Annotated in this window: 77 protein-coding genes, 4 tRNA genes, 1 rRNA gene and 8 pseudogenes (1 of these 90 running past the window's edge); 22 read left to right on the top strand and 68 right to left on the bottom strand. The window is 41.6% G+C overall.

Annotation, left to right across the window (positions count from 1 at the left end):
- The 21 genes and pseudogenes from lanM to rocD form a co-directional block, all read right to left on the bottom strand.
- Nucleotides 1-1,959 carry the 5' portion of a type 2 lanthipeptide synthetase LanM gene (gene lanM, locus AAGG74_RS14000; protein ID WP_429675862.1) on the bottom strand. Its footprint begins 969 nt before the window's first position, so 1,959 of the gene's 2,928 nt are visible here — the first part of the coding sequence; the start codon lies at nt 1,957-1,959; the stop codon falls past the left edge of the window.
- Nucleotides 1,960-1,976: 17 nt separating this feature from the next.
- Nucleotides 1,977-2,168 carry a class II lanthipeptide, LchA2/BrtA2 family gene (locus AAGG74_RS14005; protein WP_064671707.1) on the bottom strand — a complete coding sequence of 64 codons (192 nt, stop codon included), beginning with the start codon at nt 2,166-2,168 and terminating at the stop codon, nt 1,977-1,979.
- A 60-nt stretch (nt 2,169-2,228) separates the two neighbouring features.
- Nucleotides 2,229-2,423: a plantaricin C family lantibiotic gene (locus AAGG74_RS14010; protein WP_429675863.1), complete on the bottom strand. Its 195-nt coding sequence runs from the start codon at nt 2,421-2,423 to the stop codon at nt 2,229-2,231.
- A 356-nt stretch (nt 2,424-2,779) separates the two neighbouring features.
- On the bottom strand, nt 2,780-3,355 hold the full coding sequence (locus tag AAGG74_RS14015; protein WP_429675864.1) for a response regulator: 576 nt from the start codon (nt 3,353-3,355) through the stop codon (nt 2,780-2,782).
- Entirely contained in the window at nt 3,348-4,715 is a 1,368-nt protein-coding gene (locus tag AAGG74_RS14020; RefSeq protein ID WP_429675865.1) for an ATP-binding protein, read from the bottom strand. The genes AAGG74_RS14015 and AAGG74_RS14020 overlap by 8 nt, the downstream gene beginning before the upstream one ends.
- Nucleotides 4,716-4,722: 7 nt before the next feature.
- Complete coding sequence (locus tag AAGG74_RS14025; protein ID WP_429675912.1) at nt 4,723-5,388, bottom strand: alpha/beta hydrolase; 666 nt, start codon at nt 5,386-5,388, stop codon at nt 4,723-4,725.
- A gap of 144 nt (nt 5,389-5,532) precedes the next feature.
- Nucleotides 5,533-5,715, bottom strand: a pseudogene (locus tag AAGG74_RS14030) (abhydrolase domain-containing 18); the annotation flags it as partial.
- 874 nt (nt 5,716-6,589) lie between these two features.
- Entirely contained in the window at nt 6,590-7,315 is a 726-nt protein-coding gene (locus tag AAGG74_RS14035) for an ABC transporter permease (protein ID WP_429675866.1), read from the bottom strand.
- On the bottom strand, nt 7,287-8,168 hold the full coding sequence (locus tag AAGG74_RS14040) for an ABC transporter ATP-binding protein (RefSeq protein ID WP_429675867.1): 882 nt from the start codon (nt 8,166-8,168) through the stop codon (nt 7,287-7,289). The genes AAGG74_RS14035 and AAGG74_RS14040 overlap by 29 nt, the downstream gene beginning before the upstream one ends.
- A 23-nt stretch (nt 8,169-8,191) precedes the next feature.
- Nucleotides 8,192-8,548 (bottom strand): DUF2178 domain-containing protein, encoded by a 357-nt coding sequence (locus AAGG74_RS14045; protein ID WP_124072563.1) that lies wholly within the window; start codon nt 8,546-8,548, stop codon nt 8,192-8,194.
- Entirely contained in the window at nt 8,545-8,778 is a 234-nt protein-coding gene (locus AAGG74_RS14050; RefSeq protein WP_064671699.1) for a helix-turn-helix transcriptional regulator, read from the bottom strand. Before AAGG74_RS14050 ends, AAGG74_RS14045 begins: the two co-directional genes overlap by 4 nt.
- Before the next feature lie 952 nt (nt 8,779-9,730).
- Nucleotides 9,731-10,210: a 23S rRNA (pseudouridine(1915)-N(3))-methyltransferase RlmH gene (rlmH, locus tag AAGG74_RS14055; RefSeq protein WP_429675868.1), complete on the bottom strand. Its 480-nt coding sequence runs from the start codon at nt 10,208-10,210 to the stop codon at nt 9,731-9,733.
- Nucleotides 10,211-10,290: 80 nt separating this feature from the next.
- Nucleotides 10,291-10,461: a CxxH/CxxC protein gene (locus tag AAGG74_RS14060; protein WP_429675869.1), complete on the bottom strand. Its 171-nt coding sequence runs from the start codon at nt 10,459-10,461 to the stop codon at nt 10,291-10,293.
- A 227-nt stretch (nt 10,462-10,688) separates the two neighbouring features.
- The gene (fdhA, locus tag AAGG74_RS14065) at nt 10,689-11,915 is read right to left on the bottom strand and encodes a formaldehyde dehydrogenase, glutathione-independent (RefSeq protein WP_429675913.1); all 1,227 of its coding nucleotides are present in this window, start codon (nt 11,913-11,915) and stop codon (nt 10,689-10,691) included.
- 62 nt (nt 11,916-11,977) lie between these two features.
- Nucleotides 11,978-12,148 carry a hypothetical protein gene (locus AAGG74_RS14070; protein ID WP_202923599.1) on the bottom strand — a complete coding sequence of 57 codons (171 nt, stop codon included), beginning with the start codon at nt 12,146-12,148 and terminating at the stop codon, nt 11,978-11,980.
- A gap of 155 nt (nt 12,149-12,303) precedes the next feature.
- Entirely contained in the window at nt 12,304-13,467 is a 1,164-nt protein-coding gene (locus tag AAGG74_RS14075) for a hypothetical protein (protein ID WP_429675870.1), read from the bottom strand.
- A gap of 10 nt (nt 13,468-13,477) precedes the next feature.
- Complete coding sequence (locus tag AAGG74_RS14080; RefSeq protein WP_429675871.1) at nt 13,478-14,215, bottom strand: YiiX/YebB-like N1pC/P60 family cysteine hydrolase; 738 nt, start codon at nt 14,213-14,215, stop codon at nt 13,478-13,480.
- A gap of 154 nt (nt 14,216-14,369) precedes the next feature.
- On the bottom strand, nt 14,370-14,840 hold the full coding sequence (locus tag AAGG74_RS14085; protein WP_429675872.1) for a GNAT family N-acetyltransferase: 471 nt from the start codon (nt 14,838-14,840) through the stop codon (nt 14,370-14,372).
- A 271-nt stretch (nt 14,841-15,111) separates the two neighbouring features.
- Nucleotides 15,112-16,002: an arginase gene (gene rocF / locus AAGG74_RS14090; protein ID WP_162102878.1), complete on the bottom strand. Its 891-nt coding sequence runs from the start codon at nt 16,000-16,002 to the stop codon at nt 15,112-15,114.
- 73 nt (nt 16,003-16,075) lie between these two features.
- The gene (locus AAGG74_RS14095) at nt 16,076-17,479 is read right to left on the bottom strand and encodes an amino acid permease (protein WP_429675873.1); all 1,404 of its coding nucleotides are present in this window, start codon (nt 17,477-17,479) and stop codon (nt 16,076-16,078) included.
- 223 nt (nt 17,480-17,702) lie between these two features.
- Nucleotides 17,703-18,908 (bottom strand): ornithine aminotransferase, encoded by a 1,206-nt coding sequence (rocD, locus tag AAGG74_RS14100; protein ID WP_429675874.1) that lies wholly within the window; start codon nt 18,906-18,908, stop codon nt 17,703-17,705.
- A gap of 218 nt (nt 18,909-19,126) precedes the next feature.
- Here rocD and AAGG74_RS14105 point away from each other — a divergent pair, with 218 nt between their 5' ends.
- Nucleotides 19,127-20,512: a sigma-54 interaction domain-containing protein gene (locus AAGG74_RS14105; protein WP_429675914.1), complete on the top strand. Its 1,386-nt coding sequence runs from the start codon at nt 19,127-19,129 to the stop codon at nt 20,510-20,512.
- A 197-nt stretch (nt 20,513-20,709) separates the two neighbouring features.
- On the opposite strand, the gene htrC is transcribed toward AAGG74_RS14105, so the two are convergent.
- From htrC to dnaB, 13 genes and pseudogenes are all read right to left on the bottom strand, one after another.
- The gene (gene htrC, locus AAGG74_RS14110; RefSeq protein WP_429675875.1) at nt 20,710-21,912 is read right to left on the bottom strand and encodes a serine protease HtrC; all 1,203 of its coding nucleotides are present in this window, start codon (nt 21,910-21,912) and stop codon (nt 20,710-20,712) included.
- An 81-nt stretch (nt 21,913-21,993) separates the two neighbouring features.
- Nucleotides 21,994-22,788, bottom strand: coding sequence for an MBL fold metallo-hydrolase (locus AAGG74_RS14115; RefSeq protein WP_429675876.1), 795 nt, complete (start codon nt 22,786-22,788; stop codon nt 21,994-21,996).
- A 21-nt stretch (nt 22,789-22,809) separates the two neighbouring features.
- A complete protein-coding gene (locus AAGG74_RS14120; RefSeq protein WP_429675877.1) occupies nt 22,810-23,652 on the bottom strand; it encodes a two-component system regulatory protein YycI in 843 nt (280 codons plus the stop codon).
- A complete protein-coding gene (gene yycH / locus AAGG74_RS14125) occupies nt 23,639-25,003 on the bottom strand; it encodes a two-component system activity regulator YycH (protein WP_429675878.1) in 1,365 nt (454 codons plus the stop codon). The genes AAGG74_RS14120 and yycH overlap by 14 nt, the downstream gene beginning before the upstream one ends.
- Nucleotides 24,993-26,828 carry a cell wall metabolism sensor histidine kinase WalK gene (gene walK / locus AAGG74_RS14130; RefSeq protein ID WP_162102871.1) on the bottom strand — a complete coding sequence of 612 codons (1,836 nt, stop codon included), beginning with the start codon at nt 26,826-26,828 and terminating at the stop codon, nt 24,993-24,995. The genes yycH and walK overlap by 11 nt, the downstream gene beginning before the upstream one ends.
- Nucleotides 26,829-26,835: 7 nt before the next feature.
- On the bottom strand, nt 26,836-27,543 hold the full coding sequence (walR, locus tag AAGG74_RS14135; RefSeq protein ID WP_162102888.1) for a cell wall metabolism DNA-binding response regulator WalR: 708 nt from the start codon (nt 27,541-27,543) through the stop codon (nt 26,836-26,838).
- 383 nt (nt 27,544-27,926) lie between these two features.
- A tRNA-Phe gene (locus AAGG74_RS14140) sits at nt 27,927-27,999 on the bottom strand.
- A gap of 34 nt (nt 28,000-28,033) precedes the next feature.
- Nucleotides 28,034-28,110, bottom strand: a tRNA-Asp gene (locus AAGG74_RS14145).
- 83 nt (nt 28,111-28,193) lie between these two features.
- Nucleotides 28,194-28,265, bottom strand: a tRNA-Glu gene (locus tag AAGG74_RS14150).
- Between the two features lie 9 nt (nt 28,266-28,274).
- Nucleotides 28,275-28,350: transfer RNA gene (locus tag AAGG74_RS14155), tRNA-Lys, on the bottom strand.
- A 225-nt stretch (nt 28,351-28,575) separates the two neighbouring features.
- Nucleotides 28,576-29,868, bottom strand: a complete 1,293-nt coding sequence (gene purA / locus AAGG74_RS14160; protein WP_162102870.1) for an adenylosuccinate synthase — start codon at nt 29,866-29,868, stop codon at nt 28,576-28,578.
- Between the two features lie 163 nt (nt 29,869-30,031).
- Nucleotides 30,032-30,335, bottom strand: a pseudogene (locus tag AAGG74_RS14165) (hypothetical protein).
- Nucleotides 30,336-30,472: 137 nt separating this feature from the next.
- Nucleotides 30,473-31,837, bottom strand: a complete 1,365-nt coding sequence (gene dnaB / locus AAGG74_RS14170) for a replicative DNA helicase (RefSeq protein ID WP_162102869.1) — start codon at nt 31,835-31,837, stop codon at nt 30,473-30,475.
- A gap of 168 nt (nt 31,838-32,005) precedes the next feature.
- Between dnaB and AAGG74_RS14175 the strand changes: the two genes are divergently transcribed.
- On the top strand, nt 32,006-32,206 hold the full coding sequence (locus tag AAGG74_RS14175; protein ID WP_162102868.1) for a DUF2188 domain-containing protein: 201 nt from the start codon (nt 32,006-32,008) through the stop codon (nt 32,204-32,206).
- Nucleotides 32,207-32,257: 51 nt separating this feature from the next.
- Here the strand turns inward: AAGG74_RS14175 and AAGG74_RS14180 are convergent, their stop codons facing one another.
- Nucleotides 32,258-32,461, bottom strand: a complete 204-nt coding sequence (locus AAGG74_RS14180) for a hypothetical protein (protein WP_162102867.1) — start codon at nt 32,459-32,461, stop codon at nt 32,258-32,260.
- Nucleotides 32,462-32,581: 120 nt separating this feature from the next.
- On the opposite strand from AAGG74_RS14180, the gene AAGG74_RS14185 reads away from it, so the two are divergent.
- Both AAGG74_RS14185 and AAGG74_RS14190 read left to right on the top strand, forming a co-directional pair.
- Nucleotides 32,582-32,725, top strand: coding sequence for a YycC family protein (locus AAGG74_RS14185; RefSeq protein ID WP_003236536.1), 144 nt, complete (start codon nt 32,582-32,584; stop codon nt 32,723-32,725).
- 71 nt (nt 32,726-32,796) lie between these two features.
- Nucleotides 32,797-34,002 carry a CynX/NimT family MFS transporter gene (locus AAGG74_RS14190; RefSeq protein ID WP_429675879.1) on the top strand — a complete coding sequence of 402 codons (1,206 nt, stop codon included), beginning with the start codon at nt 32,797-32,799 and terminating at the stop codon, nt 34,000-34,002.
- A gap of 127 nt (nt 34,003-34,129) precedes the next feature.
- Here the strand turns inward: AAGG74_RS14190 and rplI are convergent, their stop codons facing one another.
- From rplI to AAGG74_RS14210, 4 genes are all read right to left on the bottom strand, one after another.
- Entirely contained in the window at nt 34,130-34,579 is a 450-nt protein-coding gene (rplI, locus tag AAGG74_RS14195; RefSeq protein ID WP_162102865.1) for a 50S ribosomal protein L9, read from the bottom strand.
- Nucleotides 34,576-36,555, bottom strand: coding sequence for a cyclic-di-AMP phosphodiesterase GdpP (gene gdpP / locus AAGG74_RS14200; protein WP_225493106.1), 1,980 nt, complete (start codon nt 36,553-36,555; stop codon nt 34,576-34,578). The genes rplI and gdpP overlap by 4 nt, the downstream gene beginning before the upstream one ends.
- 36 nt (nt 36,556-36,591) lie before the next feature.
- A complete protein-coding gene (locus AAGG74_RS14205) occupies nt 36,592-37,521 on the bottom strand; it encodes a YybS family protein (RefSeq protein ID WP_429675880.1) in 930 nt (309 codons plus the stop codon).
- A 222-nt stretch (nt 37,522-37,743) separates the two neighbouring features.
- Nucleotides 37,744-37,893, bottom strand: a complete 150-nt coding sequence (locus tag AAGG74_RS14210) for a hypothetical protein (RefSeq protein ID WP_162102862.1) — start codon at nt 37,891-37,893, stop codon at nt 37,744-37,746.
- Nucleotides 37,894-38,038: 145 nt separating this feature from the next.
- On the opposite strand from AAGG74_RS14210, the gene AAGG74_RS14215 reads away from it, so the two are divergent.
- Nucleotides 38,039-38,518, top strand: a complete 480-nt coding sequence (locus AAGG74_RS14215; protein ID WP_429675881.1) for a spore coat protein — start codon at nt 38,039-38,041, stop codon at nt 38,516-38,518.
- 29 nt (nt 38,519-38,547) lie between these two features.
- Here the strand turns inward: AAGG74_RS14215 and hypR are convergent, their stop codons facing one another.
- Nucleotides 38,548-38,919, bottom strand: coding sequence for a transcriptional regulator HypR (gene hypR / locus AAGG74_RS14220; protein ID WP_162102860.1), 372 nt, complete (start codon nt 38,917-38,919; stop codon nt 38,548-38,550).
- 202 nt (nt 38,920-39,121) lie between these two features.
- Between hypR and AAGG74_RS14225 the strand changes: the two genes are divergently transcribed.
- On the top strand, nt 39,122-40,051 hold the full coding sequence (locus tag AAGG74_RS14225; protein WP_162102859.1) for a manganese-dependent inorganic pyrophosphatase: 930 nt from the start codon (nt 39,122-39,124) through the stop codon (nt 40,049-40,051).
- 144 nt (nt 40,052-40,195) lie between these two features.
- On the opposite strand, the gene AAGG74_RS14230 is transcribed toward AAGG74_RS14225, so the two are convergent.
- Nucleotides 40,196-40,351: a hypothetical protein gene (locus AAGG74_RS14230; RefSeq protein WP_202923598.1), complete on the bottom strand. Its 156-nt coding sequence runs from the start codon at nt 40,349-40,351 to the stop codon at nt 40,196-40,198.
- A 152-nt stretch (nt 40,352-40,503) separates the two neighbouring features.
- Between AAGG74_RS14230 and AAGG74_RS14235 the strand changes: the two genes are divergently transcribed.
- Complete coding sequence (locus tag AAGG74_RS14235) at nt 40,504-41,841, top strand: MFS transporter (protein WP_429675882.1); 1,338 nt, start codon at nt 40,504-40,506, stop codon at nt 41,839-41,841.
- Nucleotides 41,842-41,885: 44 nt separating this feature from the next.
- On the opposite strand, the gene AAGG74_RS14240 is transcribed toward AAGG74_RS14235, so the two are convergent.
- Nucleotides 41,886-42,668, bottom strand: coding sequence for a hypothetical protein (locus tag AAGG74_RS14240; RefSeq protein WP_429675883.1), 783 nt, complete (start codon nt 42,666-42,668; stop codon nt 41,886-41,888).
- Between the two features lie 93 nt (nt 42,669-42,761).
- Here AAGG74_RS14240 and AAGG74_RS14245 point away from each other — a divergent pair.
- Nucleotides 42,762-43,040: pseudogene (locus AAGG74_RS14245) on the top strand (GNAT family N-acetyltransferase); the annotation flags it as partial.
- A 528-nt stretch (nt 43,041-43,568) separates the two neighbouring features.
- Here AAGG74_RS14245 and AAGG74_RS14250 read toward each other — a convergent pair.
- Entirely contained in the window at nt 43,569-44,480 is a 912-nt protein-coding gene (locus AAGG74_RS14250) for a Tat pathway signal protein (protein ID WP_429675884.1), read from the bottom strand.
- 310 nt (nt 44,481-44,790) lie between these two features.
- Here AAGG74_RS14250 and AAGG74_RS14255 point away from each other — a divergent pair.
- Nucleotides 44,791-44,969: pseudogene (locus tag AAGG74_RS14255) on the top strand (DUF255 domain-containing protein); the annotation flags it as partial.
- A 10-nt stretch (nt 44,970-44,979) separates the two neighbouring features.
- On the opposite strand, the pseudogene pssA reads toward AAGG74_RS14255, so the two are convergent.
- From pssA to AAGG74_RS14270, 3 genes and pseudogenes are all read right to left on the bottom strand, one after another.
- Nucleotides 44,980-45,366, bottom strand: a pseudogene (gene pssA, locus AAGG74_RS14260) (CDP-diacylglycerol--serine O-phosphatidyltransferase); the annotation flags it as partial.
- Between the two features lie 165 nt (nt 45,367-45,531).
- Nucleotides 45,532-46,128: a TetR/AcrR family transcriptional regulator gene (locus tag AAGG74_RS14265; RefSeq protein ID WP_429675885.1), complete on the bottom strand. Its 597-nt coding sequence runs from the start codon at nt 46,126-46,128 to the stop codon at nt 45,532-45,534.
- Nucleotides 46,129-47,028: 900 nt separating this feature from the next.
- Nucleotides 47,029-48,189: an FAD-dependent oxidoreductase gene (locus tag AAGG74_RS14270; protein WP_429675886.1), complete on the bottom strand. Its 1,161-nt coding sequence runs from the start codon at nt 48,187-48,189 to the stop codon at nt 47,029-47,031.
- Between the two features lie 187 nt (nt 48,190-48,376).
- Between AAGG74_RS14270 and AAGG74_RS14275 the strand changes: the two are divergent.
- Nucleotides 48,377-48,499 (top strand): annotated as a pseudogene (locus tag AAGG74_RS14275) (EamA/RhaT family transporter); the annotation flags it as partial.
- Nucleotides 48,500-48,562: 63 nt separating this feature from the next.
- On the top strand, nt 48,563-50,632 hold the full coding sequence (locus tag AAGG74_RS14280; protein ID WP_429675887.1) for a thioredoxin domain-containing protein: 2,070 nt from the start codon (nt 48,563-48,565) through the stop codon (nt 50,630-50,632).
- Here AAGG74_RS14280 and AAGG74_RS14285 read toward each other — a convergent pair.
- Entirely contained in the window at nt 50,629-51,528 is a 900-nt protein-coding gene (locus tag AAGG74_RS14285) for a CPBP family intramembrane glutamic endopeptidase (protein ID WP_429675888.1), read from the bottom strand. The genes AAGG74_RS14280 and AAGG74_RS14285 overlap by 4 nt on opposite strands.
- Before the next feature lie 226 nt (nt 51,529-51,754).
- Here AAGG74_RS14285 and AAGG74_RS14290 point away from each other — a divergent pair, with 226 nt between their 5' ends.
- Nucleotides 51,755-53,110 carry an MFS transporter gene (locus AAGG74_RS14290; protein ID WP_429675889.1) on the top strand — a complete coding sequence of 452 codons (1,356 nt, stop codon included), beginning with the start codon at nt 51,755-51,757 and terminating at the stop codon, nt 53,108-53,110.
- A gap of 75 nt (nt 53,111-53,185) precedes the next feature.
- Here the strand turns inward: AAGG74_RS14290 and AAGG74_RS14295 are convergent.
- The 11 genes and pseudogenes from AAGG74_RS14295 to AAGG74_RS14345 form a co-directional block, all read right to left on the bottom strand.
- A pseudogene (locus AAGG74_RS14295) lies at nt 53,186-53,403 on the bottom strand (acetyltransferase); the annotation flags it as partial.
- A gap of 17 nt (nt 53,404-53,420) precedes the next feature.
- Nucleotides 53,421-53,801 (bottom strand): VOC family protein, encoded by a 381-nt coding sequence (locus AAGG74_RS14300; RefSeq protein ID WP_162102847.1) that lies wholly within the window; start codon nt 53,799-53,801, stop codon nt 53,421-53,423.
- Between the two features lie 123 nt (nt 53,802-53,924).
- Nucleotides 53,925-54,086: pseudogene (locus AAGG74_RS14305) on the bottom strand (LacI family DNA-binding transcriptional regulator); the annotation flags it as partial.
- Nucleotides 54,087-54,145: 59 nt separating this feature from the next.
- Nucleotides 54,146-54,904, bottom strand: a complete 759-nt coding sequence (gene xth, locus AAGG74_RS14310; protein ID WP_429675890.1) for an exodeoxyribonuclease III — start codon at nt 54,902-54,904, stop codon at nt 54,146-54,148.
- A 65-nt stretch (nt 54,905-54,969) separates the two neighbouring features.
- Nucleotides 54,970-55,209: a 30S ribosomal protein S18 gene (rpsR, locus tag AAGG74_RS14315; RefSeq protein ID WP_010332656.1), complete on the bottom strand. Its 240-nt coding sequence runs from the start codon at nt 55,207-55,209 to the stop codon at nt 54,970-54,972.
- Nucleotides 55,210-55,252: 43 nt separating this feature from the next.
- On the bottom strand, nt 55,253-55,774 hold the full coding sequence (ssbA, locus tag AAGG74_RS14320; protein WP_039074877.1) for a single-stranded DNA-binding protein SsbA: 522 nt from the start codon (nt 55,772-55,774) through the stop codon (nt 55,253-55,255).
- Nucleotides 55,775-55,814: 40 nt separating this feature from the next.
- Complete coding sequence (rpsF, locus tag AAGG74_RS14325; RefSeq protein WP_014115888.1) at nt 55,815-56,102, bottom strand: 30S ribosomal protein S6; 288 nt, start codon at nt 56,100-56,102, stop codon at nt 55,815-55,817.
- Between the two features lie 110 nt (nt 56,103-56,212).
- Nucleotides 56,213-57,313 carry a redox-regulated ATPase YchF gene (gene ychF / locus AAGG74_RS14330; RefSeq protein ID WP_162102845.1) on the bottom strand — a complete coding sequence of 367 codons (1,101 nt, stop codon included), beginning with the start codon at nt 57,311-57,313 and terminating at the stop codon, nt 56,213-56,215.
- Nucleotides 57,314-57,439: 126 nt separating this feature from the next.
- The gene (locus AAGG74_RS14335; protein WP_429675891.1) at nt 57,440-59,443 is read right to left on the bottom strand and encodes a molybdopterin-dependent oxidoreductase; all 2,004 of its coding nucleotides are present in this window, start codon (nt 59,441-59,443) and stop codon (nt 57,440-57,442) included.
- Between the two features lie 50 nt (nt 59,444-59,493).
- The gene (locus tag AAGG74_RS14340) at nt 59,494-59,700 is read right to left on the bottom strand and encodes a DUF951 domain-containing protein (protein WP_162102843.1); all 207 of its coding nucleotides are present in this window, start codon (nt 59,698-59,700) and stop codon (nt 59,494-59,496) included.
- Nucleotides 59,701-59,793: 93 nt separating this feature from the next.
- On the bottom strand, nt 59,794-60,810 hold the full coding sequence (locus AAGG74_RS14345) for a YkvI family membrane protein (protein WP_162102842.1): 1,017 nt from the start codon (nt 60,808-60,810) through the stop codon (nt 59,794-59,796).
- Between the two features lie 409 nt (nt 60,811-61,219).
- Between AAGG74_RS14345 and yyaC the strand changes: the two genes are divergently transcribed.
- Entirely contained in the window at nt 61,220-61,837 is a 618-nt protein-coding gene (gene yyaC, locus AAGG74_RS14350) for a spore protease YyaC (protein ID WP_225493098.1), read from the top strand.
- A gap of 32 nt (nt 61,838-61,869) precedes the next feature.
- Here the strand turns inward: yyaC and spo0J are convergent, their stop codons facing one another.
- Together spo0J and soj are read right to left on the bottom strand one after the other, a co-directional pair.
- Nucleotides 61,870-62,718: a stage 0 sporulation protein Spo0J gene (spo0J, locus tag AAGG74_RS14355; protein WP_429675892.1), complete on the bottom strand. Its 849-nt coding sequence runs from the start codon at nt 62,716-62,718 to the stop codon at nt 61,870-61,872.
- Entirely contained in the window at nt 62,711-63,472 is a 762-nt protein-coding gene (gene soj / locus AAGG74_RS14360) for a sporulation initiation inhibitor protein Soj (RefSeq protein WP_162102839.1), read from the bottom strand. The genes spo0J and soj overlap by 8 nt, the downstream gene beginning before the upstream one ends.
- 241 nt (nt 63,473-63,713) lie before the next feature.
- On the opposite strand from soj, the gene AAGG74_RS14365 reads away from it, so the two are divergent.
- Complete coding sequence (locus AAGG74_RS14365) at nt 63,714-64,151, top strand: PH domain-containing protein (protein ID WP_429675915.1); 438 nt, start codon at nt 63,714-63,716, stop codon at nt 64,149-64,151.
- 54 nt (nt 64,152-64,205) lie between these two features.
- On the opposite strand, the gene noc is transcribed toward AAGG74_RS14365, so the two are convergent.
- The 8 genes from noc to rpmH form a co-directional block, all read right to left on the bottom strand.
- Nucleotides 64,206-65,057, bottom strand: a complete 852-nt coding sequence (gene noc, locus AAGG74_RS14370; protein ID WP_162102837.1) for a nucleoid occlusion protein — start codon at nt 65,055-65,057, stop codon at nt 64,206-64,208.
- Between the two features lie 121 nt (nt 65,058-65,178).
- Nucleotides 65,179-65,898 (bottom strand): 16S rRNA (guanine(527)-N(7))-methyltransferase RsmG, encoded by a 720-nt coding sequence (gene rsmG / locus AAGG74_RS14375; RefSeq protein WP_429675893.1) that lies wholly within the window; start codon nt 65,896-65,898, stop codon nt 65,179-65,181.
- A gap of 13 nt (nt 65,899-65,911) precedes the next feature.
- Nucleotides 65,912-67,798 carry a tRNA uridine-5-carboxymethylaminomethyl(34) synthesis enzyme MnmG gene (gene mnmG / locus AAGG74_RS14380; protein ID WP_162102835.1) on the bottom strand — a complete coding sequence of 629 codons (1,887 nt, stop codon included), beginning with the start codon at nt 67,796-67,798 and terminating at the stop codon, nt 65,912-65,914.
- Between the two features lie 20 nt (nt 67,799-67,818).
- Entirely contained in the window at nt 67,819-69,198 is a 1,380-nt protein-coding gene (gene mnmE, locus AAGG74_RS14385) for a tRNA uridine-5-carboxymethylaminomethyl(34) synthesis GTPase MnmE (protein ID WP_429675894.1), read from the bottom strand.
- Between the two features lie 311 nt (nt 69,199-69,509).
- Nucleotides 69,510-70,136, bottom strand: a complete 627-nt coding sequence (jag, locus tag AAGG74_RS14390) for an RNA-binding cell elongation regulator Jag/EloR (RefSeq protein WP_429675895.1) — start codon at nt 70,134-70,136, stop codon at nt 69,510-69,512.
- Nucleotides 70,133-70,918, bottom strand: coding sequence for a YidC family membrane integrase SpoIIIJ (gene spoIIIJ, locus AAGG74_RS14395; RefSeq protein ID WP_162102832.1), 786 nt, complete (start codon nt 70,916-70,918; stop codon nt 70,133-70,135). The genes jag and spoIIIJ overlap by 4 nt, the downstream gene beginning before the upstream one ends.
- A 144-nt stretch (nt 70,919-71,062) precedes the next feature.
- Nucleotides 71,063-71,413 (bottom strand): ribonuclease P protein component, encoded by a 351-nt coding sequence (gene rnpA / locus AAGG74_RS14400; protein WP_162102831.1) that lies wholly within the window; start codon nt 71,411-71,413, stop codon nt 71,063-71,065.
- A 149-nt stretch (nt 71,414-71,562) separates the two neighbouring features.
- Complete coding sequence (gene rpmH / locus AAGG74_RS14405; protein WP_003178075.1) at nt 71,563-71,697, bottom strand: 50S ribosomal protein L34; 135 nt, start codon at nt 71,695-71,697, stop codon at nt 71,563-71,565.
- Between the two features lie 619 nt (nt 71,698-72,316).
- On the opposite strand from rpmH, the gene dnaA reads away from it, so the two are divergent.
- From dnaA to AAGG74_RS14445, 8 genes are all read left to right on the top strand, one after another.
- Nucleotides 72,317-73,657 (top strand): chromosomal replication initiator protein DnaA, encoded by a 1,341-nt coding sequence (gene dnaA, locus AAGG74_RS14410; RefSeq protein WP_429675896.1) that lies wholly within the window; start codon nt 72,317-72,319, stop codon nt 73,655-73,657.
- A 190-nt stretch (nt 73,658-73,847) separates the two neighbouring features.
- On the top strand, nt 73,848-74,984 hold the full coding sequence (dnaN, locus tag AAGG74_RS14415) for a DNA polymerase III subunit beta (protein ID WP_162102829.1): 1,137 nt from the start codon (nt 73,848-73,850) through the stop codon (nt 74,982-74,984).
- A 131-nt stretch (nt 74,985-75,115) separates the two neighbouring features.
- The gene (gene rlbA / locus AAGG74_RS14420) at nt 75,116-75,331 is read left to right on the top strand and encodes a ribosome maturation protein RlbA (RefSeq protein WP_429675897.1); all 216 of its coding nucleotides are present in this window, start codon (nt 75,116-75,118) and stop codon (nt 75,329-75,331) included.
- Between the two features lie 15 nt (nt 75,332-75,346).
- Nucleotides 75,347-76,459 carry a DNA replication/repair protein RecF gene (recF, locus tag AAGG74_RS14425; RefSeq protein ID WP_429675898.1) on the top strand — a complete coding sequence of 371 codons (1,113 nt, stop codon included), beginning with the start codon at nt 75,347-75,349 and terminating at the stop codon, nt 76,457-76,459.
- A gap of 17 nt (nt 76,460-76,476) precedes the next feature.
- Nucleotides 76,477-76,722, top strand: a complete 246-nt coding sequence (gene remB / locus AAGG74_RS14430; protein WP_162102827.1) for an extracellular matrix regulator RemB — start codon at nt 76,477-76,479, stop codon at nt 76,720-76,722.
- A gap of 53 nt (nt 76,723-76,775) precedes the next feature.
- Entirely contained in the window at nt 76,776-78,692 is a 1,917-nt protein-coding gene (gene gyrB / locus AAGG74_RS14435; RefSeq protein ID WP_429675916.1) for a DNA topoisomerase (ATP-hydrolyzing) subunit B, read from the top strand.
- Between the two features lie 210 nt (nt 78,693-78,902).
- Complete coding sequence (gene gyrA, locus AAGG74_RS14440) at nt 78,903-81,368, top strand: DNA topoisomerase (ATP-hydrolyzing) subunit A (protein WP_162102826.1); 2,466 nt, start codon at nt 78,903-78,905, stop codon at nt 81,366-81,368.
- Between the two features lie 344 nt (nt 81,369-81,712).
- A 16S ribosomal RNA gene (locus AAGG74_RS14445) occupies nt 81,713-81,844 on the top strand; the annotation flags it as partial.

Here is an 81,844-nt window from a genome sequence, read left to right on the forward strand (position 1 = left end):
AGCCACTGCCAATGCAAGTGCCGGGCCAACTCTTCCGCTATATAAATCGTATCCTAAAACTCCTGGCGTCCAGCCTTGTCCAAATCGTGCAACAGGACCAATCCAAGTTTTAGGTAAATGTTCATAGCGATCGTCTAAAAGTGATTCAGTTAATGATTTTGAAAACCAAGAAATTATTTCCCTATGCTTTAAAACATTGTCATCTTTTAATGTGTTCAGTCTTTCTAATGTAGGTCTTTCTTCTTCAGTGAATTCTGATTCTTCTAATTTTAACGTTCCATCAGTATGGGGATCTGCTAACTTAGCAACAAAAGCTAGCCGTATTAGATTGATTTGTTTAGTCAAGTCTGATTTTGTGAGACTTTTCATCTTCAAAATAAATGCTGATTCGGGACTTGTTGAAATAGAAGAAACAACTTCATTTCCACAAAAAACTTCTGTTCCTTTAAAATTGACGGAAAAGTATGGTATATCCCCATTCCAAAGTTGTTTAGATTCAGATTTAACCAAATTAATATCACTTGTCATACTCAGTATTCCAATACGCGACAATAAAGCATGTGCCGTGTCTATATTCCTGGATGGCTCTGCATCTGTTAAGATACGTAAAAGTTGTTCGTATCTATATGTCATATTATGTATATAGCGAAGGTTAGCGTTACTAAATGACTTTATAACTGCGTCAATAAACAAATCCTTTTGATCAAATATTTGCATGAAAAAATCAGAGAAACCATCGATAATTTGGTCACATCTTTCATGTATCAACGCTTCTAAATCGGGATCAGTCGATAGAGCATTATCAATACTTTGATGTTTCCAGACAACTTTTATATCTGAAGAAAAACCATCTTTTATATCGAAGGTTTTAAAAGGACTTACACTATTCTGATCACGAATACCAGTGAACCCGACATCAACTGAACCATTACTTGATTTTTTACCTAATGATATTGGAAGTACACCTGTACCATATACTGACTTCTCCATTGCATAATATGCGCTTCTTTTAGCCTCCGGAATTCCAGTTCTAACCCGAGATGGATGAAACAAAGTTTCCAAATCTATTGGAAGTGGCCCCTCATTTGTCCATAATATATTACTAAAGTGCATATCTGAAGCATTTAATAAAAACATTAGACATGCTAATCTACCTGCCTGAAACATATCCTTCTTGTCTTCATTGGTTTCTCCAAAAGATGTAAAACCATATTTTCCAAAATCAACAACAGTCAGAGAAGGCATCTTTGGAGAAATAAATTTGTTAATCTCACGAATAAAATTCGTGTATCCAAGTTCTCCGGAGACTGAACGTGGTTTAAAAACAAGCTTTTCTCCTTGTTCAAAGGTAATAATCGCTACTGAAGACCCATTATTATGTGTGTCTCCACCTGACTCTACAGAAACAATACGGCTAGTGCATGGAATGCTGAATTTTTCCTCTATCTTCAGACGATGTTTTTGAGTCAATTGAATAGTATCTTTGATTGCAATTGCCTTATTTTCTAATACATTATTGCATCTTCCCCATGCAATTGAGTAAGTACCCGCAAATTCTTTAAATTCCGTATCCATTAATGTTTGGGTATAGTACTCATAAATCATTTTTGAATTCATAGACCCCTTGGGTAATGTTTTAATCTGTTCAGCAAAACATCTTATTAGGTAGGAGAAAGCTATCTGTGAGAACAACTCACAGATAGCTTTTTTGAATGATTCAGGCTCAACGAGATGCTTGTCCATCTTTGAGTCCCAGACTTTCTCCCAGATGTTTCGCGCAATCATCCTACAAGGGTTATGATAGGGATATAGTTCCCGGTCCTTAAAACTCTCCACATTCTTCAGATTGTCTGGAGAATGCGCAGGCAAATCATCAATATAATGGAGAAGTGGTGCAATGTGTTCATCGAAATCCGCCTTTTCAAGTTCCGGGTAAAACTGTTTCCTATATATAACCATTATATTTTATCTCTCCTTTAACAAGCGCGAGTACAAGCAGTAGTCGGACAAGTGTTACTTGAAATATATCCTGTAATAACAGATAAAGCCGGTGTCCAACCACCAACAACATCATCTTCAGTTAATGCAATCATATCTGATTCAAGGTATTTTCCAAGTTCTAGCTCGTTTTTTAAACTATTATTTGCAATAGACTTTTTATCATTCATTGTCATATCCCCTATTCAAATAAATTTTTTGACATTATCACATAAAAGCATTTCTAATTATTAACACCAAGCCATACATTCTTTACTGACAGTACACCAGCCACCCTTATTTCCCCAGTAATCACTTAGAGAGAATGTATTTGTAGTACATGCTCCAAATACATCATCATCAAATTCTTGATCTACAACTTCTTCAAACCAAGTAACTTGTTCTTGTTTAACCTCTTTTTGAAATTTACTGAATTCAGTCTTCATATTATTTCTCCTTTTCTTTATCTATTTCAGATAAAATTGACTAAATTATGAAACACTAGAAGTTCCCGATTATAATGTATTACCATTGTTTCAGATAAAGCAAACACACCTTATAAATAGCAACTACTCAACGTTTTTAAATCCAATGTCTGAATGGGAAATAGAGCCAGTCCAATCTTAAATATCCTTCCTCTATTAAAAACATCACCCCCTTTGCAGAAGCTCTGGCTCAATTAAATGATGAAGACCGTGAGCTATTATGGAAATTTTTTAATTCGTTGACGAATAATACTCTACAATATTTTCCAAATAAAAGGGAGGGGTAATTTTATACCCCTCCCTTTAAAATCGTGATTTCATTTGATTTTTTCTTTTATTGTTTTTAGCTGCTTTTTAATCGTTTCAACCGATTTGAACAATTTTTCAGCTATTTGGGCTCTACTTAGTCCTTTTTCCTTTAACTTGAAAACTTCGCGTTCCACAGGTGTTAATACACTTGCCTTTCTTTCTAATCTAAGCTCATTGATAAGCAAACTCGAAACGTCTGCATTAAAGCTTACTTTATCTGAATATGCTTCTCTAATCGCCTTTGGAATATCTTTATAAGAGGTTTTGTTTATATAATTTGTTGCTCCTATATCGAACGATTCTAAGATGACTTCTGGCTCGTCCCAAGATGTTAACATGATAATCTTTTCAAAACCTTTCTCATTTAATTCCCTAGACAAATGAAGTCCGCCTAACTCTTCACCTTCAGATAAAGTTAAATCCATTAATACAACATCAACGTCTGAAGAATCAATTTGAAGAGCTTCATCTTTAGTAAATGCTTGACTAACAACTATGATATCGGTCTCTTTTTGAACCAATTCAGATATACATTTCATCCAGACCGCATCATCCTCAACAATCATTAATCTAATTTTATCCATAACATTCCCCTGACAAATTATTCTTATATTCTTGGATTGATGTAATATTAAGAACTCTGTTTTTTGGCAATGATAATGTTATTGTTGTTCCATGGCCTAATTGGCTTTTTACAGTTATATCACCTTTATGTTTTGTCATAACGTTATAACAGTATGTTAATCCAAGACCAAAATTCCCCACCTTTTTTTTTGTTGAAAAGAAGGGATCTAATATTTTTGAAAGCTTATCTTTCTCAATACCTTTTCCGTTATCTATAAAATCTATATGAATGTTTTTGCGAGTTTCATAGATTCTAATTGTCAGTGTTTTGCTGTCTCCCATAGCCTCCATAGCATTTTTCATTATATTTATAGCTGTTTCTTGTAAATGAACGAAATCTCCATATACCTGTGCATCCACTTCATATTTTTTTAATATGTCAACTTCTGAAATCTGTGGTTGAAGTAAGCCGATGCTTGACTTGATTAAATCACTCATACGAAACTCGGATTCCTTCAGCTCCATAATATCTAATTTTTTTTGAATACGACTTGAAAGCTCAAACAAATGATTTGCAGACTTTAAAATCAAATCAATGGTTTCATCATTATTTTCTTGATTATGAGTATCTTTCAATTGATTCGCCAACAAATCAATTTTAGCCACTTCATTTTTTATTGAGTGGTTTAACAAAGCTGTACCTGATGTTACAGCTTTCATTGTTAGGTCACGTCTTTGTTTTTCAAACTTTATTTGAACGCCTAGAAAGCCATATTTAGTGATGAAGTAGATAAATAACAAAAATGCTGCTGTTATAACCCACGGATTGAGCATCCAAATTCCGAATACCCCAAAAGCCTCTAAAATAATATTTGTGAACACTGCAAAAATAAGTGTTGGCACGACTACTAAGCAAGTGAGTATTTTTTGTTTTTTAGCCATCTTATTCGTTTCCGAATATGCAGAGTAAACCATCAAAGCCAATGATATAAAAACATAAGGAACAACCCAAAGGGATAATATTACATGCTGCGTCCCCCATATAGGATAATCTGTGAAAAAAACCTGCATGATGATAACGGGAATGAATAATAACAGCTTCCAAAGAAGTTTTTGCCTTGGTTTTATTGTATCTGAAAATACTAAGCCGAAAATTAAAATTGCATATGCAGTTCCATAATGTCCCATTGACGAAGACAGATAATGCAAAAATTGAATCCATTTAGAAGCATGATCAAAAACATATGATAATAAGACACTTAATCCACCAAAACCCCCACCAATGCCAATGAAACTTCCCCATCTGGTTTTTTCATTTTCTGGGTATGTGAGCAATAGAATAGAACTCATCAACCAAAGTAACGCAGTAAGTATAAGCATCGTAATCTTACCTTTTTATTTTATTTTGAATGAATGAAAGCGTATCATTTGCCAGCTTTTTGCGACAAAGAACAATGCCTGAATGACCACAATTGTAGACATATCTTGTGGGTTTCCCCCAACTTTCCCATAAATAATCTGCATCTTTTAAGTCAATATACTGATCATGTTTAGCAGAAATCAGCAGAATGTTATCTTTAATAACTTTCGGTAAAGCTTGACTAGCATCTGTGATATTCCAATACGTCACTAAATCTTCATAGGTCACACCATTTTGTTCTAATTCTTCTCTTATGAATTTACCTGGGATCGTGTTCCATATTGAATAAGAAAGGCGATTGGCATAAAAGATTGATACCACTACATCAATTTGGGATTCTAGGGTTGCAATTAGATTAGTAACCCATCCCCCTAAGCTTACTCCCACTATGATAACAGGTCCTTTTTTATTTGCTTTTATCCAGTGAATTAGCGCCCGTAAATCGACAATGGCCTGTCTTGTCGACTCAATTGTACGACCAATATTTGCACTAATCATCAACTCGCCACTATACAGTGAATTTTCCGGTTCTCTTTCAAAATGGTATGGAAGAGAATAATAATACATGTTCCAGCCTAAATCGTTCATTATACGATTATGAAATATTTTTTTGATCCTATTGTACGAATCCATGCGCCAACCGTGTACAAAGATGACATTGGGTTGATCTATATCATTTTTATTTAAAAAAACCTCCCCTTTTAAAGTATCATTAACAAGATTCCCAGTTTGAATTAAGGATTCATAACTAAATGTACCAACCCTATAACTTTTTTTAGATTTATTCAAATCAATTGAAACATCAGCTATATTTGCACTGTAAACTTCCTCTCTATCATCTATATTGGCTGTAAAAGCAGCAGAAAAGTGTTTATTCTTGCTTCTTTTTCTGTGTAAATCATATAAAGCCAAACGATCTATCATTTCTGAAAAGTGCACTTTTCCGTCCTCCTTGATTATTTAAAATATTGTGTTTTCTCTTTGCATTTTATCCCTCAAAGCTACTTAGGTATTTTAAACCATCTGTGGAATTTTTCTTGCCACGAACTGATTAGATTTTACCACTATAAGTATACATTAACAATCATTAGGAAATCTTATTGAAATTTCATTTTCATATAAAAGACATAAATGATGAACAACAATTAATAATAAAGAATACATGTAGAATAAAAAAAATTTAAGGAACGCATAAAAAACGTTGTACACCATATATAACAAGGGATGCAACGTTTTTATTAATATTTAAATTCACAAAAAATGTAACATTTTACTTATGAGGGCACGATGAAAAGCCTTTCCACGTTTTAAATTTTTGAAAAGGCTTATAGGATTTTACAATCCAAATTAATGTGACCCTCTTATCAAGAATGGTGGTTACCATACAGTATTTGATATTCATGAATTATGTCAATATGGTTTTGATGCTTAGAAATGACTTTAGGAAAAAATTTTTTCATTGTAAGGTCGAAAGGATTTGTGGTTTGTTTGTTGAAAGACCTTGAGGTAGCAATTAGTGAGGTAGATTGGTAATGAAATTAAAGTAAAACGGTACCCATTTTTCAACATGTTTTCCTCAAAACGGCATAAGATCTGAGAAACAGAGTAGGGTAACCTTCAAATAAGCCTAAATCTCTTGTGGAAACGTCATCCATTCACTTACACTTCTGCAGGTAATTGAAGTTGTTTCAGCGCTGTACAAAGAAAGTCGAAGAGAAAAATTTCTCTCTTCGACTCGTCACCATGGAGTAAGTTGAATATTCGTTTAATTTATCCTATATTTTAGCTAAGAACAAGGGCAGTCTATTACTTTTTTTAAAATTTGAACACACTCTTATATTTCAATATTTTTGCTCTTTTTGAGCACGAGTACAAAAAGTACGATTAAAACAAAACAACCAATGAAGTATTGTAGAAGCGAAAGAGGATTTGAGCCAACCATAACTGGATAGAAATAACCAGGGAAATTTTCAATTAAGCCTGAGAGATATTTGTTATGAGTACTTTCCAAAATATTCGCTAAAATATTAGGAAAAAAAAGTAACATTGCTGTTAAAATACCATAAACTGCACCACTTCGAACACCATATAATAATAAAATATACCCTAACAAGAAATAAGTCAGCACTAGAAGAAAGACATTAACAAAGAATCCTAGAAGGAAGGTAACCTTCAATTCTCCAGGCACTCCAAGTTGTTGTGTAACTAGAAGTAAACCTATTCCCAATGCTACATAAAGTAAACTCACAAGTAGTGCAATTACGACATTGGCCAATACATAGTTTTTTCTATTTTGTTTTGAGTTGTTAATTAACGAAATTGTCTTAGAAGAATAATCCCTATTGACAAAATAAAGCGGGTGTAATACCGCCGCCAACATCCCCAACATACAATAAAAATTGGAGACATGTTTAATGTTAAACGGCGTATTTGCTGTTAATATAAAGTAACTCACGAGTAGTGCTGGTCCAAAAGCTCCCAACACTCCAACAGCCAAATGGCCCTTTTTAATTAGTTCTTTAAAATTGTAATTAACGTAATTTTTGATATTTAGTATCATGATCTTCACCCCTTAATTTGTTCATATAGACATTACGAAGCGTTTTTTTCTCAGCAGTAAAATCAATTAACCTTATCTTCAACTGATTTAAGAATTTAAATATCTCAGTATTTTCTGCTGTCGTTTCAATTTGAATTGTTCTCTCGCTTGTGTGAATAATACTTCCGAACTCCTGGCTCTCGATAAATGTTGCTAAGTCAGTAGGATTATCAAAAACTAATTTTAGAATAGATTGGCTCTCCTTACTAAATTGTTGTTCGTCGGAAATAGTGCCTTTTTCTATAAACAAAACTCGATCACAGATTGTTTCAATATCTTCTAGCTTATGGCTGGAAATCAAGACACCGATATTCCACACATTAGCCATTTTTCTTAATTGCTGTAATACTTCAAGGGATGTTTCTATGTCCATACTGTTTGTTGGTTCATCTAATATAACGTAACTTGGCTTATTCAATAAACTTATGACAATGCCTAATTTCTGCCGCATTCCCAAAGAATATTCTTTCACCTTTTTATTCAATACATCAAATAATTGTAGACCCTTTAGAAGTTCCTCGTATTCGCGAAGTTTGAATTTATTTCCGTATATTTCTGAAAAGTAGGACAGATGCGCTAATCCGGTCTTATTACTGTATAGTTTGGGTTCCTCAATTAAGTATCCAACATGATTATTGTCTTCAACAGATCCATCGAATGTCTGAATTGTTTGAGCAATGATCTTCATAAGAGTACTTTTTCCAGCACCGTTACTTCCAATTAAACCAACGATTTCTCCTTGTTTAAAATCAAAAGATATTCCTTTTAAAACTACAGAGCTACTATATTTCTTGGCAATTGAATTTATATGCATTTCTAATCCTCCTATTTAGTTCTTTAATTTAAAAAATCTTTTTTATATCGAACGGCTAGATATATTGCTGAAGCGAAGAATGCAATAGAATACTTAAATAAGAAGAAAACTTGCCACATATATTCTTTTGGGAAAATCAAGTCGCACAAAATTAGTGCATATAACATACAGAGGCAACTTTTTAAAGCGATTTGGTCTGTTCTCTCGTCAGTCTTACCCATTTTTTTATGAATTACGATTGTCAGAATCAATCCGACTAAAAGCAATACAAACCCGCTACCAATGAGAATACTCCAGTTTCCTTGAGAATGTTCAGCCCAGGACTTTAAAGGGAGAAAAATTGCGTTAGTGATAGTATCTGAGATCGAATTCATTTTCATTGTTGATCATTTCCTTTCTCATAAGTAAAAATCTCGTTTACATCCACATTAAAAAATTCGGCAATTCGAAAAGCTAACAGCAGAGTCGGAACATAATTTCCTTTTTCCATTACGAAGATGGTTTGTTTGGAAACCCCGACTTTCTTTGCTAATTCTTGCTGAGACAATCTGGCAAGTACACGATATTCATAAACCTTATTTGAGATTGAATCACCTAAATTTTTCCTCATGACTTTCACCTCTTGATCGAATTATAAACTGTTTTTTTATAAAAGTAAAGTGAACTTATACAAAAGTATGATGTTCTTTATGTTGTGATTAGACAGATCTTTAAAATGATTTTTTTCGGTAATTGGAAATACGCAAATAGTTGAGGCATTTACACTGATTAATGAGGATCTGTTATCGGGTCAACGTCAAATTAGTGAGCCATTGTACCAGTAAGTTTATTCTGAGGGATTTTTCAAATTATGTTTTAAGTTCCTGAAGCAGCTTCACAGTTCTTGATGTACTGTCGTCATTCTCGTATAGTACAAAAATACTCTCTTTAATATGAATCCTATTTATGGTACTTTTATGCGCAAGAGAGGTTGTTTTGGTTACAATTTCTTAGCCTTAGGCAAATGCATTTGTGAACAATCGAGCCCGATGGTGAAAGAATAAAGGCCTAATTACTTGTTAAAAGAAAGTGATATTTGGCCTTTTAATGCTTCAATACTATAATTTTTCCTCACTGGTAAATATGGAGATGATCGAAAGGCAAAAGAAGGGGAATACAATGATGTACGAGTTCTTTGATACTGGAGTGAAAATAAGGAGCTATTAAATTTTCCGTAGAAGCAGAAATAGTTAAAATGATCTTTTCTACATATGTTGATGGGGATTGAAAATCGCCAACCACTCAATAAGCTTGGTAACGAACAAAGAACAGGAAAGAGTTTTCACAGATCAACAGTAAAAATCATACTGAAGTCAGTACTGACTTTATACGTACTCAACTTCAAGAATTTTTAGACCTAAAAGAACGTTTAGATACTATGTAATTCAGGCAATTACTTGTAGCGTCTATTTAATGCCCATATCCTAGAAAGCAGGAGTTCTAGCGACTCCTGCCTACATAATATGATTACTAACAACTCCCCAATCGTCCTTCGGGATTTATATTTTAAAGAAAACCTCTACTTATTTATGATAAGGCTCCCCACGATTAATCCGAAAAGCCCGATAAATCTGCTCAATTAGTATGAGACGCATCAACTGATGAGGAAACGTCATTTTCGAGAACGACAGCTTGTCATCCGCTCTTTTCATCACTGCGTCACTCAATCCGAGTGACCCTCCGATGACGAAGGTAACTTTGCTTTTTCCATATGTAGCCAGCTTATCTATTGTATCGGCTAGTTCTTCGGATGTTTTCATTTTTCCTTCTATAGCCAGGGCGATGACGTGGGCGTCGGGGCTGATTTTGGATAGGATGCGCTCGCCTTCTTTGTCTTTTATGATTTTCATGTCCTGATCGCTTAGGTTTTCCGGCGCTTTTTCGTCCGGGAGTTCGATAATGTCGATTTTTGCGTAGGCCGAAAGTCGTTTTGTGTATTCTTCAATGCCTTGCTTGAGGTATTTTTCTTTTAGTTTTCCGATTGTCACAATATTGATATTCACAGGTCATCCCCACTTTAGAAACAAGTTATTCATATAGTTTGTCCACAATTGTGGATATCTTTTCTGTATTTTGTATAAGATCATTCGTTCCCCACTATATATACTGAGGGGTCACCACATAATTCACAGCCTGTGGATAAACTGTTGGTATGTTCGATTTTTCTGATTTCAGGCGGACGCTCGTGATCGTCTATGTACATATCCAGCACGGTTTCGATATGTTCTTCACAGGAATAATACGTTTGTTTCATGTTCAAATCCTCCAATTGTTTCTTGCATTTTTTCTATGTTCTCTTCTCAATATAACCTATTTATTCACATGTTAGTAGTGACTCGGTTTGAGTTTTATCCACAATTTGTGTTGATGACTCTATTTTGCTTGTATGTAACCGATGTTTGGGAAAGGTCTTCATTTAGGTTGTATGGGATTCAAGGACCAGCAATAAAGCCGGCGTTCTGAGAACGTCCGGCTCTTCCTTTATGTCAGTGTCCCATGCGGGTCGATGACGAATTTTTTGGCTGCGCCTTTGTCAAAGTCGCTGTACCCGTTTGGCGCGTCGTTCAGAGAGATAACGGTTGCGTTGACGGCTTTGGCGATTTGCGCTCTGCCGCTCAGGATCGCTTTCATCAAATTGCGGTTGTATGTCATGGCTGGTGTTTGTCCGGTGACGAAGGTGTGGGCTTTGGCCCAGCCGAGTCCGAAGCGGATTTTTAGTGAGCCTGTTTTGGCGTCTGTATCCTTTGCACCGGGATCTTCAGTCACGTATAAACCCGGAATGCCGAGGCTTCCGCCGACCTGGGTAACGTCCATAATCGAGTTCAAGACAGCGGCCGGCGCTTCTCCTTGATTGCCGTGACCGGATGCTTCAAAGCCGACACAGTCCACTGCGGCGTCAACGGTCGGTTCGCCTAGTATTTGTTCAATTTGCTCGCCGAGGCGGTCGTGTTTTTGCACGTTGACCGTTTCGCAGCCGAAACTTCTCGCCTGTGCCAGCCTGTCTTCGTTCAGATCACCGACAATCACCGTCGAGGCGCCAAGGAGCTGGGCGGAATGGGCGGCGGCTAATCCGACAGGCCCCGCCCCCGCGATATAGACGGTTGAGCCTGTTTGCACGCCTGCTGTGTACGCGCCGTGGAAGCCGGTCGGAAAAATGTCGGATAGCATCGTCAAATCGAGAATCTTTTCTAACGCCTGCTCTTTATCAGGAAATACCAAAAGCTGAAAATCAGCGTACGGCACCATGACGTATTCCGACTGGCCGCCGACCCAACCGCCCATATCGACGTAGCCATAAGCCGATCCCGGCCGTTCGGGATTGACATTCAAGCACACATGCGTCTTCTGCGTTCTGCACATCACACAGCGCCCGCAAGCAATATTGAAAGGAACGGAAACAATGTCGCCTTTTTTGATAAATTCAACATCCCGCCCCGTTTCAATGACCTCCCCGGTGATTTCATGACCAAGCACCAAACCTTCAGGCGCCGTTGTCCGTCCTCTGACCATGTGCTGATCGCTTCCGCAAATGTTGGTTGTAATGACTTTGAGAATAACCCCATGCTCGCATTTTCGGTTCACATTCGCCTTCGGAACGCCGGGCCCGTCCTTTAAGATTAATTCCGGATAACCGATATCCTCCACCGCCACAGTTCCTTTGCCTTTGTACACAACCGCTTTGTTTCCTGTCAACGCCATTCCCCCTATTCATGTGTTTGGACTCTGCGTCCTTGAACATGACTTCGGTTCGGCATGAGTCTTTCCCTTTTTCACGACTGCTTTTTCTGCATCCTGACAACAAAAAATACGCCAAGCCAGCAGCCGATAATGGTTCCGAGAATGTCCAGCCAATCTGCTCTGCCACCGTTTAACAGGAACACAGTAACTGCCGAGATCAAGCAGATGCTGATCGCCTGAAGAATAACCTGTTTGGTGCGCATATGATTCCTCCTTTATCTATATTTATTTTACAATAATTAACACTATTGTTGTTAGAAAAGATGGCTTTAATGTATCAAATAAAGCAACAAAAAAGAGACTTCCTGCAAGTCTCTTTTTCATATTTCCTGAGAAATAATGTGACAATAATAGTCGCTTAAAATCCCTTCATCATCTCAAAATCATACAGTTTTAAATGACTCTTCGGCGTTACAATCTCCTTTACCTTCTCAATCTCTTTTTCCTTCACTTTCTTTCCGGTTTTCAGGCTGTACTGTTCAATCGTTGCAGGCTTGTTGTACGTGTATGTGAAGAAATAGAGGTTGCTGCCTTTTTGGGTCGTTTCTTTGAAATCGGCTTTCATTTTTTCTGGTGAAAGAGTAAAGGCATTGCTTGTTTTTCCTGTCTTTGCATTAATTTTGCACACCCTTCCGAAGCCGTCAATAAAGTACAGATGCCCATCATAAGAGAAAAAGCTTTTTTTGAAGCTGAAAGGCATGGAGCTGTATATTGTTTGTTCGTCGTTTTTGTATGCGGCGATATCGTGCAGTTCTGCTTTACCGCTTTTCTTATTGATCTTGACCATTTGATAAAGATTACGCGCTTTTTGGCCGCGAACCATAAAATACACAGCTTTGTCGTCGATAGCAAGCTGGGATTCGACTGATGCTCCTTCCCGATACTGCCACTCCGTAACCGTACGGTAGAAGAGCTTCTTTTGATCGGCTTGAATCTGGAGAAGCTGATAGCCTTTTGCGTCAGCAGTCGGGACGAGAGCGTAAATGGCGCCATTATGAAAACCGGAGGCTCTGATGTAATAGGGGATGACGTCTTTTTTCCACTCCCCATCCATCTGGCGGTACAGCTCTGAGCGGTACCCGTCTCCCTTTTTGTCATAGCCCGAGTTATAAAGCGTGTAAAAACCCGCCATGTTTTGTAAAAAGCCTGCACTATCGCCTGTATGCTGATAAGCTCTTTTATAAATATGCAGCCCATCTTTGATCGTGAAAATCGTGTTTTTGTCCTCAAGCATCACACTATCGCCGTGAACCTTAGCTGAACCCAGCTCAAGCCCCTTCATCTGAAATGAGGAAAGTGATCGATCACGGCTGGTGAACAGGGCGTAGCTTTTTCCTCCGTCAAGTGCATCTTGATCCGCAGAGGATGAGAAATACAGCAGTGCCTCCTTGTCATCCAGAAAATCGGTGTTTCTGAGATCCTGCTGACTTATAGCTTTATGGCTTTTGAAAGAAGAAACAAAGACAAATAGCGCGATTCCTGCGAGAATCAGAATGGCGATGCTTATCATCCACTTCTTCATATCTTTCTCCTTATTTGATGGTCATAATGGTTGCCGTATAGGATGAGCCGGTGATGTCGCGCGGGTATACGCCTAAGCCTCCGTTGCTGTCTATATCAATGCCGGCTTTCAGCAAAAAGGCGGACCACAGAAGCTTTGAACAATTTTTGGCGCCGTCATGGCCGGTATTTCTGTTATTGACGAAGTTATAGGAGTATGAGTCGCCGACTTTTGAGACCGCCCAGTCGGCGGCAGACGATTTTTGAGATGTGGTGACATTAACTGTCTGCACAAAGGAGTTGTCTTCCACGTCTCTGGCATTGTAAGCGATCTGCCTGACGCCATCGCTCGGGACGGATTCCACAATTTTGTCAGCGGCGGAGTACATGCCGACGTGGCCATGATTATAGTAGGCTGTGTAGGAGTTGGTGTAATAGATATTCCCTTTTGCGCTTGTCGGCAGTTTTTTCGTGCCAGACGAGCCGCCCGTGATGGACATTCCGCTTTCCTTGGCTAGCTTGTCGCCTTCCGATTTATCAGCCATGATTTCTTTATAGAACTGCTTCAGAATAATCTCTTGCTTGACGTGCTGCTGTTTGGCAATTTCGCTGGCGGATTTCATCACTTCTTCCGGTGTTATACCTGGCTGCAGTGCAGCAATTTTTTCTGCATAATTTGCAGGCTTTACGGCTTTGACGGGAGAAACAAATAGGCCGCCACACAATGTAAGCGTTACCAAAAACATCGATACCTTTTTCTTCAACTTCATTCCATCTCCTCTTTTCTTGTGAATGTAGAAAATGTGATTTCCTCACCCACATTATATTAGAGAAATAAGGAAAGTAACTAGGTTATTTACAGAATTTTTAGAAATCATTTACAGGAAACAGTCTGCAAAAAAGGCCTTTCTCAGGCCCTTTTCGTTAAAGCTTCTTGCTCATCACCACGTCTGTTTCTTGAAATCCGGTTCGCTCATATAGCTTTCGTGCCGTCTGATTATGAGCAAAGACGTGGAGGGACAATTTTCGAATCCCCATGCCGCGCGCCTCCTGCTCTAATGCTGCCAAAGCCTGCTTCGCATAGCCCTTGCCGCGGTACGGTTCATACAATCCAAAATCGTAAATAAACGCTTCCTGCTGCGGATGCTCCGGTTCAGCATGCATCCAGAGCCAGCCCACGATGTCTTTTTCATTCAGCATGAGGCTCCATACATGATGGCGGGGTGTTTCCAGCCCTTTTGGAAGGAGATTAGAAAAGGTTTGCTTAGACAAAAGCAATGCATCTTCAGGTTGCCATGTTCCCGCCTTCACCTTTTCTTCCGCATAATGCTTTACTGTGTATGTCAGATATGAATGAAATTCTTCTGTCTGCATAGGCCTCAGCATCATTGCCATATCATCTCTCCTTATCTATTGGCGAATGATAAATCACGAGAGAAAGGAACTCAATTGTCCCCGCAGAAATTGCCGCCATGTTCAACGATGGGTATCTTGCGACCAAGAAATGCTCAGCCTTTATTACATGAATCAGGAGGTGTTTGCGTACTTCTCTTTCTCTTATTGGATCAGCACGAGGAACCTTCTCATATGAATGCTACGCCAGACCTGCTGAAATATGACTTTTTTCTAAGGATTGAAAAACCCCCGCATTCCGCGGGGGTTTTACTTACAGCAATTTTTTCCCTAGCAGGGATTCTACGAGTTCTACTGCTGTTTTTCCTGTTTTATTTTTGTGATCGAGGATCGGGTTCACCTCAACGAATTCAGCTGAGGTAATGATGCCTGCGTCATACAGCATTTCCATAGCCAGATGGCTCTCCCGGTAGCTGATGCCGCCGACGACAGGAGTTCCGACACCCGGTGCGTCGTTCGGATCGAGCCCGTCCAGATCAAGGCTCAGATGGACGCCATCACATGCTGATAAATAATCAAGGGTTTCTTCCATCACCTTTGTCATGCCGAGACGGTCAATTTCGTGCATTGTGTACACCTTCATGCCGCTCTCCTTAATGTACTTGCGCTCCCCTTCATCAAGTGACCGGGCGCCAATGATGACGACGTTTTCCGGTTTGATTTTAGGCGCGTAGCCCTCAAGGTTAACCAGTGACTCGTGGCCGATGCCGAGGCTGATGGCAAGCGGCATACCATGAATATTGCCTGATGGTGATGTTTCAAGTGTATTCAGGTCGCCGTGCGCGTCATACCAGATGACGCCTAGATTATCATAATGCTTCGCCGTACCTGTCAGCGTGCCGATCGCAATGCTGTGGTCGCCGCCCAGAACAAGCGGGAATTTTTTCTCTTCGATGACTTTGTTAACCTTTTGAGCGAGTTTTTCATTTCCTGCCAAAACGGAATTCAGGTTTTTCAGTTCCTCGTCATTGTTGATCTTTTCACGGTTGATCGGAATGTCACCGAGATCTTCAACCGTATACCCCATATCTGACAGTCTCTCAATCAGATGGGCGTACCGAATGGCACTCGGACCCATGTCCACTCCGCGTCGTGCTTGTCCTAAATCCATTGGCATTCCAATAACCGAAATCGTTTTATCCATCTGTGATTCCACCTCAACATATAAGATCATGTTCTATGCAGGTTATAACAAAGATAACTTACGAACAGCGTTTTTACAGCTCTAGCTGACGATTTGTCTGCCGGCGTTTTTTAATAACGATGTGATAAATAATGTAGCAAATGACCATAAACGGTATGCCGCAATACAGCGCGATACGCTGCTCTGGATCAAATGCAAGGCTGATGAGAACAACCGTATTTAACGTCAGGCCAACCAGCGGAAGCACCGGATACAGCGGTGTTTTGAACTTCAAATCTTCTATCTTGCCGCCTTCACGGATATATTTGCGTCTGAACATAATTTGGGAAAGCGAGATCGTAATCCAGCCGACCTGCGCGCTCATGCCCGCCAATGATAATAACACCATATATACGGTTTCAGCCGCTGCCACTTTTGATAGAAGCGACAGGCAGGCCACTGCCATTGTCACGATTAACGCGTTCAGTGGCACACCGCGTTGATTTGTTTTGCCGAGTGCTTTGAAGGCCTGTCCTTCATTGGCCATCGCGTACAGAATACGCGTCGAAGCGTATAAACCTGAATTCGCAACAGATAACAGCGCGATTAAAATGACAAAGTTCATGATATCTGCGGCATACGGGATTCCAATTTGCTCAAATACGACAACAAACGGGCTTTCCACGACTCCAGCCTGTTTCCACGGAATCATGCCTGCAATGACAACGATGGAAAGAACAAAGAAGACAAGCGTTCTCCATACTGTCTGTTTGATCGACCGCGGAATCGTTTTTTCTGGATCTTCACTTTCTCCTGCGGCAACCCCGATCAGCTCGGTCCCCTGAAACGCAAAGTTTACGGTAATCATCGTAATTAGCATTGCCTTTATGCCGTTTGGAAATAACCCATCTTCATAAAAATGTGTCAGAAACGGCGCCTGCTCTCCGCCTTTCAAGTCAATCAAGCCAAACATGGCGGCTCCGCCGAGAATGATAAATAAAAGGATAATCAAAATTTTTATGCCCGAAAACCAGAATTCGGATTCTGCAAAGGCTTTAGAAGTGAGCGCATTTAAAATAAACATCAGTGCTGCAAAGACTAGACACCAAATCCACACATCTACGTGCGGAAACCAGCGTTGCATCAGCTGTCCTGCTGATAAGAATTCAATGGCGCATGTAACTGCCCAGCCGAGCCAGTACAGCCAGCCGAACGCAAACCCGAAAGCCGGGCTGATAAATTTTGTCGCATAGGTCTGGAAGGACCCCGACACAGGAAAGGCGACCGCCAGCTCTCCTAAACAGAGCATGGTCAAAAACATGATAAAGCCGCCCACTAAATAAGACAGAACCGCACCGAGCGGTCCCGCTTGGTTTATGGTAAAGCCGGTTCCAAGGAAGAAGCCGGTTCCGATCACTCCGCCCAATGAAATCATGAACAAATGGCGTGATTTCATTGTCCGCTGGAGCTGATTTCCGTTATCTTGGTTTGTATTCACTTTCTGCACCCCTTCAGCAACTTGTATTGGATCTAAGCTGGAACATCTGCGCGGTGCATATCCCAGTTTGCTGTCCAAAGAGTCTCTATCTATTTAATATAAAATTCAATTCTTCTCATAAAGATACATTATACTAAAATATTGTAGCTGAGCAAACAGGGAGTGCTGATTTTTCTGTTGTAATTTTATACAGACACAGTGAATATCCCGCCACGGTGCGGATTTATGCGTTTTTCAGAACGTGCTTAATTTTCTCTATCGCCCAATCCAAATCCTTTTTAGAAATGGTTAATGGCGGTGCAAAACGAATGACTGTATCATGTGTTTCCTTGCATAAAAGGCCTTCTTCCTTCAAACGCTCACAATACGGGCGGGCGCCTTCCGTCAATTCAACGCCGATAAACAGCCCTCTGCCGCGGACTTCTTTAATAACCGGGTTATCAATGCTCTCAAGCTCTCCTTTAAAGTATTCGCCAAGCTCAAAGGAACGATTCGCCAGCTTTTCATCTTCCAGCACCTCCAATGAAGCGATAGACACTGCACAAGCAAGCGGGTTTCCGCCAAATGTGGAGCCGTGTGAGCCGGGGTTAAACACGCCTAAGATCTCGCGGTCCGCTGCAATGCATGAAATCGGGAACACACCGCCGCCAAGCGCTTTGCCTAAGATATACATATCCGGAACAATGCCGCCCCAGTCACAGGCAAATGTCTTTCCTGTACGTCCAAGACCTGTCTGAATTTCATCGGCAATAAGCAGAACATTCTCTTCCCTACAAATCGCCGCCGCTTCCTGCAAAAACCCTTCAGGCGGAATGACAATGCCTGCCTCCCCTTGAATCGGTTCAAACAAAAATGCCGCTGTATTCGGCGTAATGGCTTGGCGAAGCGCGTCAGCATCGCCGTATGGAATTAATTTGATTCCCGGGAGCATCGGCCCGAACCCTCTTTTATACTCCTCTTCAGAAGAAAGAGATACCGCCAGCATGGTCCGGCCGTGAAAGTTCCCGACACATGCGATGATTTCTGCTTGATTGTCTGCTACGCCCTTCACTTCATAAGCCCAGCGTCTCGCTGCTTTCACCGCAGATTCAACCGCTTCAGCTCCTGTATTCATCGGCAGAATCATCTCTTTACCTGTCAGCTTAGCTGTTTTTTCATAAAATGGTCCCAGCTGATCATTGTGGAATGCGCGTGATGTGAGAGTGATTTTATCAGCTTGATCCTTCAATGCCTGAATGATTTTTGGATGTCTGTGACCTTGGTTTACCGCAGAATAAGCACTCAGCATATCCATATATTCATTGCCTTCCGGGTCCTTTACCCAAGCACCCAGCGCTTCAGAAATGACAATCGGGAGCGGATGATAATTATTAGCTCCGTAATGTGACGTCTGTTCAATCAATTCTTCGGATTTAGATTTAGCTGGCATTTTGAATTCCCCCTTGTTTTCTGTTTTCAACATGTTATCCTGCTTTCCCTTTTGATAAATGCAAGTTCTGTACCAAATCAAAATGGCTTATGTTTTCTACAATTTTCGCGGACGAGGTGCAAAAATATTCCACAAGCGCAAAATTCTTTTGCGTATCCTTTCGATCTTTTTATAAAATAGAGAGAATAGTATGAAAACAATCGAAGGGGGTACACATTCTGGTCAAGGACAGCGAATTCCTCACATTGGTTTTTCAGAGCATTTTGGATGAGATTGATGTTGGCCTGCACGCGGTAGACGAGCACGGCAATACGATCATTTATAACAATAAAATGATGCAGATTGAAGATATGGAGAAGCATGACGTCCTGAATAAAAACCTGATGGATGTGTTTATGTTTTCTAAGCAGCAGGACAGCACGCTTATACAGGCCCTTCAGGAAGGCATAACGACTAAAAATGTGAAGCAAAGCTACTTCAATAATAAAGGACAGGAAATCACGACAATCAATCATACCTATCCTATCGTCAAGGACGGCAACATTAGTGGTGCAGTTGAAATTGCCAAAGATGTAACAAAACTAGAACGGCTGATCAGAGAGAATATGAACAAAAAAGGAAACACGATCTATACCTTTGACAGCATTCTCGGCACCAGCCCAGCCATTCAAGACGTCGTCGAAAATGCGAAGCGGGCAACGCGCACCTCATCATCTGTCCTGCTCGCTGGGGAAACAGGTACAGGAAAAGAGCTTTTTGCACAAAGTATTCATAACGGCAGCGAACGTTCAGACGGCCCGTTTATTTCACAAAACTGCGCGGCACTGCCAGACAGCCTTGTGGAAAGCATTTTGTTCGGAACGAAAAAAGGTGCGTTTACCGGCGCTATGGACCAGCCCGGCCTGTTTGAACAAGCACATGGGGGCACACTGCTGTTAGATGAAATCAACTCTCTGAATTTCAGCCTTCAGGCAAAGCTGCTGCGCGCCCTTCAAGAACGGAAAATCAGGCGCATCGGTTCGACAAAGGATACGCCGATTGACGTACGTATTATCGCCACGATGAGCGAAGATCCGATCGATGCGATTGCGGGTGAACGAATGAGGAAGGACTTGTATTACAGGCTGAGCGTCGTGACCCTGATCATCCCGCCGCTGCGGGAACGCAAAGAAGACATTTTACTGCTCGCATCGGAATTTCTCCAGAAAAACAATCACCTGTTTCAAATGAATGTTGAACACATCAGCGAAGACGTGAAGCAATTTTTCTTATCTTACGACTGGCCGGGAAATATTCGTGAGCTTGAGCATATGATTGAAGGCGCAATGAATTTCATGACGGACGAGCAAACGATGACGGCTTCCCACCTGCCTTATCAATACCGCCTGAAAATTAAGCCGGCAGACATTCCAGAGCTTGAAATACCAAGACACCAGCCAGCCGCGGACTTAAAGGAAAAAATGAAGAACTTCGAAAAATATATGATTGAAAACGTCTTGATAAAACACAGCCATAACATCTCACAAGCTGCCCAGGAGCTTGGCATTAGCAGACAAAGCCTCCAATACCGTCTGAAGAAATTTTCCCGCCCGTCTTCCGAGTAACAATTCTATTTCGGTACAGAAGACATATCTGTCGTTAATGTTCTCAGTGATGATGGCAAGCTCACCAAAATAAAAGGACGTGCAGTGACAGCATGATCTGCTGTTTCACGTGTAACGTATCTTTTGGATTCTTCTTCATAACCGATATAGGATTTTTTCATAAAAAAACAGTCTGGCACAATGCCAGACTGTTTTCGTTAACTTCCTAGTTGGTCTGCGGATGAGAGCTTGATCTCAACGGATTTTTCTTTTCCGCCCCGATAAAATGTCACCTTCACCTTGTCTCCGACTTTTTTCTGATACAGCCGTTTTCGCAGATCAACAATATCATTTACTTTGTATCCGTCAAATTTCGTAATGACATCAAGTTCCTTCAGCCCTGCTTTTCCAGCAGGAGAAAAGGCATCAACACCCATTACAACCGCTCCATTGGTGACGTCCCTAGGAAGCTTCAATGTTTCATCCCAATGATAGCTTGCAATGTCGCTTAGTGATTTCATCTCAATACCAAGGAACGGGCGTTTGACTTTTCCATATTTCTCTAAATCATCTATTACAGGGATCACAAGCTTAGATGGAATCGACAGGCCAATTCCTTCCACCGCCGACTCGGCAATTTTCATTGAATTGATGCCAATGACTTTCCCATCCATATTTAACAAAGCGCCGCCGCTGTTTCCAGGGTTAATGGCCGCATCTGTTTGCAGAACTTCCGCATTCCAGTCAGGCTGTCCATCATCATTTGAATCCACCGGGATCGCTCTCTCCGTACCCGATATGACGCCCTGTGTGACAGAGCCTGCAAACTCAAGGCCTAACGGGTTCCCGATCGCAATAACCGGTTCACCAGATTTCACGTTATCTGAATTTCCAAAGTCGGCGACTGCTTTGATTTTATCGCTTTTCACCCGTAACACAGCGAGGTCCATCAACTGATCGCTGCCGACAAGTTTAGCCGATACACGTGAGCCGTCTTGCAAGCTGATTTCAATTTGTGAAGCACCCGCGATGACATGATGGTTGGTCACGACATAAGCAACGTTGCCATTTTTTTTATAGATGACGCCAGAGCCGCTCCCAGCTTCGCCGCTCTCACCCCAAATATCTGATTTTTGGATGTTCACAACACCGACAACGGCGGGCGACACATCGCTGACAATCTTGGTGACGGCATTGTTGACACTGACATTCACCGTCCGGATTGTCGCCCGGTTATTATTGTTCTGCTGCTGGTCCAAAGCACCCGTATCTAATCCTTCATTTGAAAGATACGGCATGATAAACGCCATTAATATGGCTCCGACAATCACACCAATCAGACTGGAAAGAAAATATCCTTTTTTGCTTCTCTTTGGCTGTTCAGGAGCAGTATGTTCTTCCTCACGTTCGTAATCCACCATATTCCATCCTTTCCAAGAACGTTAATATGGTTATATTGTGGGTTAGAAGCTCCGATAATAGTCATGATTCCTATAGAAAAATTATACAGCACAAAGCGGAGTAGCCTTCTTTGGATCGGTGTCATACAGCTCAAATGTCTCGCCTGTCACAATTCCTTTAGAAGCCAATGTCTGCTGTACAGACATTCTTGCCAGCTCCTTCATGTTGTTGTCCTGGCTCAAATGCGCCAGGTAAATACGTGACGTCTCGTCGCCAATGACATCGGTCATCGCCAGGGCAGCATCTTCATTTGAAACGTGCCCGACATCACTTAAAATCCGCCGCTTAATGCTCCATGGGTATCTTCCCATTTGCAGCATACCGACATCGTGATTGCTTTCAAATACAAACACATTCGCTGAGCGGATAATGCCTTTCATCCGGTCGCTGACATACCCTGTGTCAGTCATTAATGCGAGCTTTCGGCCGTTATGATGGAACACATAAAACATTGGCTCCGCCGCGTCATGGGAAACACCAAACGACTCGACATCAAGTCCGTTGAACGACTTCACCGTCTCCATCGGAAACTCAAATTTTTGATCTGTGTCTATTTTGCCGATCTGATTCTCCATCGCTTTCCATGTCTTCTCATTCGCATAGATTGGAAGCTTGTACTTTCTGGCGACCACACCGAGGCCCTTAATATGGTCACTATGCTCATGCGTCACAAAAATGCCGTCTACATTATCCAGCTTACGCCCGATTTGCGCCATTAATCCATCCATGGCTTTCCCGCTCAAACCAGCGTCCACCAAAAATGCGTGGTCCTCTGTTTCAAGGTAAAACGCATTTCCCGTACTCCCGCTCGCAAGTACGCTAAATTGCAAGCTCATGTTTGTCTCACTCCATTATTTTTATTGATCTGTATCTAAAATCGTACTCTCCAAAGCATTCACAGTAAAATGCTCCTGCACTGTCTTTTTCTCGCCGTTCACTTTTTTATCGTACTCGACCGTAATTCTCCATACCGGTGCCAGCACCTGCGTACTTGTCAGCGGATATTGTGCTACGTAGCCGAATTTACAGCTCTTCACAATGCTGTATTCTTTTAATTGATTTTGATAGTACAATAGCTCAACCGCATCCATTTCAGTGATTAAGCTTTCTTTCTGAATTTGCTTGAATGTCTCAAGTGTTGTCTGGTCGTACGACACAACCTCGTTTTTGCCGTTTAAGTGCAGCACCACTTGCCCGATCATATTAGAGGAATTGTCGGTCTGCTGATAAATATAATGGTCTTCATATGTTTGGAAGAAAATAATTTCTTTCTTCGATTTATCAACCTTCCAGAACTTATATTTATCACCGTCTTGGATTTTCGAGGAAACAAGTGCCTGAGAATCATCCTCGATATTTTTCTTTGAAAGGGCGATTGGATCCGTAAACTTCATTTTCAAGGTCGTTACTTTACGATCATCACTAGGCATCTCCATCAAAGGCTTTTGATCCTTCAGCTCCTCGATTTCCTCCTTCGTAAAGGCTTTTTGATTTGCTGTGATCCTGTAGCCTTCTGTTGCTTCCTTATTCAAGCCTTCGTATATGATATGGTCAGCCTTCATGTCATGCTCGACATCATTTTTAATGACTTCATATTCTTTGCTGGTAGCCTGCCACTTTTGGAAAAACTGATAGCCTAAGAAAATATCTAAAATGAGGAAGGCAACGATGAAGATTGATTTGGTCTTATTCCACTCCACTGTCTGCCCCCTCCTTCAGTAATGAATCCCTTGTAACCGGCACAATTTTTCCATTTATTTTCATCGCCCAAACCGGCTCCAGTTCAACGAGAGGATCATCGTTGGTTGATGTTGATACCAATTGATAAGCAAGGAAAATCTGATCAATTTTGTCCGTGTCATATTTGGTTTGTTTAGAAAGCAGCGTCTGCACTTCTCTGCCGCTCATCAGCTCTGTCTCACTTGTTTTGATCGGATTCGTTCCGAGGCTGTAATTCGGCCGCTTATAGCTGAGAATGTCATCATTCGCCCATTGAAGCGTAATTGCCGATGTCGCTCCGAATGGCTTGGCTTTGCTGTTAATGACTGGCATCTGATCCATAAAGATATAGAGGCTTAGCTGCTGGCTGTCATCGATATTGAAAAATTGATAATGATCTGTCCAGCTTCCGGTATCCTCAAGGTATTTTTGGCTCTTTTTGATTAATTCACCTGTTTGATACGATGAGCTCTGGACTAAATTGCGCTGCTGGAATTGCACCTGACGCTGGCTCAAATTCACATCTAAACGGCTGATCCCATCTGTCAGCACATTTCTGTTGTTGTAATTCGAATCTTCCCTTACAATGCTCGGATCACTGAACAGAGCCTGTTTAAAGGTATTTGTTTTAATCGATTCTGTGACAAATTCTTTTTTGTCCATCGTAAGCGTTTTGTTTGGCAGCAGGAACTCTTTCTTTGAACCGATGGAGAACAAACTGAACGCCGGCATGTTTGATTGCCTGTTTTTTAAGTCATTCATAATGTTCCGGTAGTTTGCCGATTCAACGGTCACTTCCAGAATGAGCTGCTTGCTGAAAGATACCAAATAGATTTTCTTGTTCGCTTTTGTCTCATTGAACGGAATCAAAATATGATCAAACGAACTGTATTCAAACGACTGATTCGACCATTTAAACAGCGTTTGGAAAATATCAATCGGAATCGTGTCATTGAATTGCAAATCAAGCTTCGCTTTCGAACCTCCTATTGCATAAAACCAGCTCTTGAATCCGATCTTGTCATATTGATCAGAAATATCTTTAATTCCTTTTACATCCCAATGCGGCAAGTCAGACCAGACTTCTTCATAAAGGTCTTCATCCACCTTATAATGAGCGCCGTCATCATGGATAAACATCTCCCTCGGCCTTACTGTTTCAGACAGTTTTTGGGTCGTTTTTTCGATTTTATGTTTCTCACGCACAGTAGACTCTGCTGATGATGAGCTTTCAGAAAAGTTTGGCTGGAACGTCCATATCCCCCATGTAAACACAAGACTGATGATGACGAGCACCGAAAGTAATATCGTTTTTATATTTTCACGCTTCATCCCAATCATCCTCTTGTTCCTCTTTATATGGAAGAGTAAATGTAATCGTCGTACCTTTTCCTTCTATGCTGTCCGCCCAAATATCTCCGCCGTGCGCCTGAACCATTTCCCGGGCAATTGCCAATCCCAAGCCGGTTCCGCCGAGCTTTCTCGTTCTCGCTTTATCAACCCTGTAAAAGCGGTCAAAGACTTTTTCAACATCTTTTTTCGGAATTCCGATCCCTTCATCCTTCACGCTGATATAGAGAAGTTCTTCCTCTTCATTGGCATCAATGGAAAACGTGACATGCCCGCCTTCCGGTGAGTATTTTAAAGCGTTGGAAATAATATTATCGAGTACCTGCGTAATTTTATCCTGGTCAATCTCGACATACAGCTCTCTGTCAGGCAGATTTCGGATAAATTCCACATGCTGTTCTTTTGTCATTTCAAATCGGTCAATAATGAGCGACATAAACCGGACAATCTGAATCCATTCCCGGTTAAATTGATAATCCTTACTGTCAAATTTGGAAAGCTGAAGCAAGTCATTGACAAGCCGGATCATACGCTCTGTTTCATTTTGTGTCACCATTAAGAAACGCGGAGCAATGTCTTTATTTTCCCACGCGCCTTCAGCTAACGCCTCTAAATAACTGCGCATTGTCGTGAGCGGCGTCCGCAGCTCGTGTGATACGTTCGCCACGAATTCTCTGCGCTCCTGATCCATTTTCTCTTGCTCAGTTACATCGTAAATGACAGCGATTAACCCATCGATTTTGCCATGTTCCCTTTGAATCACAGAAAAATTTACGCGAAGCACAGTTAATTGGTCATCACGTTCAATTTCCAGCAGCATGGAATCCTGCTGCTCGACTAAATCTTCAAATGTATAATTCTCTTGAATCCCCAGTAAGCTCGTAATCGGCATTTCTAAGGCTGTTTCACGTGAAACGTTCAACAGCTCCAGTGCCGGGCTGTTTAAGAGAATAATCGCTCCATTTCGGTTTGTGGCGATCACGCCGTCTGTCATATAAGCAATAACAGAAGCAAGCTTTCTGCGCTCTCCTTCCGTCATCGCCTGGGCATCTTCAAGCTCTCTCGTTAAGTGGTTAAACGTGGTGGCGAGCTGCCCAATTTCATCATGCCCGTACTTTTTAACCTTCCTCGAGAAATTCCCTTTCGCAAGCTCCATCGCCTGCTTTCTCATATCTGAAAGCGGATGGGTAATGGTTCTTGCCAGAAAAATTCCGAGAAGAGCTGTCAAAACAAGTGCCAAACCTGTGCCGGATGCCAAAATTGTGTTGATCGTCTTCATTTGATTGAAGACATCCTCCATACTCGCCACAACATAGATCGCGCCGACAACCTCTTGGTTTTCAGTCATGACAGGCTTAGCAGAAATAAGAACTCTGATTTTGCTTTTCGGATCATAGTATTTTCTTAAATACGACTGTTTGGTAGAAAAAATTCTTTTGAAGATCAGATCGGTCGTTTGTTTTCCTGCCACTTCCTCGCCATACGGCTTTGAAGAACCAACCACTTCATAGCTCTTATCTACAAAGCTAATTTCCCGAACCTCATCACTTTTCGTGAAGTCATTCAAAATACGGCTGACGTCATCCTTGATGACGGTGCTGTCGTTATCGCTTTTATATTCTTGTTCGATATAGTAAGAAAGGTTGTCGATTCGCTGATTAAGCGATTGTTCATAGGAGTTAATCAGCGATTTCTCTACCTGATTGACAAAATACACACCAATGATTTGCATGGCAATGATAATCAAAAGCACATAAATCAAGGTAATCTTAAATTGGATCGAGCGAAAAAAACCAACCTTATTCATATGGGCATTAGTCCTGTTCTGGGTTTCTCAAGTAATAACCTACACCGCGGCGTGTGACAATCCAATTTGGATGGCTCGGATTGTCCTCGATTTTTTCGCGAAGCCGGCGGACTGTTACGTCAACCGTTCTGACATCTCCGAAATAATCATAGCCCCAAACGGTTTGAAGTAAATGTTCGCGGGTCATCACTTGTCCGATATGTTTTGCTAGATAATGAAGCAATTCGAACTCACGATGAGTCAGTTCAATTGTTTCCTCTCGTTTTGACACAACATATGCGTCAGGGAAAATGACGAGAGAGCCGATATGAATCTCATTTGAGGATGGCTCTTCCTCCGCAGGCGCTGTTGTCAGCTGGCGGCGCAGGTTCGCTTTTACACGGGCCAGAAGCTCGCGTGTGCTGAATGGTTTTGTGACATAATCATCCGCTCCGATTTCGAGCCCGATGACCTTGTCAATTTCTGAATCCTTCGCCGTCAGCATAATGATCGGCATATCGTATTTCTTTCTGACTTCACGGCACACTTCAACGCCGTCTTTATTAGGAAGCATAATATCTAAAAGAATTAAATCGGGCTGAAGCTCTTCTGCCATTTCAACGGCTTCATTTCCGTCGTAAGCACAATGCACTTCATAACCTTCTTTTCTTAAGTTAAATTCCAATATATCTGCAATCGGTTTTTCATCATCTACTACAAGGATCTTTTTATCCATCATTTTGATTTTCCTCCTGCCGAATAACTTCGTTTCATCTATATAACATTCATTTCATCACTTATGCCCCATGCAAACAATGGGTCCTTGTCTATTATAACGGTTTAAGGTCAAAAGATAAAAAAAATAAAGGTTTAGAAAAAAACACAAGTTTCACCTTTATCTGTCTTTTGTTTATCTGTTGTCATACTGGTCAACTTTTTTTAAAATAGATAACTTTACTGAAACCTCCCCTCACCGGAGTGCGTCTTTATCAATGACGTCTTCTTCTTTGAACCGGCCGCAGGGCCGGTTCTCCCTTTTTCTTCTATTATAACACTCCTCATGTTTGCCTTTTTCCTAAAAGAAAAAACGCACCTACGATTGCAGATGCGTTTGGTAAGTGGCTCGGGACGGAATCGAACCGCCGACACACGGATTTTCAGTCCGTTGCTCTACCAACTGAGCTACCGAGCCAAATATTTATTTTTCTCTACGAAGTAAAGTAAAATGGCGGTCCGGACGGGACTCGAACCCGCGACCTCCTGCGTGACAGGCAGGCATTCTAACCAACTGAACTACCGGACCCTTACAGTAATTTGCCTGGAGAGCTGTCGTGTCAGCCCTCGCAGACAAATAAGGAATTTAGCAATAACGCTAAAGTAAATCAATGACCCGTACGGGATTCGAACCCGTGTTACCGCCGTGAAAGGGCGGTGTCTTAACCGCTTGACCAACGGGCCTTCACGAAATGGTGAGCCATGAAGGACTCGAACCTTCGACCCTCTGATTAAAAGTCAGATGCTCTACCAACTGAGCTAATGGCTCTTAAGATGTCGGAATTTCATAGAGCAAACAACTCGAATTACGTTCTCATCTTGTACTCTATTAAAGCAGTTTCCGTAACAACGAGATTTATAATATCACGAACAAATACAAGTAGCAATAACTTTTTTGGTTTTTTTTCATATTTTTTTCTCAGGCCAACTTATCTGCAGCTTTCAAACAAAAAACAAGCCCCTATAGATCAGGGGCTTGTAAAACATACTCTATTTAGTTCGCACGGTACACACTGCGAAGGACATTTGTCTGTGAACGGTCTGGACCGACAGAGAAAATAGAAAGCGGGATGCCTGTCAGCTGAGACACACGCTCAAGATAGTGACGCGCGTTTTCCGGAAGCTCGCTTAAGCTTTTCGCGCCTGTAATATCCTCTGTCCAGCCCGGCATTTCTTCATATACCGGCTCACATTCAGCAAGTGCTTTAAGACTTGCCGGGAATTCTTCAATAATTTCACCTTTGTAGCGGTACGCCACACAGATTTTCAGCGTTTCAATTCCTGTTAACACGTCGATTGAGTTCAGAGAAAGATCAGTTATTCCGCTCACACGGCGGGCGTGGCGGACGACGACGCTGTCAAACCAGCCGACACGGCGCGGACGGCCTGTTGTTGTTCCATATTCACGGCCAACTTCACGGATTTGATCGCCGATTTCATCATTCAGTTCAGTCGGGAAAGGACCGTCTCCGACACGAGTCGTATATGCTTTTGATACACCGACAACATGCTGAATTTTAGTCGGACCGACACCAGAACCAATCGTAACACCGCCGGCAACCGGGTTAGAGGATGTAACAAACGGGTATGTTCCTTGGTCGATATCGAGCATAACCCCTTGCGCACCTTCAAACAATACACGGCGCCCGTTATCAAGAGCATCATTTAAGACAACAGATGTATCGCAGACGTATTTTTGAATCTGCTGACCGTACTCATAATATTCGTCTAAGATATCTTCAATGTTAAACCCTTCTGTCTCGTACATTTTTTCAAGCAGACGGTTTTTTTCTTCGAGATTGCGTTCTAGCTTCTCCGCAAATGCGTCACGGTCTAACAAATCCGCGATGCGAATTCCGATGCGGGCTGCTTTATCCATGTAAGCAGGGCCAATTCCTTTTTTCGTTGTGCCGATCTTGTTAGCCCCTTTTCGCTCTTCCTCTACCTCATCCAATTTCAAATGATACGGCAAAATCACGTGAGCCCTGTTGCTGATTCTCAGGTTGTCTGTACTGACGTTGCGTTCATGAAGATACGCAAGCTCTGTGACTAATGCTTTCGGATCTACAACCATTCCGTTTCCGATCACACACGTTTTATCCTTATAGAAAATTCCTGACGGGATTAAGTGAAGCTTGTATGTGACTCCGTCAAACTTGATTGTATGCCCTGCGTTATTTCCGCCTTGATAACGGGCGATCACTTCTGCATTTTCTGAAAGGAAATCTGTAATTTTACCTTTTCCTTCATCGCCCCATTGCGTACCTACTACAACTACTGAAGACATGTCCGTGCACCTCCGTTAACCTTTCAAAACGATTCTATTCAAACAAGTCAAGTTTAACAGTGAAGAAACAGAAAGTCAATTGCAAATCCGAACATTAATTTGTTAAAAATCTATATTCGTTCGTTTTAATTGTGTTTAGAAGCGTTTTCTCACTGATTTTCCATCAAAAGCTTATGAAACTTTTGTTCTTTAGCACGAAAAAGAGATGCTGCCCTGATATCCCTTTTATTTTCATAAGAATAACTCGCCAGCCCGTTCAAGTCTCCATTGATAACCCATGTGTTTCAGCTTTGAAACGATTGCTGTCAGTTTATCTGTAGCTGACAAATAAAAAACGAGAAGACTGTCGGGCTATAAATAGCGGCGGCACTTTCACTTGGTATAATCGACTGCATACGACAACGTCATACCCGTTATGCCGGGAGAATTTCCCCTATCCGTCCGGCGCGTCGATCGCACAATTGGATTTGCGCTGCGAGACAATATGAAAAACGGTTTCCATGTTACCATCTCCTTTTCGGGCTATTTTATTAAATCGCTTTCATGAATACCGGCTGAGGGATCGCTTTCGAATTAAAAAAACCCCAAGATTAGCTCTTGGGGTTTATGCGCCAGGCGGAACACCTGCGTCATCAAAACGCCGTTCCAGGTTGACGAATTTATTGTATTCTTTTACAAACGCAAGAGACACGGTTCCTACCGGGCCGTTACGCTGTTTGGCAATAATAATCTCGATAATATTTTTATTCTCGGATTCTTTGTCATAGTAGTCGTCACGATAAAGGAACGCGACAATATCCGCATCCTGCTCGATACTTCCTGATTCCCGGATATCAGACATCATCGGACGCTTATCCTGACGCTGCTCAACACCCCGGGAAAGCTGAGAAAGCGCGATAACAGGAACTTGCAGCTCTCTGGCGATAGACTTCAGTTCACGGGAAATTTCTGATACTTCCTGCTGCCGGTTGTCCTTTGAACGTCCGCTTCCCTGAATCAATTGCAAGTAGTCGATCAAAATCATGCCGAGTCCGTTTTCCTGCTTCAAGCGGCGGCATTTGGCGCGGATTTCACTCACACGGATACCTGGTGTATCATCAATGTAAATCCCGCTGTTCGACAGGCTTCCCATCGCCATCGTCAGCTTGCCCCAATCCTCTTCCGTCAGGTTGCCGGTACGGAGATTCTGGGCATTGATATTTCCTTCGGCACAGAGCATACGCATCACGAGCTGCTCCGCGCCCATCTCAAGACTGAAGATCGCTACACTCTCGTCGGTCTTGGTCGCCACGTTTTGAGCAATATTCAGGGCAAAGGCTGTTTTCCCCACTGACGGACGGGCAGCCACAATGATCAAATCGTTGCGCTGGAACCCGGCAGTCATCCGGTCAAGCTCAGTAAATCCTGTTGGAATTCCTGTAATATCGCCTTTTCGGTTATGAAGCTGTTCGATATTGTCATAAGTTTGGACAAGGACTTCCTTAATATTTTGGAAGGCACTCGTGTTTTTACGCTGCGCCACTTCCATAATCGTTTTTTCCGCTTCACTGAGTAAATCCTCGACCTCATCCTCACGGGTATACCCGTCTTGAGCAATCGTTGTCGCTGTTCTGATCAGTCGGCGAAGAATTGATTTTTCTTCAACGATTTTCGCGTAATATTCTATGTTAGCCGCTGTCGGCACCGAATTTGCAATATCAGTCAGATACGAAATGCCGCCCACTTCTTCCAGCAGGTCTGTGTTCGCAAGCTCTGACGTTACCGTAACCAGATCAACCGGTTCACCGCGGTCACCGAGCACAAGCATCGCATTATAAATTTTTTGGTGGGACATTCTATAGAAATCATCTGGAATCAATACTTCTGAAGCCAGTGTTAAAGCTGACGGCTGTAAAAAAATAGCGCCTAACACGGCTTGTTCGGCTTCTATATTTTGCGGGGGAAGCCGATCATTCAGAAGGTCTGTCATGCTAAGCACCGTCCTCTCGTTAAAAAATCTCCAAACTCCATTCTACCATTTCTCGAGAAAAAAAATAGAAAAATTGTCTATTTCCTTTTTTTTCAGGCAGCCGATTGGCTCGTTTTGGACAGCAGATTGGCGGGAAAAAAGCAATAAAACGTGAGGGAGGATTGAAAAATGATCAAAGAATATGCGATTACACCCAATGTCGATGCGGATGGCTGGTTTATTAAAGTGGAGAATGTGGCGCCAACAGCATTGTATACATCTAAAGACGCGGCGATTGAAAAAGCCAAACAAATGGCAAAAGAAAACAGTCCATCGAAGCTTGTAATTTATGATCAGTTTAAAAATGTAGAAGAAGAACACTCATTTTAATAATGAATGGAACCCTTCGCTGGAGCGGGGGTTTTTTTAACGTTTTTTGGCTTATTTCATCCATTGAAAGCCTGTATGCATCATCAGATCGGCCGTTTTTTGATACAAATCCCATTCCTCAAACATAGCAAATTTCCCCATCAGTTCCTCAAGTTTCAGCCTCACAGCTATGTATTCTTCAAAAGTGACAGCTTTTTTAGTTACTTTCAGATGTTCATCCAGCGTTTGTTTTAATAATGATAATGATGTGTGCATAAGAATCCTCCTTCTCTCTTTTATAACGGGCAATGAGGGATTGCTCCATTCCTTTGTGACATCTTCTTACGTTTCACATCTGATTCTTGTACAATGGACAGAAGAGAGGAGGGATCTTTGGTGAGACCTTTGCAAATTTCTGCCGAAACAGCCCAAAAGCTTGCAGAATCCTTGAATCTGCCGCTCGAACAGATCATGCATATGCCTCAGCATATACTGCTTGCCAAAATGGCTGAATTGCAGAAAGAAGAAAAACAATCGTAGCATTCGTTCGCATACTTGCTTTCATCTATGGAATTATATTTAATATATGTTAGAAAAAAGGAGTAACTGCTTTGCCAAAACATAAAAATATCCAATCCTCTTTTTGGCTGATCATCGGCATTGTCTTTATCGCTTTTAACTTGAGGCCGGCGATCACTTCAGTTGGTCCGGTCATCAGCTCTATCAGGGCAGACCTGCATATGTCTAATGGGACAGCCGGATTTTTAACAGCGCTGCCGTTGCTTTCGTTTGCGGTACTTTCTCCGCTTGCGCCAAAGTTTGGACAGCGGCTTGGAAATGAACGGACCTTATGGCTCGGCCTCCTGACGTTATTGATCGGGATTTTGCTTCGCTCTGCCGGCTCGGTTTGGGCCTTATTTGCCGGAACAGCTTTAATCGGTGTCGGCATTGCCATCGGAAACGTTCTGCTTCCAAGTTTGATTAAGCATAAATATCCCGAAAAATCGGGCGTCATGATCAGCTTATATACGACTGCAATGTGTATTTTCGCGGCCTTAGCGTCAGGTGTCAGTGTCCCTCTAGCGGCACAAATAGGAGGCGGATGGAAACAGGCCTTTCTCTTATGGGGCGGGCTGGCCTTGCTTGCTCTGCTGATCTGGATACCTCAGCTGCGCCACCGAGATACAGCAAATCGGACGGTAAATCTTCAAACGGGCTCCATTTGGGCTTCCAAAATAGCATGGCATGTCACCATCTTTATGGGCTTGCAATCTTTTCTATTTTACAGCAGCATCGCTTGGTTTCCTGAAATTCTTCGTTCACACGGCATGGATACGTCAACAGCAGGGTGGATGGTATCACTTATGCAATTTGCAAGTCTGCCTTTCACTTTTCTGACACCTGTTTTAGCTGATCGCATGAAGCAGCAGCGCGGCATTGCGGCAGGACTGTCCGCTGTCTATCTCATCGGGCTGTGCGGATTGCTGGCGGGCGGCAATCATATCCTAATTGCCATCTGGATGATTATCATCGGGATTGGACAAGGCTCCAGCATTAGTCTGGCGCTTACGCTGATTGGTCTTCGCAGTGAAAATGCCCAGCAGGCCGCGGCGCTTTCAGGTATGTCTCAGTCATTCGGTTACCTGCTTGCAGCCATTGGACCCATCTTTGTCGGTTATCTCTTTGACCAGACACATTCATGGACATTACCGATTGTGCTCCTTATTGCAGCCTTAATCGGCATGGGAGCAGCTGGATTGGGTGCCGGGCGAGATCACTACATTCTTCAAACAGAGAAACAAAGAAATTCAGCATAAAAGGCGGAGAGATCTCTCCGCCTTTTTTCTATGAAATACTAAGAAAAACAAATTCGCCTTCATACTTACAAATTCTTAATCTCTTGCAATAAAAAAGAGGCTTGGCGCAACCCAAGCCTCTTTTCTATTAAGCTTCTTCTTTCACATGTACCTTCAACACAGCCTGCACCTCAGGATGCAGCTTCACAGGCACGTTTGTATATCCTAATGCACGAATTCCGTCTGGCAGGTCAAGCTTCCGCTTATCTACTTTAATATTATGGTCTTTTTGGAGCTGTTCAGTGATTTGCTTGCTTGTGACAGAACCAAATAAACGGCCGCCTTCACCTGATTTCGCGCTAAGCTCAACCGTCAGTTTTTCTAATGTCTCTTTTAAGCTCTTTGCCTGCTCAAGTTCGGCGATGGCTTCTTTTTTCTCTTTCTGCTTTTGGCCGTTTAGCACGCTGATATTTGACGCGTTGGCTTCAACAGCAAGACCCTTTTTAATTAAAAAGTTATGCGCATAACCGTCTGCTACGTTTTTGACTTCGCCTTTTTTCCCTTTTCCTTTTACATCTTTCAAGAAAATAACCTTCATCTCTGTACGCCTCCCTCAAAATACTCATCTATGGCATTCTTCAGCTGTTCCAGCGCTTCCGTTACTGAAATGCCGGACAACTGAGTCGCCGCATTTGTTAAATGCCCTCCGCCTTCCAGCGCCTCCATGATGATCTGAACATTGACCTCGCCAAGTGACCGGGCACTGATACAGATGGTTTGTTCATCGCGTCTCGCCACCGCAAATGAAGCCTCAACCTCACTCATCGACAGGAGCGAATCGGCCGCCTGCGCAATCAGCACTTGATCAAAATATTCCTCTTCATTTTCAGGAAGAGAAGCAATTGCAATGTTTTCTTTGTAGAGGGCTGTATGCTGGATCAGTTTCGCCCGTTTAATATAGGAATCAACGGTTTCTTTCAAGAACTTCTGCACAAGCACAGTGTCAGCGCCTTTTGCCCTTAAATAAGAAGCCGCATCAAAGGTCCGCGAGCCTGTGCGGAGAGAAAAGCTCTTTGTATCCACTATTATACCAGCTAATAGGGCTGTTGCTTCAATCATATTGATTTTTAAGCGCTTCGGCTGATATTCAAGCAGCTCTGTCACCAACTCTGCTGTCGAAGAAGCGTACGGCTCCATATAAACGAGCAGCGGATCCTTGATAAACTCCTCACCCCTGCGGTGATGGTCGATGACCACGATTTGTTCCACTTTATTGATCAGCCGTTCTTCCATGACAAGTGACGGCTTATGTGTGTCTACAATCACAAGCAGCGTGTCATCATTGGAAATGTCCATCGCTTCTTCAGGCGTAATAAATCTTGACCACAGATCTTCATATTTTTTGATTTCCTCAATCAAGCGCTGCACACTTGATCCGATTTGATTGGGGTCAATCACGATAAAACCATCTTTATTATTTGCCTGCGCGACCTTTAAAATCCCAATCGCTGCCCCGATGGAATCCATGTCGGGAAATTTATGCCCCATGATCATCACATTGCTGCTTTCAGAGACAATTTCCTTTAAGGCATGAGAAATGACGCGGGCCCGCACCCTAGTCCGTTTCTCCATCGGGTTTGTTTTACCTCCGTAAAACTTCACCTTGCCGTTCGGCAGCTTAATCGCTACTTGGTCTCCTCCGCGCCCCAGCGCTAAGTCCAAGCTGGATTGCGCCAAATCGCCAAGTTCTTTTAGTGAAGAGACTGAAGCTCCAACACCAACGCTTAACGTCAGCGCAACGCCGTCGAATGAGGTTTTTTCACGCACCTCATCAAGAATCGAAAACTTCGAATTTTCAAGTTTAGTTAAGATGTGTTCATTAAGTACAGCGATGAAGCGCTCTGAAGACGTCCTTTTCAGGAAGATACCGTACTCCTGCGCCCAAGCATTCAGCAAAGACGTCACCTGGCTGTTCATCGTGCTTCTCGTCTGGTCATCCAATCCTTGGGTCACATCATCATAGTTATCAAGGAAAATATACGCCAGCACAGTTCTTTCGTTTTCATATTGCTTTTCAATTTGAATTTGCTCTGTTACATCAAAGAAATACAGCAGACGCTCATCCCGTTTGATGACAACCTTAAACTTGCGGTCATTCAATGTAACCGTTTCCGAATCGACCTCTTGCTTGATAAGCGGCACAACCGACTCACAAGTATCGTAAAGGGATCTTCCGACTAATGTGCTTTCATTAAAGCAAGACGAAAGAAACGGATTTGCCCATTCTATATAATATTGGTCATTAAAAAGCATGATGCCGATCGGCATTTCCATCAATGCCTCTTCACCGACTTTTTTCAACCTATAGGATAACGTAGAAATATAAGCATCAATCTCTTTTCGAATAAGAGAATCAGCGCGTTTAATAAAAAACAAAGCAACTGCGAGCAGCAGCACTTCGACAGTTCCTAATATCCAGTTAAAATAAAAGCTGATGAGGATTGTAATGATTGACAGAGCAATCAACGCATAGATGGGATACCGAAACAGCGGTTTTTCATAAAAGCTTGGCATTACTATCACTCCCCACCATGTGAGTAAAACTCATGTTCACTTCACCTTATTCCTTATTTGAAAGCCCATATCTAAAACGCCTAAAATACGAATGGCCGCCATAAAGATCGGATGAACAAATCCAAGAATAACTGCAATCACAGCCATAGCCTTCGGATATTGTTTCTTATGGCAATAGAAAAAGATAAATGATACGCCTTGGATAAAAATTATAAATCCGAGTATAAATTCCCCATTTAAAGCGATCGAGTATAGCATTTGGCCTTTTTCTAAAGGCAAAAATGACAGCATGACAATCATTACATACAGCACGGCAACACTTTGCGGAAACTTCAACTCTCTAAAAGGCTTTAGATTAGGAATGTCGGGGGAAAAGCGCCTTATGAGCGGCTTAGCGATAAGGTAACTGAGGAAAGCATATATTACACCCAGCACCACAATAGCTGTTGGGAATAGGTATTGAGCTGTGTCTAAATCATCTCTCATTACACCCAATTCTTTGTTAATTTCTTCTGTATGAACTGAATTTTTCATCATATATTCAACTGAATCAATCGCTTCTTGTGATTGTGTTAAGGCCCTATCGATGATATTAATATCCATAAATAAAATACTTACCACAAAAAACATCATAATACATAGCACTGAAACAAAAGAACTCGATAAAATCGCAATTGCAGGATCCTTCTTCTTAAGAAAAAAACCTAAAGCAACACCTGTAAATGCGGACATAATCGCTAAAAAGACACCTGTAATTGAACTAGTTATAAAAATAACTGGAAGACTTACAATACTCATCCAAAAACCTAATTTTGCCCCGTATCTCAATGTGTATAAAATCACAGGTAGAGGTAAAACCAACCAAAACAGTATTCCAATCACAGGCACATAAACGACCAAAAGCGCAATGATCGCAAACAGACTGATTAAAATAGCGCCTTCCATTAATGCTCTCGTTTGTTTCACTTAGTCACCTCGTGTCATCCTGAACATACGAATAGAAAAGAGCAGCATAAACGACTGCTCTTTTATCATCGCTGCAACATGCGTTACACCGAAAGGTTATATCATCTCAAAATTTCACTTTATATTTTAACATAAGACCAAATCGCAAGTAAAATCACACCAATGTTTCATGTGAAACATCACAAATGAAAAGGCATTCTTTGAAAAGAATGCCCATCACCATTAATGTTTATCATCCATAAAGCCAGAAGAATCTTTGTTTTTCTTTTTCGTTTTTCTGACATACATAAAGATTAAAACCACCAGTAAAAGGGTTGTTGCTTGCAGAACGCCGCTGCTAAACAAGAAAAAGTTCTTTATCATGTCCCACATCGTGTTTCACCTCTTTTTGCGTCTTCTCAACCCGTGTCCTATATAAAGTGACTTTCCCTTTTTAAGAACTTCAAAACATGATGAACCACATTGAGCGTTGGGCATATGCTGATATAGAATCTGATGGATAAAGGAGAATTGCTACATGGATGAACGCAGAACATTAGCTTGGCATGAAACATTAGAACTGCATGAGCTGGTTGCTTTTCAATCAAATGGACTCATTAAACTGAAGAAAATGATAAAAGAAATAAAAGACCCGGAGCTCAGACAGCTTTATCGTGTATCCATCCAGGCCATTGAACAGAATCTAAGAGAGCTTCTTCCATTCTTTCCGCAGGCGCCGCACAGAGACGATGAAGACGAACGCGCGGATAACCCATTTTACAGCGGCGACCTGCTTGGGTTTGCCAAAACATCTGTCCGCAACTATGCGATTGCTATCACTGAAACAGCGACACCTCAATTAAGAAACGTGCTGGTGAAACAGCTGAACGCAGCCATTAAGTGGCATGCACAAATCTTCCAATACATGTATCAGCACGGATACTATCCTGCATACAACCTTTCCGAGCTGCTAAGAAATGATGTCAGAAACGCCAACAAAGCTCTTTCAATGAAATAAAATAAGCAGCAAAGGCGTTCCCTTTGCTGCTATTTCTGCTGATCCTTTAGTATGCCGTTTGAACGATACGCTTCCAGCACACCTCTATTCGATTCTCCCCATGCTTTCATTTGCAAAACGATCGGCTCAAGCGTTCGCCCAAATTCCGTCAAAGAATATTCAACCTTTGGCGGCACCTGTTGGTAAACCTCACGATGCACAATGCCGTCCGCTTCCAGCTCCCGAAGCTGAAGAGTAAGCATTCTTTGGGTAATACTCGGGCAGATCCGGCGAAACTCATTAAACCGTTTCTTGCCATCTATCATGTGATAAAAAAGAATCCCTTTCCACTTTCCGCCAATAACATCTAGCGTAAATTCAACTGGACAGCCTTCTTTGTTTGGATATATATTATTTTTCATTCTCGACCCTCCAATAGTACCTTTTTTGATACTACATTACATTTCGCAACTAAGCTACCCAGTATTTTACACAGCTTTCCTTCTCAGCTCAAAGAAAATGCTTCTTATTCACATCAATTTTTACGGGTTAGTATGATTACACTTGCAGCAAGACGTGTTACACTATATAAATAATACTACTTAAAAAAGATAAGGAGCTATCATGGAAAAGATACTTATTTTCGGACACCAAAACCCAGACACAGATACGATTTGTTCTGCGATTGCTTATGCTGATTTAAAAAACAAACTTGGCTTCAATGCTGAGCCTGTCCGTCTTGGACAAGTCAACGGCGAAACACAATACGCACTTGACTACTTCAAACAAGAAAGCCCGCGCCTTGTTGAAACAGCTGCAAACGAAGTCAACGGCGTTATCCTGGTTGATCATAACGAACGCCAGCAAAGCATCAAAGACATTGAAGATGTTCAGGTTCTAGAGGTTATCGACCACCACCGTATCGCTAACTTTGAAACGGCTGAGCCGCTTTATTATCGTGCTGAGCCTGTAGGCTGTACCGCTACGATCTTAAACAAAATGTACAAAGAAAATAACGTGAAAATCGAGAAAGAAATTGCCGGCCTTATGCTGTCTGCGATTATTTCTGATTCCCTGTTATTCAAATCTCCAACTTGCACAGACCAAGACGTAGCGGCCGCGAAAGAGCTAGCGGAAATCGCTGGCGTAGATGCTGAAGAATACGGCTTGAACATGCTCAAAGCAGGCGCTGATTTAAGCAAAAAAACAGTGGAAGAGCTGATTTCTCTTGATGCGAAAGAATTCACACTCGGCAGCAAAAAAGTCGAAATCGCACAAGTAAACACAGTAGACATTGAAGATGTGAAAAAACGCCAAGCTGAATTAGAAGCTGCGATCTCTAGCGTTGTGGCCGAGAAGAAGCTTGACCTCTTCCTTCTTGTTATAACAGACATTTTAGAAAATGATTCCCTTGCCCTTGCGATCGGTAACGAGGCGGCAAAAGTGGAAAAAGCGTTCAACGTTACATTAGAAAACAACACAGCCCTCTTAAAAGGCGTTGTTTCCCGTAAAAAACAAGTCGTTCCTGTCTTAACAGACGCAATGGCTGAATAATAAAACAAGTAAAAAACACCTTCAAGTTTGAAATCGGATAGTTGTGATCCGAAACCAATACTTGGAGGTGTTTTTCATTGTAAAACCACTTCCGCGCCCAAACATCCCCCGCAAGATTACGCCGCTTTTGCTGTTAGCAGAACCCTAAGAAATCACTCTGAGCACAACGGCCATCACCAAAATGACAACAAAACCTATCACATTACTTATTGTATGAATACTTTCATTGTCTACAAAAAGATGAATAGTGAATGGAGCTGCAACGATTAATAAAACGAAAATATATAACCTTTTTCTCATTATATCCTCCAAATCACAGACATGTCGCAAAACAATCATAACACCTTATAAACAACGAGGACATCTTATCCCTCCTGCTAAAGCACCTGGTTTTTCAATGAAATTCAAGCTGTCCGTTTACGCGAAAACGCACTGTGGTATGTAAAATTTGAATGGTATTTCCATCAAGAGATCATGCTATTGAAAGAGGAGGTTTTCTTATGAGTCAAGAGCGGGTGAAACGGCCTGGACATACGAGATGGTACATATCTTCGTTACTCAGCGGCATTATTGTTCTGAATTATTTTGACCGTGTCGCCATCTCAGTGGCCGCCCCTGCGATACAAGATTCGTTTCACCTTACAGCAACCGAACTGGGCATCGTGTTTTCTATTTACACGTATTCCTATACAGTGATGCAGCTGCCTGTCGGGAGTTTGCTGGATCGGTTTGGCGTGGCATGGGTCACGAGGGTTGGAATGACAATATGGAGCATTTTAACGATTCTTCTTGCTTTTTTGCAGGGAAAATTGCTGTTGTATCTGTTCCGGTTTCTCATTGGGCTGTCGAGCGCCTCTGCGTTCCCTGCCGCCTCTAAGGCAACTGCTCAATGGTTTCCTCCAAGTGAGCGGGGATTGGCAAACTCACTGTTCGACTCAGCCGCAAAGTTTTCAAACGTGCTCGGTGCGCCGTTGGTCGCCTTTCTTGTCACCACATTTGATTGGCGTGTCGCTTTTTTTACAATTGGATGCATCAACGTGCTGTTTACGATTTTTTTCTGGCATTATTATGAGCAGCCAAAACGGCACAAACGCATCTCTAAAAGTGAGCTGAATTATATTCAAAAGCACAATGCGGTCACAGCAGAAAAAATCCCTTACAAAACGGGACCGCTTTTAAAAAAACTTTTCTCCAACCGGAAAGTATGGGGCTTAATGATTGGATTTACAGGATACGGCTATACATTCAACCTGCTGCTTACCTGGCTTCCGACGTTCTTTAAACATACATATGGGATGGATCTCATGTCGTCCGGTTTATTTACAGCTGTGCCATGGCTGATCTCAACCATTTCTGGAATTGCGGTTGGCGGCTGGCTCGTCGATTTCTTTATTAAGAAAGGCTATTCTAACACCAAGGTGTACCGAACCGTGATCATTGTCGGAATGAGCTTCGGCTTTTTCTTTTTAGGCTCCATTCTGACGAACAATATCACTGTGGCGATTGTTTGCATTTCAATCGGCCTTGCCGGTATTTCCGCAACGGCTCCAGTCGGCTGGTCCATTTCTGCAGAGCTGGCGCCGATCGGTTCTGTATCTATGCTGAGTTCCATGGTGAATCTCGCAAACAACCTGTTCGGAGGCATTATTGCCGCTTCATTGACAGGATATTTGTTTGATGTGACAGGCTCCTTTACACTCAGCTTTCTCGTAGCAGGTTTTGTCCTGCTGCTGGGATTGGTTTTTTATGTGTTTGTGTTAGGGGAAGTCAAACGGATTAAGCTGGAATAAAGAGTGCTTGCTGAAAAGCACTCTTTTTCTGGATAGAAAAATCCTTACGATAGGTCACTACCAAAAATCGATACATTCTGGCGGTCAATAGCAAAACTCCGACCGTTCCAGGCCAATACGGTTTGAACATATCCAAGCGTATCAGCGTTATAACGCCCCGCTATCCGCTGATACGCCAGCAGTTCGTATGTGCCGTTTCTGTCAAAATCAACCGGATACAATCCAGACAAGGGATTCACCCAGCCTTCTATCGGCATCTTCAAAACCCCCTGCTGGGTATAAATTTCATTCAAATATTCCCTGCCCTTGTAAGTAAGATCGAGGATATATATTTGGTTTTGCTGATGACTAATAACGCTCGCTTTATATTGGTTTTGATACTTCACACTGTACTTCAATTCAGCATTAAACATATCCGAATTAAAAATCTGTCTGAACCGCCGGTTGAGATTAGCAAAAACATACGCATATATCATGGCTCCGCTTCCGCCGGTATCTATCACCACCGCCACATCATCAATCTTATTGCCTGTCATATCCCCGAGAAAAAGAGACGGATTGTACCCCATATTGTTTTGAAGCTGAATTCGCTGTTCCTGTTGGCTTCTGCCATCTCGGATCATCAGTATCATATTTTTCCATAAAGGGCTGTCAGTCATTTGGGTGCCAGTAAGAAAGACTTCGTCAATCACGCCGTCTCCCGTTACATCCCCTCGAGCTGATGCAATGATTGCGCGCGAGGAAGCAGGCGGCCGCAATACGTATGGATGTTGTACAAGTCTTCCATAAAACCAATAAGGAGCCATTCTGATGTCATACAGATTCAATGCAGCCACCTTCCTTTATTAGCTGAATGAATCATTATATGCAGGGATGGCACACTAAAGACATCTCTGAACGAGCTAAAGGTTTATTACGAGAATGAATCTGCTCGCACAGCTCGGGTCCGTATCGTTGATCAAGCAGGAAAACTTGAAAGAATCTGCATTCTGAAGCCCTATCGCAAATGCGGACTTGGCAAAGTGATCGTCGATACGTTAGAACGTATAATGATAGAACAAGGCATTTCTGCCTTCAAACTGTACGGCCAGACACAGGCGGCAGGCTTTTATGAAAAACTCGGCTACCAGACAGCATCTGATGAAATTATGCTGGACGGTATCCCCTATGTGCTGATGACAAAGGAAGAGAGCCGTTAACGAATCGCAAATATGTAGCGTATGCCGGCAAATAAAAAAGAAGGTCAGATCTTTGGCGTGAAAAAGAAGCGAGCGTAACACTCACTTCTTTTTCCTAAAAGCCGGATATAAAAAAGCTCCGTAAAAGCCTCGGCGGCAGGCAACGGTATGTTTTCCCCTGCCATGTCTAACGTGACCAAATCTTTTTCTGCATTTATTATCCGTACCATAAGTAACACTATCTCTCAACTCTCTACTTCCCATCTCAATTTGCTATGAGGCTCAAAACACAAAAGTTTTTTCCTGTAAAAAGACTTTAGTATCACAACTATCAATCATTTTATTTTTTCATTTTGTTCCTCTTTTTCCCTTTTACTCTATCTTCCTTCTATAACACCTAGCTTTACACAATTCTTCGTTATAAATTTCTTCAGCATGTGACGAACAAATGGGCGTGAATTGGATTTCTTTTAATATAAGACCACATGCATTTCGTATACGTTGAATATGACTACAGAATAGGAAGCCGAATCCTCTCTCATAAGTGAATCAACATATTTTCGGAAGATCATAAGAACTCCGCCGTCTTCCGGTACTCCCTAAGAAATCTGCTAAATACTCTAACTCTGCTATTAGTTCATGGTCTGCATGGGCTGGAGGAGTTTGACCATGATCATCATGTGATTGCAGGATTCTTTCGTCACCAATCCATGTTCCCTTCCATTTATAATCTTCATTTTGATTGATTCTCATCCAATCATTGATTCGATCGTCAACCCAACCATGCACTTTCCAAAAAATCGGATTCACATGAGCAGCGTATTCATCACCTAACCAGTTATACTCAGGCTGGTTCCACATATCATCTATAGGATCTCCTAATTTGGGCTCGGTCATATATCCAACTTTTGATTCTTCTGACCAACGTATGTGCATACTGTTGTGAATTGTAAATTCAATATCAGAGCCAAGCTGCCCCATCGTTACACTACTTAAATAGTCGGGATCAGTAAATTTGTTTTCAAGTCCTGAAAAATAACTCCAATATCTATCAACAGATTTTTCCAACTCGATTCTTTCCCTTGGTACACGATGACTTTCATAAACCGGCAAAATAGGATACAGTTGATCCAAAGGTTTGGGAAGGCAACTCCAGCCTTGAACCCAAGGATAGTTAATCTCACCTTCACATACTAAGATTTTATTGACCATCATGATCATTGTTCTATGCATGTAAAGGAAGTCTTCACCAGAATCATTATCCCGTTTAGGGTTTCCATCGGCATCAAGGGCAGGCCGTGGCGGCACCCAATTTGGATGAGTCTCACATAATTTTTCACGTTCTTTACAGTCAAGTCCCTCCCAAGAGTTTCGAAACCCATGCCAAAGATAATGCCATAAACGATGTTTTTTTGAAGCCATTGCTGTAATAACTGCATTTGGCAATGGTGACCGACCCATTAGTTAAACCTCCTACAAAATTAAATTCTATATTTAAATCCTTTCTACTTTTTTAACTGCTATAAAGGATTAGTATTATTATGAAAACGATCGTAAATTCACCTTTATAACCTATAATATTCCATATACTATAAACATGTTCGTCCCTATTACGCTTTTGTTATTACGTTAGCAACTGCAGAAGTGCTAACCCCTGAAAATTCTCCAAACTATTAGTTAACCTATAGACTAAGGTATTTTTTTATTATCTGTGGTAAGGTTAAATATGTTATAAAGTTTATTAGAGAAAAACACGAAAGAAGATGGTCTCATGCCCACTAACAATACACCCAATAGATTAATCAACGAAAAGTCACCATATCTCCTTCAACACGCCCACAACCAGTAAACTGGCACCACTGGGGAGAAGAAGCCTTCGAAAAAGCAAAACGCGAAAACAAGCCGGTTTTGGTCAGTATCGGCTATTCGACATGCCATTGGTGCCATGTCCGTATAGCTACACAGCCACAAATGGAATCGGCATTCCAATAAATGTCGGAAGGTTGCTTTGTTCAACATTGAATTTAGAGAGCCTAATCATTCCACAAACGCCGTATGCAAGTGCACATAACATTCCGATAAAAGGCAGTGTCGATAAAGTCATACTATAAGCAAGCATAGATGGAGCTATCCCGAAGATAACTAAGTCTGCAAATGAGTCTAACTCTCTCCCTATATCAGAGACGGCATCCAGCTTACGTGCAATCATGCCATCGAAGATATCCAAAATTAAACCTGTGAAAATAAAAATCACTGCAGAATAAATATCGAGAAATAATAATGAATAAATAGCCAAAAGTCCACAAATAAAGTTTCCTATTGTAACGATACATGGTATATAGCTCAAAACGTCCTCTCCGTTTCAGTCAATTATTATTGTTCCTATTTAAGACCCCAATCTGCTATAAAAAAATTATAAACAGACCGTACGGTTTATTATAGACTAGGAGAGGATTTTTAAATTATAAAGCTCTGAGTTTACAATACAATAATTACCTACACCAATAATATTCTAACTAATACCTTTAATAAAAATCTTTATAGCCTCTTTTATTAGCCCTTTTTTTTGTTGGATGGAATCATTTCGATATAAAGTATCTAAACTGTAAAATAACCCAGAAAGAATTTTTGAAGTGATTTGTATGTTATCAATAACCCAACTTCTATCGTTGATGCCTTCACTCAAAATATCTTCTATAATCACATAATATTGTTCGTCTAATTTAGTTAGTCGTTCTACTACCTCTTTAGATGAAAAAGCACTAGCAAAAAATTCCTCGCTGGCATTTAATAGAGAATAATTAATATTGGTTTCAATCATAAATTCTGCTAAACCGTACATTTTTTCAATCGCATTTTTATATTGCCCATTTTTTTCTGTCCAAACATCGATCCATTCTTGAGTGTCTTTTTCCATAATGTGCAGAAATAAAAACTCTTTTCCTTTAAAATGATGATAAAGATTCCCTTTACTAATGTTGGCTGCAGTTAGAATGTCTCTTATAGACGTTTCTGAATAGCCTTTTTTTGCAAATAAATCGCGAGCAACATCTATCAACTCTTTTTTTGTCTTTTCACTTTTTCTTTTTCCCGGTGAATTACTTGTCATACTTCCTATCCTTTCATTATAGCGTCTTTACTCAGTCATCTTCTGTCATTTTACCATATTTAAATCAAAACACGTTCTCCCTTTAATATTTCTGAAAACCTAGAATTGAAATATATAATGATTCCCGCTATTAACAAACAATTCCCGCCACTAACATAACTGTATGAATATGGATTCCCATGGCAATTACTAGAGTAATAATAGCAAAGGCCACAAGGTTAAATCCATGAGATGCTAAAAACACAATGCTCATGCCCTTCCCATCATATCCGGTCGTGTACTTTCTTGGACTATTGTATAAAACGGGATAAAGATTAGCATAGTACTAAACTAAATCCAATTAGTACTGAAAAAATGTAAGAATAGCCAGGCCATTAGCTTGACTAAACAGAATCATGAATAAGTAAAACCAACTAATGATGGGGAGTTTAACTCATTTATAACATACCAGGATACCGTTATTAAATACATACTGTAACCAAGCATAGTAAACATACCTGCCAGAAAAACAAAACTAAAAGTTCAAGACTTTAAGAGCGATTTCGTGTAGACTACTTGATTTTCTGAAATTGTGAAATCTTCTCACCTTAATTATACAAACCGATCGGTTTATTATTATTGCGTGATTTTTGATTTTATTCCTTATAAAACTATGTGTCTAAAATATAATTCAGTAAATACATTTGATCAATAAGGAGATGATTATTATGATTAAAATAAAACCGACAAAAGTTATAATCATATCTTTATCAAAAAAACAGTTAAAAGAATTCTTTTTTTGTCCTTTACTTTCCAAAAAAATAATCTCTGAAAATAATTTCAAATTCAAGAAAAATCATATCGGCACAGTAAGATAAAGAAGATACCACAGCCACAGGGTATCTTCTTTTTTATTGACAGTCACTTGTTCATTGTTTCTTTATTATCATGTATAGTGCTTACTGTACTTTCAGCAACACTAATTGGATTTTTATAGAGGTCAAAATCAAAGAACATCGGTTCGTTCTCTATCTCAGCCATTTTCCTGACTTTTTGAATTCTTGGTTTGCGATCGAATTCAAAATAATAATAGGCATCCTTATAATCATGTTCGGACATTAATTTAGATAAATACATTGCATCTTCAAGTGCAAGGGACACGCCCTGACCTGTCATGGGAGAAATGCCATGCAAAGCGTCACCAATTAATACGACTCTATTCTTTGACCAACTTTTTAATGGTTTAAATTCAAATCGGCTTCTTACATGTATTTGACTTGAATTTTCAATCATACTAGAGATAGGATCACTCCAATCTTTAAATAATCTTAGCAACTCTATCCTCAGTTCTTCGGACGTCTTTTGTTCTAGCTCCTTCGAAGAAACTTTTCGATCTGAAAAAACAAAAGACAACCAATGATAGTTCTTTATATCTCCAGAATGACATCTTGCAATCATCATACTATTGTTTCCTTTTGAATAAACTACAAGCTCTTCATAATCCTTACCGCATAAATCCTTCGAAGAAACAATTCCTTGAATAATTGAATAGCCCGCATAAACCATGGAACATTGGTTAAATATATTTTGTCTTATCTTTGAATGAATACCATCAGCTCCAATTAGTTCAGTTCCTGTCTCTTGCGTTCCATCCTCAAAAAAAGCTGTAACCGAGGTTTCATCCTGATGCAAATTTATTAGTTTTTTTCCGTAATGAATACAAACTCCCTCATCTTGTGCTTTTTCGAACAATATGCTCATTAAATTTGATCTAGTAATGTATTGCATTGGGTAATAATTATTGTCTTCATCAACGAGACTAATAGTTGACATGACAGTCCCATACATATTGTACATTTCAAAGTTTTTAATGCTCCAACTATTTCTTAAAACTTCTTGTTTTAAACCGATTTCTTCTAACACATACATTCCATTTGGAAAGATTCCAAAAGCAGCACCAGCGTCTTTTTTAATTGGATAACTTTCATAAACGGATGAACTAATCCCTTGTTTTTTCAAAAAAATCCCCATTGCTACTCCAGCAATTCCACCACCAATAATTAAAACATGTTTTTCTTTCACTTTTATCACCCTCTCTTCAAACAGACCGTTCGGTTTATATTTTAGACGGTTATAGTTAACAAACACAATAGGTCGCATTCCCCTATTTATGGATATTATCTAAAGATAGAAAAAAACATGCACTAATCCCATCTGCTTTAAAAATTAGGGACTGGATTTCAGACATGTGCAATTCTTTTGCAACTGAACACCAATAAAGGTATTTCAAGTTATTGGGACTGTGTTAGTTATATTAGGCGTTTTAACCGCTTCGGGGGTAATACGTATTCCTAAGTACAATACTAGAACAGTCAGCTATATAAAGAAATAGGGATTATTTTTGAGAAAGTGTGTTAAGTTAAATATACACTAATTATAGAAAGAAGGTGATCCCATGCCAAACAAAAGTAAACCCAATAGATTAATCGCTGAGAAGTCCCCATATTTACTTCAACATGCTCATAACCCTGTTGACTGGCACCCGTGGGGAGAAGAAGCCTTCGAAAAAGCGAAACGCGAAAACAAGCCGGTTCTTGTCAGTATCGGCTATTCGACATGCCATTGGTGCCATGTCATGGCCCATGAAAGCTTCGAGGATGAAGAAATTGCGCGCCTTCTCAATGAACGGTTTGTGGCGATTAAAGTCGATCGGGAAGAGCGGCCGGATGTGGATTCTGTTTATATGAGAATCTGCCAGCTGATGACCGGACAGGGCGGCTGGCCGCTGAATGTATTTATTACGCCTGATCAGAAGCCGTTTTATGCGGGTACATATTTTCCAAAGACGAGTAAATTCAATCGTCCCGGTTTTGTTGATGTGCTTGAGCAGCTTTCTGAGACGTTTGCGAACGACCGCGAGCATGTTGAAGATATTGCGGAGAATGCCGCTAAGCACCTGCAGACCAAAACAGCTGCTAAATCAGGTGAAGGCCTCAGCGAATCAGCAATTCACCGGACATTCCAGCAGCTTGCCAGCGGGTTTGATACGATCTACGGCGGCTTCGGGCAGGCGCCGAAGTTCCCGATGCCTCATATGCTGATGTATTTACTTCGTTATTATCACAATACAGGGCAGGAGAATGCTTTATACAACGTGACGAAAACGCTGGACAGCATGGCAAATGGCGGCATATTCGATCATATCGGCTATGGATTCGCCCGCTACTCGACCGATGATGAGTGGCTCGTACCCCATTTTGAAAAAATGCTGTATGACAACGCATTGCTGTTGACCGCTTATACAGAAGCATATCAGGTTACGCAAAACAGCCGCTACAAAAAGATTTGCGAGCAGATCATCACATTCATTCAGCGAGAAATGACCCATGAAGACGGAAGCTTTTTCTCCGCTTTAGATGCAGACACAGAAGGAGAAGAAGGAAAATACTATGTGTGGTCTAAGGAAGAGATCCTGAAGACACTTGGAAACGATCTCGGAAGGCTGTATTGCCAAGTGTATGACATCACTGAAAAAGGCAATTTTGAAGGTAAAAATATTCCCAACCTCATTCACACAAGGCGGGACCAAATCAAAGCTGATGCTGGTTTAACCGAGGAAGAGCTCAGCCTCAAGCTTGAGGACGCGAGACAGAAGCTTTTAAAGTCACGAGAAAAAAGAACCTATCCGCATGTCGATGATAAGGTGCTGACGTCATGGAACGCGCTGATGATCGCTGGTCTCGCCAAAGCAGCAAAGGTATACGAGGAACCGAAATATCTCAGCTTAGCGAAAGACGCTATCACCTTTATTGAAAACCATTTAATCATCGACGGCCGTGTGATGGTCCGGTATCGAGAGGGAGAAGTGAAAAACAAAGGTTTCATCGACGATTACGCTTTTCTCCTCTGGGCTTATCTTGATCTCTATGAAGCTTCGTTTGATCTTTCTTATGTACAAAAAGCGAAGAAGCTGACAGACGATATGATCGGCTTATTTTGGGATGAGGAACACGGCGGATTCTATTTCACCGGACACGATGCAGAAGCTTTAATCGTTCGTGAAAAAGAAGTATACGACGGCGCCGTTCCTTCTGGAAACAGTGTGGCAGCCGTTCAGCTTCTCCGTCTTGGACAGGTTACAGGCGACTTATCACTGATTGAAAAAGCGGAAACGATGTTCTCCGTATTCAAGCCCGAGATCGATGCGTATGCAAGCGGACATGCTTTCTTTATGCAAAGCGTATTGAAGCATATCATGCCTAAAAAAGAAATCGTTATTTTGGGGAGCGCAGACGATCCAGACAGAAAACAAATCATAACGGCACTGCAAAAAGCCTTTATTCCCAACGACTCCATTTTGGTGGCGGAGCATCCAGATCAATGTAAAGACATTGCGCCATTCGCGGCAGAATACCGCATCATAGAAGGCAAAACAACCGTGTACATTTGTGAAAACTTTGCTTGCCAACAGCCGACAACAAATATTACACAAGCCATCCAAACGTTAATAAGCAGCAGGGATTAAGACCCTTGCTGCTTACTTTGTGATTTCTTATGGTACCATAAAGCGATTCCCGCAAAAATAAGATTGACCGCTATCGTAATTAAAGCTTCCCACATTGGGTTCCCCCGAATAACCGTAAATAAAGAAGGAATTCCTCCATACACACTGTTTTTTTCTGTAATAAATATACACAAAAACATATTATTCGCGGCATGGGCGCCAAGTGAGATTTCAATACTGCCTGTTTTAATCGTATAATAGGTCCATACAAAACCAAAGGTTAAATACTCAATTCCTGCCCAGACAGCGCCATTGTTCATTTCTGGATTCGCAAAATGCAAAACGCCAAACAAGCCTCCGACAATCAAAGTTAAGATAAGCGGGTTTTTCGTTATTCTCCCGAAAGCTTGAAGCAAAAACCCTCTGAAGAACAGTTCTTCCGCTGATGTTTGAAACGGAACCAAAATGAGGGCCGCCGCCAGAAGCCAGGTAAACCGTGAAGCATTAAAATCCTGTACGGAATAGCTGTCAGGATGAATCGCGAAATCAAGCAATTGTACGGCAATCATCAACAAGAAATAAGCGATAAAACCAAAGAAAATTCTCCGCCAATTGATCTTTGAATTTGGTGTGATGATCGTTCGAAAAGGACGTTTGAGAATAAAGCGCACAGCCAGCCACACCCCTGGAATGGCAAATAAATAAATCACATGAGCCAAATAAAGATCAACCAGAGGATCGCTCAGCACAGCTTCATCCAAATCAAACGTGATATCAGGATTCACAATAACTGTAAGCAGAATTGCGAAAAGGTAAGCAATATTCCCAAATACATATAAACCTACCATCACCAAAAAGGCGAAAAAATATCTCCACAATGTATTATTTCCTTCTATAGGACGGATAAATGAACTCATTCCTTCTATGTCTCTTCCTTTCCCTGAGAATATGACTATATATTTGCATAAATCAATCTATGAATCTACGGTTTTACATATCTTTTAAGCGAAAAATAATAGAAAAAGCCCGAATTTAATTCTTCGATCTAGTGATTTGAACTCTGTCGCCAATGAATCAAGATACTTATAATATTTTCAAGAGAGAGATTTCAGTCTTTTCTTACTACTGAAAAGGAGTTTTATTATGAATACAATCTTCAAACAGAAGAATACGCACCCCTTCTCAAACGCAGCAAATCGTTTAGACCGCCTTCCGATTTCTCGTGTTCACTTCCAAGTGTTAACTGCTCTTGGCATTGTTTATTTCTTTGATTTGGCAGATTTATTTACTCTCAGCAATGTAGCGCCGGCACTGATCGAGCATTGGGGCATTCCGCTTTCAACCATCGCCAATGTAACAGCAGCTTCATTTTTAGGCATGTTTTTAGGCGCGTCAATAGGAGGAAGGCTATCCGATCAAGTTGGCCGAAAAAAAGCCTTACATCTATCTGTATTTGTTTTCTCAATCGCATCGCTATGCAATGCCGTGGCATGGGATATCCCGTCTTTAATGGCGTTCCGTTTTCTCACCGGGTTTGGTGTCGCAGCGGCCATGGTCATTACAAATAGCTATTTGGCAGAATTTTTCCCTTCCAGGGTTCGCGGGAAATATATTTCTTTCTGTGCGATGATTGGATTGATCGGCGTTCCGATTACCAATATTGTATCCGCCTTCGTCATTCCGCTCGGTTCGTGGGGTTGGAGGCTCGTATTTGTATGGGGAGGTGTCGGTCTTATTTACTTTTTCTTCATTCGCCGTCTCGAAGAGTCCCCCCGCTGGCACGAAAATCGTGGTGAATATGCAAAAGCTGATGCGATTCTTAACAGGGTTGAGGCTCAGGTCGCACAAGAGAAAGGGCCGCTTCCAGCACCTGTTCAGCCTAAAACAAGCGGAACCGTTCAACCGCATGCGGGTTATGCTGGATTATTGAAAGGAAGAAATCTAAAAATCACGATCGTTTTATCGGCCGTATGGATTTTTGAAACGTTTGGTTTTTACGGATTTGCCTCATGGGTTCCAAGCCTGCTAAAAAGCAATGGCATCTCAATGGAAAATACGTTGTGGTATAACGTCCTGCATTCCGTTGGCGCTCCGCTTGGCGCATTGCTTGGTTCCATGATTTCTGAATCATTTCAAAGAAAATGGATTTTAGCCGCCAGCGCATTTTTGACAGCCATCGCCGGCCTCTTATACGGCATGACTTTTATTCCGCTCATGATCGTTGTGTTTGGCTTTATCGTGAATATCACAGAACGGGTTTTCACCTCGAACTTATACGCTTATACGTCTGAACCTTATCCGACTGAATATCGCTCAACTGGCAGCGGTTTAGCCTATGGCCTCGGCCGCTTTTCAAACATTTTCGGCTCATTGCTCGTCGGGTTTATCGCCGTTCAGCTCGGCTATGTCAGTGTCTTCTTATTTATCGGCGGCTGCTGGCTCGCATGCTCTGTTCTGTTAATCTGCTTCGGTCCTAATACGAATGCAAAACAAATATAAAAACATCAGTGCGGATCTGCCGCACTGATCTCTTTGCAATTCCTTCAACACCCTCGCCTACAACGCTTCGAGTTAATGACGTCCGATCCAGACCACACATATCTAAAATAACACAGCCTCCTGTATGAATCGTGACTTGATCACCACCGAACCGAAGAGTCTCCTTCAGAAGCTCCGTGTGCACCGACCCAGCTTATAAATTATCTCTCTTGCTTGCGTTCCAGCAGGGGTTGTTGATCTTCTGGATTATACACATCTCCGGCTGCCATTTTTTCTTTTTCTGACCTCAGCATTCAAGTCACTCCAGAGGTCAGATTGTAATCTCGATCAAATTTCCTTCACCATCTTCAATCACACTTTCATAGTAGCCGTCTCCTGTTGTCCGCGGGCCGTTTACAACTATGAATCCATCCTTCTTCAATCGATCAGTCATTTCATCAACCTTCTCTTTGCTTCCAACGGAAAAGGCAATATGCGCCCAGCCTGTCATCGTTTGTGAAGGCGTATCAGTCACATTTCCTTTTTTCATGATTTCCAGTCGTGCGCCAGAATCAAACGTAATAAAATAAGACTTAAAACCTTTTTTCTCATTATGATATAGATCATTCGCTTTGCCGTTAAAATATGTTTCATAAAAAGACTTCATTCGTTCTAAATCTTTGACCCAAATTGCTGTATGTTCTATCCGCATTTCTTTCTCCTCCTTCGCCTTTAATGAAGTTATAAAGTATGAAATGCATTTCAGTTCAAGCTTTTTTATTAAATTGATGCTGAATTTTAATATCATTTTATCAAAGCAGGGGTGATCGCCTTAAGGCAGGATCACCCCCACCGTATTGATTTTTCGGCGGATGAGATTGATTGCGGTTCGAATTGGTGTATAATCTAACTCCTTGATGACTTGATGAACGAGCTTTCTCTTATACGGATGGTGATTCAATACACGTGAAACAGTCGGAATAGATACATTCGCCATATCATTCTTCCTTTTCCATATAAAAAAGCAGTAAGGTGAAAATCCTTACTGCTATCTCATCATATATTAATCACAAGTTCAACGGGACAATGGTCGGAACCCATGACATCCGCAGATATGCTGGCATCCTCAATTTGTTCCTTAAGTCTTTCAGAAACAACGAAATAATCGAGGCGCCACCCGATATTTCTATCCCGAGCGCCGGCACGATACGACCACCAGGAATAAGCGCCTTCAAGATCAGGATAGACATGACGGAAGGTGTCAGTAAATCCAGCTTCTAAGAAACGAGTGAATGCCCCTCTTTCTTGATCAGAAAATCCAGCATTATTCCGGTTCGCCTTTGGATTTTTCAAATCGATTTCCTGATGAGCAACATTCAAATCGCCGCATAATATGACTGGCTTTTCCTTATCTAATTCAAGAATATAAGATAATAAGGCCTCTTCCCATTGCATGCGGTAATCAATCCGCTCCAACTCTCTTTTGGAATTGGGCGTGTAAACGGTCATTACAAATATGTTTTCAAATTCCAGCGTAATGACTCTGCCTTCTTGATCATGCTCTTCTATTCCGATACCGTACATGACACGCAGCGGCTCTTGTTTTGAAAAAACTGCCGTGCCCGAATATCCTTTTTTTACAGCATAGTTCCAATACACATGATAGCCTTCAGGCTGAACATCAACCTGGCCGTCCTGTATCTTTGTTTCCTGAAGACATATGATATCTGCATCCTCTTCCTTCAGATAAGAAAAGAAATCCATCTTTCTCATGACAGCCCGCAGGCCGTTTACATTCCAAGAAATCAGCTTCATATTTGTTTCATCCCCCCTATAAAAAAGAGCAAGAACCCGAAGGTCCTTGCTCTTTACGTATCAGCTTACTCACCAGTTACGTATGGAAGTAAAGCCATTTGACGAGCGCGTTTGATCGCTGCAGTCAATTTACGTTGGTATTTAGCGTTTGTTCCAGTTACACGACGTGGTAAAATTTTACCGCGCTCAGAAACAAACTTTCTAAGAAGATCTACGTCTTTGTAGTCGATGTGCGTGATACCGTTAGAAGTGAAATAACACACTTTACGGCGTTTCGCACGACCGCCTCTGCGTCCTCCTGCCATTGTCATTTCCCTCCTTTCTGTTTAAGATTAAGCGATATTCTCATTAGAATGGAAGATCATCATCCGAGATGTCAATCGGTTTGCCGTCGTTGGCAAACGGGTCATCATTAAAGCTGTTTCCCTGATTTCGTCTCTGGTTGTTGTTCTGATTTCCCCCGAATGGATTATCATTTTGGCCTCCGCCAAAGTACTGGCCTCCGCCGCTGTTTCCTTCGTTGTATCCACCTGAACCAGAACCGCCGCCGCTTTTAGGCTCAAGAAACTGAACACTTTCAGCTTGAACTTCGGTCACGAAGACACGCTGTCCTTGCTGGTTTTCATAGTTTCTTGTTTGTAAACGGCCATCTACGCCTGCAAGGCTTCCTTTTTTCAGGAAGTTCGCAACGTTTTCGGCTTGTCTTCTCCAAGTGACACAATTAATGAAATCGGCCTCACGTTCTCCGGACTGGTTCGTAAATGTACGATTCACAGCAAGAGTAAACGTGGCAACAGCCGCACCGTTTGGCGTATAACGAAGCTCTGGGTCTTTTGTCAGTCTTCCGACTAATACAACTCGGTTAAGCATAAGAAAGACCACCTTTTACCATTATATATTTCAAAATTGCTTATTCTTCTTCTTTAACAACAATGTGGCGAATGATATCATCACTGATCTTAGCTAGACGGTCAAATTCTTGAACTGCCGCAGCATCAGCTTGAACGTTTAAGATTTGGTAGAAACCGTCGCGGAAATCGTTGATTTCATAAGCAAGACGACGTTTACCCCAATCTTTTGTTCCAGTGATCTCCGCACCGTTAGAAGTCAGAACGTTGTTGAAACGCTCGATAACTGCTTTTTTAGACTCATCGTCAATGTTTGGGCGGATAATGTACATAACTTCGTACTTTCTCATCTGTTTGCACCTCCTTTTGGACTAAGCGGCCCATAATGGGCAAGGAGCAATAATTCTATTACTCACAATTTTATATTATACCAAAGCTCTTGTCCCTTTACAACTGCATCCTATACATTAAATCGGAAATGAATAACATCTCCATCTTGGACCACATATTCTTTCCCTTCGAGACGGACTTTTCCTGCTTCTTTCGCTCCTGCCATACCGCCGCCCGCAAGGAGATCCTCATAAGCAACAGTTTCTGCACGAATGAAGCCGCGTTCAAAGTCACTATGAATAACTCCTGCACACTCAGGGGCTTTCATGCCTTTTTTGAATGTCCAAGCTCTGACTTCCTGTTCTCCGGCTGTGAAATAGGTTGCAAGTCCAAGAAGAGAGTATGACGCTTTAATCAGCTGGTCAAGACCTGATTCTTCAATGCCAAGCTCTTCAAGGAACATTTGTTTTTCTTCACCGTCAAGCTCGGCGATTTCAGATTCAATTTTCGCACAAACAACGATAACTTCCGCATTTTCGCCAGCAGCGTATTCACGAATTTTCGCTACATTTTCATTGCCAGACGGATCAGCCACTTCATCTTCACTTACGTTGGCCACGTACAAAATAGGCTTAGAAGTTAATAAATGAAGCTGCTTTACAAGCTTTTGCTGCTCTTCAGTGAACTCAATAGAACGCGCAGGCTTTTCACTCTCAAACGCTTCTTTCAGTTTAGACAGAATCTCAAACTCAAATACAGCGTCTTTATCCTTTTGCTTTGCAAGTTTGCTGACGCGTGTTAACCGCTTTTCAACTGTCTCCATATCAGCAAGGATGAGCTCAAGGTTGATTGTTTCAATATCATCGATAGGATCAACTTTTCCGGAAACGTGTGTAATGTTGTCATCAGAAAAGGCACGGACAACGTGGCAAATCGCATCAACCTGGCGAATATGAGAAAGGAATTTGTTACCGAGCCCTTCTCCTTTAGACGCGCCTTTCACAATCCCAGCAATATCAGTAAATTCAAAAGCAGTCGGCACAGTCTTCTTCGGTTTGACCAGCTCAGTCAGCTTTTGCAGACGATCATCAGGTACCTCTACAATCCCCACGTTCGGATCAATCGTACAGAACGGGTAGTTGGCTGATTCAGCACCGGCCTGTGTAATTGCATTAAATAGTGTTGATTTCCCAACGTTTGGCAAACCAACAATTCCAGCTGTTAAAGCCATTCTTTCATCTCCTCTATATAAAACCGTCATTGTATAAACGTATTTTGAACCTAGAGCAATTATAAGGAGGTTCACTGGAAAAGACAAGCTGACAAAACTGTATTTTCAGCCTGTTAATCCCTTTGATTATGCTTTTTTCAAGCCTACTAAACAGTCAAAAAGCGTACTTCCCATTCCATTATCAGAATTTGTATCATTTGTCAGTGCATTGACTGAACCTCCAAATGCTGCCCACATGCCTTCATCTATATTAACCGTCTTCTGATGAGCCTGCTTCAGCACTTTCACCCTGCCCATCAATCGCCCGCGATCATTAAAGATGGCAACTTCGTCTCCATCCCGAAGATTCTGCTCCACCGCGATATCTGGGGAAATTTCGACTTGAATATGCTGAAGTTTTTCAATAAACGGCACATGCTGTGAATGATTGGACCGCTGCGGATGAATAGACAACAGCGTATAAGGGTACTTTTCAGCCAACTCTTCATTATGGAAAACAGATTCTTCGGGCACGTTTAATTGAAGTATACCGCTAAAATTTTTTCTCTCAGCCAACGACGAAGTAAATTCAAATTTTCCGCTTGGCGTTAAAAAACGATAATCATCCCACGGCACTTGCTTAACCGGAAGAGGGAGGTGGCCTTTTTCTTTCAATCGCTCAAGCGTCACACCCTCTGCCTCCAATGAAGAAAGCCCCATTTCCAAGAATTCTTCAGTGCTGTGTTCAAATAGCTCGCCAAATCCAAGGCGCTTTGCAAGCTCTGACCAGATCCAGCTGTCCGACTTCGCTTCACCCTGCGGCTCCACAAGCTTTTTTCCGTACTGAACGTAATGGTGATACATACTGGAATAGTAGATATCCTCTTCTTCAAAAACAGTGGCTGTCGGCAACACATAGTCACACAGCTTTGCCGTATCTGTCATGATGGAATCAATTGCCACAGTCATCGGCGCATTTTCAAATGCTTGTCTTACTTTATTTGTATTCGGCACCTGAGTCAGCGGGTTCCCACACGTTACGATAATCATTTCAATCGCCGGATCAGCCGCCGTCAGCACCTCTTCAGCCTGCGTCATCATAGAAAACGAACGTGATGCTGTTTTTAATTCCGGCAGTGCCAGCTTCGTTTTTGCAAAGCTCTCACCTATTTGGACGTTCCCGAAATTGGCACCGCCGCCTTTTATCCCGACATTTCCGCTTGCAGCGACGAGCGCATCAATCCAGCGAATCGTTTCGCCGCCGTTTTTATAGCGCTGCATGCCAAGGCCCATAAAAGTAGACACCGGGCCATCAGCATACACATCGGCCAGATACTCCAACTCCTCCATAGAAGTTTCTGTTTTTACAATAAACTCATCTAAGGAAACGTTATTCAAAAGCTCTTTCACATCATCAAAACCGACAGAATGCTCAGCAATAAACGACTCATTTGTTCTTCCTGTCTCTATCAGAACCTTCAAAATAGCTGCCGCAAGCCAGCCATCCATTCCCGGCTTTACAGAAACATAGCGGTCTGCAAGCTTGGCTGTCGGGTTGAAGATCGGATCAATCACCGTAATTGTGGATCCTTTTTTCTTCACCTGCTGCAAGTGGTGATATAAGTGCATATTCGTTCGGGATACATTTCTTCCCCACACAACAACATGTTTGCTGTTATAAATATCAAGCGGGCCGTGCCCGTACGAGCGGCCGAAATCCCAGCTTTGTGCCTCGATACCGGAACCCCAGCAAATGCTTCCGACGATTTCAGTTACGCCGCCATATCCATTAAAAAAACGCTGATCTAGCGCTTTCAACAACCCGTTATTCGCATAATCATGGCTGTGCAAAACGGCAGTCGTCTCTGACGTTTCCTTGATCTCCCGAAGCTTATCGGCAATTTCATCAAGTGCCTGCTCCCAGGAAATCCGTACAAACTCGCCATGTTGTTTTTTCATCGGATAGCGAAGCCGCTCAGGTGAATTTGTTTTTGTCTCAAGCATTCTGCCGCGGCCGCAGATTTTGCCTTCTGTAATCGGATGGGTTGGATCGCCATCCACTTTTGTTACCTTCCCGTCTTCAACAGTCACCAAAAAGCCGCAGCTGTCCCAGCAATTCAGCGGACATGCTGACTGACGCACTTTGCTCATCGCCGTCTTCTCCTTACCTACTATATGAAAAAGCATGAGTGCAGGCCTTTCTACGAAGTAGGCTCCTCATGCTTGACAAGTACTTTTTTTAGTTTTCTTTCAAATTCTTTCCTCGGAATCATGACACTGTGAGAACATCCCTCACACTTAATTCGAATATCCATCCCCATGCGTATAATTTTCCAGCTGTTTGCTCCGCATGGATGTGATTTTTTCATTTCTACGATATCATTCAGGCCAAAGTCTTTATCCGCCAAGACCCTTCACCTCTTTTCATAAACTGCTGTATCTATTGTACAAAAAAACTGATCAGAAGAGCAATTAAGATATCCGAAAACAACATTAGCCTTTTATTTCCATTTACTCAAAATAGGATATAACAACAGACAAACTAATAAATATAAATTCAGCATTCCGTATATCGGATACAAAAACGCGATCAAATCAGAAAACCCAAAAGAAGTAAAAGGCACCATTAACGCCAGCAGGATCAGCACAATCATCCACCTCGGCATATGAACAAACGCCATCAGCCGGCTGGACAGCCCCAGCAACCCAGCTACTGTTGTCGTGTAAATCGCTAAGCACAGCACCGCCGTCATGCATAAAAAAAGAAGATAAGGCGCACCCTCCAAAACGGCAAACAGCGGGATTTCAAACTGAGAAAGGGAGCCCGCCAGCTCCACTAACGATTCATTATAAACAAAGGAAATCACGCCAAATATAAGACCGCTTGCTACACTGGCTATTTTGGCTTCCCCGAGTCCTTTCATTTCTTTCCCTACGGAAGATAAAATCGCGACAACTGAAAGGATGTTTAAAGAGGTGAATGTGATGCTAGCAGGCCAGTTGTACTGCCGAGTCAAATCGATCGTCCACGTATGGTGATGGGTGCTTTGAAAGGAGATCAGCGCATACAGCAATCCCACGACTAAAACAGGTATTAAAAAACCGTTTACTGATAATATTCCTTTCACATCCCAAAAAAACAAACACACTGTCACAATGCAAATCAACGCGATTCCCCACCAGAAAGGAAGCTTGTACATTTGCAGAGTTACACCGCCTCCGGCAATCATCACCATAGTCGTTGAAAACAAATAAAAAACGATGAGAACATCATACATTTTTGCCAGCCACGGTCCTACCAAATGCTCTAAAACCGGCAGAAAATGAGTGGATTGAACCTTAAAACTGATTTTCATCACAATATAAGACGAGATCATGAACATGATTGTAAACAGCACAATAGCAAGTCCGCTTTCAGCTCCAAAAAACTGCCATATCTCCTGACCGCTCGCATACCCGGCCCCGATCAGGCTTCCTAATATGAGCAGCATCCACTTCATTCCGGCTCTCCACAACATCATCACCTCATCGCACTGAGTTCAGCTTGTTTCCGTTACTATTACTATATAAATAACTGAAAGCAAACATGCCATATTTTCATAGACAATGGCCACAAGATGAAATTACCATACGAAATACTCATATAAAAGACTGGCAATGCAAGCAGCCCTGACAGATAAATATCGCCACAAAGAATTTCTCATTAGGTGAACCAGTATGAAAACATTGAGAGGAATTAGGATACATTCACACCTCATTGTGGACTAAAGCATGGTCGCATAATACTGACAACCACCCCCTCCTTTAAACAATAACCTCTGTCATACACAAAGCATAAAAGCTCCTGCTGCTGGATATACTGTAAACAACCTTACTTAACAATTCACATAGCAATTCTGTTACTACTATAACAAGGAAGTGAAACCTATGAATCGAAAAAGCGGGCTTTTTTCCTCTCAAGAACGAGTAAAGCAATATGTTTCACATACAGATGCAGCTGCAGCAAAACAAATTCAAACCATTCTTTCTTCATCCTTACGAAAAGCTGCCGGCAAACCAATAATTGTGGTTTGTATCGGTACAGATCGTTCAACCGGAGATTCATTAGGCCCGCTTGTAGGAACGAAGCTCACACAAATGCCTCTCACCAGGTTCCATGTTTACGGAACCTTATCTGATCCAGTTCATGCTGTAAACATGAAAGATAAAATCAATGACATTCATAAATTACATAAAAATCCATTTATCGTGGCAGTGGATGCATGTCTCGGACGCGTCAAAAGTGTAGGATCTTTTCAAATTGGAGACGGGCCATTAAAACCTGGGGCCGGTGTGCAAAAAGACCTTCCTGAAGTCGGAGACCTTCATATTAACGGAATTGTCAATGTGAGTGGTTTTATGGAATACTTTGTATTGCAAAATACAAGACTCAACTTGGTCATGAATATGGCAGATGTTCTTGCTGAAGGATTGAAATTAACAGATCGAACAGAGTGGAGACAGGAACGCCTTACACCACTGCAAAGACTCACTAGACGAATATAAAACAAAAACCATCTTCGCTTGAAAGATGGTTTTTATGATTCTCGTTCAGACAAAAGTTCTAAAATCCGGTCAAGATCTTCGTTAGAGAAAAATTCAATTTCAATTTTGCCTTTTTTCTTTTGTCTTTTAATATTAACCGTTGTTCCAAAATAATTTTGGAGATAGGATTCCCGTTCTTTTAGAACCGCATCTTTTACAGGTTCTTTTTTCTTTGTTTCACGTGAAACATTCTGATTTAATTGCTGAATCAGCTGCTCAAGCTGGCGAACATTAAGCTGCTCCGCAACCACTTTTTGTACAAGCGGTTCAAGCTTATTTTTGTTTTTCAAGCCAAGAAGCGTACGTCCATGCCCCATAGAAAGCGTACCTTCGGCAATAAGCTGCTGAATGTTTTCTGGCAGTGTCAGCAATCTTAAATGATTCGCAATATGCGGCCTGCTTTTCCCGAGACGTTTGGCAAGCTGTTCTTGCGTAAGGTCTAGGTGTTTTAGCAAAGAATCATAGGCCTGAGCCTCTTCAAGCGGTGATAAATCCTCACGCTGGAGGTTTTCCAATAGAGCAATTTCTCTCATTAATGCCTCTGACAATTCACGGATAATTGCCGGAACTGTCTCTAAACCCGCCAGCTTTGCCGCACGAAAACGCCTTTCTCCCGCAACAATATCATAGCCCTTTAAAGATTTTCTAACGATAAGAGGCTGAAGAATGCCATGCTGCAGCACAGATTCTTTTAGTTCAGCTAATGCCTCGTCATCAAAGTGTTTTCTTGGCTGATAAGGATTAGGGCGTAAATCGGCAACTTTAATTTCTTCAACTGTCTCTTCAGACAAATCGACCTGATTAAACAACGCATTAATCCCTTTCCCAAGGCCTTTAGCCATTCACAGCCACTTCCTTTGCTAAGTCTAAGTATACTTCCGCACCTCTTGACCGCGGATCGTATAAAATAATGGGTTTTCCGTGACTCGGTGCCTCACTCAGACGAACATTACGCGGAATAACCGTCTTATATACTTTATCTCTAAAATATTTTTTAACCTCTTCAATGACTTGAATACCGAGATTTGTTCGGGCATCAAGCATTGTCAGCAATACACCTTCAATCATTAAATCAGTATTCAAATGCTTTTGCACAAGACGCACTGTATTTAATAGCTGACTGAGTCCCTCTAAGGCGTAATATTCGCACTGTACAGGAATGACAACGGAATCTGAGGCAGTAAGCGCGTTAATCGTCAGCAGCCCCAATGACGGCGGACAATCAATGATAATATAATCATAATTCTGCTTTACTGCTTCTAGCGCCCTCTTCAGTCTTACTTCTCTTGAAATCGTCGGTACCAGCTCGATCTCAGCTCCGGCAAGCTGAATCGTCGCAGGAATGACGTCCAAGTTCTCTACTGTCGTTGCTTTAATAATATCTATTACATCTGCATCATCTACTAAAATATCGTACACACACTGTTCTACATCGGCTTTTTCAATTCCTAATCCGCTTGTCGCGTTTCCCTGCGGATCAATATCTACCAGCAGAACCCTTTTCCCTATGTAAGCTAAGCATGCCCCAAGGTTAACAGACGTCGTTGTTTTGCCTACGCCGCCTTTTTGGTTCGTAATTGCTATGATTTTTCCCACGATGTCACCTACTTTCACATGAACATGTACTATCTTGATTCTATTCTATCAAAAAAAGGGTAAAGCGTTTCATTTTTTTCATCATTTTGTTTCGTTTTAGAGGGGAAATCACTAGAAATTGAACACCGTTCTATGCTTTCTCTTGAAAATTTTACAATTTTATTGTTTTTTTGAATGAAAAAAGGAATTTCTTAAAGAAAAAAGAAGAGTTACAGTGCAGAATGAACAGGATGGTGAAAATATGGTTTATAAAACAAAGAGAGATATACCCGTTACACTGATAGCTGTGTTCCTCATATTACTGATACAAGCAGATGCCATTGTTCCTTTTGTGCTGGGAAATATGAGGGCTTCAGGCTGGATCATTTTTATTCTGCTGACTCTTTTAAATGTGCTCATCACGTGGAGCTTTATTGATCTAAAATATACATTGAGAGAACATCATCTGATCATTAAAGCCGGACTGTTCGAGCAGCAGATTCCTTACGAAAAAATCGTCAAAGTGGTTCGAAAAAAGAAGCTGTTGTCAGGTTTTCGCCTAATCGGCTCTCGTCATGGCATCACGATATATTATCAGGGGGGTTTGGGACATGTAGTCATTTCTCCGCAAGATACTGAAGAATTTATCCACAAGCTCAAAGAAAATAATGCTAATATAATATCATTGAAAAAAAAGTAAATAATTACCTTTTTATCATAAAAATAAAAGCTCCCCTGCTTTTCAGGAGAGCTTTTATTTTGGTATGCGAATCGTTAATTGAATAAATTCTTCAAATTCTTCTTCTTCTGTATTCAATTTTACACCGCTGTCTTCAACCATTGATAGTGACTGGCGAATTGTGTTCATTGCAATTCTTGTATCTCTGCTGAACGCTTTGCGTCTCGGCTTTGGCTTTTTCTGGCCCTGCTCCAGTATTTTCACCACGCGGTCTTCCGTCTGCTTTACATTTAAGCTTTTCTCAATAATTTCTGTGAGCAGTGTGACTTGGAGTTCAGGCTGTTTAAGCGGAATCAGCGCTCTGGCATGACGCTCAGTAATTTTCTTCTCCATAATCGCGTCTTGGACCGGCTGAGGCAACTTTAATAACCGCAGCTTATTCGCAATTGTGGACTGCCCTTTTCCTAAACGCTGTGCGAGTGCTTCCTGTGTTAAGTCATGCAATTCAAGAAGCCGAGCATAAGCATGCGCTTCTTCAATAGAAGACAGCTCTTCCCGCTGCAAATTTTCAATTAACGCCACAGAAGCGGTTTCTGTGTCGGAAAAATCCTTAATAATAGCGGGAATCTTTTCCCACTCAAGCGATTGTACCGCTCTCCAGCGTCTTTCACCGGCAATGAGTTCGTATTGGCCTTCTTCTTCTGTATGCCTGACAACAATCGGCTGAATAATGCCATGTGTATGAATGGTCATTGCTAACTCTTTAATTTTTTCATCTGAGAAAATGGTGCGTGGCTGAAAACGGTTGGGAACGATAGCATTTACCGGTATTTCCAGAATCTCTTCTTTGTTCGTCTCATGTTCAGCAATCTCCGGTTCCGGTTCCTTCTCACCAAGCCCGAATAAACGAGAGAATGAATGCTTCATGTACCTACACCACCTTTAAAAACTGCCATTTTTATAATTCTATTTTCTCATGGTTTTTCCTGCTGTACATCCATTAATTTTGCTGAAAATATGATGGCATTGTCATATCACGCTGTCTAAATTACCCCTCAATTGGCGATTTATTAGGAGTTCCCGGTTTTCTTGGATACTTCTTAGGTGTATTTTTGATCTTGCGTATCACCATCATATTACGATCGCTTTCTTCAATGGGCAGCTTAAAGGAATGGATATTCTCAAGTTCTCCTCCAAGCGTCGTAATCGCTTTTTTGCCGGCATTCAGCTCTTCTTCAGCTGAAGCGGCTTTTAAAGCAACAAATAAACCGTTTTTCTTCACCAGAGGCAGGCAAAGCTCGCTCAAAACAGATAGTCTTGCAACTGCTCGCGCCGTCACAATATCATAGCTTTCCCGTACGTCCTTCCTCTGTCCGAATGTTTCAGCTCTGTCATGGCAGAATGTCGTATTCTCCAATTGCAAAGCTTCAGACAATTTTTCTAAAAACGTAATCCGTTTGTTTAATGAATCCACGATTGTGACATGGAGATGCGGAAAACATATTTTGATAGGCAGACTCGGAAAACCTGCTCCCGCTCCAACATCACAAATCGTGTTCACTTGGTTGAAGTCGACATAAAAAGCGGCGGTAATGGAATCATAAAAATGTTTTAAGTATACTTCTTTTTTCTCTGTAATAGAAGTCAGATTAATTTTTTCGTTCCATTCAACCAACATATCGTAATACAGTTCAAATTGCTCCAGCTGACGGGGAGAAAGGGAGATCCCTTTTTCCGCCAAACCAGAAGTGAATTCTTCAATATTCATGCCGTCATCCTTTCTATTCGGCTATCTTCGCAATGCGTCCCTGCTCTAAATACACCAATAGAATTGAAATGTCCGCCGGGTTTACACCGGAAATGCGGGAAGCTTGTGCAACAGACAAAGGACGCACATTTTTCAGCTTTTGACGCGCCTCTGTTGCGATCCCTTTAATTGCGTCATAATCAATTCGATCCGGAATTTTTTTGTTTTCCATCTTTTTCAGTTTTTCCACTTGCTGAAGGGATTTTTCAATATATCCTTCATATTTCACTTGGATTTCTACTTGTTCTGCCACGTCTTGCGGAACCGGCACTTCTGACGGAGCCAATTTTGTGACGGTTTCATAATTCATTTCAGGACGTTTCATCAAGTCAGTGCCGCGAACTCCATCTTTCAATTCGCTTCCGCCAAGAGAACGGATATATTCTTGATTTTCCGGAGAAGGCTTGATAATCACAGAATACAAACGTTTTTTCTCAGCTTCAATCGCCGCTTTTTTCTTCTCAAAAACGGTATAACGCTCATCAGAAATCAATCCAATGCGGTGTCCGATTTCTGTCAGACGCAAATCAGCATTGTCATGGCGAAGAAGCAATCTGTATTCCGCACGTGATGTCAAAAGGCGGTATGGTTCATTGGTTCCTTTTGTGACAAGGTCATCAATGAGAACGCCAATGTAGGCATCAGAACGGCTTAGAATGACTTCTTCTTTTCCAAGCGCTTTTCGTCCTGCATTGATTCCCGCCATAATTCCTTGTCCTGCAGCTTCTTCATAGCCGGATGTTCCGTTAATTTGGCCTGCAGTATAGAGATTTGTGATTTTTTTCGTTTCAAGTGTCGGCCACAGCTGTGTCGGTACAATCGCATCGTACTCGATCGCATAGCCCGCTCTCATCATTTGCACGTTTTCAAGACCCGGAATCGTTGCAAGCATTCTTTGCTGTACATCTTCCGGAAGACTTGTAGATAAACCTTGAACATAGACTTCCTGTGTATGTCTGCCTTCAGGCTCAAGAAAGATTTGATGACGCGGTTTATCGTTAAAACGGACAACTTTATCTTCAATAGACGGACAGTATCTTGGGCCCGTACCTTTAATCATACCGGAATACATCGGTGAGCGGTGCAGGTTGCTGTCAATAATTTCATGTGTCTCAGGGCTTGTATATGTCAGCCAGCAAGGAAGCTGATCTGTAATATATTCCACTGTTTCATATGAGAAAGCGCGAGGCACTTCGTCACCAGGCTGGATTTCCGTTTTACTGTAGTCAATCGTGTCGCTTTTGACGCGAGGCGGCGTACCTGTTTTAAAACGAACAAGGTCAAAACCAAGCTCCTCCAAATGCTCAGAAAGCTTAATAGAAGGCTGCTGGTTGTTCGGACCGCTTGAGTAAGACAGATCACCAAGAATGATTCGTCCTCTTAAATATGTTCCAGTCGTCATAACAACTGCTTGCGCACGATAATGCGCGCCGGTTTGTGTCACCACACCGCGGCATTCGCCGTCTTCAACGATCAGCCGCTCTACAATTCCTTGCAGCAATGTTAAATTTGGTTCTTTTTCAAGTGTATTTTTCATTTCGTGCTGGTATTGGAATTTGTCTGCTTGCGCACGCAAAGCACGAACCGCAGGACCTTTTCCAGTATTCAGCATTCTCATTTGAATGTGCGTTTTATCGATGTTTCTGCCCATTTCTCCGCCAAGCGCGTCAATTTCGCGGACGACAATCCCTTTTGCGGGACCGCCGACAGACGGGTTACATGGCATAAATGCAACCATATCTAAGTTGATGGTCAAGACAAGCGTTTTGGCGCCTTGGCGTGCTGATGCGAGGGCAGCCTCAACACCGGCATGCCCGGCGCCAATCACAATCACATCGTATTGGCCTGCTTCATACCCCATGATTCTAACTCCTCCTTTAATTATTTTCCTAAACAGAACTGTGAAAAGAGCTGATCAATTAAGCTTTCATGGACTGAATCTCCGATGATTTCACCCAAAAGCTCCCAGCATCTTGTAAGGTCGATTTGCACCATGTCGATCGGGACATCTTGTTCAATGCCGCTAAGTGCATCTTCAATGGCACGTTGGGCTTGCTGTAAAATAGAGATATGACGTGTGTTGCTGACATAAGTCAGATCTCCGCTCTCAATGGCACCCGTGTAGAACAGCGATTGAATCGCTTCTTCCAGATCATTGATGCCTTCCTCTTTTAATAGAGATGTCGTGACAACAGGGCGTCCGTTAGCAAGCTCACGAACACGTTCACTGTCAATCTTCACCTCAAGGTCAGTCTTATTCATAATTACGATAACGTCCATGCCCTCTACGGCTTCAAAAAGCTTCACGTCTTCTTCAGAAAGCTCTTCACTAGAATTAAGCACTAGTAAAATCAGATCCGCTTCCTTTAGAACCTGGCGAGAACGTTCAACACCGATTCGTTCAACAATATCCTCTGTTTCACGAATACCTGCTGTATCAACCAGACGGAGCGGAACACCCCGTACATTTACGTATTCCTCAATGACATCCCGAGTCGTTCCCGGAATATCCGTTACAATAGCTTTTGCCTCATGTACAAGGCTGTTCAGAAGAGATGATTTTCCCACATTCGGCCGGCCGATAATGACAGTAGAAAGACCCTCACGCAAAATTTTACCTTGCTCAGAAGTCCTCAGCAGCGCTTCAATTTCTTTTTTCACGGCAGTTGCCTTTTCAACCAAAAGCTGATGCGTCATTTCTTCTACATCGTCATACTCCGGATAATCAATATTCACCTCAACATGAGCCAGTGTTTCTAAAATCTCACCGCGTAACCGGCGCACCAATGCAGAAAGACGCCCTTCCATCTGATTCATGGCGACGTTCATTGCCCGGTCCGTTTTGGCTCTGATCAAGTCCATCACCGCTTCCGCCTGTGAAAGATCGATTCGTCCGTTTAAAAATGCGCGCTTCGTAAATTCACCCGGCTCTGCCAGTCTCGCTCCCTCTCTTAAAGCGAGCTGAAGCACTTGGTTCACGGTTACAATTCCCCCGTGACAGTTAATTTCGATGACATCTTCACGTGTAAAGGTTCTCGGTGCTTTTAACACTGATACCATTACTTCCTCAACGACACGATCCGAAAGTCTGTCTACGATATGACCATAATGAATCGTATGTGATTCGACCGAGCTGAGTGTTTTCTCCTTCGGTCCTTTATAAATTTTATCTGCGATTTGAATGGCTTCTGGACCGCTCAACCGTACAATCGCAATCGCACCTTCTCCCATCGGTGTGGAAATTGCTGCAATTGTATCCATGCTGTTCACCTCTCTTTACTTAATCTTTCATCTATATAAAAAAATTTTATTATGCCAAAACTAAAAGATAACATAGTTTGGTTCGAAGTGGAAGATGTGTTATCCACAGAATCGGGAATTCTCCTCCTATTACTTTAACTTATCCACATGTGAATAACAATTAATTTTATTTCCTGACTTTCCTTTTTATCAACAGGATACACTTTAAAAGAAAAAAACATAACGACCAAAAGCTTGATATTACTAGGCAAAATAGTATTTTTTCAAACAAAAAAACCGAAATCCGCTTTTTACCGGACTTCGGTTTTATGCTATTTTTTATGGGAAATAACGAGATGACGATTTTCACCTTCACCCATTGAATATGTTTTGATCTCGTGATTCGCATATCCAGAAAGAGTATCATGAATGATTTTTCTTTCACTGGACGGCATCGGTTCAAGATGAACTGCTTTTTTCGTTTTTAGAACCTGATCTGCAAGCCTGATGGCCAGCTGACTCAGTGTATCTTTTCTTTTTAGCCGATAGTTTTCTGCATCTACTATGACATTTTTATATTGGCCTGGATAACGGTTAAGGGCAAGCTGTGTCAACGTTTCAAGGGCATTTAAGGTTTGTCCTCTTTTCCCAATCAACAATGCCGCTTTTTCACCTGTTATATGGAAACTCACTGTCTTCCTGCTTTCTTGAACAGTCACATCAGACTTTCCGGCAATCGCTTCGGCAATCGTTTGAAGATAAGACTTCGCTTGCTGAATCGGATCAATCTTTTCAACTAGCTTTACGACCGCAGGCTTTTTTCCGAAAATACCGAGAAATCCTTTGTTTCCCTCTTCAATAACGGTAATTTCCACCTTATCCTTCGTTAATTCCAGCTCTTTCAGTCCGGACTGTACTGCTTCATCGACATTTCGCCCTGCAGCAGTCACATTCCTCACTTTTTCTTTCCTCCGTCTTTTTGCGGCTCAGAATTTTTTTTCAAATCTGGTCCTTTAATGAGGAAAGTCTGTGCAATCATAAATAAGTTACCGACTACCCAATAAAGAGAAAGTGCCGCCGGGAAGTTGACCGCAAATACGATAATCATGATTGGCATAATCCAAAGCATCATTGCCATTTGCGGATTTTGCTGCGCATTGCCCGCCATCATCAGTTTCTGCTGAACAAATGTAGCGACACCTGCAACGATAGGAAGGATATAGTAAGGGTCTTTTTCTCCTAAGTCAAACCATAAGAAACTATGCTCCGAGATCGCCTGTGTTCTCATGATCGCATGATAAAATCCAATTAAAATCGGCATCTGGATTAAAATCGGGAAACAACCCGCCAGTGGATTCACGCCATGCTTTTGGAATAAAGCCATTGTTTCCTGCTGTAACTTTTGCTGTGTTTTTTGGTCCTTTGAGCTGTATTTTTCTTTAAGCTTTTGCATTTCCGGCTGTAAAGCCTGCATCGCTTTCGAACTTCTCAGCTGCTTAATCATCAGCGGTAAAATTAATAAACGAATTAAAATGGTAACAAGAATAATTGAAAGTCCATAGTTATCTCCCGTCAATTTCGCTACATACGTAATGAGCTCAGACAATGGATATACTACGTACTTGTCCCAAAAATGCGAACTATCTGCAGTGATCGGCTCTTTCACACTTGAGCATCCAGCCAAAAGCATGAATACGCCAACCATACTTAATAGCAACCCTATTCTCCTTTTCAACAACATTTCCTCCTATAATTATCTTTACATTCTTTAATTGCAAAGCATACTTGTATGTATTTTAGCATCTTTCAGTTTTAAATGGTGTCTTTTTCTAATCAACCAGAAAGGAAGCGCTTTTAAAAGTTGTAAGAAAGCAATGGCAAATGCCTACTTTGACGAAGATTTCTTATATAAAGAAGACTTTCTGAATAGATGCTGCAGGCTTTTTTTCGTTTCCTCAAATGTCAGCTGGCTCGCTGGTTTTCTGGCAATAATGATGTAATCCTTTTCCTTCAGTCTCTCTTTCTCTTCAAGAAAAGCCTGCCGAATCAAACGTTTGACCCGATTTCGCATCACAGCGTTACCTATTTTTTTGCTGACGGAAAGCCCGACGCGCAGCTCATCGTTTTCAGGCTGATCAAGCGTATATAAGACAAACTGGCGGTTCGCTACTGATACCCCATGCTTAAACACTTTTTGAAAATCTTCATTTTTCTTTAAACGATTTCGCTTCTTCAAATGACTCACTCCGATACTGGCTGGCAGAAACTTATAAAATTTATTATGAAAATGAGATGCGTCTGAACCAGGGAGCATCCTCTGGTCCATCCCGCATCACACTTCTTTTCCCATAATGTGAAAAAAGACCACTGACATTATTCAGTGGCCTAAGCTGATAATACTTTTCTGCCTTTACGGCGACGGCGTGCTAAAACTAGACGACCGTTTTTTGAACTCATACGGCTTCTGAAGCCATGAACTTTACTGCGTTTACGGTTATTCGGTTGGAATGTTCTTTTCATTTATGACACCTCCCTCGAGGAATAGCTGTTAAAGACAGTCTTACTTATTATATTTGTGCTACCTATTCATTGTCAACTTCACTATTGCTTTTATTTCCTGCAACCATAATAGGATACCACACCTTTTCAACTTTCGAAACCTTATTTTTCAGATTCCGTAATTTAACGAAAAAAAATCGAACAATTTGCCTCTTACATCACGAATGTGGATATCTTTTTTGCCTTTTTTTAATATCCACAAAGGTTATCGACAACATTTTCACATTACCAACCCCTGTGGACAATATTTTTTCAACAGGTTGTCTGCTTTGTGGATAAGATTGCAACAACCATTGCAAGCTCTCGTTTATTTTGGTATTATATTTGTGTTTTAACTCTTGATTACTAATCTCGCCTTTCCTCTTTATCCACAAACTGTGGATAAGTTGTGGATTGATTTCTCACAGCTTGTGTAGAATGTTGTCCACAAGTTGTGAATTTTGTCGAAAAGCTATTTATCTACTATATTATATGTTTTCAACATTTAATGTGTACGAATGGCAGCGCCATTTGCTCTTTTTTTGTGTTCTACAACAGAGAAAGAAACAATTTGATATGAAAAGGAGGGACATGCCGAAAGATGGAAAATATATTAGATCTGTGGAACCAAGCCCTTGCTCAAATTGAAAAAAAATTGAGCAAACCGAGTTTTGAGACTTGGATGAAATCAACCAAGGCGCACTCACTGCAAGGAGATACGTTGACAATCACGGCTCCTAATGAATTCGCCAGAGACTGGCTGGAGTCCAGATACTTGCATCTGATTGCAGATACTATATATGAATTAACCGGGGAAGAATTGAGCATTAAGTTTGTCATTCCTCAAAATCAAGATGTTGAAGACTTTATGCCAAAACCGCAAGTGAAGAAAAAGGCCAAAGAAGATACATCTGATTTTCCTCAAAATATGCTCAATCCAAAATATACTTTTGATACTTTTGTCATCGGATCTGGAAACCGATTTGCACACGCTGCTTCCCTCGCAGTAGCGGAAGCTCCCGCGAAAGCATACAACCCTTTATTTATCTATGGGGGCGTCGGCCTAGGGAAAACACACTTAATGCATGCGATCGGCCATTATGTTATAGATCATAATCCTTCTGCCAAAGTGGTTTATCTGTCTTCTGAAAAATTTACAAACGAATTCATCAACTCTATCCGGGATAATAAAGCCGTAGATTTCCGCAATCGCTATCGGAATGTTGATGTGCTTTTGATAGATGATATTCAATTTTTAGCCGGGAAAGAACAGACTCAGGAAGAATTTTTCCATACATTTAACACATTGCACGAAGAAAGCAAACAAATCGTCATTTCAAGTGACCGGCCGCCAAAAGAAATTCCGACACTTGAAGACAGATTGCGTTCGCGCTTTGAATGGGGCCTGATTACTGATATCACGCCGCCTGACTTAGAAACGAGAATTGCAATTTTAAGAAAAAAAGCCAAAGCGGAGGGCCTCGATATTCCGAACGAGGTCATGCTTTATATTGCGAATCAAATCGACAGCAATATTCGGGAACTTGAAGGAGCATTAATCAGAGTTGTTGCTTATTCATCTTTAATTAATAAAGATATTAATGCTGATCTGGCCGCTGAGGCGCTGAAAGATATTATTCCTTCTTCCAAACCAAAAGTCATTACGATAAAAGAAATTCAGAGGGTAGTAGGCCAGCAATTTAATATTAAACTCGAGGATTTCAAAGCGAAAAAGCGGACAAAATCAGTGGCTTTCCCGCGTCAAATCGCCATGTACTTATCGAGGGAAATGACTGATTCCTCTCTTCCCAAAATCGGAGAAGAGTTTGGAGGCCGTGACCATACAACCGTTATTCATGCGCATGAAAAAATTTCAAAAATGCTGGCAGATGATGAACAGCTTCAGCAACATGTAAAAGAAATTAAAGAACAGCTCAAATAGAAGGGCCCAGGATGAATCGGGGAAAGTGTGAATAACTTTTCATCAGTCATGCACAGTCTGTCCACATGTGGATAGGCTGTGTTTCCTGTCTTTTTCACAACTTATCCACAAATCCACAAGCCCTACTATTACTTCTACTATTTTTATAAATAAAATATATATTAATACATTATCCGTTAGGAGGATAAAAATGAAATTCACGATTCAAAAAGATCGTCTTGTTGAAAGTGTCCAAGATGTATTAAAAGCAGTTTCGTCTAGAACTACGATTCCCATTCTGACTGGTATTAAAATCGTTGCATCAGATGATGGCGTATCCTTTACAGGAAGCGATTCCGATATTTCTATTGAATCCTTTATCCCGAAAGAAGAAGAAGATAAGGAGATTGTCACAATAGAACAGCCGGGAAGCATCGTTTTACAAGCCCGCTTCTTTAGTGAGATTGTCAAAAAACTGCCGATGGCAACTGTAGAAATCGAAGTCCAAAATCAATATTTAACGATTATTCGTTCAGGAAAAGCTGAATTTAATCTAAACGGGCTTGATGCTGATGAATATCCGCATTTGCCGCAGATCGAGGAGCATCATGCGATTCAAATTCCAACTGATTTGTTGAAAAATCTAATCAGACAAACAGTATTCGCAGTGTCCACCTCAGAAACACGCCCTATCTTGACAGGTGTAAACTGGAAGGTGGAGAAAAGTGAATTATTATGCACTGCGACGGATAGCCACCGTCTTGCTTTGAGAAAAGCGAAGCTTGATATTTCAGAAGACAGATCTTATAACGTTGTGATTCCGGGAAAAAGCTTAACTGAGCTCAGCAAAATTTTGGACGACAACCAAGAACTTGTAGATATCGTGATCACAGAAACCCAAGTTCTGTTTAAAGCGAAAAACGTTTTATTCTTCTCGCGGCTTCTGGACGGAAATTATCCGGATACCACCAGCCTGATTCCGCAAGAAAGTAAAACAGAAATGATTGTGAACACAAAAGATTTCCTTCAGGCGATTGATCGCGCATCTCTTTTAGCGAGAGAGGGACGCAACAACGTGGTGAAGCTGTCCGCAAAACCAGCTGAATCCATTGAGATTTCTTCCAACTCACCTGAGATCGGGAAAGTTGTGGAAGCGATTGTTGCAGATCGAATTGAAGGTGAGGAATTAAATATCTCGTTTAGTCCAAAATATATGCTGGATGCACTAAAGGTGCTTGAAGGAGCAGAAATACGCGTAAGCTTTACTGGTGCAATGAGACCTTTCCTAATTCGCACGCCGAATGATGAAACGATTGTACAGCTTATCCTTCCTGTCAGAACCTATTAATCCGACACACTGCTGCCGATCCTTTCGGCAGCTTTTCTATTCAGTATCTGCTCCGACAAGTTTTCCCTTTCCCTAATTCGTTTTTTTTTAGTACAATTAGATATTAGTGATATTTGAAAGAGGTCGATATAATGGCAAATCCGATTTCAATTGATACAGAGATGATTACACTCGGACAATTTTTAAAATTAGCCGATGTGATTCAATCAGGCGGTATGGCAAAGTGGTTTTTAAGCGAGTATGAAGTGCTTGTGAACGACGAACCGGACAACCGCCGCGGCAGAAAGCTTTATGTTGGCGATGTGGTAGAGATTGAAGGATTTGGTTCATTTCAAGTCGTTAATTAAAGCGGGTGACACTGATTGTATATCCAGAACTTAGAACTGACATCTTACCGCAACTACGACCATACCGAACTTCAATTTGAAAATAAAGTAAATGTGATCATCGGAGAAAACGCCCAGGGGAAAACAAACCTCATGGAAGCGATCTATGTCTTGTCCATGGCAAAATCGCACAGGACGTCAAATGACAAAGAACTTATACGATGGGACAGAGACTATGCTAAAATAGAGGGAAGAGTGATGAAGCAAAACGGGGCGATCCCGATGCAGCTCGTCATCTCCAAAAAGGGTAAAAAGGGCAAGGTCAATCATATTGAGCAGCAAAAACTCAGCCGGTATGTCGGGGCCCTCAACACCATCATGTTCGCGCCGGAAGATTTAAATCTTGTAAAGGGAAGCCCTCAAGTGAGAAGGCGGTTTCTTGACATGGAAATCGGACAGGTTTCTCCTGTTTACCTCCACGATCTGTCTCTTTATCAGAAAATCCTTTCCCAGCGAAATCATTTTTTGAAGCAGCTGCAAACAAGAAAACAAACTGACAGAACGATGCTTGATGTTTTGACCGATCAGCTTATAGAAGCTGCGGCAAAAGTCGTCGTAAAGCGACTGCGGTTTACAGCCCAGCTCGAAAAATGGGCGCAGCCTATTCATGCGGGCATCTCAAGAGGACTTGAAGAGCTAACCCTGAAATACCATACGACTCTTGAGGTATCAGATCCCGAAGACTTGTCGAAAATAGGAGATAGCTATCAAGAAGCGTTTTCTAAATTAAGAGAAAAAGAAATTGAGCGCGGTGTTACGCTGTCAGGGCCTCATCGTGACGATGTCCTTTTTTATGTGAACGGACGCGATGTGCAAACGTATGGTTCTCAAGGACAGCAGCGAACGACAGCATTATCTCTTAAGCTGGCAGAGATTGACCTAATCCATGAAGAAATCGGAGAATATCCCATTTTACTATTGGATGATGTACTGAGTGAGCTGGATGATTATCGCCAGTCGCACTTGCTTCATACGATCCAAGGCCGTGTGCAAACGTTTGTCACCACGACAAGCGTTGATGGCATTGACCATGAAACCTTACGGCAAGCAGGAATGTTTCGTGTGCAAGACGGTGCGTTAGTGAAGTGAAGAAATGAGGTGGGCAATTGTATATTCATTTAGGTGATGACTTTGTGGTTTCAACACGAGATATTGTTGGCATTTTTGATTTCAAAGCCAACATGTCGCCTATTGTTGAAGAATTTCTGAAAAAACAGAAACACAAGACGGTGCCTTCCGTAAACGGCACACCAAAATCTATCGTAGTCACAGTTCAGAATATATATTACTCTCCATTATCTTCCAGTACATTAAAAAAGCGTGCGCAGTTTATGTTTGAAATAGATTCTTAGAAATTTTTATCGCGAATATATCGTTTAGAAAAGTGTAGGTGAATGACGTGGCTATGGAACAGCAGCAAAATAGTTATGATGAAAATCAGATACAGGTACTAGAGGGATTGGAAGCTGTCCGTAAAAGACCGGGGATGTATATCGGTTCAACAAACAGCAAAGGCCTTCACCATTTAGTATGGGAAATTGTCGACAATAGTATTGACGAAGCCTTGGCCGGTTATTGCACGGATATCAATATCGAGATTGAAAAAGACAACAGTATCACGGTGATCGATAATGGTCGAGGTATTCCGGTCGGGATTCATGAAAAAATGGGTCGTCCTGCGGTAGAAGTCATTATGACGGTGCTTCATGCCGGAGGGAAATTTGACGGAAGCGGTTATAAAGTATCCGGGGGATTGCATGGTGTAGGTGCGTCAGTCGTAAACGCGCTTTCAACCGAGCTTGTTGTGACGGTGCATCGTGACGGTAAAATCCACCGCCAAACCTATAAACGCGGAGTTCCGGTTTCAGATCTTGAAATCATTGGCGAAACGGATCATACAGGAACGACGACACATTTCGTCCCAGATCCTGAAATTTTCTCAGAAACGACTGAGTATGATTATGATCTGCTTGCTAACCGCGTTCGCGAATTAGCCTTTTTGACGAAAGGCGTGAACATCACGATTGAAGATAAACGTGAAGGACAAGAGCGCAAAAATGAGTACCATTACGAAGGCGGAATTAAAAGTTATGTAGAGTTTTTAAACCGTTCTAAAGAAGTTGTCCATGAAGAACCGATTTACATCGAAGGGGAAAAGGACGGCATTACGGTTGAAGTGGCTTTGCAATACAATGACAGCTACACAAGCAACATTTACTCTTTCACAAACAACATTAACACGTATGAAGGCGGTACCCATGAAGCGGGTTTTAAAACGGGTTTGACACGTGTTATCAACGATTACGCACGAAAAAAAGGGCTTATTAAAGAAAACGATCCAAACTTAAGCGGGGATGACGTAAGAGAAGGGTTAACTGCAATTATCTCAATCAAACACCCTGATCCGCAGTTTGAAGGCCAAACGAAAACAAAACTAGGTAACTCAGAAGCACGGACAATTACTGATACGTTATTTTCTACAGCGATGGAAACATTTATGCTTGAAAATCCAGATGCGGCCAGAAAAATTGTCGATAAAGGTTTAATGGCGGCAAGAGCAAGAATGGCTGCAAAAAAAGCCCGTGAATTAACACGCCGCAAAAGTGCGTTGGAAATTTCAAATCTGCCTGGTAAGTTAGCGGACTGCTCTTCAAAAGATCCGAGCATCTCCGAATTGTATATCGTAGAGGGTGACTCTGCCGGAGGATCTGCTAAACAAGGGCGTGACAGACATTTCCAAGCTATTTTGCCGCTTAGAGGTAAGATCCTGAACGTTGAAAAAGCGAGACTGGATAAAATTCTTTCCAACAATGAAGTTCGTTCTATGATCACAGCGCTCGGTACAGGTATCGGGGAAGATTTCAATCTGGAAAAAGCCCGTTACCACAAAGTTGTCATTATGACAGATGCCGATGTTGACGGCGCGCACATCAGAACACTGCTATTAACGTTCTTTTACAGATATATGCGCCAAATTATAGAAAATGGCTACGTATACATTGCGCAGCCGCCGCTCTACAAGGTTCAACAAGGGAAACGCGTTGAATATGCATACAATGACAAGGAGCTGGAAGACTTGTTAAATACTCTTCCGCAAACGCCTAAGCCTGGCTTGCAGCGTTATAAAGGTCTTGGAGAAATGAACGCCGTCCAGCTATGGGAGACAACCATGGATCCAAGCACTAGAACGCTTCTTCAGGTCACGCTTGAAGATGCAATGGATGCGGATGAGACATTTGAAATGCTGATGGGAGACAAAGTAGAGCCTCGCCGAAACTTCATAGAAGCAAATGCGAGATACGTTAAAAATCTTGACATCTAATTATAAAAAGCCTTATTTCCATTATGAAATAAGGCTTTTTTCTAAAAAAGATCAGACTCAGTAATGCTTGCAACACCTATATATTCTAGCAATTTTATGTGTATAATCATGAGTTTATTGATATAATGGAGAATAGTGAAATCGTATAGAAGGTCATAATGGACAATCTACTCCCACATATTTCATGTGATACTTCAGGGAGGTTTTTTAATGAGTGAACAAAACACACCACAAGTTCGTGAAATAAATATCAGCCAGGAAATGCGTACATCCTTCTTGGATTATGCAATGAGCGTTATTGTATCTCGTGCTCTTCCAGATGTTCGTGACGGTTTAAAACCGGTTCATAGACGGATATTATACGCAATGAATGATTTAGGCATGACGAGTGACAAGCCTTATAAAAAATCCGCGCGTATCGTCGGAGAAGTTATCGGTAAATACCACCCGCATGGTGATTCAGCGGTATATGAATCTATGGTCAGAATGGCGCAAGATTTCAACTACCGCTATATGCTCGTTGACGGTCACGGAAACTTCGGTTCTGTTGACGGAGACTCAGCTGCTGCTATGCGTTATACAGAAGCAAGAATGTCTAAAATCTCGATGGAAATTCTTCGAGATATCACAAAAGACACAATCGATTATCAAGACAACTATGACGGGTCAGAAAGAGAACCGGTTGTTATGCCTTCAAGGTTCCCGAATCTGCTTGTAAACGGTGCTGCCGGTATTGCGGTAGGTATGGCGACAAACATCCCTCCGCACCAGCTTGGGGAAATCATTGATGGCGTACTTGCGGTCAGTGAGAATCCAGACATTACAATCCAGGAGCTGATGGAAGTCATTCCAGGGCCTGACTTCCCGACTGCGGGTCAAATCTTGGGACGCAGCGGTATCCGGAAAGCGTACGAATCTGGCCGAGGCTCAATTACGATCAGAGCAAAAGCTGAGATCGAACAAACATCCTCAGGTAAAGAAAGAATTATCGTTACCGAGCTCCCTTACCAAGTAAATAAGGCAAAATTAATCGAGAAAATTGCTGATCTTGTTAGAGACAAGAAGATAGAAGGCATCACAGATCTTCGCGATGAGTCAGATCGTACAGGTATGAGAATTGTCATTGAAATCAGACGCGATGCTAATGCAAATGTTATTCTAAACAACCTTTACAAACAAACTGCATTACAAACATCTTTTGGTATCAACTTGCTTGCACTTGTTGACGGTCAGCCGAAGGTATTAAATTTAAAGCAATGTCTGGAGTATTATCTTGACCACCAAAAAGTCGTAATCAGACGCCGTACTGCATATGAATTGCGTAAAGCGGAAGCGAGAGCCCATATCCTGGAAGGTTTGAGAGTGGCTCTGGATCATCTCGATGCAGTTATTTCTCTTATCCGTAATTCTCAAACGGCTGAAATTGCGAGGACAGGTTTAATTGAGCAATTCTCATTGACAGAGAAGCAAGCGCAGGCAATCCTCGATATGAGACTGCAGCGTTTAACAGGACTGGAACGTGAAAAGATTGAAGAAGAATACCAATCTCTAGTCGAGTTAATTGCAGAGCTAAAAGACATTTTGGCAAATGAATATAAAGTGCTTGAAATCATCCGTGAAGAACTTACTGAAATCAAAGAGCGTTTCAATGATGAAAGACGTACGGAGATCGTTACTTCTGGATTAGAGACAATCGAAGATGAAGATCTTATTGAAAGAGAGAACATCGTCGTCACTCTGACACACAATGGATACATCAAACGTCTCCCTGCATCAACTTACCGCAGTCAAAAACGAGGCGGAAAAGGCGTACAGGGAATGGGGACTAATGAAGATGATTTTGTTGAGCACTTAGTCTCTACGTCAACACATGACACGATACTCTTCTTCTCGAACAAAGGGAAAGTATACCGTGCAAAAGGGTATGAAATCCCTGAATACGGCAGAACAGCAAAGGGAATTCCGATTATTAACCTGCTGGAGGTAGAAAAGGGTGAATGGATTAACGCGATTATTCCAGTCACTGAATTCAATGCAGATCTTTACCTTTTCTTCACAACAAAGCATGGGATTTCAAAACGAACTTCACTTGCTCAGTTTGCTAATATCCGAAATAACGGCTTAATCGCCCTAGGCCTTCGTGAGGATGATGAATTGATGGGTGTACGTCTGACCGACGGCACAAAACAAATGATCATTGGAACGAAAAATGGGTTGCTGATCCGTTTCCTTGAAACTGATGTCAGGGAAATGGGAAGAACTGCAGCAGGTGTAAAAGGCATTACCCTGACTGATGATGACGTTGTTGTCGGTATGGAGATATTAGAAGAAGACTCACATGTCCTGATCGTAACTGAAAAAGGTTATGGAAAACGAACTCCAGCTGAAGAGTACAGAACCCAAAGCCGTGGCGGAAAAGGACTCAAAACAGCAAAAATCACAGAGAACAACGGCCAATTAGTAACAGTCAAGGCTACTAAAGGTGAAGAGGATCTAATGATTATTACTGCCAGCGGCGTACTCATTAGAATGGACATTAATGACATCTCAACCACCGGACGTGTCACTCAAGGTGTACGCCTTATCAGAATGGCGGAAGAAGAGCATGTTGCAACAGTAGCATTAGTAGAGAAAAATGAAGAAGATGAGCAGGAAGAAACACAAGAAGAAGTATAAGAGAAAGCACAGCTGAAATAGCTGTGCTTTTTTTCTATTATAGTCCTTTACAGTCATAAAAATTATGGTATAATCATTTCTGTTGTCTTTTGAAAGACATAATTACAGCTAGTAAAACTTTTTCAAAAAAGTGTTGACCTAGTTAACTAAAAATGTTACTATTAAGTAGTCGCTTCGAGAGAAGCACACAAAGTTCTTTGAAAACTAAACAAGACAAAACGTACCTGTTAATTCAGTTTTAAACAAATCGCACAGTGATGTGCGTAGTCAGTCAAACTAGGCCTGCACGATGCAGGTCACGCAGGCGTCACCGCAGGATGCGGTGAACTTAACCTGTGATCCATTTATCGGAGAGTTTGATCCTGGCTCAGGACGAACGCTGGCGGCGTGCCTAATACATGCAAGTCGAGCGGACAGATGGGAGCTTGCTCCCTGATGTTAGCGGCGGACGGGTGAGTAACACGTGGGTAACCTGC

Source organism: Bacillus mexicanus (assembly GCF_050445615.1).
In the GTDB taxonomy this organism is placed as follows: domain Bacteria; phylum Bacillota; class Bacilli; order Bacillales; family Bacillaceae; genus Bacillus; species Bacillus mexicanus.

What these genes read in the sequence shown, in the direction of transcription:
- dnaN (WP_162102829.1), top strand. Translation starts at nt 73,848, where the DNA reads ATGAAATTCACGATTCAAAAAGATCGTCTTGTTGAAAGTGTCCAAGAT.
- noc (WP_162102837.1), bottom strand. Translation starts at nt 65,057, where the DNA reads ATGAAGCATTCATTCTCTCGTTTATTCGGGCTTGGTGAGAAGGAACCG.
- AAGG74_RS14180 (WP_162102867.1), bottom strand. Translation starts at nt 32,461, where the DNA reads ATGCACACATCATTATCATTATTAAAACAAACGCTGGATGAACATCTG.
- rocF (WP_162102878.1), bottom strand. Translation starts at nt 16,002, where the DNA reads ATGGATAAAACGATTTCGGTTATTGGAATGCCAATGGATTTAGGACAA.
- hypR (WP_162102860.1), bottom strand. Translation starts at nt 38,919, where the DNA reads ATGAAAAATAATATATATCCAAACAAAGAAGGCTGTCCAGTTGAATTT.
- ssbA (WP_039074877.1), bottom strand. Translation starts at nt 55,774, where the DNA reads ATGCTTAACCGAGTTGTATTAGTCGGAAGACTGACAAAAGACCCAGAG.
- walR (WP_162102888.1), bottom strand. Translation starts at nt 27,543, where the DNA reads ATGGATAAAAAGATCCTTGTAGTAGATGATGAAAAACCGATTGCAGAT.
- rlbA (WP_429675897.1), top strand. Translation starts at nt 75,116, where the DNA reads ATGGCAAATCCGATTTCAATTGATACAGAGATGATTACACTCGGACAA.
- AAGG74_RS14175 (WP_162102868.1), top strand. Translation starts at nt 32,006, where the DNA reads ATGATCAAAGAATATGCGATTACACCCAATGTCGATGCGGATGGCTGG.
- AAGG74_RS14025 (WP_429675912.1), bottom strand. Translation starts at nt 5,388, where the DNA reads ATGGATTCGTACAATAGGATCAAAAAAATATTTCATAATCGTATAATG.
- gyrB (WP_429675916.1), top strand. Translation starts at nt 76,776, where the DNA reads ATGGAACAGCAGCAAAATAGTTATGATGAAAATCAGATACAGGTACTA.
- AAGG74_RS14285 (WP_429675888.1), bottom strand. Translation starts at nt 51,528, where the DNA reads ATGAGTTCATTTATCCGTCCTATAGAAGGAAATAATACATTGTGGAGA.
- AAGG74_RS14075 (WP_429675870.1), bottom strand. Translation starts at nt 13,467, where the DNA reads ATGAAGAAGTGGATGATAAGCATCGCCATTCTGATTCTCGCAGGAATC.
- mnmG (WP_162102835.1), bottom strand. Translation starts at nt 67,798, where the DNA reads ATGGGGTATGAAGCAGGCCAATACGATGTGATTGTGATTGGCGCCGGG.
- AAGG74_RS14210 (WP_162102862.1), bottom strand. Translation starts at nt 37,893, where the DNA reads ATGTGGGACATGATAAAGAACTTTTTCTTGTTTAGCAGCGGCGTTCTG.
- rsmG (WP_429675893.1), bottom strand. Translation starts at nt 65,898, where the DNA reads ATGAATATTGAAGAATTCACTTCTGGTTTGGCGGAAAAAGGGATCTCC.
- AAGG74_RS14070 (WP_202923599.1), bottom strand. Translation starts at nt 12,148, where the DNA reads ATGCGCACCAAACAGGTTATTCTTCAGGCGATCAGCATCTGCTTGATC.
- dnaA (WP_429675896.1), top strand. Translation starts at nt 72,317, where the DNA reads ATGGAAAATATATTAGATCTGTGGAACCAAGCCCTTGCTCAAATTGAA.
- yyaC (WP_225493098.1), top strand. Translation starts at nt 61,220, where the DNA reads ATGAATCGAAAAAGCGGGCTTTTTTCCTCTCAAGAACGAGTAAAGCAA.
- dnaB (WP_162102869.1), bottom strand. Translation starts at nt 31,837, where the DNA reads ATGACAGACCTTCTGAATGATCGGCTTCCCCCGCAAAATATAGAAGCC.
- AAGG74_RS14060 (WP_429675869.1), bottom strand. Translation starts at nt 10,461, where the DNA reads ATGAAACAAACGTATTATTCCTGTGAAGAACATATCGAAACCGTGCTG.
- mnmE (WP_429675894.1), bottom strand. Translation starts at nt 69,198, where the DNA reads ATGGATACAATTGCAGCAATTTCCACACCGATGGGAGAAGGTGCGATT.
- AAGG74_RS14015 (WP_429675864.1), bottom strand. Translation starts at nt 3,355, where the DNA reads ATGGATAAAATTAGATTAATGATTGTTGAGGATGATGCGGTCTGGATG.
- xth (WP_429675890.1), bottom strand. Translation starts at nt 54,904, where the DNA reads ATGAAGCTGATTTCTTGGAATGTAAACGGCCTGCGGGCTGTCATGAGA.
- AAGG74_RS14235 (WP_429675882.1), top strand. Translation starts at nt 40,504, where the DNA reads ATGGTATTTCCATCAAGAGATCATGCTATTGAAAGAGGAGGTTTTCTT.
- AAGG74_RS14335 (WP_429675891.1), bottom strand. Translation starts at nt 59,443, where the DNA reads ATGAGCAAAGTGCGTCAGTCAGCATGTCCGCTGAATTGCTGGGACAGC.
- AAGG74_RS14250 (WP_429675884.1), bottom strand. Translation starts at nt 44,480, where the DNA reads ATGGGTCGGTCACCATTGCCAAATGCAGTTATTACAGCAATGGCTTCA.
- AAGG74_RS14365 (WP_429675915.1), top strand. Translation starts at nt 63,714, where the DNA reads ATGGTTTATAAAACAAAGAGAGATATACCCGTTACACTGATAGCTGTG.
- AAGG74_RS14230 (WP_202923598.1), bottom strand. Translation starts at nt 40,351, where the DNA reads ATGAGAAAAAGGTTATATATTTTCGTTTTATTAATCGTTGCAGCTCCA.
- htrC (WP_429675875.1), bottom strand. Translation starts at nt 21,912, where the DNA reads ATGGTGGATTACGAACGTGAGGAAGAACATACTGCTCCTGAACAGCCA.
- AAGG74_RS14035 (WP_429675866.1), bottom strand. Translation starts at nt 7,315, where the DNA reads ATGATACTAAATATCAAAAATTACGTTAATTACAATTTTAAAGAACTA.
- AAGG74_RS14005 (WP_064671707.1), bottom strand. Translation starts at nt 2,168, where the DNA reads ATGAATGATAAAAAGTCTATTGCAAATAATAGTTTAAAAAACGAGCTA.
- gdpP (WP_225493106.1), bottom strand. Translation starts at nt 36,555, where the DNA reads ATGCCAAGCTTTTATGAAAAACCGCTGTTTCGGTATCCCATCTATGCG.
- gyrA (WP_162102826.1), top strand. Translation starts at nt 78,903, where the DNA reads ATGAGTGAACAAAACACACCACAAGTTCGTGAAATAAATATCAGCCAG.
- AAGG74_RS14010 (WP_429675863.1), bottom strand. Translation starts at nt 2,423, where the DNA reads ATGAAGACTGAATTCAGTAAATTTCAAAAAGAGGTTAAACAAGAACAA.
- yycH (WP_429675878.1), bottom strand. Translation starts at nt 25,003, where the DNA reads ATGAAGCGTGAAAATATAAAAACGATATTACTTTCGGTGCTCGTCATC.
- AAGG74_RS14020 (WP_429675865.1), bottom strand. Translation starts at nt 4,715, where the DNA reads ATGCTTATACTTACTGCGTTACTTTGGTTGATGAGTTCTATTCTATTG.
- AAGG74_RS14085 (WP_429675872.1), bottom strand. Translation starts at nt 14,840, where the DNA reads ATGGCAATGATGCTGAGGCCTATGCAGACAGAAGAATTTCATTCATAT.
- AAGG74_RS14045 (WP_124072563.1), bottom strand. Translation starts at nt 8,548, where the DNA reads ATGAAAATGAATTCGATCTCAGATACTATCACTAACGCAATTTTTCTC.
- AAGG74_RS14080 (WP_429675871.1), bottom strand. Translation starts at nt 14,215, where the DNA reads ATGAAGTTGAAGAAAAAGGTATCGATGTTTTTGGTAACGCTTACATTG.
- AAGG74_RS14265 (WP_429675885.1), bottom strand. Translation starts at nt 46,128, where the DNA reads ATGACAAGTAATTCACCGGGAAAAAGAAAAAGTGAAAAGACAAAAAAA.
- rpsR (WP_010332656.1), bottom strand. Translation starts at nt 55,209, where the DNA reads ATGGCAGGAGGACGCAGAGGCGGTCGTGCGAAACGCCGTAAAGTGTGT.
- AAGG74_RS14115 (WP_429675876.1), bottom strand. Translation starts at nt 22,788, where the DNA reads ATGAGCTTGCAATTTAGCGTACTTGCGAGCGGGAGTACGGGAAATGCG.
- AAGG74_RS14050 (WP_064671699.1), bottom strand. Translation starts at nt 8,778, where the DNA reads ATGAGGAAAAATTTAGGTGATTCAATCTCAAATAAGGTTTATGAATAT.
- rplI (WP_162102865.1), bottom strand. Translation starts at nt 34,579, where the DNA reads ATGAAGGTTATTTTCTTGAAAGATGTAAAAGGAAAAGGGAAAAAAGGC.
- purA (WP_162102870.1), bottom strand. Translation starts at nt 29,868, where the DNA reads ATGTCTTCAGTAGTTGTAGTAGGTACGCAATGGGGCGATGAAGGAAAA.
- spoIIIJ (WP_162102832.1), bottom strand. Translation starts at nt 70,918, where the DNA reads ATGTTGTTGAAAAGGAGAATAGGGTTGCTATTAAGTATGGTTGGCGTA.
- AAGG74_RS14290 (WP_429675889.1), top strand. Translation starts at nt 51,755, where the DNA reads ATGAATACAATCTTCAAACAGAAGAATACGCACCCCTTCTCAAACGCA.
- AAGG74_RS14345 (WP_162102842.1), bottom strand. Translation starts at nt 60,810, where the DNA reads ATGTTGTGGAGAGCCGGAATGAAGTGGATGCTGCTCATATTAGGAAGC.
- AAGG74_RS14225 (WP_162102859.1), top strand. Translation starts at nt 39,122, where the DNA reads ATGGAAAAGATACTTATTTTCGGACACCAAAACCCAGACACAGATACG.
- spo0J (WP_429675892.1), bottom strand. Translation starts at nt 62,718, where the DNA reads ATGGCTAAAGGCCTTGGGAAAGGGATTAATGCGTTGTTTAATCAGGTC.
- AAGG74_RS14040 (WP_429675867.1), bottom strand. Translation starts at nt 8,168, where the DNA reads ATGCATATAAATTCAATTGCCAAGAAATATAGTAGCTCTGTAGTTTTA.
- rpmH (WP_003178075.1), bottom strand. Translation starts at nt 71,697, where the DNA reads ATGAAAAGAACATTCCAACCGAATAACCGTAAACGCAGTAAAGTTCAT.
- rpsF (WP_014115888.1), bottom strand. Translation starts at nt 56,102, where the DNA reads ATGAGAAAGTACGAAGTTATGTACATTATCCGCCCAAACATTGACGAT.
- ychF (WP_162102845.1), bottom strand. Translation starts at nt 57,313, where the DNA reads ATGGCTTTAACAGCTGGAATTGTTGGTTTGCCAAACGTTGGGAAATCA.
- AAGG74_RS14280 (WP_429675887.1), top strand. Translation starts at nt 48,563, where the DNA reads ATGCCAAACAAAAGTAAACCCAATAGATTAATCGCTGAGAAGTCCCCA.
- AAGG74_RS14300 (WP_162102847.1), bottom strand. Translation starts at nt 53,801, where the DNA reads ATGCGGATAGAACATACAGCAATTTGGGTCAAAGATTTAGAACGAATG.
- AAGG74_RS14215 (WP_429675881.1), top strand. Translation starts at nt 38,039, where the DNA reads ATGGATGAACGCAGAACATTAGCTTGGCATGAAACATTAGAACTGCAT.
- walK (WP_162102871.1), bottom strand. Translation starts at nt 26,828, where the DNA reads ATGAATAAGGTTGGTTTTTTTCGCTCGATCCAATTTAAGATTACCTTG.
- rocD (WP_429675874.1), bottom strand. Translation starts at nt 18,908, where the DNA reads ATGCCAGCTAAATCTAAATCCGAAGAATTGATTGAACAGACGTCACAT.